This is a genomic window from Vibrio litoralis DSM 17657 (assembly GCF_000426765.1).
GTDB lineage: Bacteria > Pseudomonadota > Gammaproteobacteria > Enterobacterales > Vibrionaceae > Vibrio > Vibrio litoralis.
Map to the genome: position 1 here is coordinate 81,738 of NZ_KE384568.1, position 93,929 is coordinate 175,666.

A 93,929-nucleotide genomic window follows, 5' to 3' on the forward strand; every position below is an offset into this window, starting at 1 on the left:
CGTGTCTCGTGTCTCGTGTCTCGTGTCTCGTGTCTCGTGAGGGAGTTTGGTTTTCTTATGCCATATATCAAACTAAATATCGTGCTTTCTCTCAACACGAAGCGAAGCGCTCACGTAACTCGTAACAATGCACTTTTTTCTACTGCACCATTCCCCTATAATCAAAGCAACTTTTTCCAATGTGAAACCTTTATGCCCTTATTTACTTCTGCCCCCAAATCTCTGTGCTTTTTACGCTTATCCGCTATTGGTGATGTATGCCATGCGGTCGCGGCAGTACAAGCAGTTCAAAGGCACTGGCCTGAAACAAAAATTACCTGGATTATAGGTAAAGTAGAAGCCCAATTACTTGAAGGGTTAGAAGGCATTGAGTTTATCATTTTTGATAAGAAAGCGGGTTATGCCGGCATGAAGTCGGTTTGGAAACAACTGAGTGGCCGTCGCTTCGATGCTCTTGTGCATATGCAACTCGCATTACGCGCTAGCCTTCTCACACTCGGTATAAAAGCCAAATACAAAGTGGGTTTTAACAAGCTACGCGCCAAAGAAGGCCAATGGCTATTCACCAATAAAAGAATTGATGATGTTAAATCACAACATGTTTTAGATAGCTTTTTATCATTTGTCGAATATTTAGGTATTCCCAAGTCTGAGCCTAAATGGAATATGCCAATTTCACAGTTGGATACTGACTGGATAAATCAACAGATTCCAGCACAGCAAAAAGTTCTCGTTATCAGCCCTGCTGCGAGCAAAGATGAACGAAATTGGCTTACCGAACGATATGCACAATTTGCAGACTATGCCATAGAGCAAGGCTATCAAGTTATACTATGTGGTTCACCGAGTGAGCGAGAGATACAACTTGGCGAAAATATTCGTCAATTTATGAATCATCAAGCCACCAATCTTATTGGTCAAACATCACTTAAACAATTGCTTGCCGTTTTAAACCGTGCCGATGTAGTGCTTGCACCTGACTCTGGCCCTGCTCACATGGCAACGACTCAAGGCACCCCGGTAATTGGTTTATATGCTCACAGCAACCCTAAACGGACCGGACCTTATTTGAGCCTAGATACTACTGTTAGTGTTTATGAGGAATCTATTCTTGCACAACATGGCAAATCAAGTTCAGAGCTACCTTGGGGAGTGCGAGTGAAAGGCTCAGATTTAATGAAAGCCATTACTTTAGAATCCGTCATTGATCAATTTCAAGCACTTACTCACATATAAAAAGGTTGAGGTTTTATGAATGCCCCTACACTGGCCGTTGCATTAATTGTCAAAAATGAAGAACAACATTTAGCTGCTTGTTTAGAGACAGTAAAGGGTTGGGTGGATGAAATTATTATCCTCGACTCAGGTAGTACTGATAAAACTGAAGAGATTGCTCGACAATATACCGATAAATTTTATATCAATATTGAATGGCCTGGCTTTGGGGCACAACGCCGTTTAGCACAAGGCTACATCACTAGCGATTATGTATTATGGTTAGATGCTGATGAACAAGTCACACCTGAACTAAAGAGGCAGATTCAGCAGGTTGTTCAAGAAAATAAAGAAAACTGTGTTTATAAAATTGATCGTCTCAGCACCGCTTTTGGCAAGCAAATTAAACATTCTGGTTGGTCACCCGATTGGGTAACTCGTTTATATAAAACCCAAGATACACAATATAACCAAGCTCTTGTGCATGAAAGTGTCGAAATACCTAGCTCTCACAAAGTAATCACACTTAAAGGTAAACTACTGCACAACACCTTTGATGAATTAAGTCAATATACCCGAAAAACGGCTATGTACATGAAGTCATGGGCTGATCAGCGTGAAGGAAAAAAGAAAAGCTCTCTTTTTTCAGCTATCTCACATGCTTTTTTCCGCTTTATCAAAATGTACTTCATTAAACTCGGTTTTCTAGATGGGCGTCACGGCTTGTTACTAGCAATATTAAGTGCTAATACCACCTTCACACGCTACGCTGATTTATGGCTACGTGATTATCAAAAAAATAAAAAATAAAAAATAAAAATATTTATCATACTTGTAATAATTAAGGGACCAATGATGGTCCCTTATTACCTTTGTGCTTTAGGTTTGTTTTATAATCAGACCTTATAAAACCCTCTATACCACTCCACAAAGTTAGCTACGCCTTGTTTCACTGACATCGATGGTTTATAGCCGGTCATATCAAACAAATCTTGTGTATCAGCGTAAGTGGCATAAACATCACCCGGCTGCATTGGCATGAAGTTTTTCTTTGCTTCTACGCCAAGTGAGCTTTCCAACGCCTCGATAAACTCCATCAGTTTGACGGGGTTACCATTACCGATGTTGTAGATCCTATAAGGCGCAGAACTGGTTGCTGGTGAGCCTGTTTCGACGGTCCAATCGGAATTTTGTTGTGGGATCACGTTTTGAATTCGGATCACGCCTTCAACAATGTCATCAATGTAAGTAAAGTCACGTTGCATATTACCGTTGTTGTAAACATCAATTTGCTTACCTTCGACAATCGCTTTCGTGAATTTAAATAGTGCCATATCTGGGCGTCCCCAAGGGCCATACACGGTAAAGAAACGTAAGCCTGTAGTTGGTACGCCATACAAATGAGAATAGGTGTGCGCCATCAACTCATTCGACTTTTTAGTGGCCGCATACAACGAAATGGGGTGATCAACACTGTCGGCGCTATCAAATGGCATTTTCTGATTTAAACCATAGACTGAACTTGAAGAGGCATACACTAAGTGTTCAATCTTATGATGGCGACAACCTTCTAAGATAGTTAAATGCCCGACTAAATTACTATCAGCATACGCCATTGGGTTATCAATGGAATAACGAACACCGGCTTGTGCAGCTAAATGAATTACCCTTTGAAAGCCTTGCTCAGCAAACAACGCGGCGATGCCTTCACGGTCTGCTAAATCTAGCTCAATAAAGGTAAAGTTTTGATGTTTAGCACGGTTTAAACGTGCGAGCTTCAATTCAACTGAATAGTAGTCATTAAGGTTATCAATACCAACGACTTGATGGCCAGCTTGGCACAAACGCTCTACAACTGCTGAACCAATAAAGCCCGCTGCTCCCGTTACTAAATATTTCATATTAAATTCGACCTATTCATTTGGATGGTCTAATTTTATGCCACTCTATCAATAATGACTACCTACAAAAAAGCTTAAACAATAAATCTATTAATACCGATAGATTTACTTCGCGGGTTTTGAAATACTAGAAGTTACTTCTAACTCAATTTTGTGCCCATAATCGATGAATATTTGCCATGTTAACCTTGCCTCTGGATTCAGCGGTGGAGAAAGACAAACCTTACAATTAATTAAACAACAAGTTCGCGAAGGCTATCAGTTAACTGTGGTTATGAATCCTAAAAGTGATCTTGTTGGTGAGGTTCGTAAGCTTGGCTGTAAAATAGTGCTTGCTAGCCACTTTACTAAAGCTCACAGTAAGAGCATCACTCAAAATTGTGCTCTCATCCATGTCCATGAAGGGCGAGCGATTTACTGGGCACTGATCCAACACTTATTGCACGGTATTCCTTATATTGTCACCCGCCGTATTGATAACCCATTAAAGGATAAATGGCTTTCAAAAATTGCTTACCGTAAAGCTTCTGCATTAATTGGTTTAAGTGCTGAGATTGTTTCTAAGCTACAAGAGTTTCATCCTGTCGATAAAATTCATAAAATTCCAAGCTCTCCTGTTAGTTATTCTGTAGATCAAAGCAAAGTTGAACAAATATGGAATCAGTTTAAGGGAAAGTTTATCGTCATCCATGCGGCTAATATTCTTAAGCATAAAGGTTTTGATGTTACAGTAGCAGCAGCCAAATTACTCGGCGTCAAAAACCCCCGGGTGCAGTTCTTATTATTAGGTGATGGACCTGAGCGCGAAGAGTTAGAGCGACAAACACAAGGGTTAACCAATATATGCTTTATGGGTAAACAAAAAGATATGGGTTCCTGGTTTGCAGCAGCTGACTTATTAGTGCACCCTTCATACTCTGAAGGATTAGGCTCTGTAATTTTAGAAGCTATGGTGGCAGGTTTACCAGTTATTGGTAGCAATGCTGGTGGTATTCCAGACATTATTGAACATGGTGTATCAGGTCTATTATGTGAAGCAGGCGATGGTAAACAGCTAGCACAACAAATCGATCAACTAGAAAATGACAAAACATTACGACGTAAGCTTCAAGCTGGTGGTAAAGAAAAACTCAAACAGTTCGATATTGCTTACACAGCATCTCTATATAAAGATCTTTACACCCAAATAGCGAGCAAATCTGTATGACTAAGCTAACAACTCCTGCCATTTACCCTGGAACTTTTGATCCTATTACTAACGGTCACTTTGATTTAATCAAACGTAGTGCTCGCTTGTTTGATAGTGTGGTGGTTGCGGTTGCGGAAAGCCCAAGTAAAAAGACCATGTTTAGCCTACAAGAGAGGGTTGATATGGTGAAAGAGGTGACTAAGGATCTGGATAATGTCATAGCAGTGGGCTTTTCTGGTTTGTTGGTGGATTTCGCAAAGCAACAACAGACTACGATTTTGATCCGCGGCTTACGCACGACAGTCGATTATGAATACGAATTCGGCTTAACCAGCATGTACCGCAAGTTAATGCCAGAGCTAGAAAGTGTTTTCCTTACCCCAACCGAAGAGTTTGCGTTCCTGTCTTCGACTATTGTTCGTGAAGTGGCGATTCATGGCGGGAATGTTGATCAGTTTTTGCATCCGTATGTAGTGGAGAAGGTTAAAGCAAGAACGTGACTCGTTTATCGGGCACTTCGCTGCTCGTGGCTAGAAAAAGATAAGAGCATTCTGCCGAGCCTAAACGAGATAGGGAATCTAATCACCACGCGCTGTATATAGATCCTCGATGTCGCTAAGGCTCCTCAAGGATGACGCCTAACTTTTAGTATTCGCTGTTACACTCTCCCCATAATACGAAACTCGCAACCATCTTCTAATATTTTCAGCTCCCTAGCGCAATGCCCCCACCTCTAGGCTCAGCTCTTCCAAGTTACGAGTAACGAAGTGCCCTAGAAACGAGTTACGAAAACGCTTTCCCCTGACACCCTTCACAATAAAAACTATTCCTCTGCCCGATTTTTTCTTCTTGAATCAATTCACTACAAACAGGGCAAGGCTTGCCGGCTTTTCCATATACCAATAGCTCTTGAGTAAAGTAACCGGGCTTACCATCCGCCTGATTAAAGTCTTTTAATGTGGTACCACCTTGAGTGATCGCTCTTGCTAGCACTTTTCTTATTTCATCAACCAACGAGGTTATTTGCTCGAGCGTCAATTGATTGGCGAGTGTTTTAGGGTGTATTCTGGCACCAAATAGCGACTCACTGGCGTAGATATTACCTACCCCAACCACCACTTTGTTATCCATGATGAATTGCTTCGTTACCACTTTACGCTTCTGGGCTTTCTCAAATAAGTACTGCGCATTGAAGTCATCGGTTAAAGGCTCAGGGCCAAGGTGACTCATTACATCGTGATCTGTACCAGTTTCACACCACAACCAGGCCCCGAAGCGACGAGGATCATGATAACGCAGCACTTTACCATTGGTTAAGATAAGATCGACATGATCGTGCTTGTTGGGTTCGCTCCATTGATCAAGCACTCGCAAGTTGCCCGACATGCCTAAGTGGATAATTGCCGTTCCGCTATTGGTTTCGATTAATAAGTATTTTGCCCGACGTCGAATAGCACGAATCACTTGCCCTTGAAGTAATAATATTTCTTCTGGTACGGGCCAGCGTAGTTTCGGCTGTCTAACGTCAATTTTTTGAATAGTTTGGCCGAGAAGGTGTGGGGTGATCCCCATTCGGCTGACTTCAACTTCGGGTAGTTCGGGCATGATATATCCGGGTAAATAGTTCCTGGTTCCTAGTCCCTAGAAAAAGATAAGAGACCACCTAATCGTTGAAAGTGCATTAAAGCTGATATCAAGTCAAGGCTTTAGGAGTGAATGAGAAAGTTCCTAGTATCTAGTTCCTGGTCCCTAGGAAGAGCAAATTGCGATCGCTTTGGGGTTTTATACACTACACACCATCTACAGAAATCAAATACTCCCCCGAAGCTGCAAGACCGTCATCCTGGACAAGTGAGGGACGAGCGCGATTCAGGATCTCCAACAGCAAATGAATGACCCAATCACATTAAGGAGATCCTGAACTACGCTCCTTCGTCGCTATTCAGGATGACGCCAAGGTTTAGTAATCGCTTTTGCACAAAACACGCCGCCATCTTTTCTAAACACAACAACAGACAGAATTGTTTAATGATTACAAAGCTTCAGCGTGTGACTCTAGGGACTAGGAACCAGCAACTAGAAACCTTCTTTCAAACGAAAAAAAACCCAGCCTACCGAAGTAGTCTGGGTTTTCAATTTCTAAAGAGGAAAACCAATTACTTGATTTTAGCTTCTTTGTACATAACGTGCTGGCGAACTACTGGATCAAATTTCTTGATCTCAAATTTGCCTGGCATGTTACGTTTGTTTTTGTCAGTTGTGTAGAAGTGACCTGTTCCAGCAGATGATACTAGACGGATTTTCTCACGAATGCCTTTAGCCATTGTTCAATTCCTCTTATACGTTCTCGCCACGAGCACGGATATCAACAAGAACAGCATCGATGCCTTTCTTATCAATAATACGCATACCCTTAGCAGTTAGACGTAGTTTAACAAAGCGTTTTTCGCTTTCGACCCAAAAACGGTGAGTTTGTAGGTTCGGCAGAAAACGACGCTTGGTAGCATTTCGTGCGTGTGAACGGTTGTTACCCGTTACAGGACGCTTACCAGTTACTTGGCATACTCGGGACATGAATGTCTTCTCCAAATCGTTTCAGCTCGATATCACCTTGGGGCAAAAACCGCTATGGAAAAACCATACCAAGGCTATCAAAGGTCGCGCATTATACTAACTTGACATGCATTGCTCAAGAGCTGTGCGGATCCTTTTTAGGAAAAACACGATCTTTTTTTGAACAGAGCAGTTTTTAAACGTTTTTTTTGCACAAGAACACAGAGCTGAATAAGGTTCTATAAAATTAGTGCGCGGATTGTAGCAGATTTTCGGCAAAAGCTAAGTGATTTTTTTAATAAAAGAGTAATCGTCGCTCGGAATCTCGTTGCTCGTTACTCGAAAAAAAAAAAAGCGATAAGAAACAAAGTCATATCTCGTAAAGAATTTTCATCTTTAACCTATTTTCATCTTAATCACTCTAGAACTAATAAGACCAGCTAGCATCTTAGAAATATCACGTACGAGTAGTTCATACTCATCTGCCACCTCATCATCAAGATATCCAAATTCACGAGCAAGCATTAATTGAGTTAAAACTTCTCCTGCCGAGCCTTTGGCAATGTAAAGAAACCTAATGGATTCTTTTAATGTTTGCCGCTCTTCTCCTTCCGCGATATTCGATACTATGGACACAGTGGCTCTGCGAATTTGATCTTTTAAACCGTAATCTTTCCATTTCTCTGATTGTTTATAAATTTTCTTGGTAAGGTCAAAACTAAATTGCCATACCCTTAGTTTTTCATACCGCATAATCGCCCCATCAATTAGTTAATTGAGATTCCCTAGTGTCTTTTCCGAAATACGAGAAGCGAAGCGCCCTAGTCACGAGCTACGCGCGCTCACATCCACCCCCTTTCCGCAAACGACACCACTTCCCCATCACCGATGACAAAATGATCGAGTATTCGTATATCCACCAATCCCATTGCTTCAACTAAACGACGCGTTATTCTTCGGTCGGCATCGCTCGGCTCGGCAACTCCGGATGGATGGTTGTGGGCGAGTATTAAAGCGGCAGCGTTGTGGTGCATGGCTCGTTTGACGACTTCTCTTGGGTACACAGATGCTGCATCAATCGTACCTTCAAACATGACTTCATCGCTGATCACACGGTTCTGATTATCTAAAAATAAGACGTAGAAGGCTTCTCGATGACGGTCTCGCAGTACACTACTAAGATAATGTTTAGTGTGTTCAGGGCTGGTTAACGCATCGCCACGTTTGATGGTTTCAGCTAAATAACGCTTGGTCATCTCAACCACCGCTTGCAGCTGAGCGAATTTGGCACTACCTAGTCCTTTATGGGAGCAGAATTGTTGTTGTGAAGAAGAAAGCAGCGCACGTAGTGAACCAAACTCTTTTAATAAATAGTCAGCGAGTTCTATCGCGTTCATACCTTGTAGGCCGGTACGTAAAAAAATCGCTAATAATTCCGCATCCGATAACGATTGGGGGCCTCGTGCCAGCAACTTTTCACGAGGCCGAGATTCTTCAGGTAGCAGTTTTAAAGACATGATTAAGGCTTATATTGAGTAAAACTCGATAACAGCAAGCTTTCTCTCATCACTCAAATAGATAAAACGAAAAAACCGATAAGATCTTAACAATGGGGGAACTAAAAACAGGTTACAATCAAAATGTTAATTGCCTCGAAGTTACCTAAAACACGTTTATCGATGCTGAATTATTCTCAATTTATAAACTTATGGTAACTTATGGCTATCGACTTCATGGTGACATTCCCTTTTAGCGCTTTCTAGCAAGCAAATTAAGAAAGCAAAAGGACGTAAATTGTGTCAATTGAAGCCTAACTTCATTTAAATCAGGTACGGTTATTGTGATTGAACAAAGCTTGGCAGGGAAAAAAATCCTATTGGGTATCAGTGGCGGTATTGCGGCTTACAAATGTGCTGACCTCACCCGTCGTCTTATTGAACGTGGTGCACAGATTCAAGTGGTGATGACGCCGGCGGCCAAAGAATTTATTACGCCACTCACCATGCAAGCCGTTTCAGGGCGTTCTGTATCTGATAGCTTGTTAGATCCCGCGGCTGAAGCTTCAATGGGCCACATCGAGTTAGCCAAGTGGGCCGATTTGATTTTACTCGCCCCCGCTACCGCCGATTTAATTGCCAGAATGCGTGCTGGGATGGGCAATGATTTACTCACTACCTTGATTCTGGCCTCTAACGCTCCGATAGCGGTGGCTCCAGCGATGAACCAACAAATGTATGCCAATGCTGCCACCCAAGACAATCTATCCGCTTTAACTCAACGTGGCATGATGATTTGGGGTCCAGCAGCAGGACAACAAGCTTGTGGTGATGTAGGTTATGGTCGAATGCTTGAACCGATGGAACTTGTCGCCCATTGTGAGGCTTTCTTTGGCCCTAAACCGCTACAAAACATTAAGTTCGTGATTACCGCAGGTCCGACTCGCGAAGCCATCGATCCAGTTCGTTATATTTCCAATCATAGTTCTGGCAAAATGGGCTTTGCGATTGCAGAAGCCGCCGCCAACATGGGCGCAGAAGTGACATTAATCAGTGGCCCTGTTTCATTAGCGACACCAGCTAACGTCACCCGTATTGATGTTGAAAGCGCAGAGCAAATGCACCAGGCGGCGATGGAACATGCGGTTACCAGTGATATTTTCATCAGCTGTGCGGCTGTGGCCGATTATCGACCAAGTAACGTCGCGGAGCAGAAAATCAAAAAAACCTCCGATAACGATCACATGCAGATCAACATGGTGAAAAACCCGGATATCGTAGCCTCGGTTGCCGCGCTAACAAAACAGCGCCCATTTACTGTAGGCTTTGCCGCTGAAACTCAAGATGTCGAACAATATGCTCGCGGCAAACTGAAAAAGAAAAATTTAGATCTCATCTGCGCCAATGATGTTTCCGTCGCGGGGTTAGGCTTTAACAGTAATGACAACGCCTTACATTTATATTGGAATGGTGGCGAGCAAGCCTTAACAACCGCAAGCAAAGCGCAATTAGCCAAGCAACTACTTAACATTATTGCCGAACAATTTAATCAGTAAAAGAAGACATTAAACATGACGAAGAAGATTGATTTAAAAGTATTAGATAGCCGTATCGGCAAGCAATTCCCTCTTCCAGCTTATGCAACTGAAGGCTCTGCTGGCTTGGATTTACGCGCTTGTTTAGATGAAGCGCTAACCGTTGAGCCGGGACAAACTCACCTCGTTCCAACCGGCCTTGCAATTCATATTAATGATCCTAGTCTAGCGGCAACTATCCTTCCTCGTTCTGGTTTAGGCCATAAACATGGTATTGTGCTCGGCAATTTAGTCGGCTTAATTGATTCAGACTACCAAGGCCAATTAATGGTTTCAGTCTGGAATCGCGGCCAAGATACTTTTACTATTGAACCTGGCGACCGCATTGCACAATTGGTTTTTGTGCCAGTAGTGCAAGCTGAATTTAATATCGTAGAAGATTTTGATGCCACAGAACGTGGTGAAGGTGGGTTTGGGCATTCGGGGAAGGCATAAAAAGCCGAAGCTCGTGTCTAGGGCGCTTCGCTCCTCGTAACTAGGTATAGACCCGCGCTCTTACCACTACTATCTCTGCTCAACTTAAGTCACATAACCTCGAGAAACGAGAGACTAGAAGCGTAGCGCTCGAAAAACGATAAGATAAAACAAGGAAAAACCATGGCAGGGCCAAAAAAACATAATCGTCGTGAAGAGATCCTTCAGGCATTGGCGCAAATGTTAGAGTCAACAGATGGTGCCTCGCGTATTACCACCGCGAAATTGGCGAAACAAGTTGGCGTTTCAGAAGCGGCGCTTTATCGTCATTTTCCAAGTAAAGCTCGTATGTTTGAAGGCCTCATTGAATTTATTGAAGATGCTTTATTATCCCGCATCAACCGAATTCTAGCCGAAGAAAAAGACACCTTGAACCGTATTCGTTTGGTCCTACAATTATTATTAGCCTTTGCTGAACGTAATCCCGGCTTATCTCGTATCATGTCTGGTCATGCATTAATGTTTGAAAATGAGCGTCTACGTAGTCGAATTAATCAATTGTTTGATCGTATTGAAGCTCAACTTCGTCAAATTTTACGTGAACGTCAAATTCGTGAAGGTAAGAGTTTTCCTGTTGATGAATCGATTTTAGCCGCTCAATTACTAGGTCAAGTTGAAGGTAGTTTAAATCGTTTTGTCCGTTCGGATTTCAAATATCAGCCAACAGAAAATTTTGATCAATATTGGGCATTGTTAAAAGCGCAAATGGAATAAAGGCTGGTTGCTAGTTTCTAGTCCCTAGTTCCTAGAAAAAGACTCGAGACTACTGAACACTTCGAGATACGTAGGTAACAAATAAAGCTATCGTCATTCCGTACATGAGCCTAGGCGAAGAAGATACGGAATCTCCTACCGCAATTTGATAACTCAATCATTGTAGGAGATCCTGAACTACGCTCCTACGTCGCTTTTCAGGATGACGGCTTTTACTTTTTCAGCACCTAAGTATAGTGCCCTCGTAACCCGCTCTTCCTAGAAGCTAGGAACCAAACAATACTGTCACCGAAGTCCAAAACGATAAATCTATAGAGAGAAATAAATGACCAATAACAAACCATCCCCAAAAGAGGAATCTCTGGTCAGTTTTGTGCCACCAAAGTTTTCGCTTAGCTTACTGCACCCTAAATACTGGGGCGTTTGGCTCGGCTTTGGTTTTGTCGCTTTGCTCGTTAATGTTTTACCATATCGCGTTCTATATTGTATTGGCCGTTCACTGGGTTACTTATCGATGTTTATCGTTAAGAAGCGCGTGAAAGTTGCCCAACGTAACCTTGAACTATGCTTCCCAGAAATTAGTGAAACGCGCCGAGATCATGTGGTTAAGGAAAACTTTAAGAATACCGGCTTTGCGATCTTTGAAAGTGCGATTGCTTGGTTTTGGCCTGATTGGCGTTTAAAAAAGCGCGTGGGCTATTATCACGTCGATCGCCTAACTCGATTCGAAGAGCAAGGTCGCGGCACGTTAATCTGTGGTGTTCATGCGCTTAATGTTGAATTAACCGCACGCTGCTGCGCTTTATTCTCCCCTGGCTATGGCGTTTATCGCCCACACAACAACCCCGCTTATAACTTTATTCAGCATTGGGGACGTACTCGTAACGGCAACATTATGGTCGACCGTAAAGACGTAAAAGGCATGCTGAAAGTCCTGCGCAAAGGCAAAAAGTTATTCTATCTACCAGATCATGACTATGGTCCTAAAAATGCGGTATTTGTACCCTTTTTTGCAGTACCCGATGCCTGTACCACTTCAGGAACTGGTGTATTAGTCGATGCCAGTAAATGTGCGGTATTACCTGTTTCTTGCTTTAGAGTCGGCTTTCGTTATGACTTCCGTATTGAACAAGATATTAGCGAAAGCTTCCCACGTCGAGATCCTGAAGGTGCCGCTACTCTCATGAACAAAACCATTGAAAAGCTAATTTTACGTGCTGGTGATCAATGGATGTGGCTACATAGACGCTTCAAGACCATGCCTGATGGGCAGCCGAAAGGGATTAGGTATAGGGATTAGAAGAAGGTTTCTAGTTGCTAGTCCCTAGATTCGCTTCGCTGCTAGGAAAAAATAACAAACAACGTCATTCCGTACATGAGCCTAAGCGAAGAAGATACGGAATCTCCCACAGCGAGTGAAAGATCAAAGTACGGTAGAAGATCCTGAACAACGCTCCTTCGTCGCTATTCAGGGTGACGATTTTTCCTCGTAATTCCCCATAGGAACTTTAACCCAACAACGAGAAACATACATGCAACCACAAATCCTTTCCGCGGTACCATTAACCTCCCTTTCTGGTGTTGGGGCGAAGGTGGCTGAAAAATTAGCCAAGATAGGTTTACATTCAATTCAAGATTTGCTGTTTCATTTGCCTTTGCGCTACGAAGACCGCACTCGAATTTATCCGATTGCCAAATTACACTCTGGGTTGTTTGTAGCGATTCAAGGGCGCGTGATGAGTTGCGATACTCACTTTGGTCGTAAGAAAATGCTGACCGTCAAAGTGAGTGACGGCAATGGCACTCTCACGCTACGTTTTTTCAATTTCAATGCAGGGATGAAAAACAGCTTTGCTGAGGGTCGCCCGCTCTACGCTTATGGTGAAATCAAACGCGGCAATATGGGGCTTGAGATCATGCACCCTGACTATCACTTTTTAAATGGCAGTGATGCGCCGCAGTTGGAGCAAAGCTTAACGCCAATTTATCCAACCACTGATGGTTTGCGCCAGAACACTCTCAAGAATTTAACCGACCAAGCGCTTGAGTTATTAGATAGCTCTGCGGTGACAGAATTACTGCCTGGCGGTTTATACGATCATCAAATTACCCTAAACCAAGCGCTGCATACCATTCATCGCCCTTCGCCTGACATTGATATGCAACAGTTTGAATTGGGCAAGCACCCAGCGCAACGACGTCTGATTATTGAAGAATTACTCGCACAAAATTTATCTATGTTGGATGTGCGTAGTAAAGGGCAACAAGATCAGTCATTACCACTCAACTGCACTGGCCAACTTAAACAACAACTACTCGCCACTCTGCCTTTTACGCCAACCAATGCTCAGGCTCGTGTGGTTGGTGAAATTGAAAAAGACTTACAGCAACCACATCCAATGATGCGCTTAGTGCAAGGTGATGTAGGCTCAGGTAAAACGCTAGTTGCCGTGTTAGCCGCCACTCACGCATTAGAGCAAGGTTATCAAGTCGCATTAATGGCACCAACCGAATTACTAGCCGAACAGCATGCGATTAATTTTGCCCAATGGTTAGAACCGCTCGGTATTTCAGTCGGTTGGTTAGCTGGTAAACTTACCGGTAAAGCCAAACAAACTCAGCTAGAGCGCATTGCCTCAGGTGAAGCTAAGATGATAGTAGGCACTCACGCACTTTTTCAGCAGCATGTGGAATTTAATCACCTAGCACTAGTGATCATTGATGAGCAGCACCGCTTTGGCGTCCACCAGCGTTTAGAGTTACGTGAGAAAGGTAAAAGGCAAGGTAGTTACCCTCACCAACTGATCATGACGGCGACGCCAATTCCGCGCACCCTTGCCATGACGGCTTATGCCGATTTGGAAACCTCTATTATTGATGAATTACCGCCCGGTCGAACGCCAATTCAAACCGTGGCAATTGCTGATACTCGCCGAAACGACATTATCGAACGAGTTCGTATCGCCTGTGCCCAAGAAGGCAAACAAGCGTATTGGGTATGTACCTTAATTGATGAATCGGAAGTATTAGAAGCTCAAGCCGCAGCCGATACCGCAGAAGAATTGCAACGCCAACTACCTGAACTCAACATTGGTTTGGTACATGGCCGTATGAAGCCCGCTGAAAAACAGCAAGTGATGCAGCAGTTTAAATCTGGTGAGTTACATTTATTAGTCGCCACCACCGTGATTGAAGTTGGGGTCGATGTGCCTAACGCCAGTTTAATGATCATCGAAAACCCTGAACGTTTAGGCTTAGCACAACTTCATCAGCTACGAGGACGAGTTGGGCGAGGTTCCGTTGCCAGTTCTTGTGTGCTGCTTTATCACGCACCACTATCTAAAACCGCGCAAAAACGTCTCGGCGTGCTACGTGAAAGTAACGATGGTTTTGTGATAGCCCAGAAAGATCTCGAAATCCGCGGCCCCGGTGAAGTACTCGGCACCAAGCAAACTGGCGTAGCGGATTTTAAAATCGCCGATTTACTGCGCGACCAATACCTAATTCCAGAAGTACAACGCATTGCTCGTCATATCCACCAGCAGTATCCAAGCAATGCCAAAGCGATCGTTGAGCGTTGGTTGGGTGAGCGTAGTGAGTATGTGAAGGCGTAAAAGGATTAAACTGCTCTCGTTTATCGGGCACTTCGTTGCTCGTAGCTCGGAAAAGATTAGATAATAAAGGTGCCTAGTCCCTAGTTTCTGGTCCCTAGGAAGAGCAGTACTCAATCGCGGTTGCTTTTCCACTAAACACGAAACCCGCAGAAAATGTCATTCCTTCCGAGCCTTAGCGTGAGCGGGAATCTAATCACCACTCACAGCAAGCTATGACGAATAGAACGATTCGATACGCTTTTACTTTTATTCACAATTGATACGAAATAAAGGTTTCTGAAAGCCAACTTCAATAGCTGGCAATATGAAGTAAGTAAAAGTGTTTTTTATTTCTGATAACTAGCAACATCTACTCCTAGGGACTAGGAACCAGGGCCTAGAAACCCCTCCGCAAACGTTTGCTTTATTTGCTCAACCCCTTATAATATGCGAAAAATTCTTGACGTATCAGTCAACAAATATTTGGATTATAAGGAAGATTATGACTGCCCCGCATGCTTCACGACCTACGGAACTGGTCTATCAATTAAATGATCGTCCCCCCTTGCCTCAAACCGTTTTTGCCGCTCTGCAACACTTGCTTGCGATGTTTGTTGCGGTCATTACTCCTTCTCTTATTATCTGCCAATCTTTAGGGGTTCCTGCCGAGCAAACCAATACCATTATCAGCATGTCGCTGTTTGCTTCTGGTATTTGTTCATTTATCCAAATCCGCACGATTGGGCCGATTGGCTCTGGTTTGCTTTCCATCCAAGGCACTAGCTTTAATTTTCTTGGGCCGATCATTGGTGCGGGTCTATCATTAAAAGCCGGCGGTGCTTCGATTGAAACCATGATGGCGGCAATTTTCGGCACAATTTTGGTGGCTTCTAGTGCGGAAATTTTCCTATCGCGCATTTTGCAGTACGCACAAAAAATCATTACCCCGCTCGTGTCGGGCATCGTAGTGACATTAATTGGTTTAACGCTGATCCAAATCGGTTTAGTTTCGATTGGTGGTGGCTATGGCGCAATGGAAAACAACACCTTCGGCAGTTTAGATAACCTAGCGCTTGCCGGCGTAGTGTTAGGTCTAATCGTGATTTTAAACCGAGCGAAAAGCCCGTATTTACGCGTAGCATCTATTGTGATTGCGATGTTTGTTGGCTGCGTTGTGGCTTATTTCATGGGAATGCTTGATCTCAACCAAACCGCTCATACAGAGATAGTCGCCTTGCCGATTCCAATGCAATTCGGTCTAGGATTTGATTGGTCGCTATTTATTCCCTTAGTACTGATTTTCCTTATCACCGCACTAGAAGCGATTGGGGATATTACCGCAACGTCAGAAGTGTCAGGCGAGCCGGTTGATGGCCCAGTTTACCTAAAACGTATCAAAGGTGGCGTATTAGCCGATGGTTTAAACTCTGCAATTGCCGCGCTCTTTAACAGCTTCCCTAATTCAACCTTTAGCCAAAACAACGGCATCATTATGCTAACTGGTGTGGCGAGTCGTTACGTTGGTTACTTTATTTCTGGCATGCTGATTATTCTGGGATTGTTTCCTGGCGTAGCAAGTTTTGTACAGTTAATTCCAGAACCAGTACTTGGCGGCGCGACTATCGTGATGTTCGGCACAATTGCCGCGGCAGGGGTTCGCATTATTTCTCGTGTTGATTTAGACCGTCGCGCGATTTTAATCATGGCGTTGTCATTCTCGATGGGACTAGGCATAGCGCAAAAACCAGAGATTCTGCAATTTATGCCGGAGTTTATTAAGAGTATTTTCTCATCAGGTGTGGCAGCAGGTGGGATCACCGCGATTTTGCTAAGTATGATATTACCGGCGAATAAAGAAGATTAGAAGAGTGGGGCGAGATCCGAGTGCGCTCCGCTTCGAGTCACGAGAAGCGAGGCGCACTAGATACGAGTGAGGAAATAAAGGTTCCTGGTCCCTAGGAAGATCAGCTCAGCAATCGCTATGCTTTTACACGCTACTCGACCCCCTCAGAAAACGTCATTCCTGCCGAGCCTTAGCGAGAGCGGGAATCTAATCACCACGCGCATGAAACTATTACAAACAGAATGATTCGATACGCTTTTAGTAGATCCCCTATCTTCTTCGCTTAGGCTCATGTAGGGGATGACGACATCTTTATCCCCAACTCACACGCTTTTACTTTTAATCAAAACCCGCTACTCGCCACAATCAATCTCAGTTCTTCTTTTCCGAGTCACGAGAAGCGGAGCGCCCTAGTACGAGCAACGAAAAACGCTTACCCCTCTCTAACCAATCTCTTCTCTTTCTTCGCGGTTGGAATGCTGATCTGTACTTTCAAACCACCTTCGGTACGATTGGTTACCACGATCAACCCCTGGTGCTGACTAACAATACGCTTAACAATCGCAAGGCCTAATCCCGCACCCTCACTACTACCTCGTGCAGTATCGCCACGGGTGAAAGGTTCAAATAACGATTCCAATTTACTTTTATCAATACCAGGGCCGTTATCTTCAACCGTCACCCAAACTAACTTGTTATCGGCGGTCATACCCGTTGAAACTTTAATCCAACCATTACCATAGCGAATCGCATTGACAATCAAATTGGATACCACACGCTTAAGCGCCACTGCCTCACCTAGAGCATGACGGATATCTTCAGTAATAGTTAATTCAAACTCAGTACTGTGCTTATCTTGTTCAGCAATCACCACTTCTGAGACAATTTGGTTTAAGTTTACCGCTTGGTGGTCTTTGGTATGAGCCGGTTTAAGGTAGTCCATAAACTGACCAATAATTTCATTACACTCTTCAGTGTCTTTAATCATGCTTTCGGCCAAGTAGTCATCTTGCGGCGACATCATTTCGGTGGCTAAACGAATACGCGTCAACGGGGTGCGTAAATCATGGCTAATGCCCGACATCAAGAAAGCACGATCTTCTTCTAGAGCTTGGATACCTTTCGACATTTGGTTAAACGCTTTAGTTACCGCTAAAATTTCTGACGCGCCTTTTTCTGGTACCGGATCGGGAATCTCGCCTTTACCCACTTTCTTCGCAGCGTCTTCCAATGCCACTAACGGCCTGTTTTGCAAGCGCATGAAAAACCACATGCCGGCGATTAATAACAAGGCAATTAATAAACTATTGCGGAACAAAGGTGCAAAATCTTTTTCGGTTAATTCGGTTAGCGGAATGCGAATCAGGTGATCGGGCAAAGCATCGACTTGAAGCCACAGAACATAACTTTCAGCCCCTAAAACTAACCGAACTTCCGTCGGTGAGCCTACTTCAGCGCCCATTTCTTCACTCAAAAAGTCGATAGCTGAGGCAACCTCAAACTCTTTAGCTTGCGGGGAATCTTTCGGATAAATTGACACCCCAAGTTCGGCTAACAATTCACGGCGAAATGGTCGTTCTTGTTCGCCTGATTGTTTCAGCATATCTTCTTCGTCTAACATCAACCGAACTTCATGGGAAAGAATCCGATTAAACTGCTTAAGACTAGGCAGTAACGCGTAGTTAAACACGATCATATAAGACAAAACTTGGCTAGCGATCAGAAGAACCACTAAGAAAAAAACGGTTTGAGTACGAGAACTGCGAAAGCGAAGCATGGGAAAGTACCGATTAAATAAGAAATAGAAAGGTTACTAATAATTAAAAAGAAGTTTGATAGTCATTAGGGTGACTGTCAATCAGTTATCGTTTCTCGTGGCTAGGGCGCTTCGCTTGTCGTAGCTAAGATCCATCATAGAACACATAAAATAAAAGCGCGTTGCTTTGCAGCTCTGCGCTTTTTCGAGTAACGAGCGACGAGGTTCGAGCCCCGTATTACACCTTCTTCCCATCAGGAACAAAGACATAACCTAAGCCCCAAACCGTTTGAATATAACGAGGATGGCTTGGATCTTCTTCTAGCATGCGGCGCAGACGAGAGATTTGTACATCAATCGAACGTTCCATGGCGGAATATTCACGGCCACGCGCCATGTTCATTAACTTGTCACGAGACATTGGCGTACGAGCGTGTGTTACCAAAATCTTCAATACTGCAAATTCACCCGAAGTGAGTGGCATTGGCTCTTCGCCGCGAAACATTTCACGTGTACCTAGGTTTAGAGTAAATTCACCAAATGTGACGATTTCTTCATCTGAGCTTGGTGCACCCGGTGCTTCAACTGATTGACGACGCAATACCGCACGCAAACGCGCTAGTAACTCACGTGGGTTAAATGGTTTTGGTAAGTAATCATCGGCTCCGACTTCGAGGCCAACGATACGATCGATTTCATCGCCTTTCGCGGTCAACATAACAATCGGTAGTTGATTGTTATCTTTACGTAAGCGCTGACAAATAGATAAGCCATCTTCGCCAGGTAGCATTAAATCGAGCACCATTAAGTGAAAGTTTTCACGAGTTAATAAACGGTCCATTTGCTCAGCATTGGCAACACTACGTACTTGAAAACCTTGCTCTGATAAATAACGATCGAGCAATGAACGTAGACGGGCATCGTCATCGACCACTAGAATTTTATAATTTTCTTGTTGCATTGAATTCATCCTATTCACTATCACTGGTGATTTTAATCAATATACTCTCTTTACTCAGAATACTTAAATATAAAGCGAATTGTCTTTAACAAAGTACCAATTTGTAACAAATACCTGCCTTTTTTATGGTTTATAGCCAATAACTTCAAATCTGACTTTCAATAACTGGCAATTACTTGCTGTCATATCGAATTGAATTCACAAACCACTCTTTATCACCATCAGGAGTTTTGACCACTACTTCATCGCCCACTTCTTTTTTCAACAAGGCGCGTGCCATTGGTGAATCAATCGAAATATAGTCTTTTGCATCGCCATAAATTTCTTCCGGTCCAACAATGCGAAATGACTTCACATCCCCAGCTTCATTTTCAATTTCGACCCAAGCACCAAAAAATACTTTGCCTTCTTGCTGCGGTGAGTAATCAACAATCGTCACCTCGGGGAGAAATTTTCGTAAAAAACGTACTCGGCGATCGATTTGGCGCAATAGTCGCTTATTGTATTGATAATCAGCATTTTCACTTCGGTCACCTAGGCTGGCCGCCCAAGTCACAATTTTAGTGATCTCCGGGCGCTTTTCATGCCACAAATGATCGTGTTCAGCTTTTAGCTTATTATAGCCCTCTCGGGTGATCAGCTTGGTTTTCACAACAATACCCTGATAAAAAGAATCAACTAGAAATTAAGGTTATTCTACTTGTTTTCAAAGCCTTTTATTATTCTAGCTCAGATTAATTATGTTAATTTCACGCCAACTCAGGATTAATCCCTTGCTCCATCGTGGATTAGCTTGCAGAATCCTAAGCAATAGTAAAAGCATCATAATAAAGAGAGACACCATGAGCCAACAGAACCAAATCTGTCAGATCATCGCTCAAGAATTAAATGTTCGTGTTGAACAAGTTCTTGCCACGGTCACCTTAATCGACGATGGCAACACTGTACCTTTTATCGCTCGTTATCGTAAAGAAGTCACCGGCGGCTTAGACGATACCCAACTTCGTAATTTAGATAACCGTTTAAGCTATTTACGTGAACTCGATGACCGCCGCCAAACCATTCTAAAATCGATTCGTGAGCAAGATAAGCTAACACCAGAACTTGAAAAAGAAATCTTAGCCACCGATAGCAAAACTCGCTTAGAAGATCTCTATTTACCTTACAAACCAAAGCGTCGCACTAAAGGCCAAATCGCCATCGAAGCGGGTCTTGAACCACTAGCCGATGCGTTATGGCAAAACCCACAACTCGATCCTGAAGTAGAAGCAGCTAAATACGTTAAAGATTCAATTGCCGATACCAAAACCGCACTGGATGGTGCTCGCGCTATTTTAATGGAACGCATGGCTGAAGATGCCGACCTTCTAGACAAAGTACGTACTTACTTGCAAAAAAATGCCGAACTGCAATCTCGCGTGAACACAGGCAAAGAGCAAGAAGGCGAGAAGTTTAAAGACTACTTTGAACATAACGAACTAATCAGCCGTGTACCGTCACATCGTGCCCTTGCGATGCTACGTGGCCGTAATGAAGGTTTCTTACAATTAAGCCTTAATGCTGACCCGGCGCAAGAAGAAAGCGTACGTGGTTCGTATTGTGAAACCATTATTGCCGATCATTACCGCACTCACTTCAATAACGCTCCTGCCGATAACTGGCGAAAACAAGTGATCAGCTGGGCGTGGCGCATTAAGATTTCAATGCACCTTGAAACCGAATTGATGGGCGCGATGAAAGAACGCTCTGAAATCGAAGCGATTGAAGTGTTTGCTACCAACCTAAAAGATTTATTGATGGCAGCTCCCGCTGGCCCTCGCGCGACTCTAGGTTTAGATCCAGGTTTACGTACTGGCTCAAAAATCGCAGTGGTCGATGCTACTGGTAAAGTACTGGCAACGGAAACTATTTACCCACATCAGCCGCATAATAAAATCGAAGCTTCAATCAATACTATTTTGAAATTAGTGAAAGCGCACAATGTCGATTTGATTGCGATTGGTAATGGTACCGCCTCACGTGAAACCGATACTTTGGTTGCCGACATCATCAAACGTCACAGCTTGAAAGTGCAAAAAATCATGGTCAGCGAAGCCGGTGCCTCGGTGTATTCTGCATCTGAATTAGCCGCCAAAGAGTTCCCTGATATGGATGTATCACTACGTGGCGCAGTGTCGATTGCTCGTCGCTTGCAAGATCCATTGGCAGAATTAGTGAAGATTGATCCTAAATCGATTGGGGTTGGTCAATATCAACACGATGTCAGCCAGTCAATGCTCGCCAAACGTCTGGATGCAGTAGTTGAAGACTGTGTGAATGCGGTTGGGGTAGATGTTAATATGGCTTCTGCTGCACTGCTTACTCGCGTGGCCGGTTTATCGACGACTATGGCGCAAAACATTGTTGATTATCGTAATGAGCAAGGTCGTTTTGATTCACGTACTGCTCTGAAAAAAGTGCCTCGCTTAGGGCCAAAAGCGTTTGAACAATGTGCGGGTTTCCTTCGCATTATGAACGGCAAAAACCCACTGGATGCTTCATCGGTTCACCCGGAAGCCTACCCTGTCGTCAAAAAAATTGCTGAACAAACCGGTAAAGCGACCAAAGCATTGCTGGGCGATAGCGAGTTTTTACATAACCTACGCGCGACGGATTATACCGATGATACGTTTGGTCTACCGACCGTTACCGACATCATCAAAGAGCTAGATAAACCGGGTCGAGATCCTCGTCCTGAGTTTAAAACCGCGACCTTTGCTGAAGGGGTGAATGAAGTTAAAGATCTTGAAATCGGCATGATTTTGGAAGGGGTTGTCTCGAATGTGGCTAACTTTGGTGCCTTTGTTGATATCGGCGTTCACCAGGATGGACTAGTACATATTTCTGCTTTGACTGATCGCTATGTGGCTGACCCACGTGAAGTAGTGAAAGCTGGCGATATCGTGAAAGTCAAAGTGATGGAAGTGGATATTCAGCGTAAACGTATCGCTCTAACCATGCGTTTAAACGATCAACCGGGCGAGCAAAACTCACAACGTAGTGCTAAGCCGAACAATGACCGTCGTCAGGCACCGCGCCAACAACGTCAAAGCAAGCCAGAACCTGCCAACGCGGCGATGGGCGGCGCATTTGCTGCGGCGTTTGCTAAAGCGAAAAAGTAGAGAAAGGTAGCGAGTTACGAGGAAGAGCATGAACGTAACTCGGTTTTCGGGCACGTTGCTGCTCGTTGTTCGAAAGAGCTTAGAGTGGGCGGTATCATATAGAAAAGCGTCATCCTGAATAGCGACGAAGGAGCGTAGTTCAGGATCTCCTACAGCAATTTGTGTTTCAACACGCTGTAGGAGATTCCGTATCTTCTTCCCCTAGGCTCATGTACGGAATGACGTTATTATTTCAATACATAAACAACGTATCTGCTTTTATCTTTTCCAAGTCACGAGCAGCAACGCGTCCGAAAAGCGCAGCGCTCGAAACCCGTTATACCTACTCCTGCACCCAGCCTTTGGCACATTCAACTGCGCGCTTCCAGCCATCATGACGACGTTGACGTTTGCCGTCATCAGCACATGGTTGGAATGAGCGCTCTAGCACTGATTTGTGTTTCAACTCATCAATACTGCCCCAAAATCCAACGGCTAAGCCGGCAAGGTAGGCCGCCCCTAATGCGGTCACTTCGGTAACGACTGGGCGTTGTACTTCAGTATTTAATACATCCGATTGGAATTGCATTAGGAAGTTATTGGCAACCGCGCCGCCATCGACTTTAAGGAAGTCCAGTTTAATTCCTGAATCCGCCTGCATCGCAGAAATGACATCTAATGACTGGTAAGCAATACTTTCCAAAGTCGCACGAATGATATGGTTACGATTCACCCCGCGAGTTAAGCCGACAATCGCGCCACGCGCATACGGGTCCCAATGAGGAGCACCTAAGCCAGTAAACGCTGGAACCACATAAGCGCCATTAGAGGTTTCTACTTTAGTGGCAAAATATTCGGTATCTGCAGCATCATTGATCAAACGTAATTCATCACGCAGCCATTGAATTGATGCTCCACCCATAAATACCGCACCTTCCAATGCGTAGCTCACTTCGCCTTTAGGACCACAAGCCAGCGTAGTTAACAACCCGTTTTGTGAGGTCACTTTTTTCTCACCGGTATTCATCAATAAGAAGCAGCCTGTACCGTAGGTATTTTTGGCTTGGCCCGCTTCAACACACATTTGACCAAACAAAGCCGCTTGCTGATCCCCTGCAATCCCGGCGATTGGAATACGAGTACCACCTTTACCACCAATGTTGGTTTGTGCGTAAACTTCTGAAGAAGATTTCACTTCTGGCATCATGGATTTTGGAATACCCATTGCATCCAGTAGCTTGTCATCCCACTCAAGCGTATTGATGTTAAATAACATAGTACGACTCGCGTTAGTTGGGTCAGTGACGTGAGTACGACCTTGGGTCATATTCCAAATCAGCCATGAATCGACAGTACCAAACGCAAGCTCACCATTTTCAGCTTGCTGACGAGCACCTTCTACATTGTCAAGAATCCATTTTACTTTGGTACCTGAGAAATATGGGTCAACGACGAGGCCTGTATTTTCTAAAATGTACTCTTCAAGCCCTGCTTTTTTTAGCTCTTCACAAATGCTCGCAGTACGACGACATTGCCAGACAATCGCGTTATAAATAGGTTTACCGGTAGCGCGGTTCCACACAATCGTCGTTTCACGTTGGTTAGTAATACCAATGCCGGCGATTTCATCGGAATGCAAACCACCTTTGGCTAACGCTTCAACTAAGGTTGAGCTTTGCGATGCCCAAATTTCTAAAGGATCATGCTCTACCCAACCTCCTTGCGGATAAATTTGAGTAAATTCACGTTGCGCGCTACACACAATATTGGCATCACGATCGAGTACGACAGCGCGAGAACTAGTGGTACCTTGATCTAAAGCGACGATATATTTCTTTTCCATAATATTTTCCTATTTTTAAACCGTGATGTTTCTGTTTTTTTAATCATTAGCCATTGGTTGAAACTTGAGGCGCATTTTCCGCTGGCTCATTTGGCGCAGCCTGAGTATCGGTCAGATAGAAACCAATAACTTTCGGGTATAACCAACCACCAAATGAAGCGCCACAGATCGGTGCAAGGATCGGCACAATAAAGTACGGAATATCTTTACCACCGGTTAGTGCCATATCTCCCCAGCCAGCGAGGTAGGCGAAAAACTTAGGACCAAAATCACGTGCAGGGTTCATCGCAAAGCCAGTTAATGGCCCGAGTGAACCACCAATTATCGCAATCAATAGACCGATTAATAACGGAGTCACCGCACCATTCGGAGCACCATTGCGATCATCCCCTAGCGCTAAAATCACAAACATCAGCACCGCGGTGATCACAAACTCAACCGCAAACGCACCACCAAAAGTTAATGCCGGATTTGGATAGGTTGAGAATATGCCCGCTAACGCCAAGCTTTCTTGAGAACCTCGAACCATATTGTTGGCAAGTTCATATTCGCTAAATAAGTTGCTATATAAGGCGTAGACCAAAGCGGCTGAACTGAACGCCCCTAAAAGTTGCGAGCCAATATAAGGCAGCACTTTTCGTTTATCGAAACCATGAAATAAGGTTAAAGCAATCGTAACGGCTGGGTTAAGGTGTGCCCCCGACACGCCTCCTGCACAATAGATAGCAATCGCTACCCCTAAGCCCCAGATTATACTGATTTCCCATTGGCCAAAGCTTGCCCCAGTTAACACTAAAGCAGCCACACACCCGACTCCGAAAAATATCAGTAGGCCAGTACCGATAAATTCCGACAAACATTCCCCGAGTAATTGTTTTTTATTATTTGTAGACATATTGACGACCCATTCTTATTTTTAGTAAAGCTAGTTATTGGAAGAATTCGTTGCTAAACCTACAATATGTTTCATTTATGTAAACAAACAATCAACATAAATGTGCGTACGCTCATACTTTTAATTATTCGAACGCAAACGAACGGCAATGCATTTCAAAGATCAATAATAAAAATCAATAACATATCAATAAAAAATAATTAAAATCAAAGAAATCGAAACCGAGAAATCATATAAAACCAATAAAATACAAATAGATAATCCTAGAAAAAGCTAGGATCGCCACAAAAAATATAAAAATAGCTCTGGACAGAAATTTTATTTTCGGTAGATTAAGCACAAATGCTCGAACGAACATTTAATCGCTAAATTCGAACAGAGGTTAAGATGAACAAGCCAGAAAATGTAAATACAGTGTTAGATATCATTGTTGTCGGTGGTGGGATCAACGGCGCTGGAGTCGCTGCCGATGCGGCAGGTAGAAACTTAAAAGTCGGTCTTTATGAATCGAGTGACTTTGCTTCTGCTACTTCATCTGCCAGTTCGAAATTAATCCATGGCGGCTTACGCTACCTAGAGCACTATGAGTTTCGCTTGGTATCTGAATCACTTGCTGAACGTGAAGTATTACTGAAAAAGGCGCCACATATCGCCAAGCCGATGCGTTTCCGTTTGCCTCATCGCCCATTTTTACGCCCGGCTTGGATGATTCGAGCGGGTCTATTTCTCTACGATCATCTTGGAAAACGTACTACCTTAAAAGGCAGTCATGGCGTTGATTTTCGCTCGACCAATGTTTTAAAAGAAGAAATGGTCAAAGGCTTTGAGTACTCAGATTGCTGGGTCGATGATGCGCGTTTAGTACTACTCAATATTCAACAAGCCGAGCAACATGGTGCAGAAATCAAGAACTACTGCCATGTCGAAAAAGCCGAGCGAGTAGGCGATTTGTGGCACGTTACCTTATTGGATAAGCGAACCAACACTCGTTTTACACGCCAATCTCACGCGTTGGTGAATGCGACGGGTCCTTGGGTTCGTAGCTTTATCACCGATAATATGGATGCTCAATCGCCTTACGGTATTCGCTTGATCAAAGGATCACACATCATAGTGCCGAAGATCCACAATGAATCTCAAGCCTACATTCTGCAAAACGATGATCAGCGCATCGTGTTTGTGATCCCTTATCTTGAAGACTACTCATTGATTGGCACTACCGATGTCGAATATAAAGGCGATCCACGCCAAGTGGCGATTGATGAGCAAGAAATTAACTACCTAATCGATGTGGTCAATAAACACTTTATTCATCAAATATCGCCAGAGGATGTGGTTTCCACTTACAGCGGCGTTCGTCCACTATGCGATGATGAATCGGATTCACCGCAAGCCATCACTCGTGATTACACCTTGTCTCTTGAACAAGAAGGCGAAGATGCACCACTGCTGTCAATTTTTGGCGGCAAGTTAACCACTTATCGCAAACTGGCAGAGTCAGCGATGAAACAACTAGCCCCTTTCTTCCCACAAATGGGCGATAGCTGGACAGCAGAATCGGTATTACCAGGCGGTCAAGGTTATGATGAGAACTTGCTTACTATGAAACTGCGTCAGCAATGCCCTTGGATGAAGGATAAAACACTACGCCGCTACTGCCATCAATATGGAGTGCAGGCCAGAGAAATGCTGAAAGGTATTACTTCGGAATCGGAAATGGGGCAGCACTTTGGCCAAGGGGTTTATCAATGTGAAGTTGATTATTTACTTGAGCATGAATATGCCCATACCGCTGAAGATATTTTATGGCGTCGAACTAAGTTGGGGGTGGTGCTATCTCAAGTTGAGCAAGCGTTAGTCAATGACTATATTGAGCAAAAAACTCAACCGCATACGTCTCATGAAACAAATGACAAAAAGCTCGATTGCGCACAAAAGGTGGGATAGTTATAACATTTTGAACATTACTTGAGTGCATTCAAGCGGATAAATTGCCTTTCATTACGCGAATCACGTAAACTAGTTTTTCATATCTTAATGACAAGAGTTAAAGGAAAGCAGCGTGAAAGCGAGTGAAAGGCATGAAAAAATCATCGAACTAGTTAAAGCTCAAGGCTATGTCAGTACCGATGATTTAGTAGAAATGTTTGATGTTAGCCCTCAAACCATTCGCCGCGATCTGAATGAATTAGCCGACTCCAACAAAATTCGTCGTAATCATGGTGGCGCGACCATGACTAACAGCGCGGAAAACTCGCCTTATAGTGATCGTAAAGTGATGAATCAAAATGAAAAAAACAACATCGCTCGCGCACTAGTCAAACACATTCCTGATGGCTCAACTCTCTTCATCGATATTGGTACCACGCCAGAAGCCGTCGCGAAAGCCTTACTTGAAGGCCACCAGCAACTACGCATCGTCACCAATAATATTAATGCCGCGATTATTTTGATGAGCAAACCAGACTTCAAAGTCATCTTAGCCGGCGGTGAAGTACGTAATAAAGATGGTGGCGTAACCGGTGAAGCCACGCTGGATTTCATTTCTCAATTTCGCTTAGATTTTGGCATCTTAGGCATCAGTGGCGTCGACTTTGATGGCTCACTACTCGATTTTGACTACCACGAAGTACGAGTAAAACGCGCAATTATCGAAAACAGCCGCGCGGTATTCCTACCAATCGACCATTCTAAATTTGGCCGTAACGCGATGGTGAATTTAGGTAAAATTGAAGATGTCGATTTGATTGTCACCAACCAACCCCCCCCACAAGAAATTACCAATTTAATTAAAGGTTTAGATATTAAAATCGAAGTTTTAAGGGGTAAAGTTTGAGGCTACTGGTTTCTAGTCCCTAGTTTCTAGAAAAAGCATTCGAATCTCGTTTCTCGGCCGCTGCGCTACTCGTCGCTCGAGTGTCCCTAGACGTTTCTTTTTCAAGTTACGAGAAGCGGAGCGCCCTAGCCACGAGCAACGACACTCTTTTACGCTCTATGCGCAAACAAACTCCGTCACCTTCTGACAAAACAACTCATGCTCAGTCATAAATGGCGCATGTGACGACGACTGAAAAATATAGCTTTCACTATTCGGTGCATGCTCACTCACTAAATCCGCCACTTTCTTAGGTACTAGTCCATCTAAGCGACCATACAAGCGCAGCATTGGCACTTGAATATCCGATAATGCGGGGCGTAAATCGACAGTTGCCAAAATACCTAACCCAATAGCTAGCGCTTCAGGGTTGGGCATTGGACGTGAAAAGACCTGCTTTTTAATCGCTTTGACATCTTGCCTTGCCGATGGACTACCCAAAGCTTGCAAGGTCATAAAGCCTTCGATGGTGAGCTTAAAGTTATTAGTCAGTTGTTCGGTAAAATCAGTCAGCACTTTAGGCATAATGCCACGCCAACCTTTTTCGGCGGCAAACTTTGGTGAACTAGCCAGCGTGATCAACTTATCGACTCGCTCAGGATGCTTTACTGCGATATTGGTTGCGACCAAACCACCAAGAGACCAACCAAGATAGACTGCAGTTTCCGGCGCTTGAGCTAATACTTGGCGGCAAATATCATCAAGATCATCAGCGCTTGCTTGATGGCTGAGCCCATAACCGGGTAAATCAACGCTATGCACGCGAAATTGTACCGATAACGCATCGATCGTTTGTTGCCATACCGCGCCATTCATTCCCCATCCATGAATAAGAACGACATCTTGTCCTTCACCTTGCGATTGCCAATGCAGTTGTGTCATTGCCTTTTCCTACTAATTTCATACCTAGTCGATACTGTTCTGGTTGATGATGACATCATTGATTCACTTTTTCATTTTTTACTTAAATAAAAGGCTCTCAATGAAATTACTCGAACGCATAAAACGCAGCTTACCTCGTCAATGTCATTTATGTCGCTTAACCATCACACCACAAGATGCACATCCATTCCATAACCTGTGGTGCCAACATTGTGTTGAACGTTTTATCGATATCACTCCTCGCTGCCAACGCTGCGGCTTGAAGACCGTTACTCGAGTAGAACAATGTGGCCAATGTTTGTCGCAACCACCCAAATGGGATCGCTTATATTGTATTAATGACTATCAAGCGCCATTAAAAGGTTACATTCAAAAGTTAAAATATCGTCGTCAATTCTGGTTAGCCAGCGATCTTGCCTTGTTACTTGCGCCTATTATCACTGAACCTTGTCATGAATTAATTCCCGTACCACTACATTGGCGTAGGCAGTGGTCACGCGGTTTTAATCAAAGCGCTGAACTCGCTCAACAACTCGCCAGCCATTGGAAAAAAGATCAGTTCAATTGCCAAGTAAACCATGGTGTTTTTCGCCGAGTTAAAGCCACTCCACAGCAAAAAGGATTAACGAAAATTGAGCGTAGACGTAATACCAAGCGTGCCTTTCAACTAAGAAATACGCCTCTCACACAATATGTGGCACTGGTTGATGATGTGGTCACGACAGGCAGTACTTTAGATCCTTTATGTGTATTACTGAGAAAAGCAGGCGTGAAACGGATTGATGTGTACTGCTTATCGCGCACCCCCACACCGAATTAAGGTGGCTTATACCCAAAGAAATTGGAGTTGCAGTGAGGTGACAAGTACGAAGGGTATAGATCAAGTTTGTTGAAATTATCAGTAAATAGGTTTGATCCATACAGTAAGAGGAGTAAAATAACCGAAAAGCCCACTAAAATAGTCAGGTATTAGTCGTGTCAGATACAATTACTATTACAGAAAGTGCTCAAGAGCATTTTGCAAAACTACTGGAACAACAAACGAATGAAACTCATATTCGAGTTTTTGTCGTAAATCCTGGTACACCTAACGCAGAGTGTGGCGTATCTTACTGTCCACCTGAGTCGGTTGAAGCATCAGATACCATTTATGAGTTCAAAGGCTTCAATGCTTACGTTGATGAATTGAGTTTACCGTTTTTAGAAGACGCTGAAATTGACTTTGTGACCGATAAAATGGGTTCACAACTCACGCTGAAAGCGCCAAATGCGAAAATGCGTAAACTGGATGACGATGCTCCTCTTATGGCGCGCGTTGAGTATGCTATTCAAACCCAAGTTAACCCACAACTGGCAAGCCACGGCGGCCATGTTAGCCTAATCAGCATTTCTGATGACGGCGTTGCACTAGTTCAATTTGGTGGCGGTTGTAACGGTTGTTCAATGGTAGATGTCACGCTAAAAGAAGGCATCGAGAAGCAATTAGTCGATCAATTCGCAGGTGAGTTAACGGCAGTACGAGATTCAACAGAACACCAAGCGGGTGATCACTCGTATATGTAACTCAGGAACGAGGTTTCTAGGAAAAGAAAATTTCGTTTCGTTACTCTTCTATCTAAAAAGCCAGAGCGATAATCCATCGTTCTGGCTTTTTTCTTTATCCAATTGTAAAACTCAGTCAGCTTTTTCTATAAGCGAAGCGTAACTAGGGACCAGGAACTAGAAACCTTCTCTCAAAATACTATCCCAACCAATACTCTCATCACCCAACACAATAAAGTTTGGATTTTCTAAAGTATCCCGCTCGTTGTATGACAAGGGCTCCAAGCGAGTGCTGAGAATTCGGCCACCCGCTTCTTCAACGATACATTGAGTTGCGGCAGTATCCCACTCGCCGGTGGGTCCTAAGCGAATATAACAATCTACCGCTCCTTCTGCCACCAAGCATGCTTTTAATGCGGCAGATCCTAATGGTACTAATTCATAGTTGCGCGCAGGGGAAAGCTTTTCAGTAATACGATTGATATTTTGACGGCGGCTGATCGCAATGGCGATCGGCTGATCAGGTTGTTCATGCTTTAAGGTATGAATACGTAAGCTATCATCCATTTCAGGGATCTTCCACGCGCCTTTACCTTGATAAGCAAAATAGGTCACGCCTGAAACGGGGGCATACACCACCCCCATCACTGGCTGGTTATTTTCAATTAGTGCAATTACCGTCGCAAAATCACCGCTACGGGCAATAAACTCTTGAGTACCATCAAGCGGGTCAACTAACCAATAACGATCCCATTGCGAGCGTTTTTTGAGACTAATATCGGCATCTTCTTCAGAAAGAATCGGGATAGTTGGAGTCAGATCAGCCAGCTGTTGCATAATGATTTTATGAGCGGCCAAATCAGCAGTGGTGACGGGTGTATCATCAGCTTTGGTAAATTCTTGATAGTCTTTATTTTGATAAATTTCTAAAATACGCTGACCCGCTTCACGAGCAATGCTGATCACCTGAGGAATAAGATGAGAGAGATCACTTTGCGTTGCAGCCATAGTTAGCCTTCCTTATTTGTATCACTTGGAGAAATTACACGTAATGCCAACATTAAAGCCGTAATACTGCGAGCTTCGCAAAAATCCAGGTGCGTCAGTAATTCTTCAGCTTGTTGTAGCGGCCAACGGATCACTTCTAACTCTTCTGGCTCATCACCTTGTAGACGTTCCGGATATAAACCAGTGGCGAGAAATAGCGTCATTTGACTAGAAAAATAGGATGGTGCTAAAACGACTTGCTTAAGTGGCACAAATTTATCGGCGCCCATACCAATTTCTTCTTTCAATTCACGGTTAGCGGCTTGCTCTGGCGTTTCTCCCGGATCGATTAATCCTTTAGGAAAACCGAGTTCATAACGCTCCGTTCCCGCGGCATATTCTCGAATCAGTAATAAATCGCCTTCTGCGGTTACTGGCACTGTCATTACGCTGCCACGATTACTTGGTTTCATACGTTCGTAAGTACGTTCTTCACCGTTTGAGAAACGAAGCTCTAAAGATTCAATAGCGAATAAACGAGATTGTGCCACCACTGAGCTTGATAAGATCTCTGGCTTTTTATGTTTTGTCACTTCGTCTCTCCTTTCACCGCTCTACTGGGTTAACCGCTATAATTTTCCGGCAAAGCTAAATTGATAGCGGCCTTGTGCATTCGGTTCGCCTAACCATTTTAGTTGCTCTGCCATTGATGATGGGAATTCAGCCCCCGGCTTAAACCATGCCAGCGACTCATAACGAGCTTGTTCATTTAAGCTCGCTTTAAACTCACTCATCACTTGCGAATTGTTTTGCTTACCCAACACTTCAATATTTTGTGCCTGACAAGTGATGTCTGCTATCACCGGGCCGGGCGTTAATTGACCAATCGGTGAAACAATATCACTGCCCGTCCAAGCAACACTACCTTTAGCTTCTTCACACCATGGTTGCGCATACTTTAATGAGGTTAACGATAACTCTAGTCGGCCTTTTAATTCAACCGGTACTTGAGTCGGTACATAGGACATAACTTGTTGTATTGGCAATGAGGCGAGAACATTGTTGGCATAAAGACCAGAAAAACCAACGCCAACAAAACCTTTTCCATCCAGTTTCATACTACTGCCACGGCCAAAGCGAACTTGATATTCCAGCTTAGCAGTCAATAGTTTACTGGCTTGAAAATCCCAAGATAGACTACCGTATGACTGACGGTTCACTTTAAGTTGCTGAACTTGTCCTTGCCAAATCGTGCCGCTGATTCCGGTTACTTCTACCCCACGCTGGGTAGGCAACTGAGCGTACACCCAAGATGCAGGAATATGTGCCACTAAACTTGCAATCAGCATCAATACAAAAACTAGCAGATACCATTTCATACTTTTCACAAATCTAATCCTTTCACAAACCTATCGCTAAAACGGCTAACCACGCTGAAATTGTAAGCGGTTAACTTCAACCATACCGGCTTTATCGGCACGATTAATATCCAAGAACAACACTTGCAGACCATATTGATCGCGCAACTGAGCTAACCAATTGATTAAAGTGTTAAATGGCACAGGTTGAATCCACACTTGCAACATATCATCACGCGGTTGCATACGGATCAACTCTACATTAAAACGACTGGCGGTCGATGACACCACTTGGTTTAACGGTTGGCTACGCTGCACACCTTTGCTGCCAGTTTGTGCACGTAAGCTCACTATACTATCGGCTGATTGCGTCACCCAACTCAAAAGCTGTTTTTCACTATTTAGACGTATTTGAGCTTGTTCTGTACGAGCACTTAATGGTTGTAAGATACCCCAGTAAAGAAAGCCTACTGCAAATAACCCGCCGCAGACTAATACTAGTCGTTGCTCTCTAGCAGAAATACTGTGCCACCAGCGAAGCACTGGAGCCATAAGAGCGGTTAATTTGTCATTCATGAGCCACTCCCTTTATTTTTAATCACATAGCTGCCTTGCACTAGATCGCCATTTTTATTTAACTGGCCTTGGCTAACATCAAACTGTTTAGCCAACTCTACTCGCAATCGCTCAAAAGATTGGAAATCATCACTTTGGGCATTTAAGCGTATTTCTTGACGCGTTCCATCAAATTGCACGCTTTGTACCGTCACCGATTTAACGCTTTGTAATGCCGGTGGCAACTTGGCCATCCAACCAAGTAGTGAGGCTGAATTACCTCCAGAACCTGATAAGGCATTTTCTTCATCTTGCATTAAACGTTTTAAATAGCTGACCGTTGGGATGCGTTGTCTATCAGGAAAAACCGTGCGAAAAATCCGTTCACTCTCCGCTCGATAAGCCTGAGTTTGCGCTTCAATTTGTTGAACTTGCACCGTTTGTTGCACCAGTAGCAATACCAATAAAATACTCGCCGCAATCGCCACCTTACGCCACACCCGCAAATGCTTAAGCCACGAAGATTGCGCTTTAAATGGCCCGGTTAATAAGTTGGCTTGTGATTGAATCGCTCCCTGCGCTAACGTCAGCATTGCCATCTCTTGCGGCGCAGTGACCCAGCGGCCCGGTAAATCGGCATGTTGTTCAGGCAATTCGCTATAACTATAAATCGTGAAGTGTTCACCGGTCGCATGAACGTGCTCTAAAGCATCAACACTCGACTGTGCTTCGGCGACAATTTCTTCGCTCGATAACATCGCACTATCATCAGCATCACTATCTTGCGCTTCGTCCTCAGACTGATCGTTATCTTGCAGTAAGGTTTCAAAACTTAACGCATCACCATCGGGATCGAGCCAGCCTGATGCTAAAAATACGTCCAGCCAATCATCATCAACCGCCGCACCTTTAACATCACTTTTGCGCATTAACCATTGGTTATTTATGTGCATTGCACTGATGTAGTTATCTTTTAATGGCAAGGCTAGGCAATCTGGCAGCACTTTTTTCAGCTCAATGCCATGCGACTTAAACTCATCGACCCAATCAGCTAAATATTGCTGTTCAACCGTAGCAACAATTGCTTGATCACCTTGCTTTTTGATCACGCTAAAGTGCATACGCTCAATATCTTGCGTTAGCTCATCTTCCATTAAAAATGGCAGCATTGAGTGTAATTGACGCCCAGCACCCGATGGAATTTGAATCGGGGTAATTAATACATCACTACTTGGCAACAGAGCGATCACGCTACGTTGCGAGCTGTAATCCACCAAGTCACCTAGCTTTTCTCGACTAGATAGCTCACCTGAGGCGATCACTTCTTGTAAGCTTGGTGACCAAACTAACCAAGGTATTGGATCAGTTGGACTACTGCTCAGCTTGATTGTCAGAAACTCGTTCACTGATCCCTCCGAAACGACGACGTATCACTTGTGTCGTTTTTTTATCTGAACTGTAGATTAGACTACGCAGCCTAACCCTTGAATCTTCTACTTTAATTTGTGCATCTAACTCAAAATATTGGCTAGTCACCGCTAAAAATGGACTCGCTTCACTAGTAATATTGGCGGGTACTCGGGTAATTTGTGGTTCATTTAAGAAGGTTTCCACATCTTGCCAGCCATCATGCGGTCGATTTTCAATTAATTGCTGCGCGTCACTTAAGCTCAATGACGGTTGAAACATCCCAGCTAACAACAAGGCTTGCTCAGGCTTTAACGTATTTACATTGATGTACATGTCAGTAGTTGGTAGTGCGCAAGCCACTTGATTTAAAACCGCCATCGCAGGAGCCGTCACTTGATTCACCGCTCTTAATTCACTGCTATCGGCAATTAAGCCATCTGGCGCGTCATAGCTAGGTTGAAACCCTTCATAGGTGGCACTTTCTACCCCACTTTGAGTGTTCACTTGGCTATCACTATCAACATACTCTTTAATCGAATCAGCGATCACTTCCGCCTGGTAGTTATCAATACCTGCTTCTTGCAGCATATAAGCCAATGCTTTTAATAAATAAGGCCGCTCGGGCGTATTGGCTGCCGGTAATGCCGCCAGTGCATTGACATTAAAGCACGCTTGTTTATCGATAATGCTACCGACTGCATCGCCATTTTCTAACGGGTATTGAGTACCTTCAATCGCCCATGCTTGGCTTAAGTTAATATTATCGTCGCTGTCTTTATAGCTTTCTTCGATAGCGACTTGAGCCAGTGCTTCGACTCCCATGCTATACCAGTAAGCTTGTTGGTGATTTAATAAATTACTAGCACGATAAAATTGGGTCGACATTCGTTCTGTCATAGTCGCGGCTATTGCCACCAGCACCGCCACCAGTAATAACACAAATATAAGCGCCACACCTTGCTGACGTTTGATTGTGCGAAATGAACCTCGGCCAATTGAGCCATGAACAAATGAACTACGAGAAGAATTAAGCATTATTGCGTGATCTCCCCATTCAAATCACTTTTTGCCACCGACTGACCTTGCGCGATTAAATACACTCGTCGGATCTTAGCGTAATCTTTTAATTCCAGAGTGACTTCCACCGCTTGCGGCAGTTTATCTTCCACTGGCCATGCATCTTGCCACTTATCATTATCACCATCGTAAAAACGAAAATCGAGACTAGTTACTTGATCTAATAATGATTTATGTAGCGGCTCTTGTCCTTCAGGCGTATCAGGATAACGCCACCACACTCGCTCTAATTGATCATCGACAACTCGATAACCGACCTTAACAATCTCCCCTCTAGGGAAAGCTTGCTGAGGGTTTTGCCACCCCAAACGAGTAAATAAGATGCCGTGTGATTGCGAATCGAGTAAATACTCATCGCTATACAGCACTCGATTACCCGTGGCATTAGCTCGACCTTTAAATGAACGAGCTACCATCTGGCGGAAATCGCTGTCCATAATAATCATCGCTCGTTGCATCTCTTGCAGACGTGCGGTTTTCTCCGCCGACAGTTGATTACTACGTTGAACCTGATTCACCACTTGATAGGCCGCAATGCTCAGACTGGCAAATACCATGATGGCGACCATCACTTCTATCAGGGTAAAACCTTTGCTTAAGGCTTTTCGGCTTGAAGTTTTACGGCTTAACTCTTTCTTACGGTTTAACCCTTTTTTACGGTTTAACATAGGTCCTCACCGTCATCAGAGTACTTTTACGTTGTGGGTCTAAAGAGACACTCACATCCACCGCTTTGATCAAATCTAGTCCTGTTTTAACCGGGGTTGCCGTCCAGTACCATGTTTGTCCACCAAACTCTTCTTCGCCCTTTTTAGTCGCAGTAAACGACTCAGACAAATGCACCATTGCCAATTGATTATCCACCACCATACTGGCAAAGGTTTTTTCTTCTAAATAGCTTAGAGTGTTGATGTGTTGAGTGACCGCGCGAATCACACTAATCGCAGCAGTGGCGAATATCGCCAACGCAATCAAGACTTCCAATAAAGTCATGCCTAGAACCTGCTTACGACGACTCATCATCCACTCCATCACCGCTCATTCCTGGAGCCAATAGTTGCGCAACACCCTCTTCCGATACTTTGACTCGCCAGGTTTGCTCTGGCTTTTGATTCGACTGTGAAGTGAACATCAATAGAAAAGGCGTCACTTCGCCACTGGATAATACGTACACTTGTGGTGGCTTAGGCTTTTTATCGGCATCTTCAAATCGGTCTTCGTAAAAGTCTTCCTGCTTGAATAACCGATCGTCATCGCCCCATGCTTCACTACCTAACTCAAAACTAAAGGTTAAATCTTCCGGCAATGGGATTTCAGTAAAATATTTACTGTCTTCTACCTTCTGCCAACCTTCTTCAGCTAATTGCATATAGGTATAAGTCGACTTTTTCTCATCGAAACGCAAACCATAATCTTGACCATTGAGGATCGCATCATCACTGAGCAATTGCAGTCGTTGGAAAAAACGTGAGGCCTCTTCCTTTGCTTGGTCGTCATTACTCTGCGGCAAGGTTTGCACCACCGCTAACGCACTGAGTGACATTAACACCACCACTAACAGTACTTCGAGTAAAGTAAAACCACGCTGACGCTGCATTGTGTTCCTTAGATCTTGTTGCGGATTGCGAGAGCGCTCCGCTTCGTGATGCGAGTAAGAGCAAAGTCGGTTCCTGGTTCCTGGTTCCTGGTTCCTGGTTCCTGGTTCCTGGTTCCTGGTTCCTGGTTCCTGGAGGACAGCTTTTAGCACCTAACAATATAAAGCAAATAAGTAAGTATTTTGTTTGCTGTAAGCACCGCCCCCTAGGGACTAGGAACCAGGGCCTAGAAACTCTAACTCTTACTGAAAATCTTGAATATTCCAGTTACCAATATCTTTTTGTGAACCGTCATCGCCACCTTCTTGACCATCTGAACCTAGAGTAAAGATATCAACCGTGCCGTGATCGCCTGGGCTTAAGTATTGGTAATCGCCACCCCATGGGTCACTAGGTAAACGCTTAATGTAACCGCCGTCACGGTAGTTACGTGGCTCTGGGCTACCGGTTGGTTTGCTCACTAATGCATCCAAACCTTGGTCGGTAGTTGGGTAAACACTGTTATCTAGCTTGTACATATCCAGCGCATTCTCTAGCGCTACAATATCCGTCACCGCTTTTTGTTGATCGGCTTTTTCTTTGTTACCCAAAAGGTTAGGCACAACAAAGCTAGCTAAAATCCCCAAAATAACCACCACCACCATGACTTCAAGCAAGGTGAAGCCGGATTGTTTTTTAGTCGATAAATTTAATTTTTTACTCATTGTGACTCCTAATAGATGAGTTTAATTTCTCAAATTTTGATTTAGTATTGCGTATCTCGTGGATCGAATAAAAGTTCCTAGTTTCGAGTGCCTAGCCCCTAGAAAAAGCGGACCGTGATCATTACTGCTTCTACAGTAAACTGGCAACACCCCATAATCTTTTCGTCTCCCGAGCGCAGCGTCCTCGAGTCTCGAATAAAAGCCCCTAGTTTCGAGTTCCTAGTCCCTAGAAAAAGCAGACTGTGATCGTTACTGCTTTATACCAAGCTGGCAACACCCCATAATTTTTTCGCCTCTCGAGCACTGCGTCCCCAAGCCTCAGTTCAACTATCCACCTAGAAACTAGGGACCATAAACTAGAAACCGCTCTTTACTGCGTCACCAAGTTATTCAATTCCAATATCGGCATTAAGGTTGCGGTCACGATAAACAGCACTATGCCAGCCATCGCGACAATCAATAATGGCTCAAAAATACCTAATGCCATATTAACCAAGGATTCAAAATCTCGGTCTTGGTTATCGGCGGCGCGAATCAACATTGGCTCAAGCTCACCACTTTGTTCACCACTGGCGATCATGTGTAGCATCATCGGTGGGAATAAACGGGTATGCTCAAGCGATTTACGTAGACTGGTGCCTTCACGAACTTTATCGGCGGCATCTAAAATCTGCGCTTTAAAATATTGGTTGCTCATTACATCGGCTGCTACTCGCATACCATCTAAAAGAGGAATAGCACTCGATGAACAAATTGCTAAGGTTCGAGCAAAACGGGAGGTATTCAGCCCTTTAGCCACTTTGCCGATAACCGGCAGTGCCAAGACTCGTTTATCCCACTTCATACGAAAATCAGGTTTCTTTAACGCTACTTTTAAGCCGACGATCATTAATACAATCAGACCAAGTACTAATAATCCCCAATGCTGCACAAAATTACTAGCGACCAATAAAAACTCGGTCGACATCGGCAAGCCTTGCCCCATTTGCACAAATTGGTCGACGATTTTCGGCACTACTGCTGCAAGTAAGAACGCCACTACACTGATGGCAATTAACGTCAGCATAGTTGGGTAGATAAGAGCTTGTTGTAACTTAGAGCGCATCTTTTGGCGATTTTCGGCGTAATCAGCCAACCGATCTAAAATTGCATCCAAATGACCAGATTTCTCACCTGCGGCAACCATGGCGCAAAAGAGATCATCAAATACCGCTGGGTATTCCGCCATGCTGTCCGATAAGGTATAACCTTCGACTACTCGCGAGCGAATACTGACCAGCATATTACGAATATGAGGTTTTTCTGATTGGTCAGCCACCGCTCGAATACATTCTTCTAACGGCATACCGGCTTGTACTAAAGTGGATAATTGGCGGGTAACTAGGGCTAATTCATTGGTAGTGATGCCACGTTGGAAGCTAAAACCACTCGATTTGGTTTGTTGCGACTTAGCTTTGGTTTCTACCACTTCAGTGGGCATTAAACCTTTTTCTTTTAAACGTTGGCGAACTTGTCGGGCATTATCGCCTTCTAATACTCCTTTCTTTTGCTTCCCTTTGGCATCGAGTGCTTTATATTCAAACGCTGCCATGGGTTACACTTCCTTGGTCACACGTAGCACTTCTTCCAAAGTGGTCACGCCGCGGCGCACTTTAGCCAGGCCATCGTCGCGAATGCTTGGCGTTTTGGCGCGAATCGCTTTTTCAATGACTTGCTCGCCGGCTTCCGAGTGGATCAATTCTTGGGTTTCATCATCAATTAGCAATAGTTCATGAATACCAGTACGGCCACGATAACCTTTGTGGTTACAGTTCTCACAACCTTGTGGTTTATAAAGCTCTAATGACTCATCTATGCTCACGCCAAACAATTGCTTTTGTTGAGCATCGGCTTGATAAGGTTGCTTACAGCTAGAGCATAAAGTTCGTACTAGACGCTGCGCTAATACACCCAATAATGAAGAAGAAATTAAGAAAGGTTCAATACCCATATCACGCAAACGAGTGATCGCACCAATTGCGGTGTTGGTGTGCAAGGTCGACATTACTAAGTGACCGGTTAATGAGGCTTGTACCGCAATTTGCGCCGTTTCTAAATCACGTATTTCCCCAACCATCACCACATCTGGATCTTGACGCAAAATCGCGCGCAAACCACGAGCAAAGGTCATATCGACTTTTGGGTTTACTTGAGTTTGACCGATGCCATCAATATCAAATTCAATCGGATCTTCCACGGTTAAAATATTACGTTCGCTGCTATTCAGCTCTTGCAAACCCGCATACAAAGTCGTTGATTTACCTGAACCCGTAGGGCCGGTCACCAAAAGAATACCGTGTGGCCGAGCAATTAAATGACGAAATGCTTCGTGGTTTTTAGGCGTCATGCCTAGGCTGTGCAAATCTAAACGTGTGGCATTTTTATCTAATAAACGCATTACCACACGTTCGCCATGAGAAGACGGCATAGTAGACACTCGCACATCAACCGCACGACCACCGATACGCAATGAAATGCGACCATCTTGCGGTACACGCTTTTCGGCGATATCGAGTTTGGCCATTACTTTGACGCGAGATACTAAAATCGGCGCGAGTTTGCGGCTCGGCGATAATACTTCACGTAACACGCCATCCACTCGAAAACGGATCGATAAGACTTTCTCAAAGGTCTCAATATGAATATCCGACGCGCCCTCTTTGATCGCTTCACCTAACATGGCGTTGATCAATTTAATGATTGGCGCATCATCTTCTGATTCTAATAAATCTTCGTTTTCTGGCAGCTCTTCGGCTAATGAAAAGAAATCATCATCTGCGCCAATATCTTCCATCAACTGACGAGCTTCTGATGAATCGCGTTGATAAGCATCAGTTAGCTTATTTTCAAACTCACTGACCGATAATTTTTGCGGCTTAAAAGAATGCCCAGAAGCGCGGCGAATTTCCAATAACACTTGTGGAGTCAGCGCGCCCGCAAAGTACAAAACGCAAGCTTGCGCCTCATTATGTTCCAGCACTACTTGATGACGTTTAGCATAAGCAAAAGGCAGACGAAACTTAGGACGAGAGTCTTGCTCATCGATTAATTCTGGTGCCATATCTTGTGCTGAATCGACCATTATTGATGCCCCTCAGACTGAGCACTTTCACTGTGTTCTAATTGCTCAAGAAAAGCTTGGATTTCTGCAGGTTGACGAGCACCCTGACCAAACTTAGGCAACACAGGCGTTTCTGCATTCGGAAGCAGTTTTAAGCCTTTTTGCGCTTTATATAACTGCTCAGCACGAATGTAATTGTATTTACGACGCGACAAACCATCGATCGACATACCGTCACGAATAATGGTCGGCTTAATAAACACCATTAAGTTCTTTTTCTCTTTGGTGGTGTTGGTATAAGAGAATAATACGCCTAAATAAGGAATGTCACCGAGTAGTGGCACTTTCGAGACACTTTCTTGCGCGCGTTCATCAATCAAGCCGCCGAGTACGATCATTTGCCCATCTTGCACCATCACTGATGTACTAATTTGACGTTTAGCAAAACGCACATCGACCGCACCATTAGCGCCCAGTACATTGGAAACTTCTTGCTCGATTTGCATTTGAATCGAGTCACCTTCGTTAATTTGAGGGGTCACTTTAAGTTTGATACCCACTTCTTTACGATCAACGGTTTGGAATGGATTAGAGTTATCCGAACTGGCGGTAGAGCCCGTCACGACCGGCACTTCTTCACCAACAATAAACGAGGCTTCGCTGTTATCTAACACGGTAATGCTTGGAGAAGACAGAATATTAGAATTACTGCTGGTTGCCACTGCACTGATTAATGCCGTCCAATCACCTTTAACAATACTCAGCGCTGCACCATTCACACCACTTAATGCTGATGCTAAGGTTGAGAAATCCCCTTGAGTATCAGGGTTGACCGTGGTATTACCATTGGAATCAATCACGGTTGAACCTGGTACATCTTGTGCTTCTTTGATACCTACTGCTACTTGACCAATTTTGGCGTTAGCATTGGAATACTGCACCATGCTGCCGGTTTCTAGGTTGCCGTATTGCACACCGAGATCGATACCTTCACCCTCGGCAAGCTCAACAATCAAAGCTTCAATTAATACTTGAGCGCGGCGAATATCCAACTGGCTAATCACCTCTTGTAGTGCTTTCATAATATCTGGCGGAGCGGTTAATACTAAGGCATTGGTGCCCGGATCAGCCGTGATCATCACTTTAGCTTTACTATTGCTGTTAGCGCCCGATTTAGAATCTTTTTCTGCTTGTAGGTTCTCAGAAACACCCGTTAATACATCCACTAAATCTTCCGCTTTGGCATAGCGTAAATACACTACGCGGTTATTGCCTTTGGTGGCCATTTCAACATCAAGTTGGCTGATTAATTTTTTCAAACGCTGACGAACTTTGGGGTCACCAGAAATCAGAATTGAGTTAGTACGCTCATCGGCCACTAACTTAGGTTGCAGTAATTCAGGGGTATTTTTGGCATCGGCACTTTTGCTAAGAGAATCAACAATTCGCACCATTTCGGTGGCTGAGGCATTTTTTAACTCAACCACTTCGACTTCTTTATCGCCGGCTTGATCGACACGTTTAATAATTTCCGCTAAACGATTCACCACCGATGCTCGGCCCGTTAAAAGAATGATATTCGATGGATCGTAGTGCACAACGTTACCAGCACCGGCGTTATCATTTAGCTGACGTAAAATAGGAGAAAGTTCTCGAACTGAGACATTTTTCACAGGAACAACACGAGTGATCACTTGATCGCCAGAAATAGGTGAATCATTTCCCACCACAGGCACTGCCGCGGTTTTGGCATCTTTATCTTTAATCACTTTTAAAATGCCATTGTCCATTTCGATTACTGCATAACCGTAAACTTCCAACACATTTAAGAAGAATTTGTAATATTGCTCTTGGTTGAGCACATCGTAACTACGTACATCAATTTTGCCGCGCACTGATGGATCAACAATAATTGTCTTTTGTAAATTACGTCCGACAATATTGATAAACTCTTGAATGTCGGTACCTTTAAAACTGGCACTAAAATCTTCTGCAATAGCAGATACCGAGACCAAACTGGTCACTACAATTAGCGAGACTTTGCTCAACCACTTTTTCACACCATGCTCCTGCTCACCATTGGTGACGTTACTATACTCTTCGTACCTGAATTAAAGCTCGGTACGAATTGAGAATCCATTTTAAAATTGAATATAAATATCATGAGTCTGACCATCTCTTTCTACGGTTAGATTCCACTCCATAGACTCTAAAGCCGTTTTCCATAACGTTGCCATTTGCGATGGGTCCGTGAGGTCTTGTCCGTTTAATGCAGTGGCAATATCGCCATCTTGTAAACCAACTTGTTCAAATAAAGCGCGATCTTTACCGGGACGAACTCGGTAGCCTTTTAATTGCCCTTCATCCATCACTTGTGAAAGGCGAATATATTGAAAAATCTTTTGCGGGTCGGAGGAAATTTCTTGGCGAATTTTATCTAAGTCTGCGACATCATCCGTCGCGGCTTGATTCTCAACAGGTTGACGTACTACCGATTGAGGCGATTTATTATAATCAATGCCTTGCAGCATCAAGGTTTCATCACGACCTTGGTTGCTAATAATCACTCGGTCGACATACACCGCGCTTAACGTCACTCGCGTGCCATCAATGGTTTCACCAATCCCGTAGGTCGCCTGCTTACCTTGATTAGCAATAATTGCGAGACTTAATTTATCGTTGCTACTGGCGACGGCTCCCACTAGCGTTAAATTCAAACGAGTTTGCGGTGCATCTTGGGCGACTTGTTGTTTTTGGGTTGGTGTTTGAGTGTATAAGCCAAATAAATTAGCACTTAACAGTGGGGATAATGTATCGGTTTGCGTGTTTGAAGAGGTTTGAGAAGCAATCACGTTCGGTGCTGACCAGCGAGCAACATTAGAGATAGGGGATAATAAAGCCCATAATAAGATGCCGACTACCCAAGCAATCAGAGCCGTTAATAGCAAAGTGGTAACAAAACTTAGCTGAGATTGATTTTGTACCCAACGATTCGCCAATTGTGTCCATTGCTGTTGGATATTGTCTTTTGACACCATGAGAGATGACACCTTAAATTCGATTCCATTCTTATTTACTTTTCGAAGCCTAACCTTAACGGTTTAAAGGGATTAAACCAAATTAATTCATTCGATCATGTGTTAGTAATCAACATTTATCGCCACATTATGCAGAATCATTCATTAAGCTAACAATTCTGATAGTTTTCCATTCATTGAACCAATGCAGACAACGGAATAGAAAATTATATCCCTAAATTATTACATCTTTCGAACTATACCTTGAAAATGCCAAAAACCACCTCCATTTGAGTCATACTATGAGTGATTAGCAAGGTATAGCTTTTACTCTCTTTACTGTTAACCCTTCGAGGTCATATCTCAGAATGAGTTCACAAACTTTATCGGTCCGTTTAGACAAATGGTTATGGGCCGCCCGTTTTTACAAAACACGTTCCATCGCCAGAAGCATGGTTGAAGGTGGCAAAGTTCACTATAATGACCAACGTAGTAAACCAAGCAAAGTAGTTGAGATCGGTGCTTCCATTCGCTTGCGTCAAGGTAATGAAGAAAAGACCGTGATCATCGAAAAGATTTCCGATCAGCGTCGTGGGGCACCTGAAGCTCAAACCTTATATACAGAAACGCAAGACAGTATTGCCAAGCGTGAAGAAAACGCTCAAAAACATAAACTGAATGCGCTGTATAGCCCAAGCCCTGAACGACGCCCTGATAAAAAACAACGTCGTAATCTCATTAAATTTAAACATCAATAAGCCCAGGCTAGGAGTCCCCCAACTAATGGCAAATAACCTTTTACATCGCTATTTATTCGAAGATTTGTCTGTTCGTGGTGAATTAGTACAACTTGATACCGCTTACCAACAAATCATTGCCAACAAGGATTACCCACAGCCGCTACAAAACCTATTGGGTGAACTGCTTGTGGCAACTAGTCTACTGACAGCAACTTTAAAATTTGAAGGTTCGATCACTTTGCAACTGCAAGGCGATGGTCCGGTTTCTTTAGTCGTGATCAATGGCGATCACGATCAAAAAATACGCGGTGTTGCACGTTGGGAAGGACAAATTGCTGACGATGCAAACTTGCACCAGATGATTGGTAAAGGCCACTTAGTGATCACTATTTCTCCTGATAAAGGCGAGCGCTACCAAGGCGTAGTAAGTTTAGAAGGCGATACACTTTCAGAAGTTTTAGAAGACTACTTTGAGCGTTCAGAGCAACTAAAAACGCGTTTATGGTTCCGCACCGGTGAACATGACGGTCAAGCGCATGCAGCAGGTATGTTATTGCAAATCATGCCAGATGGTACCGGTTCTGCCGATGACTTTGAGCATTTAGAAAAGCTGACTGAAACCATTAAAAATGAAGAACTATTCTCACTAGAAGCCAATGAAGTGCTTTATCGCTTATATAACCAAGAGAAAGTACAGTTATTTGAAGCGCAGCCAGTTGAATTCTTCTGCGGTTGTTCACGTGAGCGTAGCGCGGGTGCCATCGCAACGGTTGCCAAAGAAGAGCTGGATGACATCTTAAAAACCGAAGGCGAAGTAGCACTACACTGTGATTACTGTGGCAGTACTTATTCTTTTGATGCAACGGAAGTCGACCAAATTATTACCACGGCGAAGAAAAACCTGCATTAATTCATTGTATACAATAAGTGATACGTGACATCGAATAAGCCGGCTAAGTTCGGCTTTTTTTGTGCCTAAAAACCACGATTAATCCTTCATTTTTGCCACTTTATAGCGACTTATTTTATTCAATATAATAATCAGAGTGTTCTTGATCCCTCCTTTTTGTACTACGAATTTTGCTAAAATTGTTATGATCCTCAAATAAACCACACGCAGAAAGTGGTTATATGAGGATCATTACCTAGAATTATAATATTCCCTACAAATTTCCTATTAAGGAGCATCTATGACCGTTATGGAGCAAACGACCACTGTATCTCAGTTGGATCTCACAACTTACGGCATTACTGGCGCCACTGACGTTATTCGTAATCCAAGTTATGAACAATTGTTTATTGAAGAGACCAAGGCAAATTTAAGCGGCTATGAAAAAGGTATCGTTACTGAGCTCGGCGCGGTTTCTGTCGATACCGGTATTTTTACTGGTCGCTCACCGAAAGATAAGTACATCGTAAAAGATGATGTCACTAAAGATACCTTATGGTGGTCCGATCAAGGTAAAAACGATAACAAACCAATCACACCAGAGGTATGGGCCGATTTAAAATCTTTGGTGACCAACCAGCTTTCTGACAAACGTCTTTTCGTGGTCGATTGTTTCTGTGGGGCAAACCCTGAATCACGCTTGAAAGTTCGAGTGATCACTGAGGTCGCATGGCAAGCTCATTTCGTCAAAAACATGTTCATCCGCCCAACCGAACAAGAGCTGCAAGATTTCGAGCCCGACTTCATCGTCATGAATGGCGCTAAAATCACCAATCCTAATTGGCAAGCACAGGGGTTAAACTCCGAAAACTTTGTCGCCTTTAACTTAACCGAACGCATTCAAATTATTGGTGGTACTTGGTATGGCGGCGAAATGAAAAAAGGTATGTTCGCCATGATGAACTACCTACTGCCACTTAAAGGCATAGCATCCATGCATTGCTCTGCCAACGTAGGCGAAGACGGTGACGTAGCAATTTTCTTTGGTCTATCAGGCACTGGCAAAACAACCCTATCTACCGATCCGAAACGTCAGCTAATTGGCGATGACGAACATGGTTGGGATGATGATGGCGTATTTAACTTTGAAGGCGGTTGCTACGCCAAAACCATCAAGCTGTCGAAAGAAGCAGAACCGGATATTTATAATGCAATTCGCCGTGACGCATTATTAGAAAATGTGACGGTTTCAGAAGATGGTATTATCGATTTTGATGACAACTCAAAAACCGAAAACACACGTGTTTCTTACCCGATTTATCACATTGATAATATTGTTAAGCCAGTCTCTAAAGCCGGTCATGCACAGAAAGTGATTTTCTTAACCGCGGATGCCTTTGGGGTTCTTCCTCCGGTTTCAAAACTGACTCCAGAGCAAACTAAGTACCACTTCTTATCTGGCTTTACCGCAAAACTAGCCGGTACAGAACGCGGGATCACCGAACCAACCCCAACCTTCTCCGCTGCCTTTGGCGCTGCATTCTTAACCTTGCACCCAACGCAATATGCAGAAGTGTTAGTGAAACGTATGGAAGCGGCTGGCGCGGAAGCTTACTTGGTGAATACCGGTTGGAATGGCAGCGGTAAACGTATATCAATTCAAGATACTCGTGGCATTATTGATGCGATTTTAGATGGTTCTATCGATCACGCACCAACTAAGGTTATTCCAACCTTTAACCTTGAAGTACCAACTGAACTACCAAATGTTGATAGCCAAATTCTCGATCCTAGAGATACCTATGTAACGGCAGAACAATGGCAAGTTAAAGCCGATGAACTGGCGCAACTTTTCATTAAAAACTTTGCTCAATATACTGACAATAATGAAGGTAAAGCCTTGGTTAAGGCCGGACCTCAATTGTAGTTTTATATCTAAAATAACTTAACTGAAACGAGAGACTTAGCGGTTTCTCGTTTTTTATTATTTATTGTATACCCAAAATAATTGGAGTGGCTGTGAAGAGAATAGACGGCAACTTCAAGCATTAAGAGGGTCCCCACAATCAAAGCAGGAATAATTGTACCTAAACTAATAACTGCTTATACTTCATAGCTCTAACCGCCTCATTAATGGGGATATGAATAAACAGGACGTTACATGAGAAAACTGCTAGCCATTGTTGTCGGCTTGATTTCATTAGTGGTTGTCGCCCTTTCCGCTTCTTACGCAGCCTTACACACTAAATATGCCGCTCAGGTAGTCAATACGGTTCTTGAATATGCTTACCAAGATAATATCCAAGTTCGTGACGTCAGTTATTCGTATCAAGAACCTAAGCATCTACAGCTCGATGGCGTGCTAATTAAACATCAAAATGCTGAACCAATTCTCGTCGAAAAGATGGATATTTGGTTGGGAAAGCATGCTTGGCTAGATAACCGGCTACAAATTGATAATGTGGTGATTGATGGCATCAGCCTACAAACAGGTTGGCCTAAGCTAGGATTGCCAAACTATATCCAATTAAACAAATTATCACTGACTAATATCGACTTTGCCGATAACGGTTGGGTCGGTCGAGATCTGAACATTCAGATCAAGCACCCTACACAACGTGACGCTAAGCTACTGCCGTTTTATGGTGAAGTTCAACTCTCTGCCGGACAACTCTATTGGCAAGGTGAAGCCATCAACAACTTATTTCTTGATGGTGATATAACGCCTGAGCATTCAACCTTTTACGATATTCGATTCCAGTGGCGCAAAGGCCAATTTTCAGCTCAAGCTACCAAAAAGCAATCACAAAAAATCTGGCAACTGCCTCGTGTGACAATGAGTGGATTACGCTTACAACAAAATAGCCTCGATAATATTAGCCAACAAAGTATCGATTGGTTTAATCAACAAGCAATGGCAATCAATGATCTAGAAATCAGCAATTCCAGCATCGAAGTGCCTAATTTTTCAATTAATAATATTAAGCTAACCGCTGAACAGCTTCGCTTACCATTTGATTTTTGGCAGCAGCAAAATGCCTCTATCTTTGCTACCGCCGATACCATGAGCGCGTTTGGTCAGGCGATTCATTCACCGGCTTTAGATATTAACTTGCAACCCAATATCGCTAACATCCAAGATATTTCATTAGAAATGCTGCAAGGTAATCTGCACATTCAAGGTCAAGCAACCCCAACTGGTTTCGACTTGTCACAATTCAATATTAATAATATGAAATGGATTCCAACCGCCGAATCTAAACAGTTAGCACTGGATTACTTACAGAGCTTACAGTCTCTTAAAGCCAAGATGCTGACCATTAACAATGTCCAATTTATCGATCTCACCACTTCCCCAGCCAAGCAAGCAACCGGGTTAAGTATTGAGGGTGATAACCTTGAAATAAAGAAACAAGGCGATTGGGGTTTATGGCAAGGTGAATTAAGCATTAGTGCCAATCGTGCTAGCTACGATAGCGTTAATAGTAAAAATCTACTGGCCAGTATGCGCAGTGAAAAAGGTCACTTTTGGCTGGATAAACTGTTTATTCCATTAGAAAATGGCTTAGTCAAAGGCTCTGGAGAGGTGGCATTTAGCCAAACCAGTCAGCCTTGGAAGCTTGATTTGGAAGCCTCTGGGATCCCGCTACGCTTCTTCTCTCGCTGGTTTAACTTGCCGCTGTATTTAGATGGTATTACCGATTTTACGGTTAACGGTGAAGGCTTATATGGCGATCAATTAATATTCAACCATAGTGTCACCGGACAGCTTAATGCCAGCGTAACTCGTGCCACCAGCGATGATGACTTCCAAACCTTATGGCTTCGTAATCAAGGTATTGAATTGCCACCCTTGGCACCACCACAAGACCAAGCGACTATCGCAGACTCAGAAGATAGCGCAGACGCAGAAGATAAAACGGCACCAGTAAAACCTGCTAAGCCAAAAGACAAAAAAGTCCAGCCTGTTACTATCAGCGATATACATTTAGTGGCTGACCGAGGACGTTTATCACTTAAACCATTTAAGATTGAAGGCAAAGACTTCTCTGCTCATCTAGGTGGTGAATACGACTTTTTATTCCCAGAAAAAGGCAACCTGCAATATCGATTACAAGGTGAATGCCAAGCATTAGTGTTTGATTTACTCAGTCATAAAGACTCAGTATTAGTGGAAAATAACTGCCACTAAACACAGCAAATAATACCAATCACACTAATTAGATGATCAGGAATTGCGTAGGAAAAAGGCTTGAGAACAAGACGAAAATTTTCGATAAGTAGTTATTCTACAATCAAAATTTCCAATGAAGTTATCGAGCCTTTTAACAAGTAAGGATGAGCAGATAATCAGTACGATTGGTATAAAAAATAGCCACATGACTGAAACGTAAATAAAAGGCGGTGATAGAATCAACTATCACCGCCTTTATGCATTTTTTCTGGTTTAATTTAAGCTATTACTTAACCAGCGGCGCTTCGCCTAAAAAGTCTGTCATCAGCATATAGGTGCCGGTAAACTCCACCGCAGCCACATCACCACTATAAACCGTGACTTTCACGATCACCCGCGCGCGACGTCCATTGACTAAACGATCTAAATCACCACTAATGCCATCTAAAGAAGTCACCGCCACTGGGCTCTCTGTCACCGGGGCGCGAAAACGCACTTGGCTATCGGCCAGAATAATATCCGCTTCGAGCCCTTTTTCTCGCATTAACAACCAAGCCATACCCCACCCCGTTAATGTGGTTAAGGTAAATAATGAGCCAGCAAACATGGTTTCATGTGGGTTGATGTTCGGATTAAGTGGTGCTGAACATTCAAATTGGTAACCAGTATATTGGCTAATACGAATCCCCATCGCAGCACAAATGGGGATCTCTTGTCGCCACCGCTTTTGCAATTCATCACACCAGTCAGGACGACGTGATACATTGGCACTCTCTTTTAAACGCTTCAACATTTGTTGGTGACGAGTCGGCCCCCTCTCATCACTGAGTTCACCCTGGCTTTCAAAACCATTCTTGGCGTAAAAGTTAATTGCATCTTCGCGAGAGTTACACACTAAGCGTTTGGCACCCTCTTGTAATGCATAAGACTCTAACGCCACCAAAATCAATGAGCCTAAACCTTTGCCTCTATGCTGAGGATGCACCGCCATATAGCGTACTTGACCTTCGCTATTAGGAGTTAAATACATACGCCCTACCGCCATAATGCGGCCACGCCCATCGACAATCATACGATGAGCACTCATTTCGTCATATTCATCTCGCTCTGATCCTTGCGGTTGATGAAAAGGCTCTCGCAACATTTGCCAGCGAAAATAATAATATTTTTGCAAGTCAGATTCGGTTTTTGGCGTCACTAACTTAAACATGTAAATCCCTTACTATTTAATATTCGTTTACTAGGGTCTTTTGACCTTTCGTTATTACTTTAAACTTGTAACCAGAAGGTCACCGGTCCGTCGTTGATCAGCGCCACTTTCATATCAGCGGCAAATTGTCCGTTTTCAGTATGAACATCCGCTTGCTGACAGCACTGTGAAAAATGGTGGTATAACCTTTCTGCTTCTTGTGGATCGGCGCCTTTAGAAAAGCTTGGACGCATGCCTTTTTGCGTATCCGCAGGTAAGGTAAATTGCGATACCACTAATACTTCGCCAACCGCTTGCTTCACATTGAGGTTCATTTTTCCTTGGTCATCTTCAAAAATTCGATAACCTAATACTCGTTCGCTCAAGCGTTTGGCTTTTGCTTCATCATCGCCTTTTTCTACCCCTAGTAGCACCAATAAACCTTGATTAATACTACCGACAATCTCACCATCTACCTTAACACTGGCTTCACTGACTCTTTGGATCAAAGCAATCACAGATCATTCCTTTTACGACTAAATTGTTCTTTTAACTTTTGTAGTGGATGGTATGGCTCTTCATCATACCAGTCTTCTCGTTCGCCAAGGCTTGCGGTCACTTCCGCACCGACCAATACGATAAACCAACATAAATACACCCAGACAAACAAAATAGGTATCGCAGCCAGTGCCCCATAAATCAATTGATAAGAAGGAAAGGCAGTAATATACATCGCGAAGCCTTTTTTCGAGAATTCGAAGAGTAACCCCGCCACTAAAGCACCAGTGCAAGCATGGAAGAATTTCACTTTAATATTTGGCACTAACATATACAAGACGACGAAAGTCGACATCGATAAAATCATAGGCAAAATTCGGTAAATACCACTGACCACTTCTAGGCTAATATATTGCTCTGACGTGATATATGAACTCAACGCTAAACTGGCACCCATCAATAAAGGGCCTAAAGTTAATACCATCCAATACATGGAAAATGAATAAACTAAACGACGTTTACGCTTCACTCGCCAAATAAAATTCAAATTCTTATCGATAGTAGAAACCAACATCATGGCGGTAATAAAAACAAAGGCACCACCAATTGCCGTCATACTTGAGGTATTAGAAACAAAGATATTCAACGCATTTTTGACCGCATCCCCAGCGGCTGGCATAAAGTTAAGAAAAACAAACTCTTGAATTTGTTCCGTAATGCCGTGAAAAACAGGAAATTGAGATAGCGTTGTGACTAGAACCGTCACCAATGGCACCAGTGATAGTAGTGAAATATAAGCCATATAGCCGGCATTCACCGCTAACCGATCACGAACGATGCGATCCTTTAGGTACACCAAATAATGGATACATACACTGATTTTTTTGTCCATCATCACGTCCCTAATGATTGATTCATGTATTTTTTAAGCATAATAAAAAAGCCGATGCATTAATAGCATCGGCTCAAATTGTGCATTAATGTTGAGTTAATACCAATTATTATTTAGGAGCACGACCCGCACGTTTACGCTCATTTTCAGTCAAATGACGCTTACGGATACGGATGCTTTCTGGTGTTACTTCTACTAGTTCATCATCATCGATGAATTCTAAAGCTTGCTCTAGAGTGAACTTAATAGCAGGCGAAAGCGTTTGAGCTTCATCTGTACCAGAGGCACGAACGTTAGTTAGCTGCTTACCTTTCAGACAGTTAACGGTTAAGTCGTTGTTACGGTTATGAATACCAATAACTTGACCTTCATAAACTTCATCAGCGTGCTCTGCAAATAAACGACCACGATCTTGTAAGTTAAACAATGCGTACGTTAGTGCTTTACCGGTTGCATTCGAGATTAATACACCGTTGCTACGTTGACCGATTACGCCACCTTTATGGTCGTCGTAACGCTCAAACGTATGGTAAAGAAGACCAGAACCTGAAGTCAGTGTTAGGAACTCAGTTTGGAAACCAATCAAGCCACGAGAAGGCATGTAGAAGTCCATGCGAACACGGCCTTTACCATCTGGTGCCATATCAGTTAGCTCACCTTTACGGATACCGATGTTTTCCATGATGCCACCTTGGTGCTCTTCAAGCACATCGATAGTCACTTTTTCAAACGGTTCCATTAGTTTGCCATCAATTTCTTTTTCGATAACTTCTGGACGTGATACTGCAAGCTCGAAGCCTTCACGACGCATGTTTTCGATCAGAATTGAAAGGTGAAGTTCACCACGACCTGATACTTTGAATTTATCTGGATCGTCTGTTTGCTCAACGCGTAATGCTACGTTGTGCACTAATTCTTTTTCTAGACGCTCAAGGATGTTACGTGAAGTCACGAACTTACCTTCTTTACCCGCGAACGGAGAAGTGTTTACTTGGAACGTCATAGTTACTGTTGGTTCATCAACCGATAACGGCGTCATTGGTTCAACATTGTTTACATCACAGATGGTGTCAGAGATTTTAAGCTCACCAAGACCAGTAATTGCGATGATGTCACCCGCGTTAGCTTGTTCAACTTCGTGACGCTCAAGACCAAGGTAACCTAGAACCGTACCCACTTTACCGTTACGTTTCTTACCATCAGCACCAACGATAGTCACTTGTTGGTTTGGTTTAACGCTACCGCGAGTTACACGACATACACCGATTACACCAACGTAAGAGTTGTAATCAAGTTGAGACACCTGCATTTGCAGTGAACCTTGGATATCAACATTTGGACATTCAACGTTATCAACGATTGCTTGGAATAGTGGTTCCATGTTCTCGCCAGTTTCGCCTTCTTCCAAAGTTGCCCAACCGTTTAATGCTGAAGCGTAAACCACTTGGAAGTCTAGTTGCTCATCGGTTGCACCTAGGTTGTCAAATAGGTCGAATACTTGATCCATAACCCAATCAGGACGAGCACCAGGGCGGTCGATTTTATTGATAACAACGATTGGCTTCAAGCCGTGTGCGAATGCTTTTTGAGTTACGAAACGCGTTTGAGGCATAGGACCATCAACCGCATCAACGATAAGAAGCACCGAGTCAACCATTGACATAATACGCTCAACTTCACCACCGAAATCGGCGTGTCCAGGGGTATCGACGATATTGATTCGGTAATCGTTCCAGTCAATCGCGGTATTTTTCGCAAGAATGGTAATACCACGCTCTTTTTCGATGTCGTTCGAATCCATGACGCGCTCTTCAGCTTCACCACGAGATTCAAGCGTACCCGATTGTTGTAATAGCTTATCAACCAAAGTCGTTTTACCGTGGTCAACGTGCGCGATAATCGCGATATTTCTTAACTTATCAATCTGTGGAGTAGTCATGCAATTCGGTTCACTTATGTAAGACGCCCAGACACTGGACGAATTTGATTTAAAAAACGGTCGTAAATGTATCAGATTTTCCGAAAAAACCTAGGAATATGTCACATTAACGGACAAATATTACCCGAAAATGACTATTTTAGTGTAAACCACGTTAAGCATTTTCGCTTAATCGTCAGTTACCCTTTGGTTAAAAGAAAAAAATAGACAGCCTAATCAACAAGATAGAACACTCTCCCCCTTCAGTCTTTTAAAACTGCATAAAAAAATAGAAATAATGCGCTCTACACACCATGTTGCATATTTACCTTAGTTTTCACATTGACAAATCGATCAATTCTCGGCTGAATAGGACGAGTTATTTAACCGTTTGCATCACCACGGTGCGTAGCGCACCAATATTGTGCAACCGAAACCCAAAATAGTGCAAGTAAATGCACTCTATTGGCATAAATAATTTTATCTTTATGTTTTTAAAGGATTTATTTTTTTGGCACGATTTTAGCTTTACTCAAAGCATCGTTGATTACTTTTTATAGAATCAAGATCGCTAAAAGCTAGATTCATTAGTTTGAATCTCTTTTATCGTTCAAACAGTATTAATAACACCGGAGGTTATCCAAGATGTCAGTAGAAAATGTACTCTCTCTGATCACAGAAAACGAAGTTAAGTTTGTTGATTTACGCTTTACCGATACCAAAGGTAAAGAACAACATATCTCAATTCCAGCTCACCAAGTCGATGCTGACTTCTTTGAAGACGGTAAAATGTTTGATGGCTCTTCAGTTGCCGGCTGGAAAGGCATTAACGAATCAGACATGGTGATGATGCCAGATGCATCAAGCGCCGTTTTAGACCCATTCACCGAAGATGCCACGCTTAATATCCGTTGTGACATCCTAGAGCCTGCCACAATGCAAGGCTACGATCGTGACCCACGTTCAATCGCAAAACGCGCTGAAGATCATATGCGTGCAGCAGGCTTTGCTGACACGGTATTAATTGGTCCAGAACCAGAGTTCTTCTTATTTGATGATGTGAAGTTCGGCAATGATATTTCTGGTTCATTCTTCAAGCTTGATGATGTTGAAGCTTGTTGGAATACCGGCACTGAATATGAAGGCGGTAACAAAGGTCACCGTCCAGGTGTGAAAGGCGGTTATTTCCCAGTAGCACCCGTTGATTCATCTCAAGACATTCGTTCAGCAATGTGTTTAATCATGGAAGAAATGGGCTTAGTTGTTGAAGCGCATCACCATGAAGTAGCGACTGCAGGTCAAAATGAAATCGCAACTCGTTTTAACACCTTAACTGAAAAAGCCGATGAGATTCAGATCTACAAATATGTGGTTCATAACGTCGCTCATGCTTACGGTAAAACTGCCACCTTTATGCCTAAGCCACTCGTTGGTGATAACGGCTCTGGTATGCACGTGCACATGTCACTTGCGAAAGATGGGGTTAACCTATTTGCGGGTGATAAGTACGGCGGCTTATCTGAAATGGCGCTTTACTACATTGGTGGCGTGATCAAGCATGCGCGTGCGATTAACGCCTTTGCTAACCCATCAACTAACTCATACAAGCGTCTAGTACCAGGATTCGAAGCACCAGTTATGCTTGCATACTCTGCACGTAACCGTTCTGCATCAATTCGTATCCCAGTAGTACCAAGCCCGAAAGCGCGTCGTATCGAAGCTCGCTTCCCAGATCCAGCAGCTAACCCATACCTAGCGTTTGCGGCATTGCTAATGGCTGGTCTTGACGGTATTAAGAACAAGATCCACCCTGGCGATGCTATGGATAAAGACTTGTACGACCTACCGGCAGAAGAAGCGGCTGAGATTCCAAAAGTAGCAGAATCTCTCGAGATCGCTCTTAAAGCACTAGACGAAGACCGTGAATTCTTAACTTCTGGTGGCGTATTCTCTGATGATTTCATCGATTCTTATATCGACCTGAAATCAAAAGATGTTGAGCGTGTTAACATGGCAACGCACCCATTAGAGTTTGAATTGTACTACTCGGTATAATCAAACCGGTTAACCTGATCAGATTTATTTTGTAACGGTGTAAACCCAATGAAAATTTTAGGCTCGCCTCTCAGGTGAGCCTTTTTTTTATTGTCGCCACACAACCATCAATTAAGCTATCCATAAGCAGTAAATAATAAGCAATCATCAACACGACGATCACGGTGCCCATTATGAAACGGATCCACATACCAGTATTGTTATTTAGCCTGATCATGAGTCAAGCTACTCTGGCAGGACAAGTTTATAAATGGACAGATAGTAAAGGGGTGACACACTTTAGTGACAGTCCACCACCAGCAAAAGCCGATAGCAAAGAAGTGCTTTCTCTGCCGGATATAAAAGCCCCGGCTCCAGAACCTCAATACAGCGACAGTACTCAAGTTGTTCAAGCGCAAAGCTCAGCGGCTAGCTCGCTTGGGTCAACTGAAGCTCAAGATTCACCTGAAACCCAAGATATGGTGAATACCACTATTCCTACAGAAAAGAGTGAATTAGCTAAAGACAAACAAAAAACCACAAAGCTATCATCAGAGGTGGATAAAAAGATTGATCTAAAGATTATTAGCCTACAAGACGATCAAACCATCCGTAGTAATCGAGGCTTTATTACGGTGCAAGTTGAGCTCAGTAAGAAGTTAGGAGTAGGCCAGTCATTGCAATTAATGATGGATACGCAGCCTTATGGTGCGCCACAGACACCATCTTTATGGGAATTAAAAAATATAGACCGAGGCTCACATACCTTTTCGGTAAATGTTGTCGAAAGCGGCAAGGTTATTGCATCATCCAATACAATCACAGTGCACCTACATAGAACAACTGTGAAGTAGAAGTATGATCTATAAAGCATAAGCCGTTAACCCTAGCTAAAATAAGCAGCCAGCTTAGCTAACTGCTTAAAAACAAAACCTAAAAACACTATTTTGTTTGTGCTCAATTTTATCATGCTCCATACTGAAACTTTCAAGTGCACCTTTTTAGTGCAACATAATGGATGTGAGCATAATGAACAAGCAAACAATTCAAAGTGATGAGCTGGTTACCACGATTCTTGGCAATATGGTAACGGCAACTTTATTACTCGATGAAAAATTGACGATTCATTATGCTAACCCTGCGGCAGAACAATTATTTTCTCAAAGTGCCAAGCGACTACTTAACACCGCCTTATCTCAATTAATACAGCATGCTTCGATGGATTTGGCGTTGTTTACCCAACCATTACAAAGTGGTCAAAGTATCACTGATAGCGACGTGACCTTCGTGATCAATGGTAAGCCAATGCTACTTGAAGTTACCGCCAGCCCGGTTTCAGTAAAATCTAATGACAAACAACCCCTAATGCTATTGGTTGAGATCCGCAAAATCGATTCACAACGTCGCTTAAGTCAAGAGCTCAATCAGCACGCACAACAACAAGCGGCCAAACTGTTAGTTCGCGGTTTAGCGCACGAAATCAAAAACCCACTTGGGGGGCTAAGAGGCGCAGCACAGTTATTAGGTCGCATGCTACCCGACCCTAATTTAAACGAATACACCCAAATCATTATTGAACAAGCTGACCGTCTGCGAGCTTTAGTCGATCGCCTACTTGGCCCACAAAAGCCGGGAAAAAGGTCACCGGCCAATTTGCATGAAGTATTAGAAAAAGCTCGTCAGTTAGTTGAATTGGAATTTGCTAACCAAGTTATTATTGAACGTGATTACGATCCTAGTATGCCGCATATTGTGATGGATGCCGATCAGGTCGAGCAAGCCTTCTTAAACATTACCAGTAACGCGGCGCAAATTTTAGCTTCACAACCCGACGGTACGATTACCATAAAAACCCGTACCGTTTATCAAGCCAACATTCAGGGTCAACGCCATAAGTTGGTGGCTCGGATTGAAATCATGGATAACGGTCCCGGCATTCCAAGTGAATTACAAGACACCTTGTTCTACCCCATGGTCAGTGGGCGAGAAGGCGGTACTGGGCTCGGACTCTCTATCTCACAAAATATTATCGACCAACACAACGGAAAAATTGACGTTGAAAGTTGGCCAGGGCATACCGTATTTACCATTTATTTACCGATCCAAACGGTTTAAAAATCGGGAGTGCCAAATGTTGTTTAATTTATCGAACTTGCGCAAGGAATTAGGATATGAGTAAAGGATTTGTATGGGTCGTTGATGACGACAGCTCAATCCGTTGGGTACTAGAAAAAACATTATCATCAGCGAATATCCAGTGTGAAACATTCGCTGATGCGGAAAGCGTACTTTTGGCATTAGAGCGTGAAACTCCTGATGTGTTAATTTCCGATATTCGCATGTCGGGTATGGATGGCTTAGCGCTACTAAAACAAGTGCAAACCAGTCACCCAGATTTACCGGTTATTATTATGACCGCTCACTCGGATTTAGATGCCGCGGTTAATGCTTATCAAACCGGGGCTTTTGAATATCTACCTAAGCCCTTTGATATTGATGAAACCCTTACCTTAGTTGAGCGTGCCATTACCCATAGTTATGAACAAAAGCATGCCACTAGCGGAACAGAAAACCTCAAAACCGTCACACCAGAAATTCTCGGTGAAGCGCCAGCCATGCAAGAAGTCTTTCGCGCAATTGGCCGTTTATCACGCTCTTCCATTTCGGTCTTAATCAACGGTGAATCAGGTACAGGTAAAGAGCTAGTTGCCCATGCCCTACACCGCCATAGTCCACGTTCAAAAAATCCGTTTATTGCTTTAAACATGGCAGCGATTCCTAAAGACCTGATTGAATCAGAACTGTTTGGTCATGAAAAAGGTGCATTTACCGGCGCCAATAGCGTCAGACAAGGCCGCTTTGAGCAAGCCAATGGCGGGACTTTATTCTTAGATGAAATTGGCGATATGCCACTGGATATTCAAACGCGCCTATTGAGGGTGTTGGCAGATGGACAGTTTTATCGAGTCGGTGGCCATGCTCCGGTTAGTGTCGATGTCCGGATTATCGCAGCCACGCACCAAAACCTCGAAAAGCTAGTCAATCAAGGCGATTTTCGTGACGACTTATTTCACCGTCTCAACGTCATTCGTGTACATATTCCAGCATTGCGTGAACGTCGCCAAGATATCGAAAAACTGGCTTCTCACTTTTTAGGCCGTGCAGCCGATGAGCTAGGCGTAGATATCAAAACGCTGCATCCAAGCACGGTTGAAACCTTAAACCGACTCCCTTGGCCAGGTAACGTACGTCAATTAGAAAACATCTGTCGTTGGTTAACTGTGATGGCAAGTGGTAGCGAAGTGCTTCCTAATGATCTACCCTCTGAGCTGCTCAATGAAAAGCGTCCAACCGATCAAGAAGGCAGCGCCGGATCGTGGCAACAACAATTAGAAAGTTGGGCTCGTTCAGCGTTATCTGCTGGAGAATCAGAACTTCTGAATATTGCCCAACCAGAATTTGAGCGCATTCTACTGCAAACCGCATTGACCCATACGAATGGTCATAAACAAGATGCGGCAAAATTATTGGGTTGGGGCAGAAATACGCTGACCAGAAAATTAAAAGAGCTCAATGTAGATTAAGCTCAAGGCTGAACCATACTGGTTGTTAAAAACAGGGAGACTGATGTGTTACAAAAACCAAACGACGCATCAGCCCCAAATTGACAACTGAATAACTATATTCACAAAGGTGATGAAAGCTGCATAATTACGCAATTTTATTAAAAAATACATACCAGATCACAGATTTTGATTTATAATTATGGGCTGTCTTCTATATACATTGACTCACATGAAAGCCCCACGTTTATCATTACGCACTGCCATTATTTTACCTTTGACGCTCATTCTATTCGCAATGAGTGCTATCATTTTTGTCATTCAATCGATTAGTTACCAAACGACCTTAGAAGACATCAGTAAAAAAGAGCTAACGACTCTCGCGCAGACCGTAAGAACCAACTTGGGGAATTATCTCTACCCTTCTTTTATTATCAGTTCCACGTTAAGCCAATCCGTTATCCATCATTTTCAAGAACCGACTAGCACTTCAGCGGATAAAGCGAGCTTTATTTTTGATATCTATGAAAGTATAAAAGATCAACTTCCTCAGCTTGATACATTAAATATTGGGGTTGATAAATCCGGCTATTATTACGGCTTTCGCAAAGAAGACGACCAATCTCTATCTTTATTATTAAAAGATGAATCGACCAATAATGATCTTGTGGTGTTTGATGGCGCTAACAGAAACTCTAATGAGCTTTATCGCGTCAAAGACTACAATATGCATCCTCGTCCTTGGTATGCTCCAGTGGCTTTTGCTCGCAAGCAAATGTGGTCTGAACCTTATATCAACAATGATGAGAAGCAAGAAATTACCCTTTCTGCGTTAACGCCAATCATAGATAAAGGTCAGCTTTATGGCGTGATCTCTGCGGACATCAAAGTCTCTACCTTTAATCAACTACTTACTGAACAAAAAAGTCAGCATAATCGCTCAATTTTTATTTTTGATGCTAACCAACGCTTAGTGGCTCAGTCTGAATCATCAGACAAATTGAGCGTGATCAGCGAAGATGCACCTAAAACTGAAACCAACAACCCACTTTCTATTGAAGGTGGCCGCCGTGCGATATATGCCAGTACCGATCCGGTAATCAAAGCCGCCTCAAAAGCCTACTTATCGCAATCTGTAGGTGATGACCAATTATTTGAGTTTTCACTCGATAACAAAAAACATTTTGGCTATGTCACCCCCTTCAAAGACCAATACGGTCTTAACTGGCATATTGGAATCTCGATTCCAGAATCAGAATTTCTCACCAAGATGTCTAGCCAACAGCACATGATGAATATCACCATTATCGGCAGCACCATCTTGTTATGCTTCACTGGCTTTATCTTCCTAACCAGAGTGACCTCTCCAATCACACAAACCGCTAAAGCGGCGCAAAAACTCGCCAAAAAAGAATGGAATACTCAGCTGCCAGTGTCTGGTCAAACTTTTGAAACTTATACCTTGGTTAAGTCCTTTAATGACATGGCGACCGATCTACAAGCGGCATTTACCGATTTACATAAACAACTAGCATTTGACTCATTAACCGGTCTGTATAGTCGTGAAGGTTTAATTGAATCAGTAAAAAACCATAAAAGACTCAATGGGTATGTGTTTGTTATTGGCTTTGATAGCTACCGTAATATCAACGATACCTTGGGTTACCACACCGGCGATCAACTGCTACAGACGATTGCTGAAACCATCAAAACCATCGCCCCGGCGAATAGCTTCCAAGCAAGAGTCGGCAGTAGTGAATTTGCCTTAATCACACTGAATATGGAGCCAGACCACAAGCAAGATCTGATTAGCTTGATCGTCAAAACCTTCGATAAACCAATCCGCTTAGGCATGGAGAACATACTTCTGTCTCCGGTGATCGGCACTAGCCCAATTAATAATAGCGCTCTAGAGCAAGCCCTGCGCCAGGCAAGTATTGCTTTAAGCCATGCTAAGAAGCACCAATTAAAAGAAACGACCTACTCTTCTGAAATAGAAGAAGATTCGTTAAAACGCACCCAAACCATCTTGCAAATTAGCGAAGGTTTAAAGAACCGTGAATTTGTGCCTTTCTATCAACCTTTAATTGACCTAGAAAGCGGTAAGATTATTGGCGCAGAAGCACTGGCTCGCTGGTTATCGCCAAGCAAAGGGCTGATTCCGCCAATGCAATTTATTCCGATTGCAGAAGAAACCGGCTTGATTCATCAAATTGGTTACCAAATTTTATTGCAATCATGCCAAGATACTCAAAATGAAATTGATGCCGGACGCTGGCCTGCAGACTTCCATATTCACGTTAACGTGGCCGTCGACCAGTTGGCTTCTGAGCAATTTATCTCTGAGTTAAAATACATCTTAGAAAAAACTAAGCTATCGCCAAACAACCTGACCTTAGAAGTGGTGGAAAGCAACTTAATTGATGATAACCCACTACTATTAGAAAATATTGAGAGCATCCGCTCAATGAATGTCGGTATTGCTATCGATGACTTTGGTACCGGCTACTCTTCACTGGCTTACCTACAGACTATTCCATTTGATTGCCTGAAGATCGACCGAGCCTTTATCAAAGACTTAACCGCAGAAAATGGCCACAACTCGATTGCCGCGGCGATCTTATCGTTAACTCGCGATATGAATGTCGAAGTGGTTGCAGAAGGTATTGAAACGGAAGAGCAAGCGAAAGTCTTGGCTGAATTAAAATGTGAGCAAGTACAAGGCTTCTACTATGGTCGACCTTCACCACTTAAAGAGTGGGCCACCAGCTTTCCGCTTAAATAAGACAAATTAACCTAAGCTGAAATTACTTAGAATGAAAAATGCCGCGACCCCAATGGCGTCGCGGCATTTTTACAGCTAATACATACCCAAAGTAATGGGAGTTGCAGTCAACAAAGCTGCAACTTCAAGTACAACGGGTATTAAATTACACGAGAGAACTGCTGCTGACGGGCGCGTGTTCGTAGGTAAGTATCAAAGCACATACAAATATTACGAATCAATAAACGGCCACGTAAGGTCACCGTAATATGCGAATCGGTCACTTCAACCAACTGGTCATCAACAAACGTTTTCAGCAAAGCCAAGTCTTCTTTAAAGTACTGATTGAAGTTGAAGTTAAACTCTTTTTCGATCCCGACTTTATCTAGGGTAAAGTTACAAATCAGCTGCTTAATCACTTCACGACGAATCAAATCATCTTGATCTAATACCACACCACGCCATAACGCATGACGTTGCTCATCAACTTGAGCGTAGTACTTTTTCAGCTCTTTTTGGTTTTGTGCATAACTATTGCCAACCATAGAAATCGACGACACACCAAAGCCAATCAAATCACAATCCCCTTGGGTAGTGTAACCTTGGAAATTACGGTGCAATATGCCGGCTCGTTGAGCAATCGCCAGTTCATCATCAGGTAGAGCAAAGTGATCCATACCAATGAACTGATAACCAGCCTCGGTAAGGGTTTTAATCGTATATTGCAGAATTGCCATTTTTTGCTCAGCGCTCGGCATGTGTTCTTCTTTGAGCTTAGCTTGAGCGGCAAATAACTGTGGCATATGCGCATAGTTAAAGATCGATAATCGGCCCGGTTTCATGGCTAACACTTTTTCTAGCGTATGTGAGAAGGTCGCTAGCGTCTGTTTTGGTAAACCGTAGATTAAATCGAGGTTGGTAGAACGGAAACCCAGCTCTTTGGTTCTTGCGACCATGGCAACAATAAAGTCTTCATCTTGCTCACGGTTCACTAATTGCTGAACTTCTTTATCAAAATCTTGTACACCAATACTCAAGCGGTTGAAGCCTTCAGCGCGCAAATGATCCAGCATATCGAGCTCAATTTCACGCGGGTCAACTTCAATGCTAATTTCAGCATCGTCAGTAAAGGTAAACTCGGCACGTAGAGCGGTCATAATGCGCGTCATTTGGATTTTGGTGAGGAAGGTTGGCGTACCGCCACCAAAATGCAATTGACTCACCTGACGCTGCTGAATCAACGGAGCGCGCTCACGGATTTCTTGAATTAACACTTGTAAGTAATCATCGGCTTTATGCTGATGACGGGTGATCACTTTATTACAGCCACAGTAGTAACAAAGCTTATGACAAAATGGGATGTGAATATAAAGTGACAGTGGTCGCTCTGGATAGTCGGCACAAGCCATATCGAGATCAGAGATGGTGAACGCTTCATGGAACTCAACCGCGGTTGGGTAGGACGTATAACGAGGACCAGAGTAGTTATACTTCTCTAGCATTGCTTGATCCCACACGATTTGTTCTTTTAACATCATGACTTCCACTTATTATTTCAACCACACTTACTGAATGTGTCCTAGTCACCTAGGCTTTAGTTATCAGTATCGACAAGCTATCAATACTAATTTTCACCCAATATGGATATACCCACAAAGGTTAAAAACGAGCCTAGTTTGTTCTACATCATTTTTATCGGAATTTGATTGTTTAACGGTGCGATACGTTCTTTAAGATCAGACAACTCAGCAATCACTTGATCGGTTAAACGCACTTCCGCTTTCTGACGCGATAAGTTTTGCTTCATTCGATCTTGTTTGGCGAGCTTTTGTCTCTCTTCACCGCGGGCCATATCTTTGACGACGTCGTACAATTCATAAATCGCAGGATAATCTTGAGCAAAGTCGATGCGTTGATCGCCTTGGACATAATCCATAATGCAATACACTCGGATCACGATTTCAGATAAATCACATTGCTCATGAATACCGGCCATACATAAGGTATTCACATTTTCAAAGATATTGGCGTTACGCTTTTCAATTGCTCTTTGTTGCTGAATTTCAATCAGTTGCTTTTGCTTTTTAATTTTGATCAGCAAAAAACCAGCATAACTGGCTAAAGCAACAATAATGATGGCTCCAACAATGGCTAACAATACGATCGGCATAAAATTCCTTCCGCTAAACGCCCTACTCAACTCAATAAAGTGGCAGGGCTATTCGTTTATTTAAAATCGTTTAAATCTAAATCTTCAAATTGTGACAGTAGATCATCATCTGAAGCAGGTTTCTTCGATTTCTTAGATACAGGTTTTTCATCCACAGCCTGTTCTTCAGGCTCAGATTCTACCATGTCATCTTCATCAAAAATGCCAAGTTGCTTCATTAATGCTTCTAAACGATCTAATTTTTGATCGACATAATTCTGCAAGCCTGCACCCAATTTCTCACCGTTGTCTAAACGGTCGATCAACACATTTAGTTGAGGATCGTTTTGGATCGCTTCAAGCTCTTGCTCGGCATTAAGCTTACGCTGCTGCTTCGACGGTTTTGTTTTCGCTTCCACAACCAAAGGAATCGGTTTCTTACTACCATGGCGAGGATCTTTAGAACCGCCTTGACTACGTTGGTTGTGCGCACCAGAACCATCTGAATGACGGCTACCAGTTTTCAAACCTTTACGCTTGTTGAGACGCTTACGTAAACGACCTTCCACATCCGATTCAGAGCGATTACGCGTTACAATCACTTCTTCAGAACCGGTTGATCCTGGCTTTCTAGATTTTTTCGTACGAGACATTCTTTTTTCCTATTTTAAGGCCGAAATTTATTACTCGGCCTTTTTCAGTAACATGACATCATTACCGATAAATTCAAGTTGCAGCTGGTCACGATTGGCTAAGAACTCAAAGGTTTCTCGGCTAAAAAACACCACATGAGTAGGATCATGTCGATAATGCCAACTTGCAAATGCCTCTACATCTTTCACTAACTTGGTCATTACGCCAAGCCAGCCACCCGGCTTTAACATATCCAGCCATTGCTGCCACACTAGGTTGGGAGTAAAGAGGTGTTCGATGACTTCGGTTGCGGTAACAAAGTCATATTGTTGATGTAGAGCCTGTTTATTAGGGTAATAGTAAAGATCATACAACGCCACTTGATGCCCTTTTTCTTCTAGCATCATAGCTAACGCCGGGCCCGGTCCACAGCCAAAGTCTAAGCCTTGAGATTGCGGAGCGATACGTTGTAATAATGGGTCTACCATGCGCGATAAAAAGCGACGGTAGCCCTGATCTTGAGGGTCATTTTCATGCAAATCATACACCGCTTTTTCAGCTTCAGCATCCACACGTTGCTCTGGGTTTACAAACACCAAAACGCACTGCTGGCACTGTAAATACTGACGACGGTTATCCTGATAATAGATATCGGTTTGGCTACTTTGGCACAATGGACAGGTATGCATAAAATCACCCCTTAGATTAAGGATGCGCAACATACCAGAAATGGCGGTTAGAGTGGAGTTTTATTAAGCAATTTAGCGAAAGATTTTTTGTTAGAAAAGCAAAACCCTCAACAAATTTGCACTTGTTGAGGGCTTAATAATCTATGCTACTAAACTCATGTTAGAGCTTAATGCAAACCACCGATGTACTTCGACAAAATATCAATGTCTTCGTCGCTTAGATTCTTAGTAACATCTTGCATCATGCCATTTAAATCATTATTACGATCAGCGGAACGGAATTTTTCTAGCTGAGCTTTAGTGTATTCGGCATGTTGGCCTGAAATTTTCGGGAAGCCGCCTAATTCCATACCATGTCCACGAGGACCATGACATGCAGCACAAGCAGTAATGCCTTTTTCAGCATCACCGGCAAAGTAAAGTGCTTTGCCTTTCTCTACTACATTTTCAGGAGTTGAACCTTCGGTTTGTGGTAATGAGGCGTAATAAGCTGAGATATCAGTGATGTCTTCATCCGTCAGTGGCATCGCCATCGCGCTCATCACAGGATCATAACGACCTTGTTTACCACCGCTGCTCATACCTAATTTAAGGTCATGCATCTGCTTTTCTAAGTACTTAACATGTTGACCGGCTAGCTTAGGGTATTGAGTCACCACGCTATTACCATCGGCACCATGACAAGCCGCACAAGTGGCAGACTTTTCTTTCCCTGCTTCAATATCACCTTGTGCCCACACAGAGCAGCTGGCAACTAAACTAATAATGAATACTAATTTTTTCATGACATTCCATTTATAATTATTCAGCTTCCACTACCACGATACATAAGCGTTCATGGTACACTATGTCTAACGGTTACTTGGGGATACTTATTTTAGTCTTGCCCAGACAAGTAAACCAATTGTACACAATTATACATAAAAGCAATCATTCCTCTACAAAAGTGGAGATGGAGTTAACAAATATGGAAAAAATCCATTATCAAAATACCCACTTTATTACGAGTGCCCCAGATATTCGCCATCTTCCTGAAGACGAAGGCATTGAAGTTGCTTTTGCAGGTCGTTCTAATGCCGGTAAATCCAGCGCATTAAATCGATTAACCAATCAGAAAAACCTCGCGAAAACCAGTAAAACGCCGGGTCGAACTCAGTTAATAAACTTGTTTAAAGTGACGGAAAATTGTCACATCGTCGATCTACCTGGCTATGGCTTTGCCCAAGTGCCAATTGAAATGAAAAAGAAGTGGCAGAAATCACTCGGTGAGTACTTACAAAAGCGCGAATGCTTAAAAGGTCTCGTAGTGTTGATGGATATTCGTCACCCAATGAAAGATCTCGATCAGCAATTAATTTACTGGGCGGTAGAAGTGAATATTCCAGTTCAAGTTCTGCTGACTAAAGCCGACAAACTGAAACAAGGCCCACGTAAAGCCCAACTATTAAAGATTCGTGAAGCATCAATGGCTTTCTGTGGCGACGTGCAAGTTGATGTGTTCTCTTCTTTGAAAGGAATTGGCGTTGATCAGCTACGTAGCAAACTCGATTCATGGTTTGCTCCAGCCTTAATGAGCGACGAGATGATGGAACAACTACATCGCGAAGAACTCGCAGCAGAGTTTGCCGCAGAAGAAGATGTCATCATTACTAACCCTGAAATTCAGGATGATGTAAGCAAAAGCTAATATCAATTAAGTATTTAATTAAGCAGCCCGAGGAAACTTTGGCTGCTTTTTTGTTTATTGAAAAAGTGCTCAATAAAAGAAATCCCCAAAAGCATGGCGGCCAGTGGGGAAAATGAGAGAGAAATGGAGGTTTTCTAATTGTAATATACCCAAGTGACTTGGGTATATTGAGCATTGACCAAGAGCGTAAAAAACACAAGATTGGACCATTTCCCAACCCTGAGTATTAAGATTCACCCGGCGAAACACACTCATCAATCCGCCAATTTTCAGTTAAATTACAAAGAATTTCCGAAGCCATTCACAATCTTGTTTTCATTGGTAAATTAAATACACGATAGAGCCAATAATTGGTGATTTATTCTGTTATTTTACTACAAAATGAATTTTGCTCTGTAATGAGGAAATCTGGAGGTTGATTAGCAGAATATTATCGAGGAGAAATAAAGACAATCTCGGGAATTGAACTTGAGAAAAGGTGATTTAATTGTGTTTATTTTCAGTTAGTTAATGGGTTTTATTTTTCCTTTGTCACAAGAAAAAACGCCCCAGTCAAAAACTGACTGGGGCGGCTGAAACAGCCTAATCCAATAACGTGAAACAAAAGGTCTAAAAGATAGAACATCTTACCTCTGTACCCTACACCTGTTAATTTACCGGAAATGTTACTCAGATCAAGCTTTTTCTGTACTAAATTTTCACCTTTTTTATGAAAATTACCAATTTATAAACAAAATCAAAACTTTATTTCGAATAAAAAAAAGCCACCTAGTGAGGTGGCTCAAAGAAATAGATGTAAATGAAACAGTGAGCTATTAGTGGGCTTGATCCCAGTTGTCTCCATGGCCAAATTCTGCCACTAATGGCACATTCAGCTCAGCGGCAGACTCCATCAGCTGCTGTATTTTTATTTCAATACGCGCTAATTCGCTTTCTTTCACTTCAAACACCAATTCATCGTGTACTTGCATCAAAAGTTTCACATCACCATTGCCTTCGGCTTGGATCCACTGATCGACAATCAGCATGGCTTTCTTAATGATGTCTGCCGCCGTACCTTGCATTGGCGCATTGATTGCCGCACGTTCTGCCCCTTTACGACGCATACCGTTACTTGATTTGATTTCTGGTAGGTGCAAACGACGACCAAATAAAGTCTCAACATAACCCTGTTCCGTCGCTTTTGAACGTGTATCTTCCATATACTGCATTACGCCAGGGTAACGCTCAAAGTACACATCCATATACTGCTGCGCTTCACCACGAGGAATGCCTAATTGCTTGGCAAGACCAAAGGCGCTCATGCCATAAATCAGACCAAAGTTAATCGCTTTAGCACGGCGACGCTGTTCGGACGTAACTTGTTCAATGCTACATCCCATCACTTCAGCGGCAGTCGCGGAGTGAATATCTTTGCCTTGAGCAAACGCATCTAATAACGCTTTATCACCGGATAAATGCGCCATGATACGTAATTCGATTTGTGAGTAGTCGACCGCTAAAATTTTCCAACCATGTGGCGCAACAAACGCTTGGCGAATGCGGCGACCTTCTTGATTACGAATTGGAATATTTTGTAAGTTTGGATCGGTTGATGATAAACGCCCGGTTGCGGTAACCGCTTGATGATACGAAGTATGTACTCGCCCTGTTTGCGGGTTGATCATCTTAGGAAGTTTATCGGTATAGGTTGATTTCAACTTAGCCAGACCACGGTTTTCTAAAATCAGCTTAGGTAACGGGTAGTCTAATGCCAACTCTTGCAGCACTTCTTCATTGGTTGATGGCGCGCCAGAGGCAGTCTTCTTCACCACAGGCAAACCCATTTTATCAAATAGAATCGCTTGTAATTGCTTTGGTGAGTTAAGGTTGAATTCTTGCTCAGCCAACTCAAACGCCTTGGCTTTTAGCTCTTCAAGACGTGCTTCTAATTCTTTTGATTGAGCATTCAGCAGCATGTCATCAATCATTACACCGGTACGTTCAATACGTGAAATCACCGGAACTAAAGGCACTTCGATATCTTGATAGATAGATTTCAAACCCGCATCTTGATCTAAAGCGGCTTGCAAACGGTTATGCAAACGCAACGTCACATCCGCATCTTCGGCTGCATAAGGGCCTGCCTCTTCAATATCTAATTGATTGAAGGTCAGTTGCTTTTTGCCTTTACCAGCCAGTGATTCAAAAGAAATGCAATTATGTTGTAGGAAACGGAACGCTAAGCTATCCATATCATGTTTGCCACCCACACTGTTAAACACGTAAGACGCTAACATGGTGTCAAAACGAATACCTTTCATTTCAATATCGTAACGCGCAAGTACGCTAGCATCGTATTTGAGGTTCTGACCGACTTTAGCCTGTGAATCATCTTCGAGAATCGGTTTCAGTTGCTCAAGTACCCAATTACGATCTAGCTGTGCTGGCGCATCAAGGTAGTCATGGGCAACCGGCACATAAGCGGCTTCACCTTCGGCAACTGCAAACGACAAACCAATCAAATTGGCTTCCATGTAGTTCAAACTATCGGTTTCAGTATCGAAAGCGAACACATCCGAAGCTTTTAATTTATCTAACCAAGCGAGGAAAGTATCCTGATCAAAAATGATTTCATATTGGCTGCGATCAATATTGGCAGGACTCATATCGACTTCAAGCGCATCTGCGGTGGTCGCAGATTTAGTGGTACTTTGACTTGTACCACCACCTTGCTCTGCTTTGACTTGTGCTAGCCCATCAACTGCGGCAATTTTACCGTCACCGCCTTCAAGTAACTCGTTTAACCAAGATTTAAAGGTCAGCTCACCAAATAGCTTCATCAGCTCATCTTTATTTGGTTCGGCTTTGCAAAGATCTTGCGGCTGGCAATCGAGATCCACATCCAGCTTGATGGTTGCTAGCAAATAAGAAAGATCCGCGTTTTCTTTATTTTCTAGTAACTTCTTCGCCATGGTTTTCGAACCACGGAAAGAAAGATCAGCGATCTTATCTAAATTTTGATAAATGGTTTCTAAACTACCTAGACCTTGCAACAAAGCAACCGCGGTTTTATCACCGACGCCCGGTACGCCCGGAATGTTATCCACTTTATCGCCCATCAACGCGAGGTAATCGATAATAAGCTCTGGTGGTAAACCAAACTTTTCAATCACCCCTTCTCTATCCATCACCACATTGGTCATGGTATTAATCAGCGTGACATTATCATCCACCAGCTGAGCCATATCTTTATCGCCAGTGCTGATTAATACTGGCATGCCTTGCTTAGAAGCTTGTGAAGACAAAGTACCAATCACATCATCCGCTTCAACACCCGGCACACAAATCAGCGGTAAGCCCATCGCACGAATAATGTTGTGCAAAGGCTCAATTTGATCGCGTAACTCTTGCGGCATCGACGGACGGTTCGCTTTATACTCAGAATACATTTCATCGCGGAAGGTTTTACCTTTGGCATCAAACACCACGGCAATACGCTCAGAAGAAAACTGCTTCATCATACTGCGTAGCATGTTAACCACACCGTACACCGCATTAGTTTGAATGTTGCCGTTATTCATACTTTCAGGATAAGCGTGAAAAGCGCGATATAAATAAGAAGATCCATCAATAAGAATCAAAGAGTTGTCAGCGATTGTTGCCATAGTGTCTAGTACCCAATCTGATGAGAAACATACGATCCGCCTAGAATGCCACGTCTCGCTTTGTGAATCTATTGATATGTCGGAAGCACGATTGAACCAACTGTGGATAACTTTGTTGTTAACTTTTCAAATGAAATTTTAAAAAAATCAAAATCATTAACAAAAAATAATATTATCACTTAAAAAACAATAGCTTATACAGCAATCATTCATGCTGGGATAAAAAGAAGCGTAAGGATCTTTTGTGGAAAACAATTAATCACAATGGATCCTATACCCAAGTGACAATAATAATGATAAGCAAAGTCGGCTCACTAAATCATAGGCAAAAAGAAAGCGACACCGAGTGGGCGTCGCTTAGCAAAAAGTGGCTAGATGTAAAACTTATGCACCTACCACGAAAGCTAGTACCAATGACTGTAATTTAGTAGTCATATATTGCGCAGGAAAAACGGTTGAAAACAAGGCAAAAATTTTCGTTAAGTAGTTTACCTACAAACAAAATTTATAACGCAGTTATCAGGCGTTTTAACCAGCAATATTGATTAACTCATTACTAGAGTTGGTACAAAATACACTGGAAGCAATGTGAGCAATGTCGTGTCTTAAAGAAGCCAAGAATCTCATGCCGTTGCGTTTGATTCTCTTTTTCCCTTTGACGAGGTTAATAATAATCATTCTCATTAAATGATCAACCCCTAAATGAGAAAAAGTATCATTTAATTTTAAGTAATTTCGAAAATAAATTTCAAGCGGTTGATATTACTGAAAGTTTAAATTCGTTGCTCGGATGAGAAAAACGGTTTCTAGGTGCTAGTTTCTAGAAAAAGAAGATGGGACGTTACTCGGTATTCGGGTATTTCACTTCTCGTAGCTCGGAAAACATAGAATAATAAAAGGTGATGTTTAGCTGTGGCACAAAGCCATCATAAAAAATCGTCATCCTGAAAAGCGACGTAGGAGCGTAGTTCAGGATCTCCAGGCGCTATAGGAGATTCCAAACCGCTCGTCCCTCACTTTTGGAATAACGGTGTTAAATGTATCAACCTCGAGAAACGAGCAGCGGAGCGCCCGAGCGACGAATCACGCTTATGCATTCACTTTCTGTTGAGAGGAAGTGTCGGCTACCGTGGTGAGTTTTTTCATTAAGTAATTGAGCAATACACCATACATAGGCACAAACAAACCTAAGCTAATAATCAGTTTCACACTGTAATCAACCAAAGCAATTTCGGTCCAATGTTCCGCCATAAATGGATCGCTACTCATGTAAAAGGCAATAGAGAAGAAGGCGATGGTATCAAGCGCATTACCAAATAGTGTTGAGCAGGTTGGCGCAACCCACCATTGTTTCAACTGACGTAAGCGGTTAAAAACATGCACATCCATAATTTGACCAAGTAAATACGCCATAAAGCTGGCTATCGCAATACGGGCAACAAACAGATTAAGCACGCCCAATTGAGCCATTCCTTGAAACTTGCCTTCAAAGAACATCACCGATAATACATAAGAAATAGCCAGTGCCGGCAACATCACCCAAAAGATGATTTTACGTGCCATACCTGCGCCAAAAATACGTACCGTAAGATCAGTGGCTAGGAAGATAAACGGGAAAGTGAATGCGCCCCAAGTGGTGTGCAAACCAAAGATAGTAAAAGGAATTTGGACTAAGTAATTACTCGATGCAATTACCAGCAAATGGAAGATAACCAACCAAAACAGTGCTTTGTTTTGCTGTTGATCAGTATATTGAACAGACGAGAATGCCGCCTGCGAAGCAGATTTTAAACGAGTCATATTGTGACCTTTTTTTAATGTATGGGGGCGAGGGAACCCATAATTGCTAATTCGTAGTGTTATTTGACTAATTAGTCAGATATTAAGGCGAGCGATTATACAGAAATGATCATCCACTTCAACTGTTCAGTTTTAAAGCAAGTCTCGGTAAGATTTTTATTCTGGCTCTAGAAACGAAGCGTAACTAGGGACCTAACTACCCTACCCCCATAGCAAATAATTTCGCTAGATATTGCAGCTCTTCATCCGCCTGGTTCGGTGCCATCGCTTCTAGCCAGATAGTTTCGGAATAATGTTCAGCTCGTAAAAATAGCTGACAGCCTTCAAAGTCGATTAACCATGAATGCAGATCAGCATCATTTTGCTTTTCAATAATAGAAGCCGATAGCAGCTTTACCAGTTCTGAACCCAATGCTGGAAAGGAATCATAATCAAATCTAGGATTAAGCAAGATGACTCGCCCGGCCTGTGCATCAAATTCTCTTAAGCTATATTTGGCCATACCCTACCCTTCACCATTAGTTAAATGTTCTTGGATCACATCTAAAAAAGCATCGGCGTATTTTTCAAGTTTACGTTGACCAACACCATTCACTGCCAGCATTTCACCATAGGAAGTCGGCAGAATATCCGCCATATCAACTAAGGTCGCGTCACTGAATACTACATAAGGTGGCAAGCCATCTTCATCGGCAATCGCTTTACGCAGTTTACGTAACTTAGCAAATAGCTTCTTATCGTAATTCTTGGTCACCAGTTTGTCGTTCTTAGCGGAACGTACTGCAGTATCTAGACGCGGCACCGCCAGTTCAATCGACATTTCACCGCGTAATAAAGGACGCGCTTCTTCGGTTAGCTGTAAGGTAGAGTTACGGGTAATATTTTGCGTTAGCAGCCCTTTATGAATTAATTGGCGCATGATGCTGACCCAATAATCATGGCTGTGTTCTTTACCAATACCATAAGTACTGATTTTATCGTGGCCGTTATCGCGCACGCGAATATTTTGCATGCCGCGCAAGACTTCAACGACATAACCAACACCAAAACTTTGATTGACTCGATAAACACACGACAACGCTTTTTGCGCCGCTTCGGTGCCATCAAAATGTTTCGGTGGATCTAGGCAGATATCGCAGTTGCCGCAAGCTTTGTGGCTATATTCGCCAAAGTAATTTAGTAGTACTTGGCGACGACAGGTTTGCGCTTCCGCAAAAGCACTCATCGCATTGAGTTTATGGCTTTCCACTTGTTTTTGCGGACCATCATCTTTTTCATCCAGCATGCGGCGCAGCCAGCCCATGTCGGCCGGGTCATATAACATCACCGCTTCCGCAGGTAAGCCATCACGCCCGGCGCGTCCGGTTTCTTGATAATAAGATTCAATGTTACGCGGAATATCAAAGTGCAGAACAAAGCGCACGTTAGGCTTATTGATACCCATACCAAACGCCACTGTGGCGACGACGATTTGAATGTCGTCTTTTTGAAAGGCTTCTTGCACATAAGCGCGTTCATCGTTATCCATACCAGCATGATAGCCTGCGGCACGAATATGGTTATTGCACAGCTTTTCCGTCACCATTTCGACTTTTTTACGGCTGCCACAATAAATGATGCCGCATTGCCCTTTTTGGGTAGCAAGGTAGCGGATCACTTGCGAAACCGGCTTATGTTTTTCTAATAAGGTGTAACGAATATTTGGTCGGTCAAAGCTGCCTAAATATTCCAAAGGTTGATTCAGTTGTAGGCGAGAAATGATGTCTTTACGGGTTGCATCATCGGCGGTGGCGGTTAACGCCATCACAGGAACATGAGGAAAACGCTGCTTTAATTGGCCAAGTAGCGCGTATTCAGGGCGAAAATCATGCCCCCATTGAGAAATACAATGCGCTTCATCTACCGCAATCATGCTGATCGGAAGATGCTCTAATCGTTCACTAAAGTCTCGGCTTAAGATTCGCTCAGGTGAGATGTAAACCATCTTCAGTTGACCGTTGTTCATACGGTTATAAACCCGAATCAATTCCTCTCTTTCCATACTGGAATTGATACATTCTGCCGCCACACCATTGGCTTTTAATTGGTCGACCTGGTCTTTCATCAAGGAAATTAAAGGGGAAATAACGATGGTGAGACCAGAATGCAGCAAAGCGGGAACTTGATAACACAAAGACTTGCCGCCACCGGTTGGCATAATCACCAAGCTATCTTGCCCTGCGATCACACTGTCGATCACTTCTTGCTGACCAACACGAAAGTGCTGATAACCAAACACATCTTGCAGAGTTTGAGCTGGTGTCGGTGTTGAATGCGAATGCACTTGTGCAGCGTCAGTGGTGGGCATGCCTATCTCAATACAAAAAGTGAACCTAAAAATCAGCCGCCCATTGTAGTGGGGATCGTCGCTGATTGAAACATGAGGATCGGGCAATTTACTTATTCCGGTAATTCATTAGGTAAATCCCTTATCAGATTTTATACTTGCCGACCTTTCTAATAATAAAAAGATAAACCGTTATGGATGATGAATTAAAACGTACTCAGCAAGGCGTACTACTTGCCGTTCTTGCTTACTTGATGTGGGGAATTGCCCCGATCTACTTTAAAGCCCTAGGTGATGTGCCCCCTTTTGAAATCCTTTGTCATCGCATCATTTGGTCTTTTGTTTTTCTTGCGGCATTACTGTATTTCACTAACGGCTGGCCAACCGTCAAAGAGACATTACGATCTAAAACCAAGGTCATTTATTTATTGATCACTTCGGTCACGATTGGCGCTAATTGGCTAGTGTTTATTTGGGCAATCAGCATTGGTCACATGCTCGATGCCAGCCTAGGCTATTACATCAATCCGTTATTTAATGTCTTGTTAGGAATGATTTTCTTAAGTGAGAAGCTACGTAAGCTGCAATGGTTTGCAGTCGCGCTGGCCACAATGGGTGTGTTAGTGCAATTGGTGGTATTTGGCTCAGTGCCAATCATTGCCATCATGCTAGCGTTCACGTTTGGCGTGTATGGCTTATTGCGTAAAAAGGTCAATTTAGATGCCTTTACTGGGTTATTCATTGAAACCTTAGTGCTACTACCTATCGCATTTCTTTACTTGTTTGCTATCGCCGATACTGCAACTAGTCACTTGGGCGCCAATAGCCTGACACTCAATGTATTACTGATTTCTGCAGGCATTGTCACTACCTTGCCTTTATTATGCTTTGCTGGAGCGGCAGTCCGTCTACGCCTTGCTACTCTAGGTTTTATTCAATACATAGGCCCAAGCTTAATGTTTATCTTGGCAGTGTTTGTGTATGGCGAAGCCTTTACTGCCGATAAAATCATTACCTTTGCTTGTATTTGGGCAGCCTTGATTGTGTTTACTTGGGATGGATTAAAGAACAATTCTAACAATAAGAAATTGGCGGCGGCGCAGAAAAAGGAAGCGTTAGAGATCGACATTACCAATGAAACGTTGACACAGGATTTAAACCAAACTAATCAGCGACACTAGATCTACCAGGAAGCATTTATGAGATCACCGTCACACTACTCCGTGAGGTAGTCTAAAGCCAAGCAATCAGCCATTTAAGCTAATATGCAGACTTACTACCTCACCCTTGTGCGAGATCTCGCACAAATTAGTGAGAAAACTAACATTAACGCATGATAAAAATAGACCAAAAACAACCTAAAGCATTGATAAATAACAAAACTATTTTTGATAACATCATTTTTTATTAAATAATTTGAACTCACACCATTGTTCCGTTTCGGTTTATGCGTAATATTAACCCTGTCGGAAGGATGCTGACAGGAACAGGAAAGACCCAAGGATAGGTCATCTTCAGGATGAAGATTTGGTTACTTAGGATTAGTAATCAGCATGGAGCAAATGGACATTGAATGGACGCAATCATTACTAGGATGGTAATGACTAAGGAAAGACAATGGACACCTCAGGATTGAGGCATGGAACACACGTCAGGATGATGTGAATGGACACCGCTCATGGAACAAGTGATGCGCGCTAATTAGGATGAATTAGCTGGCTAGGATAAGGCCAAGGACACCGCTAGGATGGCGATGAAAAGGAATACGCTGAAGGACACAGCACTGCTATCAAGGATTTGATGCATGGAGCACTATTAGTAGCCGGATTGCTGCGAGTAAGACTATAACCCCGAAGGGCTTTTGCCCTCGGGGTTTTTCTTTTTTAATACACCCTCATTAACCTCAACGTCAGATAACGAGTGATAAATAAAAAGACGACCGAATAGGCCGCCTTAGTATTGTTATGATTTTTAGCTCATCATTTATTCGGCGTGAGGACCTTTGTTACCCATACGGTCTTTCATTTTTTCCCACTTTTCCATGCACTGCTGATGTTGCTCGCCTTTCATTTTAGCGAACGCCTGCTTTTGCTCTGGCGTTAACACACTAAACATATCATAACGTGCTTTTGCCATTTTCACTTGACCTTCAACACGTTGATCGGCCATTTTTTGGGCTAATTTTTGTACCGCATCTTGGTCAAATTTATCTGCCATCACCAGCTGTTGCATTTGCTGATGATCCGCACTCATCTGCTGCATATTCGACTTAAAGCCTTGTTTCATTGCGGCAAAGTCTTGCTGACGTAATTCTTTTAACTGTGTTTTTTGCGCATCCGTTAAATCAAGCTGTTTCCAAATGCCACGCTCCATACCCATGCCACATTTTTGACCCATTTTAAAATGGTCACCATGGCCAGCCGCTAACGCCGATGCAGAACCGAAAGCCAAAGGAGCTGCGAGTAACACTAATGCGCTTTTTGTGATAAATGATTTCATAATTCTGTACCTTTCTATGATGGATATTGTGAACACTCATTGTTGTTAGTCAGTGTTCCTATGCCATTTAGAGTAGTCCCTACAATGTAAAAGGGTGTATTGGTTACGTAAAACAATGTAAATCGCTGTCAAACTAGTCGTTTTTCTGAGTAAAACAGAGATAATGCTAAAATACCCAATAATCATTATTTGCTTTCTTATCGTAAAGGCCCCTTATGACTCACATTCTACTCGTTGATGATGATACTGAACTCACGGCATTACTTGAGGATATTCTAACCCTAGAAGGCTTTACCATCTCACAAGCTCATAATGGTATTGACGGCCTACAGGCGATAGACAGTAGTGTTGATCTGATCTTGCTGGATATTATGATGCCGAAGATGAACGGTATGGAAATGCTTAAACAGCTTAGACAGCAATGGCAAACCCCAGTATTGATGCTTACCGCGAAAGGTGAAGAAGTTGACCGAGTGATTGGCCTTGAACTCGGCGCGGATGATTACCTACCTAAGCCGTTTAGTGATCGGGAATTAATGGCTCGTATTCGTGCAATCTTACGCCGCACCCAACCCAATAAACCTGAGCCAACCGAATCGAGTAATCCGCATGGCTTACAAGTATTCCCGGGTAAACAAGAAGCCTACTATCAAGGAACATTACTGGATCTCACCACCACTGAATTTACTTTATTAGAATATTTTTTAAATCATATGGGTGAGTCAATCAGCAAAGAAGATTTAAGCTTAGAAGTACTAGGTAAGCGCCTCAGCCCGTTTGACCGAGCAATTGATATGCATGTGTCGAACTTGCGTAAAAAATTATCAGAACATCACGAACAAACCTTAATCAAAACCCTGCGTGGTAAAGGTTATCTGATGATCGAGGATCTGTAATGAACCTGCCTAAATTCTCCAGCTTATATGGGCGAATTTTTGCCATATTCTGGCTAACCATGTTACTGGTTTTAATTGCGGTAATGGCGGTCTCTCAGCTCGATCCTAGGCAATTACACGCGATTCCTTCTGGGCCATTACAAAGCATGAAAGATACGGCGCAAGAATTTAGCCGAACTTATCAAGATGCCCCCTCAGTTAGAAAAGCATTACGCCGCATTGAGATGCACAATGTGGATAATGGCCGACTCAATTACTATTTCACCAATGCCGATGGTCGCTGGCTTAATCCACCAGCAGGTATGCGCCAACGAGCACTCAATAACTTTATCACTCAAGCGGATACATCAGACCAACCTCAGCAACGCCTCTATGGTCGCTTAATGGTAGCTGGCCCGGTTCCTGTGGTGATCGCCCAGCAAAACCTGCACATGTACTTTGCGATTCGCTGGCATCAACCACCACCCTTTTTACTGCAACTACTCGATAGACCGGTTCAATTACTGTTAGTCGTGATGCTAATTAGTACTCCATTATTATTGTGGCTGGCTTGGGCATTAAGTAGACCGGCAATGCGTTTAGAGAAAGCGGCGCAAAAAGTCGCACGTGGGGTTATCGAGCACGATCCCGAGCTAGAAAAAGGTCCGAGTGAATTCAAACAAGCCGGTGCTAGCTTTAACCAAATGGTCACCGCGATTAATAATAAGATTTCCGAACAACAGCGACTATTGTCCAACATCTCTCATGAACTGCGCTCGCCGCTCACCCGTTTAAGAATGGCCAATGCATTGGCGATTCGTAAGCAAGGTGAAAGCGCAGAGCTGACTCGAATTGATATCGAAGCGGAACGATTAGAATTAATGATCAATGAATTATTAGAGCTGTCACGCCGCCAAATCGATGCCCATCAAATTCATCAGAACATTGCGATTCAAGAGTTATGGGGAGAAACCATCGAAGACGGTAAATTTGAAGCCGAGCAACAACAGAAAACGCTGATTTGTGAATCGATTCCCAACGCCCATATCACCGGTAATCCTAACTTACTGATTAGTGCAGTCGAAAATGTCATACGTAATGCAATTCGATATTGCGACCAATCGGTTTGGGTGACCTTTAGCCTACAACATGATGGACTGACCATTTTGATTGAAGATGATGGCGAAGGGGTGGATGACAGTGAACTCGATGCAATCTTCCGACCTTTTTATCGTGTGTCTACCGCACGTGACAGACACAGCGGCGGCGCAGGATTAGGTTTAGCGATAACCCATAATGTCATCATGCAGCATAGTGGCCATATTCACGCTTCACGTAGTCAGCATGGCGGCCTTGCGGTAACGCTGATTTTACCTATCAATTTATGATCGAGGACTGGTATTATGAGCACCTCATCAATTAACGGTACATCCACTATGTTCGACATTGCTTTATTTGAACCAGAGATCGCCCCTAACACTGGTAACATTATTCGTTTATGTGCCAACTGCGGCGCTAACTTGCACTTAATTGAACCACTAGGCTTTGATTTAGAAGAAAAGAAAGTGCGTCGTGCCGGTCTGGATTATCACGATTTAGCGCGTGTTAAACGTCATAAAGATTACGCAGCGTTTATTGAATACCTAGAGCAAGAAAAAGGCGATAACTTCCGCATCTTTGCTTGTACCACCAAAACCACTGGTCATCACGTGGATGCAGAGTTTCAACAAGGTGATGTGTTGCTATTTGGCCCAGAAACCCGTGGCCTACCCGCTGAAACGATTGACGCCCTACCAATGGAACAACGTATTCGTATTCCTATGATGCCAGACAGCCGCAGTTTGAACCTTTCAAATGCCGTCGCGATTATTGCCTTTGAAGCTTGGCGACAAATGGGATTTGAAGGAGCGGTTTAAAAACGAGACTCGTATCTTGAGCGCTACGCTTCTCGGTTTTCGACCGAGCAACGACAAGCGTAGCGCACGAGAGCCTAGATACGAAATCTACTTATCTATCCTCTTATCTTCATCGGCTTTCTTTTCAAACTCACCTTCAAACACATCTCCTTGCTGATCATGCTCTGAAGTATTAAATGGATTTTCACCATGAAACTGCGATGAAGAATAGAACTGAGCCGAAGAACTGACTTTGACTCGTTGCATGAGTTGCTTAGCAATCCAGGCGCGAGGTGCTGGCAATAATACCAACATGCCGAGTGAGTCCGTCATAAAGCCAGGGGTTAGTAGTAATACCCCTGATACCGCTAACATCACACCCTCAATAATTTGCTGCGCCGGCAGTTCACCTTGTTGCATACGTGATTGCACTGACATCAAAGTTTGAATGCCTTGACTACGCACCAAAGATGCCCCGACGAAAGCGGTCAATAACACAATCGCGATAGTCGGCCATAAGCCAATTAAATCACCGACTTGAATAAACAACGCAATCTCAATGATCGGAACAAAAATAAATAAAATAACTAAAATCGGAAACACAAACACCTCCTGGTAATATACCCAAGTCACTTCAAGATACGAGTTTCAGAAATTTGACATCACTTGGGTATATCCCTCCTAGTGTATGCTTTCCCACTTCATACAACAAATGTTAACCATCTCAAAACGTAACGATTACCGATAAAGTTACAACTTACCTACAATTCATTTGCAAACAGATGGAAACTCTTATTAAGATGTAATTGTGCAATCAAAAGTTTGATCTATGATCTATTTTTATACCTATAAAGGGGTATGATTGCAGCGTCAAAGATAAGCCACCAGTATGCAGTGAATGGATTCTAAGCAACATCGGCAAAGATATTTTTTTATTAGCGTTCCATGCTTATAGGATCCATCCAATGACTACACAAACTATCGAAACACCTGTTCAACAATTCCGTATTGAAGAAGACTTGCTAGGCACTCGTGAAGTACCCGCTGAAGCTTATTACGGTATCCACACTATCCGTGCAGTAGAAAATTTCAACATCTCAAATGCCACTATTTCTGACGTACCTGAATTTGTACGTGGCATGGTAATGACTAAAAAAGCAGCCGCTCTAGCCAACAAAGAAATTGGCGTATTACCTGCCGATATCAGTGACTACATCATTAAAGCGTGTGACGTGATCCTAACGACTGGCAAGTGCATGGATCAATTCCCGTCAGACGTTTTCCAAGGTGGCGCAGGTACTTCAGTTAACATGAATACTAACGAAGTTATCGCCAACTTAGCACTAGAACTAATGGGTAAAGAAAAAGGTCAATACGACTTCATCAACCCAAATGATCATGTGAATAAGAGCCAATCAACAAACTGCGCTTACCCAACGGGATTTCGTATCGCGGTTTACAACAGCATCATGAAAACAGTTGATGCGGTTGAATACCTAAAAGGTGCATTTGATCTTAAGAGCACCGAGTTTGCTACTGTAATCAAGATGGGCCGTACTCAGCTACAAGACGCAGTGCCAATGACCGTTGGACAAGAGTTCCATGCTTGGTCTGTGACGCTGAATGAAGAAATCAAGAACCTTCAATACATCTCAAAATTACTGTTAGAAGTGAACCTAGGCGCAACGGCTATCGGTACTGGCTTAAATGCTGCACCTGAATATCAAGCTTTAGCGGTTAAACACTTATCTGAAGTAACGGGTCTTGAGTGTGTTCCTGCGGAAGACTTAATCGAAGCGACGTCTGACTGTGGTGCTTATGTAATGGCACACGGCGCACTAAAACGCCTTGCGGTTAAACTGTCTAAAATCTGTAACGACCTACGTCTATTGTCTTCTGGCCCTCGTGCTGGCTTAAATGAATTAAACCTACCTGAACTACAAGCCGGTTCTTCAATTATGCCGGCTAAAGTTAACCCAGTAATTCCAGAAGTAGTAAACCAAGTGTGCTTCAAAGTACTAGGTAACGACACCGCGCTTTCTTTTGCTGCTGAAGGTGGCCAATTACAGTTAAACGTAATGGAACCTGTGATTGCACAATGTATGTTTGAATCACTAGAAATCCTGAAAAATGCTTGCGTTAACTTACGTGACAAGTGTGTTGACGGCATTACCGTGAATAAAGAAGTGTGTGAAGCCTACGTGTTCAACTCTATCGGTATCGTGACTTACCTAAACCCATACATTGGCCACCACCAAGGTGACATCGTGGGTAAAATCTGTGCTGAAACAGGTAAGAGCGTGCGTGAGATCGTACTAGACCGTGGCTTGCTAACCGAAGAGCAATTAGACGAAATTTTCTCCCCTGAAAACCTAATGCATCCTCAATACAAAGCGAAGCGTTATAACTAATCATATCCACCAAAAGGGAACGTTTAGCGTTCCCTTTCTTTCATCTTTGATTAGGAAATTAACGTGCATTGTGGATTTTTGTCGTATTTTTAAGTCTGCACCTCAGGTTAATTTTTAGATTCTAATAAGGTAACAACCCATGTTATTACAACTTTTTATTGTATTACTGTTTATTTATATCGGTGCTCGAATGGGCGGGATCGGGATCGGTTTTGCCGGTGGTGCGGGTGTGGTCGTTCTCACTATGGTCTTTGGTGTAGATGCCGGAACCATCCCAATTGATGTTATTTTGATCATTGCCTCCGTCATTACCGCTATTGCCTCTATGCAAGTCGCTGGCGGTATGGACTGGTTAGTGCAGTTAGCAGAACAATTTTTGCGTAAGAACCCAAAACGCATTACCTTCTACGCCCCAATTGTCACTTACTTTATGACACTGCTTGCCGGTACAGGTCACACAGCATTCTCAACACTGCCCGTTATCGCTGAAGTAGCAAAAGAGCAAGGCGTTCGCCCTTCAAGACCGCTGTCGATTGCGGTTATTGCTTCACAAATTGCGATTACCGCTTCACCAATTTCGGCTGCGGTTGTGTATTTTGCAGGACTTTTAGAACCATTAGGTATCAGCTACCTACATTTACTATTGGTTTGTATTCCAACCACATTCTTAGCTTGTATGATTGGTGCTTTCGTTGCCAACTTTATGGGTTGTGAACTCAAAGATGATCCTACCTACCAAGAGCGCATGGCAAAAGGCTTAATTCAATTAAAGAAAAGCACCCAAACGCAAGTTACTGCTGCGGCAAAGCTCTCTGTGTATATTTTCGCGGTTGCGATTGCGATTGTCGTGGTTTACGCCACACTAATCAGTGATTCTATTGGTTTAATTACTCACCCTCACATCGACCGCAACCACGCGATTATGGCTATTATGCTAAGTGCGGCGGCAGCGATGGTTATATTTTGTAAGCTTGATACCAATAAAGTGACTACTGCTGCAACGTTCCGTTCTGGTATGAGTGCGTGTATTTGTGTGCTTGGTGTTGCTTGGTTAGGTGATACCTTTGTGTCTGCCCACTTAAATGAGATCAAACATTTTGCCGGTGATTTACTACAACAATACCCATGGATGCTAGCCATTACGCTGTTCTTCGCGTCTATGTTGCTCTACTCACAAGGCGCGACTACCACAGCATTAATGCCAGCGGCGCTAGCCATTGGCGTAGCCCCTCTTACTGCTGTTGCATCATTCGCTGCAGTAAGTGCCCTATTTGTACTGCCAACCTATCCAACACTATTGGCAGCAGTTGAAATGGATGACACGGGTTCAACTCGAATTGGTAAGTGGGTATTTAATCACCCATTCATGATCCCAGGGGTGGTGACTATTGCCTCTTCCGTAATGCTGGGCTTTGTATTCGGTGGATTAATTCTGTAGTTCTCTATTCAATAACAAGTATTTATTAAAACGAGTCTTAGGGCTCGTTTTTTGTTTCCACGTTTTGTCGAAAACTTTTGTATCCTCCTACCAGCCAACACTCTCCGTATAAATGTCTGTTGTATACAAATCGAACAGAGATAGAGTGACTATTATCGTGTTCAACCTGTCTTGCCTAAAGCTTATTTTATATCTTGCTGAAACTCGCATCTTGAAGTTACTTGGGTATATACTCGCGCAATGAAACCAAAACCACCTTTGTGTGGTCTGATTCTGAGTTCTCTCTTTTTACATTGTACTTTTAAATCGGAAATTGAATTTTTATGGCCGCCATTCGTTGCTTATTTACTTTGCTCGTTAGCTTATTTATTGGTTTTACGACTACCGCTCAAGCGGCCAATTTTGACTCAGTGCAAGCGCCTTTAGCCGATTTCACCAATTCAGCTACGCCCGCCACCAACAATCAATTCGTGCCAGTTGATCAAGCTTTCCCTTTCAATTTTATTCAACAAGGCGACACGGTTACCCTAGATTGGCAAATCAAACCGGGCTATTACCTGTATCGTGAGCGTTTTTCTTTCCAAGCTAACAGTGCAGAAATAGCTGAAGCCAAGATCCCCGAAGGGACTTTTCACTCCGATGAATTTTTTGGTGATGTGCATATTTTCACCGAGCCGGTCAATGTCGAGATTCCATTAAAAAGCGTCGCCGATAACGGTGAGCTGATCGTCCAATATCAAGGTTGTGCCACCACAGGGTTTTGTTACCCACCGGAAACGCGCATCGTCCCTTTAGATCAAATAGGATCTCTAGATCAAATCGGCCAACCATCCAACTCAGCAACGACTTCTGATTCAGTCGCGACTAGTCAAACAACAGAAAGTAACCAAACAGCTCAAGCGACCACCAGCACTAGCACCAGTTCTGAAGATAGCAATATTGCCTCTCAATTGGCAGAATATTGGTGGACGCCGTTATTATTCTTATTGCTCGGCATCGGCTTAGCCTTTACGCCATGCGTACTACCTATGTACCCAATTTTAACTGGCATCGTACTCGGCGGTGGCCGTTTGAGTGCCAAGAAAGCCTTTAAGCTGTCTTTCATCTACGTACAAGGCATGGCGCTAACCTACATGCTACTTGGCCTAGTGGTGGCCTCTTTAGGCGTTCAATTCCAAGCCGCCTTGCAAGCCCCTGCGGTATTAATCGGTTTAAGTATCCTGTTTGTATTGCTATCACTATCGATGTTTGGCCTCTACACCATTCAACTCCCAAGTCGCCTACAAACTTGGCTCAATGAACAAAGCAATAAACAACAAGGCGGTAATTTAGCTGGGGTGTTTATTATGGGTGTGATCTCCGGTTTAGTGTGTTCGCCTTGCACCACAGCGCCACTTTCTGGCGCACTATTGTATGTGGCGCAAAGTGGCGATCTACTAACTGGTGCAATTGCGCTGTATGCCTTAGCGATTGGTATGGGTATTCCACTAATTATCGTCGCAGTATTTGGTAATAAGTTACTACCAAAAGCGGGCGAGTGGATGAACCGAGTAAAAGTGCTATTTGGCTTTATCCTACTGGCGGCACCGATTTTTTTACTAGAACGCATCCTGCCAGAAGTCTGGGCACAAGGATTATGGGTCACCCTCGGGCTCATCAGCTTTGCTTGGCTATATCATGTTAAGCAAACCATGCAGCAAGCGAGTTGGCAGCAAAGTCTTGTCGGTATCGTGGCAATTCTGGGCTTAGTGTTCTCGGCGTATTTCGGCTTGCAAACCGCGGGAGTGATTAGCTCCGGACAAAACCATACGCAGTCATCACAAGCGAATATCGCCTTTACCCGTATTTCAACGGTAAGCGAACTCAAGCAACAGCTAACACAAGCCAAAGCCGCTAATAAACCGGTGATGTTCGATTTCTATGCCGACTGGTGCGTCGCGTGTAAAGAGTTTGAAAAATACACCTTTCACGATCCAAAAGTGGCGAGAGAGTTAACCAACTTTGTCTTAATCCAAGCTGATGTGACCGCGGCAACACCAGATGATATTGCCTTGATGGAAAAAATGAAGGTACTTGGTCTGCCGACTATTGAGTTTTGGGATTCACAAGGTGAACATATTCCACAAGCTCGCATTGCTGGCTTTATGAATGCCGAAAAGTTCTTACTGCACCTCAAAAAAAATCAATTGCTTTAGTGGGCACAAATTAGACAAAAGTCGGATATAGTTCAGACTTTTGCCTTTGCTCGGTTGAGGGAACACCTAAACAGGTTGATAATGAATTCATTGTTACTTTAACAGTGAACTTATTGTCATGGATTCGACATACAACATTATCATTGCAGATGATCACCCCCTCTTTCGTAACGCCCTATTTCAATCGATACATATGGCAGTGAGTGGTGCTAACTTACATGAAGCTGACTCTCTCGATACATTACTGGCATTAATAAAGAAAGTCGATGAACCCGATCTTTTATTACTCGATCTTAAAATGCCCGGCTCCAACGGCATGTCTGGGCTCATTCACTTGCGTTCTGAATACCCTGACCTTCCCATCGTAGTGATTTCTGCCAGTGAAGAATCTAGCGTAGTCAGTCAGGTAAAAAGCCATGGTGCCTTTGGTTTTATTCCTAAATCGAGTGATATGCGCGAACTGAACAGCGCACTCAACCAAGTGCTCAATGGCGACCCATTTTTCCCTGAAGGTCTCATTCAAAATAATGACGCTTGTAATGAACTCAGCCAAAAACTGGCGGCCTTAACCCCTCAACAATATAAAGTATTAGGCATGTTGTCAGACGGCTTACTAAACAAGCAAATTGCTTATGAATTGAATGTCTCAGAAGCGACGATTAAAGCGCATATGACCGCAATATTCCGCAAACTTGATGTCAAGAACCGAACTCAAGCGGTGATCTTGCTACAACAGTTGGAAACCGAAAACTAATCATTACAGCCATTACTCGCGATCAATAAAATGTATCAATAGCAAAACTATGGTACATTTTATTGGTCGCTTTCTTTTTCCCTTTAGCAACCCAAAAGTGAACTCTTATTCACAGTCCTCTGCTAATTCACCCCAACGAAGCGACATATCGAGATAATTTAGCGACTCGATGTATTTTAATGCTAACGCCATTAATCAAAGAGTGCCTTGCATGTTTATAATTGATCAACTTATCTTACTCGCTGCCATTTTAATTGCCTTTGGTATCCTCTCAAGCAAGGTTTCAGCACGTTTAGGCCTACCTGTATTGGTGATGTTTCTGATTGTTGGCATGCTAGCTGGAGAAGATGGCCCCGGAGGCATTGATTTTGATAATGCTCTTATCGCTCATTCATTAGGAACTTTAGCACTAGCAGTCATCTTGTTTGATGGTGGCTTAAACACCCCAATGGCATCGATAAAATCGGTCTGGAAACCGGCCTCTTTATTAGCCACTCTCGGGGTTTTATTCACGTCTGCAATCACTGGCCTTGCTGCCGCTTATATTCTTGATATTCCTTTAATTTATGGCTTATTAATTGGTGCTATTGTCGGTTCAACGGATGCTGCTGCGGTATTCTCTTTATTAAGAAATGCCGGCATTCATATCAACCCTAAACTAAAATCAACCTTAGAAATAGAAAGTGCAACCAATGACCCAATGGCGATCTTTCTCACCGTTGGACTTTTAGAGGTAGTCGTAAATGGATTAGAGCCGGGAACAGGCTTACTTATGCTCTTCATCCAACAAATAGGCATAGGCTCTGCTGTCGGTCTTGCATGTGGGTGGTTATCTGTTCGATTAATTAATCATATCAATTTAACGACATCCGGCTTATACCCTGTCATGGTGGCCGCCCTAGGCTTATTATCATTTGGAATTAGTGCGAATTTAGGGGGGAGTGGCTTTTTATCTATTTTCATTACAGGAGTAGTGATTGGTAATAGTCGTTTTGTCTTCCAACGCAGTACTTTTTTATTCCATGATGGATTAGCTTGGTTGGGCCAAATCTGCATGTTTATGATGTTAGGGTTACTTATTACGCCATCATCATTACTCGATGTTTGGTTTGAAGGCTTAATGATTGCAGTGGTACTAACATTAATTGCCAGACCAATTTCCATTCTACCGATATTAAAACCTTTTGGTTTCAACTTACGAGAAATCACGCTGGTTTCTTGGGTTGGCCTACGAGGCTCAGTACCAATCATCTTAGCCATTTATCCTTTAATGTATGGGGTGCCTGATGCTGGGTTAATTTTTAATGTGGTGTTTTTCGTCGTATTTATTTCTGCCACCATACAAGGTTCAACTTTGCCTTTCATGGCGCGACGATTAGGTTTAACGGAACCTGCACCATCAACCCCTGCAGCAACATTAGAGATCACAACATTAGGTGACGTCGATGCTGAAATTGTTGAATATAGACTTGGAGAACATTCAAGGATAGCCGGACGTCGTTTATCTCAAATGGCACTTCCTGATGGCACTGTTGTAGCCATGATAACGAGAGGTAAGCAAGTTATTCCCCCTCGTGGTTCCACTTTAATATTGGCAGAAGATCATTTATTTATCATGATGAAACCGAATGTTAGAGATTTTGTTGACCTTATTTGTTCGAGCGCGGGTGAGACCCCAATAGAAAGCTTGCCAAATCACGAGCTATGCTTAAAAGGCTTTACCAAAATAGGTGATATTCATCATTCTTACGGTATCGATTTACCCGCAGAACACCATATCTCTTTAAATGAATTATTAATGCAATCATTTGATGGTATCCCTATCCGTGATGCTGCAAAAGAGTTTGGTAATGTCACATTGTTTATTCGAGATATTGTTGATCAAAGAATCACTACGGTCGGAATTATCATCACGCCAAAAGAACTACTTAACCCTTAACACCATAAAGGAGCCACTTTGATCAGCGCTTTAATTACTCAATTTATCGTATTATGGGCCGTCATTGATCCTGTTGGCACTGTTCCTGTCTACCTATCGCAAACCCACGGACTCACCAGTAAACAAAGACGTTTAGTCGCACTTAAAGCGGTTGCCATTGCAACCGGAGTCTTGCTGTTCTTTTTGGTGGTGGGGCAAATATTACTCGAAGCGATGCAAATTCCCCTGCCCGCCTTTCAAGCTGCCGGTGGTTTGGTATTATTGTTATTTGCACTTAGTATGATTTTTGGTGAAGGCAAGCCGGCTCAAGAAGAAAAAATGGGCAAAGAACTCAATCGTTCAGATCTGGCGAATCTTGCCGTTTACCCATTAGCGATTCCGTCAATTGCCTCGCCAGGTGCTATGATGGCGATCGTACTGCTCACCGATAACTACCGAAACTCAATTATCGACCAGAGCTTAACCGCAGGAGTGATGGTACTAGTGTTACTATCAACATTGGCTTTATTAATTGGTGCGACGAGTATCCATAGAATTATTGGCAATGTCGGCGCGGCAATTATTAGCCGAGTGATGGGATTAATCTTAGCTGCCGTCGCGGTGAACAACCTCTTAATGGGTATCAGAGATTTCTATTTCTAATACCAATCAAATTAGTTAGATGTTCAGAAATTGCGAAGGAAAAAACCTTGAGAACAAGGCATAAATTTTCGATAAGTAGTTGCTCTACAATCAAAATTTATAACGCAGTTATCGAGGTTTTTAACAAGCAAGAATGATCAGATAATTAATGCGATTGGTATAACCAACCAATCGCGCATTAGACCTTAGACTAACCTTATTAGACCTTAGCCTAGCCCTAACCCAGAGCTAGGCTAAATTATTCCAACCCACCTCACAAAAAAGCCGCTAAGGTCTTAATTTCCCAACATTCCTGCCCGACTAAAGTTGAAAAGCCCTATCAGACTCTTACTGCTATTGTTTTGTCGTAACATTTTATTAACAAAAGAGTTCACTGTGAATTCAGTGAAAAATAGCTGCTATATCAGTGAACATAGCTGTTATATCAATGAGAATAATCGGGTAAAACAAAGGAGAATGGCCATGTCGTTTGAATCTGACAAACATGCCCAAGCCTACTGGAAGGAAAACCTAGGCATTATGGCGACACTACTGACCATTTGGTTCGTGGTGTCTTACTGTGCAGGCATTTTATTTGTCGACGCACTAAATACCATCCAATTTGCAGGATTCAAATTGGGATTTTGGTTTGCACAGCAAGGGTCTATTTATACCTTCGTGGTGTTGATCTTCGTGTATGTCGCTCGCATGAATGCGCTTGATAAAAAATACAGTGTACAGGAAGACTAAGAGGCTAATATATGGATATTCAAACTTGGACGTTTATTCTCGTCGGTATCACCTTTGCGTTGTATATCGGCATTGCAATTTGGGCACGCGCTGGGTCAACCAGTGAGTTCTATGTCGCCGGTGGTGGGGTTCACCCTGTAGCCAATGGTATGGCGACCGCTGCCGACTGGATGTCAGCGGCATCTTTCATTTCAATGGCGGGTATCATTTCTTTTGCCGGCTACGATGGCTCAGTTTACTTAATGGGTTGGACTGGCGGTTACGTATTATTAGCACTTTGTTTAGCCCCTTATTTACGTAAATTCGGCAAGTTCACGGTTCCTGATTTTATCGGTGACCGTTACTACTCTCGTACTGCACGCTTAGTGGCTATCTTCTGTGCCATCTTTGTGTCGTTCACTTATGTGGCTGGCCAAATGCGTGGTGTAGGTGTGGTTTTTGCTCGCTTCTTAGAGGTCGACATCAATCTAGGTATCATCATTGGTATGGCGATTGTATTCTTCTATGCAGTATTAGGCGGCATGAAAGGCATTACCTATACTCAGGTAGCACAATTCTGCGTACTGATTTTTGCTTTCCTTGTTCCTGCAGTTTTCACTTCAATTATGATGACTGGTAATGTGTTCCCACAAATCGGTATGGGTTCAACCATTTCAGGCTCTGATGTGTACCTAATGGATCGCCTAGAAGGGCTAACTCAAGAATTAGGTTTTAACTCTTATATTGATGGTTCGAAAAGTACCGTCGATGTCTTCTTCATTACTGCGGCACTGATGGTCGGTACAGCAGGTTTACCACACGTAATCATTCGTTTCTTTACCGTACCTAAAGTAAAAGATGCTCGTATTTCTGCAGGTTGGGCACTTCTATTCATCTCGCTACTTTATACAACGGCGCCAGCAGTTGCATCATTTGCTCGTGTGAACTTGATTGAAACCATTAATGGCCCAGATCAACAAGGTGTTGCCGTTGAAAATGCCCCAAGCTGGTATAACAACTGGGAAAGCACCGGTCTTGTTTCTTGGGAAGATAAGAACGGCGATGGCAAAATGTTCTACTCTGGCGATGAACGTAATGAGATGAACATCAACCGTGATATCATCGTACTGGCTTCTCCAGAACTGGCGAAATTACCTAACTGGGTAGTGGCACTACTGGCAGCGGGTGGTCTAGCGGCCGCACTATCGACAGCAGCAGGCTTACTATTGGTTATCTCGACCTCCATCTCTCATGATTTACTGAAGAAAGAGTTCAAGCCCAATATGAGCGATAAGCAGGAACTGTTATTTGCTCGGGGGGCCGCAGCACTGGCGGTAATTGGTGCCGGTTACTTAGGGATTAACCCACCAGGCTTTGTGGCACAGGTGGTAGCCTTTGCCTTCGGCTTAGCAGCAGCGTCCTTCTTCCCTGCCATCATCTTAGGTATTTTCTATAAGAAGATGAACAAGGAAGGTGCGATTGCCGGTATGGTGACAGGTATTACCTTTACTGCTGCTTACATCATTTACTTCAAGTTCGTAAACCCGGCGGCAAGCACGCCTGACAACTGGTTCTTCGGCATCAGCCCAGAAGGTATCGGTACGCTAGGTATGTGTCTGAACTTCGTAGTCTCGATTGTAGTGAACAAATTCACTGCTGAAGTACCAAAAGATGTACAAGATATGGTGGAGTCTATCCGCTTCCCGAAAGGCGCAGGCAAAGCTCACGACCATTAATAAATTAGGGTAAATATCCTAAAATAAACAAAGCCCGAAGAGTTTATATTCTTCGGGCTTTTGCTCGTTGCTCGTTGCTCGTTGCTCGTTGCTCGTTGCTCGTTGCTCGTTGCTCGTTGCTCGAGGTGAGTTTTAATGTGATTAATAAATCTGTCAATACATACCCGCATCGCTTTTTCGATATACGAGAAGCAAGGCGCCCGAGCTACAAGAGTCGATCTCCTAGGAACTAGGAACTAGGAACTTGAATCCCCTTACCCCTTCTCTACCTCAATCCCCAACACTTTCGCAACCGCTTCAAGCTCAGCTAAATCTTCCACAAACAACAAGGCATTCGAATCATCAACGGCGAGATAAAAACTGCCTGCGCCATCTGGGGTATTAATGGTGATGGCGTGAATGTTTTCCACTTTATCTGTCACCACTAAACCGCCCATCGCAATACGTACTTGCCCCTGGAAGATTTCGACCAGCACGCCTTGCTTGGTTTGATATTCACCCATCATCACTCTACATCCTTTATAAATGACATAATAACAAACACATTATCAATGATTAGCGACGATGCAAATAACAATTAAACCATTTCGCGTAAGCACTTCAACTAGTTAACTTTGGCAACCGCATCTTTAACTAATGTACCTAACTCATCCCATTGTTCGTTATCAATAAGAGAAGTAGGAACCATCCAAGTACCGCCACATGCCAATACTGCTGGGATAGATAGATAGTCATCAATGTTTGATAAACTTACGCCACCGGTTGGCATAAATTTCACGGGGTAAACAGCGGTTAATGCTTTCAACATGCCAACGCCACCAGATGGTTCAGCTGGGAAGAACTTAACGGTTTTAAGACCCAGTTCCATTGCTTGCTCAACTAGGCTTGGGTTGTTAACACCCGGAACAATTGGCATGTTCTTTTGTTGGCAGTATTTAACCGTCGTTGGGTTTAAGCCTGGGCTTACGATGAAAT

The 93,929-nt window shown here is 43.2% G+C and carries 80 protein-coding genes and 1 pseudogene; 37 read left to right on the plus strand and 44 right to left on the minus strand.

Annotation, left to right across the window (positions count from 1 at the left end; genetic code table 11):
* Positions 1-192 precede the first annotated feature (192 nt).
* Positions 193-1,236, plus strand: coding sequence for a glycosyltransferase family 9 protein (locus K358_RS0117305; RefSeq protein ID WP_027697994.1), 1,044 nt, complete (start codon positions 193-195; stop codon positions 1,234-1,236).
* Positions 1,237-1,251: 15 nt separating this feature from the next.
* Entirely contained in the window at positions 1,252-2,025 is a 774-nt protein-coding gene (locus K358_RS0117310; protein WP_027697995.1) for a glycosyltransferase family 2 protein, read from the plus strand.
* 86 nt (positions 2,026-2,111) lie between these two features.
* Here the strand turns inward: K358_RS0117310 and K358_RS0117315 are convergent, their stop codons facing one another.
* The gene (locus tag K358_RS0117315; protein WP_027697996.1) at positions 2,112-3,116 is read right to left on the minus strand and encodes an NAD-dependent epimerase; all 1,005 of its coding nucleotides are present in this window, start codon (positions 3,114-3,116) and stop codon (positions 2,112-2,114) included.
* Between the two features lie 166 nt (positions 3,117-3,282).
* On the opposite strand from K358_RS0117315, the gene K358_RS0117320 reads away from it, so the two are divergent.
* The gene (locus tag K358_RS0117320) at positions 3,283-4,323 is read left to right on the plus strand and encodes a glycosyltransferase family 4 protein (RefSeq protein ID WP_027697997.1); all 1,041 of its coding nucleotides are present in this window, start codon (positions 3,283-3,285) and stop codon (positions 4,321-4,323) included.
* Positions 4,320-4,805: a pantetheine-phosphate adenylyltransferase gene (gene coaD / locus K358_RS0117325; RefSeq protein WP_027697998.1), complete on the plus strand. Its 486-nt coding sequence runs from the start codon at positions 4,320-4,322 to the stop codon at positions 4,803-4,805. Before K358_RS0117320 ends, coaD begins: the two co-directional genes overlap by 4 nt.
* A 283-nt stretch (positions 4,806-5,088) precedes the next feature.
* On the opposite strand, the gene mutM is transcribed toward coaD, so the two are convergent.
* The 5 genes from mutM to radC all read right to left on the minus strand — a co-directional run bounded on the left by mutM (position 5,089) and on the right by radC (position 8,375).
* Complete coding sequence (gene mutM, locus K358_RS0117330; protein WP_027697999.1) at positions 5,089-5,910, minus strand: bifunctional DNA-formamidopyrimidine glycosylase/DNA-(apurinic or apyrimidinic site) lyase; 822 nt, start codon at positions 5,908-5,910, stop codon at positions 5,089-5,091.
* Between the two features lie 551 nt (positions 5,911-6,461).
* On the minus strand, positions 6,462-6,629 hold the full coding sequence (gene rpmG / locus K358_RS0117335) for a 50S ribosomal protein L33 (protein ID WP_002535344.1): 168 nt from the start codon (positions 6,627-6,629) through the stop codon (positions 6,462-6,464).
* Positions 6,630-6,642: 13 nt separating this feature from the next.
* Positions 6,643-6,879 (minus strand): 50S ribosomal protein L28, encoded by a 237-nt coding sequence (rpmB, locus tag K358_RS0117340; protein WP_004728407.1) that lies wholly within the window; start codon positions 6,877-6,879, stop codon positions 6,643-6,645.
* Between the two features lie 375 nt (positions 6,880-7,254).
* A complete protein-coding gene (locus K358_RS0117345; protein WP_027698000.1) occupies positions 7,255-7,611 on the minus strand; it encodes a four helix bundle protein in 357 nt (118 codons plus the stop codon).
* An 89-nt stretch (positions 7,612-7,700) separates the two neighbouring features.
* Complete coding sequence (radC, locus tag K358_RS0117350) at positions 7,701-8,375, minus strand: RadC family protein (RefSeq protein WP_027698001.1); 675 nt, start codon at positions 8,373-8,375, stop codon at positions 7,701-7,703.
* Positions 8,376-8,698: 323 nt separating this feature from the next.
* On the opposite strand from radC, the gene coaBC reads away from it, so the two are divergent.
* From coaBC to K358_RS0117380, 6 genes are all read left to right on the plus strand, one after another.
* On the plus strand, positions 8,699-9,910 hold the full coding sequence (coaBC, locus tag K358_RS0117355) for a bifunctional phosphopantothenoylcysteine decarboxylase/phosphopantothenate--cysteine ligase CoaBC (protein WP_211232246.1): 1,212 nt from the start codon (positions 8,699-8,701) through the stop codon (positions 9,908-9,910).
* Positions 9,911-9,925: 15 nt separating this feature from the next.
* A complete protein-coding gene (gene dut, locus K358_RS0117360; RefSeq protein WP_027698003.1) occupies positions 9,926-10,384 on the plus strand; it encodes a dUTP diphosphatase in 459 nt (152 codons plus the stop codon).
* Between the two features lie 162 nt (positions 10,385-10,546).
* A complete protein-coding gene (gene slmA / locus K358_RS0117365) occupies positions 10,547-11,137 on the plus strand; it encodes a nucleoid occlusion factor SlmA (protein WP_027698004.1) in 591 nt (196 codons plus the stop codon).
* Between the two features lie 325 nt (positions 11,138-11,462).
* The gene (lpxL, locus tag K358_RS0117370; protein WP_051241367.1) at positions 11,463-12,437 is read left to right on the plus strand and encodes an LpxL/LpxP family Kdo(2)-lipid IV(A) lauroyl/palmitoleoyl acyltransferase; all 975 of its coding nucleotides are present in this window, start codon (positions 11,463-11,465) and stop codon (positions 12,435-12,437) included.
* A gap of 232 nt (positions 12,438-12,669) precedes the next feature.
* The gene (gene recG / locus K358_RS0117375) at positions 12,670-14,751 is read left to right on the plus strand and encodes an ATP-dependent DNA helicase RecG (protein ID WP_027698006.1); all 2,082 of its coding nucleotides are present in this window, start codon (positions 12,670-12,672) and stop codon (positions 14,749-14,751) included.
* 481 nt (positions 14,752-15,232) lie between these two features.
* Positions 15,233-16,594 carry a uracil-xanthine permease family protein gene (locus K358_RS0117380; protein WP_027698007.1) on the plus strand — a complete coding sequence of 454 codons (1,362 nt, stop codon included), beginning with the start codon at positions 15,233-15,235 and terminating at the stop codon, positions 16,592-16,594.
* 412 nt (positions 16,595-17,006) lie between these two features.
* Here K358_RS0117380 and envZ read toward each other — a convergent pair whose 3' ends face one another.
* The 3 genes from envZ to greB form a co-directional block, all read right to left on the minus strand.
* Positions 17,007-18,350, minus strand: coding sequence for a two-component system sensor histidine kinase EnvZ (gene envZ, locus K358_RS0117385; protein ID WP_027698008.1), 1,344 nt, complete (start codon positions 18,348-18,350; stop codon positions 17,007-17,009).
* Positions 18,351-18,567: 217 nt separating this feature from the next.
* Positions 18,568-19,290: an osmolarity response regulator transcription factor OmpR gene (ompR, locus tag K358_RS0117390; RefSeq protein WP_211232247.1), complete on the minus strand. Its 723-nt coding sequence runs from the start codon at positions 19,288-19,290 to the stop codon at positions 18,568-18,570.
* 172 nt (positions 19,291-19,462) lie between these two features.
* Positions 19,463-19,942, minus strand: a complete 480-nt coding sequence (gene greB / locus K358_RS0117395) for a transcription elongation factor GreB (RefSeq protein WP_027698010.1) — start codon at positions 19,940-19,942, stop codon at positions 19,463-19,465.
* A gap of 190 nt (positions 19,943-20,132) precedes the next feature.
* Between greB and K358_RS0117400 the strand changes: the two genes are divergently transcribed.
* A complete protein-coding gene (locus tag K358_RS0117400; protein WP_027698011.1) occupies positions 20,133-22,451 on the plus strand; it encodes a Tex family protein in 2,319 nt (772 codons plus the stop codon).
* Between the two features lie 322 nt (positions 22,452-22,773).
* Here the strand turns inward: K358_RS0117400 and glpK are convergent, their stop codons facing one another.
* Together glpK and K358_RS18705 are read right to left on the minus strand one after the other, a co-directional pair.
* The gene (gene glpK / locus K358_RS0117405) at positions 22,774-24,273 is read right to left on the minus strand and encodes a glycerol kinase GlpK (protein ID WP_038150398.1); all 1,500 of its coding nucleotides are present in this window, start codon (positions 24,271-24,273) and stop codon (positions 22,774-22,776) included.
* A 46-nt stretch (positions 24,274-24,319) separates the two neighbouring features.
* On the minus strand, positions 24,320-25,168 hold the full coding sequence (locus K358_RS18705; RefSeq protein ID WP_051241368.1) for an MIP/aquaporin family protein: 849 nt from the start codon (positions 25,166-25,168) through the stop codon (positions 24,320-24,322).
* A 387-nt stretch (positions 25,169-25,555) separates the two neighbouring features.
* Between K358_RS18705 and glpD the strand changes: the two genes are divergently transcribed.
* Positions 25,556-27,115 carry a glycerol-3-phosphate dehydrogenase gene (glpD, locus tag K358_RS18710; protein WP_051241369.1) on the plus strand — a complete coding sequence of 520 codons (1,560 nt, stop codon included), beginning with the start codon at positions 25,556-25,558 and terminating at the stop codon, positions 27,113-27,115.
* Between the two features lie 115 nt (positions 27,116-27,230).
* On the plus strand, positions 27,231-28,004 hold the full coding sequence (locus K358_RS0117420) for a DeoR/GlpR family transcriptional regulator (protein ID WP_027698013.1): 774 nt from the start codon (positions 27,231-27,233) through the stop codon (positions 28,002-28,004).
* Positions 28,005-28,160: 156 nt separating this feature from the next.
* Here the strand turns inward: K358_RS0117420 and bioH are convergent, their stop codons facing one another.
* Positions 28,161-28,925, minus strand: coding sequence for a pimeloyl-ACP methyl ester esterase BioH (gene bioH / locus K358_RS0117425; protein ID WP_027698014.1), 765 nt, complete (start codon positions 28,923-28,925; stop codon positions 28,161-28,163).
* Positions 28,926-29,025: 100 nt separating this feature from the next.
* On the opposite strand from bioH, the gene K358_RS0117430 reads away from it, so the two are divergent.
* Both K358_RS0117430 and nfuA read left to right on the plus strand, forming a co-directional pair.
* Entirely contained in the window at positions 29,026-29,745 is a 720-nt protein-coding gene (locus K358_RS0117430) for a ComF family protein (protein WP_051241370.1), read from the plus strand.
* 155 nt (positions 29,746-29,900) lie between these two features.
* A complete protein-coding gene (nfuA, locus tag K358_RS0117435; RefSeq protein ID WP_027698016.1) occupies positions 29,901-30,488 on the plus strand; it encodes a Fe-S biogenesis protein NfuA in 588 nt (195 codons plus the stop codon).
* Between the two features lie 156 nt (positions 30,489-30,644).
* On the opposite strand, the gene cysQ is transcribed toward nfuA, so the two are convergent.
* The 14 genes from cysQ to gspC all read right to left on the minus strand — a co-directional run bounded on the left by cysQ (position 30,645) and on the right by gspC (position 44,291).
* Positions 30,645-31,475 carry a 3'(2'),5'-bisphosphate nucleotidase CysQ gene (cysQ, locus tag K358_RS0117440; protein ID WP_027698017.1) on the minus strand — a complete coding sequence of 277 codons (831 nt, stop codon included), beginning with the start codon at positions 31,473-31,475 and terminating at the stop codon, positions 30,645-30,647.
* A gap of 2 nt (positions 31,476-31,477) precedes the next feature.
* A complete protein-coding gene (gene nudE, locus K358_RS0117445; protein ID WP_027698018.1) occupies positions 31,478-32,047 on the minus strand; it encodes an ADP compounds hydrolase NudE in 570 nt (189 codons plus the stop codon).
* A gap of 36 nt (positions 32,048-32,083) precedes the next feature.
* Entirely contained in the window at positions 32,084-32,833 is a 750-nt protein-coding gene (locus K358_RS0117450; protein WP_226980928.1) for a type II secretion system protein N, read from the minus strand.
* Positions 32,834-32,878: 45 nt separating this feature from the next.
* Entirely contained in the window at positions 32,879-33,388 is a 510-nt protein-coding gene (locus K358_RS0117455; RefSeq protein WP_027698020.1) for a type II secretion system protein M, read from the minus strand.
* The gene (gene gspL / locus K358_RS0117460) at positions 33,385-34,773 is read right to left on the minus strand and encodes a type II secretion system protein GspL (protein WP_027698021.1); all 1,389 of its coding nucleotides are present in this window, start codon (positions 34,771-34,773) and stop codon (positions 33,385-33,387) included. Before gspL ends, K358_RS0117455 begins: the two co-directional genes overlap by 4 nt.
* Positions 34,739-35,812, minus strand: coding sequence for a type II secretion system minor pseudopilin GspK (gene gspK / locus K358_RS0117465; RefSeq protein ID WP_083962859.1), 1,074 nt, complete (start codon positions 35,810-35,812; stop codon positions 34,739-34,741). The genes gspL and gspK overlap by 35 nt, the downstream gene beginning before the upstream one ends.
* Entirely contained in the window at positions 35,812-36,522 is a 711-nt protein-coding gene (gspJ, locus tag K358_RS18715; RefSeq protein WP_083962860.1) for a type II secretion system minor pseudopilin GspJ, read from the minus strand. The genes gspK and gspJ overlap by 1 nt, the downstream gene beginning before the upstream one ends.
* Positions 36,509-36,874, minus strand: a complete 366-nt coding sequence (gspI, locus tag K358_RS0117475) for a type II secretion system minor pseudopilin GspI (protein WP_027698023.1) — start codon at positions 36,872-36,874, stop codon at positions 36,509-36,511. Before gspI ends, gspJ begins: the two co-directional genes overlap by 14 nt.
* Entirely contained in the window at positions 36,861-37,451 is a 591-nt protein-coding gene (gspH, locus tag K358_RS0117480; protein ID WP_027698024.1) for a type II secretion system minor pseudopilin GspH, read from the minus strand. Before gspH ends, gspI begins: the two co-directional genes overlap by 14 nt.
* 240 nt (positions 37,452-37,691) lie before the next feature.
* Positions 37,692-38,153, minus strand: a complete 462-nt coding sequence (gene gspG, locus K358_RS0117485) for a type II secretion system major pseudopilin GspG (RefSeq protein WP_027698025.1) — start codon at positions 38,151-38,153, stop codon at positions 37,692-37,694.
* 370 nt (positions 38,154-38,523) lie between these two features.
* Positions 38,524-39,744, minus strand: a complete 1,221-nt coding sequence (gspF, locus tag K358_RS0117490; protein WP_027698026.1) for a type II secretion system inner membrane protein GspF — start codon at positions 39,742-39,744, stop codon at positions 38,524-38,526.
* A 3-nt stretch (positions 39,745-39,747) separates the two neighbouring features.
* Positions 39,748-41,253, minus strand: a complete 1,506-nt coding sequence (gene gspE / locus K358_RS0117495) for a type II secretion system ATPase GspE (protein WP_038150439.1) — start codon at positions 41,251-41,253, stop codon at positions 39,748-39,750.
* 20 nt (positions 41,254-41,273) lie between these two features.
* A complete protein-coding gene (gene gspD, locus K358_RS0117500; RefSeq protein WP_027698028.1) occupies positions 41,274-43,313 on the minus strand; it encodes a type II secretion system secretin GspD in 2,040 nt (679 codons plus the stop codon).
* A gap of 81 nt (positions 43,314-43,394) precedes the next feature.
* On the minus strand, positions 43,395-44,291 hold the full coding sequence (gspC, locus tag K358_RS0117505) for a type II secretion system protein GspC (protein ID WP_083962861.1): 897 nt from the start codon (positions 44,289-44,291) through the stop codon (positions 43,395-43,397).
* Positions 44,292-44,638: 347 nt separating this feature from the next.
* Here gspC and hslR point away from each other — a divergent pair, with 347 nt between their 5' ends.
* The 4 genes from hslR to K358_RS0117525 all read left to right on the plus strand — a co-directional run bounded on the left by hslR (position 44,639) and on the right by K358_RS0117525 (position 50,091).
* Complete coding sequence (gene hslR, locus K358_RS0117510) at positions 44,639-45,028, plus strand: ribosome-associated heat shock protein Hsp15 (RefSeq protein WP_027698030.1); 390 nt, start codon at positions 44,639-44,641, stop codon at positions 45,026-45,028.
* 25 nt (positions 45,029-45,053) lie between these two features.
* Complete coding sequence (gene hslO, locus K358_RS0117515) at positions 45,054-45,920, plus strand: Hsp33 family molecular chaperone HslO (protein WP_027698031.1); 867 nt, start codon at positions 45,054-45,056, stop codon at positions 45,918-45,920.
* A gap of 280 nt (positions 45,921-46,200) precedes the next feature.
* Positions 46,201-47,826, plus strand: a complete 1,626-nt coding sequence (pckA, locus tag K358_RS0117520; protein ID WP_027698032.1) for a phosphoenolpyruvate carboxykinase (ATP) — start codon at positions 46,201-46,203, stop codon at positions 47,824-47,826.
* A gap of 234 nt (positions 47,827-48,060) precedes the next feature.
* Positions 48,061-50,091, plus strand: a complete 2,031-nt coding sequence (locus tag K358_RS0117525; RefSeq protein WP_027698033.1) for an AsmA family protein — start codon at positions 48,061-48,063, stop codon at positions 50,089-50,091.
* Between the two features lie 268 nt (positions 50,092-50,359).
* Here K358_RS0117525 and K358_RS0117530 read toward each other — a convergent pair whose 3' ends face one another.
* The 4 genes from K358_RS0117530 to typA form a co-directional block, all read right to left on the minus strand.
* Positions 50,360-51,283: a bifunctional GNAT family N-acetyltransferase/hotdog fold thioesterase gene (locus K358_RS0117530; RefSeq protein ID WP_027698034.1), complete on the minus strand. Its 924-nt coding sequence runs from the start codon at positions 51,281-51,283 to the stop codon at positions 50,360-50,362.
* Positions 51,284-51,342: 59 nt separating this feature from the next.
* On the minus strand, positions 51,343-51,780 hold the full coding sequence (gene dtd / locus K358_RS0117535; protein WP_027698035.1) for a D-aminoacyl-tRNA deacylase: 438 nt from the start codon (positions 51,778-51,780) through the stop codon (positions 51,343-51,345).
* Positions 51,777-52,652, minus strand: a complete 876-nt coding sequence (locus tag K358_RS0117540) for a virulence factor BrkB family protein (RefSeq protein WP_038150404.1) — start codon at positions 52,650-52,652, stop codon at positions 51,777-51,779. Before K358_RS0117540 ends, dtd begins: the two co-directional genes overlap by 4 nt.
* 109 nt (positions 52,653-52,761) lie before the next feature.
* The gene (typA, locus tag K358_RS0117545) at positions 52,762-54,591 is read right to left on the minus strand and encodes a translational GTPase TypA (RefSeq protein ID WP_027698037.1); all 1,830 of its coding nucleotides are present in this window, start codon (positions 54,589-54,591) and stop codon (positions 52,762-52,764) included.
* A gap of 624 nt (positions 54,592-55,215) precedes the next feature.
* Between typA and glnA the strand changes: the two genes are divergently transcribed.
* From glnA to K358_RS0117570, 5 genes are all read left to right on the plus strand, one after another.
* Entirely contained in the window at positions 55,216-56,625 is a 1,410-nt protein-coding gene (gene glnA / locus K358_RS0117550; RefSeq protein ID WP_027698038.1) for a glutamate--ammonia ligase, read from the plus strand.
* A 173-nt stretch (positions 56,626-56,798) separates the two neighbouring features.
* Positions 56,799-57,458 carry a DUF4124 domain-containing protein gene (locus K358_RS0117555; protein WP_027698039.1) on the plus strand — a complete coding sequence of 220 codons (660 nt, stop codon included), beginning with the start codon at positions 56,799-56,801 and terminating at the stop codon, positions 57,456-57,458.
* Positions 57,459-57,633: 175 nt separating this feature from the next.
* Positions 57,634-58,719 (plus strand): nitrogen regulation protein NR(II), encoded by a 1,086-nt coding sequence (gene glnL / locus K358_RS0117560; protein WP_027698040.1) that lies wholly within the window; start codon positions 57,634-57,636, stop codon positions 58,717-58,719.
* 56 nt (positions 58,720-58,775) lie between these two features.
* Complete coding sequence (glnG, locus tag K358_RS0117565; protein ID WP_027698041.1) at positions 58,776-60,188, plus strand: nitrogen regulation protein NR(I); 1,413 nt, start codon at positions 58,776-58,778, stop codon at positions 60,186-60,188.
* 211 nt (positions 60,189-60,399) lie between these two features.
* A complete protein-coding gene (locus K358_RS0117570; RefSeq protein WP_038150408.1) occupies positions 60,400-62,952 on the plus strand; it encodes a bifunctional diguanylate cyclase/phosphodiesterase in 2,553 nt (850 codons plus the stop codon).
* A gap of 140 nt (positions 62,953-63,092) precedes the next feature.
* Here the strand turns inward: K358_RS0117570 and hemN are convergent, their stop codons facing one another.
* The 5 genes from hemN to K358_RS0117595 form a co-directional block, all read right to left on the minus strand.
* The gene (gene hemN, locus K358_RS0117575; RefSeq protein ID WP_211232248.1) at positions 63,093-64,466 is read right to left on the minus strand and encodes an oxygen-independent coproporphyrinogen III oxidase; all 1,374 of its coding nucleotides are present in this window, start codon (positions 64,464-64,466) and stop codon (positions 63,093-63,095) included.
* A gap of 146 nt (positions 64,467-64,612) precedes the next feature.
* The gene (locus K358_RS0117580; protein ID WP_027698044.1) at positions 64,613-65,101 is read right to left on the minus strand and encodes a DUF2489 domain-containing protein; all 489 of its coding nucleotides are present in this window, start codon (positions 65,099-65,101) and stop codon (positions 64,613-64,615) included.
* 56 nt (positions 65,102-65,157) lie between these two features.
* Positions 65,158-65,733 (minus strand): Der GTPase-activating protein YihI, encoded by a 576-nt coding sequence (yihI, locus tag K358_RS0117585; protein ID WP_027698045.1) that lies wholly within the window; start codon positions 65,731-65,733, stop codon positions 65,158-65,160.
* Between the two features lie 30 nt (positions 65,734-65,763).
* Positions 65,764-66,402 carry a class I SAM-dependent methyltransferase gene (locus K358_RS0117590; RefSeq protein WP_027698046.1) on the minus strand — a complete coding sequence of 213 codons (639 nt, stop codon included), beginning with the start codon at positions 66,400-66,402 and terminating at the stop codon, positions 65,764-65,766.
* Positions 66,403-66,569: 167 nt separating this feature from the next.
* Positions 66,570-67,187 (minus strand): c-type cytochrome, encoded by a 618-nt coding sequence (locus K358_RS0117595; RefSeq protein WP_027698047.1) that lies wholly within the window; start codon positions 67,185-67,187, stop codon positions 66,570-66,572.
* A 182-nt stretch (positions 67,188-67,369) separates the two neighbouring features.
* Here K358_RS0117595 and yihA point away from each other — a divergent pair, with 182 nt between their 5' ends.
* Positions 67,370-68,089, plus strand: a complete 720-nt coding sequence (gene yihA, locus K358_RS18720; protein WP_051241371.1) for a ribosome biogenesis GTP-binding protein YihA/YsxC — start codon at positions 67,370-67,372, stop codon at positions 68,087-68,089.
* Positions 68,090-68,669: 580 nt separating this feature from the next.
* Here yihA and spfP read toward each other — a convergent pair.
* The 5 genes and pseudogenes from spfP to recQ form a co-directional block, all read right to left on the minus strand.
* Positions 68,670-68,714: pseudogene (gene spfP, locus K358_RS19605) on the minus strand (small protein SpfP); the annotation flags it as partial.
* A 190-nt stretch (positions 68,715-68,904) separates the two neighbouring features.
* Positions 68,905-71,736: a DNA polymerase I gene (gene polA / locus K358_RS0117605; RefSeq protein ID WP_027698048.1), complete on the minus strand. Its 2,832-nt coding sequence runs from the start codon at positions 71,734-71,736 to the stop codon at positions 68,905-68,907.
* A 1,089-nt stretch (positions 71,737-72,825) separates the two neighbouring features.
* Positions 72,826-73,536 (minus strand): 7-cyano-7-deazaguanine/7-aminomethyl-7-deazaguanine transporter, encoded by a 711-nt coding sequence (locus tag K358_RS0117610; RefSeq protein WP_038150411.1) that lies wholly within the window; start codon positions 73,534-73,536, stop codon positions 72,826-72,828.
* A 196-nt stretch (positions 73,537-73,732) separates the two neighbouring features.
* Positions 73,733-74,038 (minus strand): DUF3630 family protein, encoded by a 306-nt coding sequence (locus tag K358_RS0117615; protein ID WP_027698050.1) that lies wholly within the window; start codon positions 74,036-74,038, stop codon positions 73,733-73,735.
* 3 nt (positions 74,039-74,041) lie between these two features.
* Positions 74,042-75,883: an ATP-dependent DNA helicase RecQ gene (gene recQ, locus K358_RS0117620; RefSeq protein WP_038150413.1), complete on the minus strand. Its 1,842-nt coding sequence runs from the start codon at positions 75,881-75,883 to the stop codon at positions 74,042-74,044.
* Between the two features lie 173 nt (positions 75,884-76,056).
* On the opposite strand from recQ, the gene rarD reads away from it, so the two are divergent.
* Positions 76,057-77,043, plus strand: a complete 987-nt coding sequence (gene rarD, locus K358_RS0117625; protein ID WP_027698052.1) for an EamA family transporter RarD — start codon at positions 76,057-76,059, stop codon at positions 77,041-77,043.
* Between the two features lie 802 nt (positions 77,044-77,845).
* Here rarD and K358_RS0117630 read toward each other — a convergent pair.
* Positions 77,846-78,361, minus strand: a complete 516-nt coding sequence (locus K358_RS0117630; protein WP_027698053.1) for a CpxP family protein — start codon at positions 78,359-78,361, stop codon at positions 77,846-77,848.
* Between the two features lie 215 nt (positions 78,362-78,576).
* Here K358_RS0117630 and K358_RS0117635 point away from each other — a divergent pair, with 215 nt between their 5' ends.
* Genes K358_RS0117635 through trmL form a run of 3 tightly spaced genes read left to right on the plus strand, consistent with a single transcriptional unit; the run spans position 78,577 to position 81,152 of the window.
* A complete protein-coding gene (locus K358_RS0117635; protein WP_027698054.1) occupies positions 78,577-79,257 on the plus strand; it encodes a response regulator in 681 nt (226 codons plus the stop codon).
* On the plus strand, positions 79,257-80,624 hold the full coding sequence (gene cpxA, locus K358_RS0117640) for an envelope stress sensor histidine kinase CpxA (RefSeq protein ID WP_027698055.1): 1,368 nt from the start codon (positions 79,257-79,259) through the stop codon (positions 80,622-80,624). The genes K358_RS0117635 and cpxA overlap by 1 nt, the downstream gene beginning before the upstream one ends.
* 48 nt (positions 80,625-80,672) lie before the next feature.
* The gene (trmL, locus tag K358_RS0117645) at positions 80,673-81,152 is read left to right on the plus strand and encodes a tRNA (uridine(34)/cytosine(34)/5-carboxymethylaminomethyluridine(34)-2'-O)-methyltransferase TrmL (protein WP_027698056.1); all 480 of its coding nucleotides are present in this window, start codon (positions 80,673-80,675) and stop codon (positions 81,150-81,152) included.
* Positions 81,153-81,239: 87 nt separating this feature from the next.
* Here trmL and K358_RS0117650 read toward each other — a convergent pair whose 3' ends face one another.
* Positions 81,240-81,734: an FxsA family protein gene (locus tag K358_RS0117650; protein WP_027698057.1), complete on the minus strand. Its 495-nt coding sequence runs from the start codon at positions 81,732-81,734 to the stop codon at positions 81,240-81,242.
* A 362-nt stretch (positions 81,735-82,096) separates the two neighbouring features.
* Here K358_RS0117650 and aspA point away from each other — a divergent pair, with 362 nt between their 5' ends.
* From aspA to K358_RS0117690, 8 genes are all read left to right on the plus strand, one after another.
* The gene (gene aspA, locus K358_RS0117655; RefSeq protein WP_051241372.1) at positions 82,097-83,542 is read left to right on the plus strand and encodes an aspartate ammonia-lyase; all 1,446 of its coding nucleotides are present in this window, start codon (positions 82,097-82,099) and stop codon (positions 83,540-83,542) included.
* A 139-nt stretch (positions 83,543-83,681) separates the two neighbouring features.
* Positions 83,682-84,980, plus strand: a complete 1,299-nt coding sequence (locus K358_RS0117660; RefSeq protein WP_027698059.1) for an anaerobic C4-dicarboxylate transporter — start codon at positions 83,682-83,684, stop codon at positions 84,978-84,980.
* Positions 84,981-85,312: 332 nt separating this feature from the next.
* A complete protein-coding gene (locus K358_RS0117665; protein WP_027698060.1) occupies positions 85,313-87,175 on the plus strand; it encodes a protein-disulfide reductase DsbD in 1,863 nt (620 codons plus the stop codon).
* Between the two features lie 118 nt (positions 87,176-87,293).
* Positions 87,294-87,929 carry a response regulator gene (locus K358_RS0117670; RefSeq protein ID WP_027698061.1) on the plus strand — a complete coding sequence of 212 codons (636 nt, stop codon included), beginning with the start codon at positions 87,294-87,296 and terminating at the stop codon, positions 87,927-87,929.
* A gap of 211 nt (positions 87,930-88,140) precedes the next feature.
* Positions 88,141-89,868 (plus strand): potassium/proton antiporter, encoded by a 1,728-nt coding sequence (locus tag K358_RS0117675; RefSeq protein WP_027698062.1) that lies wholly within the window; start codon positions 88,141-88,143, stop codon positions 89,866-89,868.
* Between the two features lie 18 nt (positions 89,869-89,886).
* Positions 89,887-90,510, plus strand: coding sequence for a MarC family protein (locus K358_RS0117680; protein WP_027698063.1), 624 nt, complete (start codon positions 89,887-89,889; stop codon positions 90,508-90,510).
* A gap of 462 nt (positions 90,511-90,972) precedes the next feature.
* A complete protein-coding gene (locus tag K358_RS0117685; protein ID WP_027698064.1) occupies positions 90,973-91,239 on the plus strand; it encodes a DUF4212 domain-containing protein in 267 nt (88 codons plus the stop codon).
* 11 nt (positions 91,240-91,250) lie between these two features.
* Positions 91,251-92,954 (plus strand): sodium:solute symporter family protein, encoded by a 1,704-nt coding sequence (locus K358_RS0117690; protein WP_027698065.1) that lies wholly within the window; start codon positions 91,251-91,253, stop codon positions 92,952-92,954.
* A 254-nt stretch (positions 92,955-93,208) separates the two neighbouring features.
* On the opposite strand, the gene K358_RS0117695 is transcribed toward K358_RS0117690, so the two are convergent.
* Together K358_RS0117695 and eda are read right to left on the minus strand one after the other, a co-directional pair.
* A complete protein-coding gene (locus tag K358_RS0117695) occupies positions 93,209-93,460 on the minus strand; it encodes a hypothetical protein (RefSeq protein WP_027698066.1) in 252 nt (83 codons plus the stop codon).
* Positions 93,461-93,558: 98 nt separating this feature from the next.
* The coding region (eda, locus tag K358_RS0117700) for a bifunctional 4-hydroxy-2-oxoglutarate aldolase/2-dehydro-3-deoxy-phosphogluconate aldolase (protein WP_027695257.1) at positions 93,559-93,929 on the minus strand (371 nt) is incomplete at its 5' end.

Bases quoted from the DNA above. Each gene is read 5' to 3' on its own strand.
- K358_RS0117305 (WP_027697994.1), top strand. From the start codon at position 193: ATGCCCTTATTTACTTCTGCCCCCAAATCTCTGTGCTTTTTACGCTTA.
- K358_RS0117310 (WP_027697995.1), top strand. From the start codon at position 1,252: ATGAATGCCCCTACACTGGCCGTTGCATTAATTGTCAAAAATGAAGAA.
- K358_RS0117315 (WP_027697996.1), bottom strand. From the start codon at position 3,116: ATGAAATATTTAGTAACGGGAGCAGCGGGCTTTATTGGTTCAGCAGTT.
- K358_RS0117320 (WP_027697997.1), top strand. From the start codon at position 3,283: ATGAATATTTGCCATGTTAACCTTGCCTCTGGATTCAGCGGTGGAGAA.
- coaD (WP_027697998.1), top strand. From the start codon at position 4,320: ATGACTAAGCTAACAACTCCTGCCATTTACCCTGGAACTTTTGATCCT.
- mutM (WP_027697999.1), bottom strand. From the start codon at position 5,910: ATGCCCGAACTACCCGAAGTTGAAGTCAGCCGAATGGGGATCACCCCA.
- rpmG (WP_002535344.1), bottom strand. From the start codon at position 6,629: ATGGCTAAAGGCATTCGTGAGAAAATCCGTCTAGTATCATCTGCTGGA.
- rpmB (WP_004728407.1), bottom strand. From the start codon at position 6,879: ATGTCCCGAGTATGCCAAGTAACTGGTAAGCGTCCTGTAACGGGTAAC.
- K358_RS0117345 (WP_027698000.1), bottom strand. From the start codon at position 7,611: ATGCGGTATGAAAAACTAAGGGTATGGCAATTTAGTTTTGACCTTACC.
- radC (WP_027698001.1), bottom strand. From the start codon at position 8,375: ATGTCTTTAAAACTGCTACCTGAAGAATCTCGGCCTCGTGAAAAGTTG.
- dut (WP_027698003.1), top strand. From the start codon at position 9,926: ATGACGAAGAAGATTGATTTAAAAGTATTAGATAGCCGTATCGGCAAG.
- slmA (WP_027698004.1), top strand. From the start codon at position 10,547: ATGGCAGGGCCAAAAAAACATAATCGTCGTGAAGAGATCCTTCAGGCA.
- lpxL (WP_051241367.1), top strand. From the start codon at position 11,463: ATGACCAATAACAAACCATCCCCAAAAGAGGAATCTCTGGTCAGTTTT.
- recG (WP_027698006.1), top strand. From the start codon at position 12,670: ATGCAACCACAAATCCTTTCCGCGGTACCATTAACCTCCCTTTCTGGT.
- K358_RS0117380 (WP_027698007.1), top strand. From the start codon at position 15,233: ATGACTGCCCCGCATGCTTCACGACCTACGGAACTGGTCTATCAATTA.
- envZ (WP_027698008.1), bottom strand. From the start codon at position 18,350: ATGCTTCGCTTTCGCAGTTCTCGTACTCAAACCGTTTTTTTCTTAGTG.
- ompR (WP_211232247.1), bottom strand. From the start codon at position 19,290: ATGCAACAAGAAAATTATAAAATTCTAGTGGTCGATGACGATGCCCGT.
- K358_RS0117400 (WP_027698011.1), top strand. From the start codon at position 20,133: ATGAGCCAACAGAACCAAATCTGTCAGATCATCGCTCAAGAATTAAAT.
- glpK (WP_038150398.1), bottom strand. From the start codon at position 24,273: ATGGAAAAGAAATATATCGTCGCTTTAGATCAAGGTACCACTAGTTCT.
- K358_RS18705 (WP_051241368.1), bottom strand. From the start codon at position 25,168: ATGTCTACAAATAATAAAAAACAATTACTCGGGGAATGTTTGTCGGAA.
- glpD (WP_051241369.1), top strand. From the start codon at position 25,556: ATGAACAAGCCAGAAAATGTAAATACAGTGTTAGATATCATTGTTGTC.
- bioH (WP_027698014.1), bottom strand. From the start codon at position 28,925: ATGACACAACTGCATTGGCAATCGCAAGGTGAAGGACAAGATGTCGTT.
- K358_RS0117430 (WP_051241370.1), top strand. From the start codon at position 29,026: ATGAAATTACTCGAACGCATAAAACGCAGCTTACCTCGTCAATGTCAT.
- cysQ (WP_027698017.1), bottom strand. From the start codon at position 31,475: ATGGCTGCAACGCAAAGTGATCTCTCTCATCTTATTCCTCAGGTGATC.
- K358_RS0117450 (WP_226980928.1), bottom strand. From the start codon at position 32,833: ATGAAATGGTATCTGCTAGTTTTTGTATTGATGCTGATTGCAAGTTTA.
- K358_RS0117455 (WP_027698020.1), bottom strand. From the start codon at position 33,388: ATGAATGACAAATTAACCGCTCTTATGGCTCCAGTGCTTCGCTGGTGG.
- gspK (WP_083962859.1), bottom strand. From the start codon at position 35,812: ATGCTTAATTCTTCTCGTAGTTCATTTGTTCATGGCTCAATTGGCCGA.
- gspJ (WP_083962860.1), bottom strand. From the start codon at position 36,522: ATGTTAAACCGTAAAAAAGGGTTAAACCGTAAGAAAGAGTTAAGCCGT.
- gspI (WP_027698023.1), bottom strand. From the start codon at position 36,874: ATGAGTCGTCGTAAGCAGGTTCTAGGCATGACTTTATTGGAAGTCTTG.
- gspH (WP_027698024.1), bottom strand. From the start codon at position 37,451: ATGCAGCGTCAGCGTGGTTTTACTTTACTCGAAGTACTGTTAGTGGTG.
- gspG (WP_027698025.1), bottom strand. From the start codon at position 38,153: ATGAGTAAAAAATTAAATTTATCGACTAAAAAACAATCCGGCTTCACC.
- gspF (WP_027698026.1), bottom strand. From the start codon at position 39,744: ATGGCAGCGTTTGAATATAAAGCACTCGATGCCAAAGGGAAGCAAAAG.
- gspE (WP_038150439.1), bottom strand. From the start codon at position 41,253: ATGGCACCAGAATTAATCGATGAGCAAGACTCTCGTCCTAAGTTTCGT.
- gspC (WP_083962861.1), bottom strand. From the start codon at position 44,291: ATGGTGTCAAAAGACAATATCCAACAGCAATGGACACAATTGGCGAAT.
- hslR (WP_027698030.1), top strand. From the start codon at position 44,639: ATGAGTTCACAAACTTTATCGGTCCGTTTAGACAAATGGTTATGGGCC.
- hslO (WP_027698031.1), top strand. From the start codon at position 45,054: ATGGCAAATAACCTTTTACATCGCTATTTATTCGAAGATTTGTCTGTT.
- pckA (WP_027698032.1), top strand. From the start codon at position 46,201: ATGACCGTTATGGAGCAAACGACCACTGTATCTCAGTTGGATCTCACA.
- K358_RS0117525 (WP_027698033.1), top strand. From the start codon at position 48,061: ATGAGAAAACTGCTAGCCATTGTTGTCGGCTTGATTTCATTAGTGGTT.
- K358_RS0117530 (WP_027698034.1), bottom strand. From the start codon at position 51,283: ATGTTTAAGTTAGTGACGCCAAAAACCGAATCTGACTTGCAAAAATAT.
- K358_RS0117540 (WP_038150404.1), bottom strand. From the start codon at position 52,652: ATGGACAAAAAAATCAGTGTATGTATCCATTATTTGGTGTACCTAAAG.
- typA (WP_027698037.1), bottom strand. From the start codon at position 54,591: ATGACTACTCCACAGATTGATAAGTTAAGAAATATCGCGATTATCGCG.
- glnA (WP_027698038.1), top strand. From the start codon at position 55,216: ATGTCAGTAGAAAATGTACTCTCTCTGATCACAGAAAACGAAGTTAAG.
- K358_RS0117555 (WP_027698039.1), top strand. From the start codon at position 56,799: ATGAAACGGATCCACATACCAGTATTGTTATTTAGCCTGATCATGAGT.
- glnL (WP_027698040.1), top strand. From the start codon at position 57,634: ATGAACAAGCAAACAATTCAAAGTGATGAGCTGGTTACCACGATTCTT.
- glnG (WP_027698041.1), top strand. From the start codon at position 58,776: ATGAGTAAAGGATTTGTATGGGTCGTTGATGACGACAGCTCAATCCGT.
- K358_RS0117570 (WP_038150408.1), top strand. From the start codon at position 60,400: ATGAAAGCCCCACGTTTATCATTACGCACTGCCATTATTTTACCTTTG.
- hemN (WP_211232248.1), bottom strand. From the start codon at position 64,466: ATGTTAAAAGAACAAATCGTGTGGGATCAAGCAATGCTAGAGAAGTAT.
- K358_RS0117580 (WP_027698044.1), bottom strand. From the start codon at position 65,101: ATGCCGATCGTATTGTTAGCCATTGTTGGAGCCATCATTATTGTTGCT.
- yihI (WP_027698045.1), bottom strand. From the start codon at position 65,733: ATGTCTCGTACGAAAAAATCTAGAAAGCCAGGATCAACCGGTTCTGAA.
- K358_RS0117590 (WP_027698046.1), bottom strand. From the start codon at position 66,402: ATGCATACCTGTCCATTGTGCCAAAGTAGCCAAACCGATATCTATTAT.
- K358_RS0117595 (WP_027698047.1), bottom strand. From the start codon at position 67,187: ATGAAAAAATTAGTATTCATTATTAGTTTAGTTGCCAGCTGCTCTGTG.
- yihA (WP_051241371.1), top strand. From the start codon at position 67,370: ATGGAAAAAATCCATTATCAAAATACCCACTTTATTACGAGTGCCCCA.
- polA (WP_027698048.1), bottom strand. From the start codon at position 71,736: ATGGCAACAATCGCTGACAACTCTTTGATTCTTATTGATGGATCTTCT.
- K358_RS0117610 (WP_038150411.1), bottom strand. From the start codon at position 73,536: ATGACTCGTTTAAAATCTGCTTCGCAGGCGGCATTCTCGTCTGTTCAA.
- K358_RS0117615 (WP_027698050.1), bottom strand. From the start codon at position 74,038: ATGGCCAAATATAGCTTAAGAGAATTTGATGCACAGGCCGGGCGAGTC.
- recQ (WP_038150413.1), bottom strand. From the start codon at position 75,883: ATGCCCACCACTGACGCTGCACAAGTGCATTCGCATTCAACACCGACA.
- rarD (WP_027698052.1), top strand. From the start codon at position 76,057: ATGGATGATGAATTAAAACGTACTCAGCAAGGCGTACTACTTGCCGTT.
- K358_RS0117630 (WP_027698053.1), bottom strand. From the start codon at position 78,361: ATGAAATCATTTATCACAAAAAGCGCATTAGTGTTACTCGCAGCTCCT.
- K358_RS0117635 (WP_027698054.1), top strand. From the start codon at position 78,577: ATGACTCACATTCTACTCGTTGATGATGATACTGAACTCACGGCATTA.
- cpxA (WP_027698055.1), top strand. From the start codon at position 79,257: ATGAACCTGCCTAAATTCTCCAGCTTATATGGGCGAATTTTTGCCATA.
- trmL (WP_027698056.1), top strand. From the start codon at position 80,673: ATGTTCGACATTGCTTTATTTGAACCAGAGATCGCCCCTAACACTGGT.
- aspA (WP_051241372.1), top strand. From the start codon at position 82,097: ATGACTACACAAACTATCGAAACACCTGTTCAACAATTCCGTATTGAA.
- K358_RS0117660 (WP_027698059.1), top strand. From the start codon at position 83,682: ATGTTATTACAACTTTTTATTGTATTACTGTTTATTTATATCGGTGCT.
- K358_RS0117670 (WP_027698061.1), top strand. From the start codon at position 87,294: ATGGATTCGACATACAACATTATCATTGCAGATGATCACCCCCTCTTT.
- K358_RS0117675 (WP_027698062.1), top strand. From the start codon at position 88,141: ATGTTTATAATTGATCAACTTATCTTACTCGCTGCCATTTTAATTGCC.
- K358_RS0117685 (WP_027698064.1), top strand. From the start codon at position 90,973: ATGTCGTTTGAATCTGACAAACATGCCCAAGCCTACTGGAAGGAAAAC.
- K358_RS0117690 (WP_027698065.1), top strand. From the start codon at position 91,251: ATGGATATTCAAACTTGGACGTTTATTCTCGTCGGTATCACCTTTGCG.
- K358_RS0117695 (WP_027698066.1), bottom strand. From the start codon at position 93,460: ATGATGGGTGAATATCAAACCAAGCAAGGCGTGCTGGTCGAAATCTTC.